Source organism: Nonomuraea longicatena (assembly GCF_039525605.1).
GTDB classification, from domain to species: Bacteria; Actinomycetota; Actinomycetes; order Streptosporangiales; family Streptosporangiaceae; genus Nonomuraea; species Nonomuraea longicatena.
In genome coordinates, this window is the sequence record NZ_BAAAHQ010000040.1 from 86,347 (window position 1) to 169,679 (window position 83,333).

Annotated in this window: 82 protein-coding genes; 41 read left to right on the top strand and 41 right to left on the bottom strand. The window is 70.9% G+C overall.

Features of this window, described 5'->3' with window-relative positions; translation table 11 throughout:
- The first annotated feature begins 318 nt into the window (after positions 1-318).
- The 3 genes from ABD120_RS31075 (at position 319) to ABD120_RS31085 (ending at position 3,044) form a co-directional block, all read left to right on the top strand.
- A complete protein-coding gene (locus tag ABD120_RS31075; protein WP_343953748.1) occupies positions 319-471 on the top strand; it encodes a hypothetical protein in 153 nt (50 codons plus the stop codon).
- A 477-nt stretch (positions 472-948) separates the two neighbouring features.
- Complete coding sequence (locus ABD120_RS31080) at positions 949-1,905, top strand: MvdC/MvdD family ATP grasp protein (protein WP_343953749.1); 957 nt, start codon at positions 949-951, stop codon at positions 1,903-1,905.
- The gene (locus tag ABD120_RS31085) at positions 1,902-3,044 is read left to right on the top strand and encodes a methyltransferase domain-containing protein (protein ID WP_343953750.1); all 1,143 of its coding nucleotides are present in this window, start codon (positions 1,902-1,904) and stop codon (positions 3,042-3,044) included. The genes ABD120_RS31080 and ABD120_RS31085 overlap by 4 nt, the downstream gene beginning before the upstream one ends.
- Here ABD120_RS31085 and ABD120_RS31090 read toward each other — a convergent pair.
- The 3 genes from ABD120_RS31090 to tdh all read right to left on the bottom strand — a co-directional run bounded on the left by ABD120_RS31090 (position 3,041) and on the right by tdh (position 6,294).
- Positions 3,041-3,925 (bottom strand): LysR family transcriptional regulator, encoded by an 885-nt coding sequence (locus ABD120_RS31090; RefSeq protein ID WP_343953751.1) that lies wholly within the window; start codon positions 3,923-3,925, stop codon positions 3,041-3,043. The two genes, ABD120_RS31085 and ABD120_RS31090, sit on opposite strands and share 4 nt — an antisense overlap.
- 22 nt (positions 3,926-3,947) lie before the next feature.
- On the bottom strand, positions 3,948-5,120 hold the full coding sequence (locus tag ABD120_RS31095) for a glycine C-acetyltransferase (protein ID WP_343953752.1): 1,173 nt from the start codon (positions 5,118-5,120) through the stop codon (positions 3,948-3,950).
- Between the two features lie 148 nt (positions 5,121-5,268).
- Positions 5,269-6,294, bottom strand: coding sequence for an L-threonine 3-dehydrogenase (tdh, locus tag ABD120_RS31100; RefSeq protein ID WP_343953753.1), 1,026 nt, complete (start codon positions 6,292-6,294; stop codon positions 5,269-5,271).
- A 318-nt stretch (positions 6,295-6,612) separates the two neighbouring features.
- On the opposite strand from tdh, the gene ABD120_RS31105 reads away from it, so the two are divergent.
- The 4 genes from ABD120_RS31105 (at position 6,613) to ABD120_RS31120 (ending at position 14,945) form a co-directional block, all read left to right on the top strand.
- On the top strand, positions 6,613-7,761 hold the full coding sequence (locus ABD120_RS31105; RefSeq protein WP_343953754.1) for an ROK family transcriptional regulator: 1,149 nt from the start codon (positions 6,613-6,615) through the stop codon (positions 7,759-7,761).
- Between the two features lie 138 nt (positions 7,762-7,899).
- Positions 7,900-9,069: a Gfo/Idh/MocA family protein gene (locus ABD120_RS31110; RefSeq protein ID WP_343953755.1), complete on the top strand. Its 1,170-nt coding sequence runs from the start codon at positions 7,900-7,902 to the stop codon at positions 9,067-9,069.
- Complete coding sequence (locus tag ABD120_RS31115; protein ID WP_343953756.1) at positions 9,066-10,970, top strand: hypothetical protein; 1,905 nt, start codon at positions 9,066-9,068, stop codon at positions 10,968-10,970. The genes ABD120_RS31110 and ABD120_RS31115 overlap by 4 nt, the downstream gene beginning before the upstream one ends.
- Before the next feature lie 138 nt (positions 10,971-11,108).
- Positions 11,109-14,945: a S8 family peptidase gene (locus ABD120_RS31120; RefSeq protein WP_343953757.1), complete on the top strand. Its 3,837-nt coding sequence runs from the start codon at positions 11,109-11,111 to the stop codon at positions 14,943-14,945.
- Between the two features lie 126 nt (positions 14,946-15,071).
- On the opposite strand, the gene ABD120_RS31125 is transcribed toward ABD120_RS31120, so the two are convergent.
- The 6 genes from ABD120_RS31125 to ABD120_RS31150 all read right to left on the bottom strand — a co-directional run bounded on the left by ABD120_RS31125 (position 15,072) and on the right by ABD120_RS31150 (position 20,414).
- A complete protein-coding gene (locus tag ABD120_RS31125; RefSeq protein WP_343953758.1) occupies positions 15,072-16,148 on the bottom strand; it encodes an SPFH domain-containing protein in 1,077 nt (358 codons plus the stop codon).
- A 4-nt stretch (positions 16,149-16,152) separates the two neighbouring features.
- Positions 16,153-16,584: an NfeD family protein gene (locus ABD120_RS31130; RefSeq protein ID WP_343953759.1), complete on the bottom strand. Its 432-nt coding sequence runs from the start codon at positions 16,582-16,584 to the stop codon at positions 16,153-16,155.
- 142 nt (positions 16,585-16,726) lie between these two features.
- Entirely contained in the window at positions 16,727-17,833 is a 1,107-nt protein-coding gene (gene fahA / locus ABD120_RS31135; protein WP_343953760.1) for a fumarylacetoacetase, read from the bottom strand.
- Positions 17,830-18,564 carry a hypothetical protein gene (locus ABD120_RS31140; RefSeq protein WP_343953761.1) on the bottom strand — a complete coding sequence of 245 codons (735 nt, stop codon included), beginning with the start codon at positions 18,562-18,564 and terminating at the stop codon, positions 17,830-17,832. Before ABD120_RS31140 ends, fahA begins: the two co-directional genes overlap by 4 nt.
- Complete coding sequence (locus ABD120_RS31145) at positions 18,561-19,727, bottom strand: homogentisate 1,2-dioxygenase (RefSeq protein ID WP_343953762.1); 1,167 nt, start codon at positions 19,725-19,727, stop codon at positions 18,561-18,563. The genes ABD120_RS31140 and ABD120_RS31145 overlap by 4 nt, the downstream gene beginning before the upstream one ends.
- 57 nt (positions 19,728-19,784) lie before the next feature.
- Positions 19,785-20,414, bottom strand: coding sequence for an IclR family transcriptional regulator (locus ABD120_RS31150; protein ID WP_343953763.1), 630 nt, complete (start codon positions 20,412-20,414; stop codon positions 19,785-19,787).
- 130 nt (positions 20,415-20,544) lie between these two features.
- On the opposite strand from ABD120_RS31150, the gene ABD120_RS31155 reads away from it, so the two are divergent.
- From ABD120_RS31155 to ABD120_RS31175, 5 genes are all read left to right on the top strand, one after another.
- Complete coding sequence (locus tag ABD120_RS31155) at positions 20,545-21,141, top strand: hypothetical protein (protein ID WP_343953764.1); 597 nt, start codon at positions 20,545-20,547, stop codon at positions 21,139-21,141.
- A gap of 40 nt (positions 21,142-21,181) precedes the next feature.
- Entirely contained in the window at positions 21,182-22,288 is a 1,107-nt protein-coding gene (locus ABD120_RS31160) for an NAD(P)/FAD-dependent oxidoreductase (protein WP_343953765.1), read from the top strand.
- Positions 22,289-22,382: 94 nt separating this feature from the next.
- Positions 22,383-22,826: a hypothetical protein gene (locus ABD120_RS31165; protein ID WP_343953766.1), complete on the top strand. Its 444-nt coding sequence runs from the start codon at positions 22,383-22,385 to the stop codon at positions 22,824-22,826.
- 59 nt (positions 22,827-22,885) lie between these two features.
- The gene (locus ABD120_RS31170; RefSeq protein WP_343953768.1) at positions 22,886-24,169 is read left to right on the top strand and encodes a hypothetical protein; all 1,284 of its coding nucleotides are present in this window, start codon (positions 22,886-22,888) and stop codon (positions 24,167-24,169) included.
- A 71-nt stretch (positions 24,170-24,240) separates the two neighbouring features.
- Positions 24,241-24,876: a hypothetical protein gene (locus ABD120_RS31175; protein WP_343953770.1), complete on the top strand. Its 636-nt coding sequence runs from the start codon at positions 24,241-24,243 to the stop codon at positions 24,874-24,876.
- Here the strand turns inward: ABD120_RS31175 and ABD120_RS31180 are convergent.
- Positions 24,853-25,398, bottom strand: a complete 546-nt coding sequence (locus tag ABD120_RS31180) for a TetR family transcriptional regulator (RefSeq protein WP_343953771.1) — start codon at positions 25,396-25,398, stop codon at positions 24,853-24,855. The two genes, ABD120_RS31175 and ABD120_RS31180, sit on opposite strands and share 24 nt — an antisense overlap.
- Before the next feature lie 295 nt (positions 25,399-25,693).
- Here ABD120_RS31180 and ABD120_RS31185 point away from each other — a divergent pair, with 295 nt between their 5' ends.
- Complete coding sequence (locus tag ABD120_RS31185; RefSeq protein ID WP_343953772.1) at positions 25,694-26,425, top strand: SDR family NAD(P)-dependent oxidoreductase; 732 nt, start codon at positions 25,694-25,696, stop codon at positions 26,423-26,425.
- Between the two features lie 148 nt (positions 26,426-26,573).
- On the opposite strand, the gene ABD120_RS31190 is transcribed toward ABD120_RS31185, so the two are convergent.
- On the bottom strand, positions 26,574-26,774 hold the full coding sequence (locus tag ABD120_RS31190; RefSeq protein ID WP_343953773.1) for an EF-hand domain-containing protein: 201 nt from the start codon (positions 26,772-26,774) through the stop codon (positions 26,574-26,576).
- 49 nt (positions 26,775-26,823) lie between these two features.
- The gene (locus ABD120_RS31195) at positions 26,824-27,039 is read right to left on the bottom strand and encodes a hypothetical protein (RefSeq protein WP_343953774.1); all 216 of its coding nucleotides are present in this window, start codon (positions 27,037-27,039) and stop codon (positions 26,824-26,826) included.
- Positions 27,040-27,085: 46 nt separating this feature from the next.
- On the opposite strand from ABD120_RS31195, the gene ABD120_RS31200 reads away from it, so the two are divergent.
- The 7 genes from ABD120_RS31200 (at position 27,086) to secD (ending at position 34,130) form a co-directional block, all read left to right on the top strand.
- On the top strand, positions 27,086-28,219 hold the full coding sequence (locus ABD120_RS31200; protein WP_343953775.1) for a sensor histidine kinase: 1,134 nt from the start codon (positions 27,086-27,088) through the stop codon (positions 28,217-28,219).
- On the top strand, positions 28,216-28,884 hold the full coding sequence (locus ABD120_RS31205; protein WP_343953776.1) for a response regulator transcription factor: 669 nt from the start codon (positions 28,216-28,218) through the stop codon (positions 28,882-28,884). The genes ABD120_RS31200 and ABD120_RS31205 overlap by 4 nt, the downstream gene beginning before the upstream one ends.
- Before the next feature lie 126 nt (positions 28,885-29,010).
- Positions 29,011-30,267: a cytochrome ubiquinol oxidase subunit I gene (locus ABD120_RS31210; RefSeq protein WP_343953778.1), complete on the top strand. Its 1,257-nt coding sequence runs from the start codon at positions 29,011-29,013 to the stop codon at positions 30,265-30,267.
- A gap of 14 nt (positions 30,268-30,281) precedes the next feature.
- The gene (locus tag ABD120_RS31215) at positions 30,282-31,016 is read left to right on the top strand and encodes a cytochrome d ubiquinol oxidase subunit II (RefSeq protein ID WP_343953779.1); all 735 of its coding nucleotides are present in this window, start codon (positions 30,282-30,284) and stop codon (positions 31,014-31,016) included.
- 3 nt (positions 31,017-31,019) lie between these two features.
- A complete protein-coding gene (locus ABD120_RS31220; protein ID WP_343953780.1) occupies positions 31,020-31,409 on the top strand; it encodes a VOC family protein in 390 nt (129 codons plus the stop codon).
- 77 nt (positions 31,410-31,486) lie between these two features.
- Positions 31,487-31,834, top strand: a complete 348-nt coding sequence (locus ABD120_RS31225) for a hypothetical protein (protein WP_343953781.1) — start codon at positions 31,487-31,489, stop codon at positions 31,832-31,834.
- Positions 31,835-31,886: 52 nt separating this feature from the next.
- On the top strand, positions 31,887-34,130 hold the full coding sequence (gene secD / locus ABD120_RS31230) for a protein translocase subunit SecD (RefSeq protein ID WP_343953782.1): 2,244 nt from the start codon (positions 31,887-31,889) through the stop codon (positions 34,128-34,130).
- Positions 34,131-34,303: 173 nt separating this feature from the next.
- Here the strand turns inward: secD and ABD120_RS31235 are convergent, their stop codons facing one another.
- On the bottom strand, positions 34,304-35,305 hold the full coding sequence (locus ABD120_RS31235; RefSeq protein ID WP_343953784.1) for a fatty acid desaturase family protein: 1,002 nt from the start codon (positions 35,303-35,305) through the stop codon (positions 34,304-34,306).
- 177 nt (positions 35,306-35,482) lie between these two features.
- On the opposite strand from ABD120_RS31235, the gene ABD120_RS31240 reads away from it, so the two are divergent.
- Positions 35,483-35,851 (top strand): ferredoxin--NADP reductase, encoded by a 369-nt coding sequence (locus ABD120_RS31240; RefSeq protein WP_343953785.1) that lies wholly within the window; start codon positions 35,483-35,485, stop codon positions 35,849-35,851.
- Here ABD120_RS31240 and ABD120_RS31245 read toward each other — a convergent pair.
- Together ABD120_RS31245 and ABD120_RS31250 are read right to left on the bottom strand one after the other, a co-directional pair.
- Positions 35,841-36,845 carry a CU044_5270 family protein gene (locus ABD120_RS31245; RefSeq protein WP_343953786.1) on the bottom strand — a complete coding sequence of 335 codons (1,005 nt, stop codon included), beginning with the start codon at positions 36,843-36,845 and terminating at the stop codon, positions 35,841-35,843. The two genes, ABD120_RS31240 and ABD120_RS31245, sit on opposite strands and share 11 nt — an antisense overlap.
- A complete protein-coding gene (locus ABD120_RS31250; RefSeq protein ID WP_343953787.1) occupies positions 36,832-37,398 on the bottom strand; it encodes an RNA polymerase sigma factor in 567 nt (188 codons plus the stop codon). Before ABD120_RS31250 ends, ABD120_RS31245 begins: the two co-directional genes overlap by 14 nt.
- 164 nt (positions 37,399-37,562) lie before the next feature.
- Between ABD120_RS31250 and ABD120_RS31255 the strand changes: the two genes are divergently transcribed.
- Both ABD120_RS31255 and ABD120_RS31260 read left to right on the top strand, forming a co-directional pair.
- A complete protein-coding gene (locus ABD120_RS31255; RefSeq protein WP_343953788.1) occupies positions 37,563-38,066 on the top strand; it encodes a SigE family RNA polymerase sigma factor in 504 nt (167 codons plus the stop codon).
- Positions 38,063-39,211, top strand: coding sequence for a hypothetical protein (locus ABD120_RS31260; protein ID WP_343953789.1), 1,149 nt, complete (start codon positions 38,063-38,065; stop codon positions 39,209-39,211). The genes ABD120_RS31255 and ABD120_RS31260 overlap by 4 nt, the downstream gene beginning before the upstream one ends.
- Positions 39,212-39,226: 15 nt before the next feature.
- On the opposite strand, the gene ABD120_RS31265 is transcribed toward ABD120_RS31260, so the two are convergent.
- Positions 39,227-39,439: a hypothetical protein gene (locus ABD120_RS31265; RefSeq protein ID WP_343953790.1), complete on the bottom strand. Its 213-nt coding sequence runs from the start codon at positions 39,437-39,439 to the stop codon at positions 39,227-39,229.
- A gap of 128 nt (positions 39,440-39,567) precedes the next feature.
- Between ABD120_RS31265 and ABD120_RS31270 the strand changes: the two genes are divergently transcribed.
- Complete coding sequence (locus ABD120_RS31270) at positions 39,568-40,167, top strand: bifunctional 4-hydroxy-2-oxoglutarate aldolase/2-dehydro-3-deoxy-phosphogluconate aldolase (protein WP_343953791.1); 600 nt, start codon at positions 39,568-39,570, stop codon at positions 40,165-40,167.
- Positions 40,164-40,889 (top strand): SDR family oxidoreductase, encoded by a 726-nt coding sequence (locus tag ABD120_RS31275; RefSeq protein WP_343953792.1) that lies wholly within the window; start codon positions 40,164-40,166, stop codon positions 40,887-40,889. Before ABD120_RS31270 ends, ABD120_RS31275 begins: the two co-directional genes overlap by 4 nt.
- On the opposite strand, the gene ABD120_RS31280 is transcribed toward ABD120_RS31275, so the two are convergent.
- Positions 40,886-41,386, bottom strand: a complete 501-nt coding sequence (locus tag ABD120_RS31280) for a DinB family protein (protein ID WP_343953793.1) — start codon at positions 41,384-41,386, stop codon at positions 40,886-40,888. The two genes, ABD120_RS31275 and ABD120_RS31280, sit on opposite strands and share 4 nt — an antisense overlap.
- Before the next feature lie 134 nt (positions 41,387-41,520).
- On the opposite strand from ABD120_RS31280, the gene ABD120_RS31285 reads away from it, so the two are divergent.
- The gene (locus ABD120_RS31285) at positions 41,521-43,035 is read left to right on the top strand and encodes a M28 family metallopeptidase (protein WP_343953795.1); all 1,515 of its coding nucleotides are present in this window, start codon (positions 41,521-41,523) and stop codon (positions 43,033-43,035) included.
- A gap of 58 nt (positions 43,036-43,093) precedes the next feature.
- Here the strand turns inward: ABD120_RS31285 and ABD120_RS31290 are convergent, their stop codons facing one another.
- Together ABD120_RS31290 and ABD120_RS31295 are read right to left on the bottom strand one after the other, a co-directional pair.
- Positions 43,094-43,903 carry an endonuclease/exonuclease/phosphatase family protein gene (locus ABD120_RS31290; protein ID WP_343953797.1) on the bottom strand — a complete coding sequence of 270 codons (810 nt, stop codon included), beginning with the start codon at positions 43,901-43,903 and terminating at the stop codon, positions 43,094-43,096.
- Between the two features lie 101 nt (positions 43,904-44,004).
- Complete coding sequence (locus ABD120_RS31295) at positions 44,005-44,427, bottom strand: hypothetical protein (protein ID WP_343953798.1); 423 nt, start codon at positions 44,425-44,427, stop codon at positions 44,005-44,007.
- A gap of 115 nt (positions 44,428-44,542) precedes the next feature.
- On the opposite strand from ABD120_RS31295, the gene ABD120_RS31300 reads away from it, so the two are divergent.
- Positions 44,543-45,121, top strand: coding sequence for a nucleotidyltransferase domain-containing protein (locus tag ABD120_RS31300; RefSeq protein ID WP_343953799.1), 579 nt, complete (start codon positions 44,543-44,545; stop codon positions 45,119-45,121).
- A gap of 84 nt (positions 45,122-45,205) precedes the next feature.
- Positions 45,206-46,291, top strand: coding sequence for a hypothetical protein (locus ABD120_RS31305; RefSeq protein WP_343953800.1), 1,086 nt, complete (start codon positions 45,206-45,208; stop codon positions 46,289-46,291).
- Positions 46,292-46,354: 63 nt separating this feature from the next.
- Here the strand turns inward: ABD120_RS31305 and ABD120_RS31310 are convergent, their stop codons facing one another.
- The 3 genes from ABD120_RS31310 to ABD120_RS31320 form a co-directional block, all read right to left on the bottom strand.
- Entirely contained in the window at positions 46,355-46,927 is a 573-nt protein-coding gene (locus ABD120_RS31310; RefSeq protein WP_343953801.1) for a guanylate kinase, read from the bottom strand.
- 253 nt (positions 46,928-47,180) lie between these two features.
- Complete coding sequence (locus tag ABD120_RS31315) at positions 47,181-47,468, bottom strand: nucleoside triphosphate pyrophosphohydrolase (RefSeq protein ID WP_343953802.1); 288 nt, start codon at positions 47,466-47,468, stop codon at positions 47,181-47,183.
- A 245-nt stretch (positions 47,469-47,713) separates the two neighbouring features.
- Positions 47,714-47,860 (bottom strand): hypothetical protein, encoded by a 147-nt coding sequence (locus ABD120_RS31320; RefSeq protein WP_343953803.1) that lies wholly within the window; start codon positions 47,858-47,860, stop codon positions 47,714-47,716.
- Positions 47,861-48,304: 444 nt separating this feature from the next.
- Here ABD120_RS31320 and ABD120_RS31325 point away from each other — a divergent pair, with 444 nt between their 5' ends.
- Positions 48,305-48,646, top strand: a complete 342-nt coding sequence (locus ABD120_RS31325; RefSeq protein WP_343953804.1) for a hypothetical protein — start codon at positions 48,305-48,307, stop codon at positions 48,644-48,646.
- A 761-nt stretch (positions 48,647-49,407) separates the two neighbouring features.
- Here the strand turns inward: ABD120_RS31325 and ABD120_RS31330 are convergent.
- Positions 49,408-50,124 carry a GntR family transcriptional regulator gene (locus tag ABD120_RS31330; RefSeq protein WP_343953805.1) on the bottom strand — a complete coding sequence of 239 codons (717 nt, stop codon included), beginning with the start codon at positions 50,122-50,124 and terminating at the stop codon, positions 49,408-49,410.
- 426 nt (positions 50,125-50,550) lie between these two features.
- Positions 50,551-50,970: a hypothetical protein gene (locus tag ABD120_RS31335; RefSeq protein ID WP_343953806.1), complete on the bottom strand. Its 420-nt coding sequence runs from the start codon at positions 50,968-50,970 to the stop codon at positions 50,551-50,553.
- A gap of 112 nt (positions 50,971-51,082) precedes the next feature.
- Here ABD120_RS31335 and ABD120_RS31340 point away from each other — a divergent pair, with 112 nt between their 5' ends.
- Positions 51,083-52,318 (top strand): NsdA family TPR-like regulatory protein, encoded by a 1,236-nt coding sequence (locus ABD120_RS31340; RefSeq protein ID WP_343953807.1) that lies wholly within the window; start codon positions 51,083-51,085, stop codon positions 52,316-52,318.
- On the opposite strand, the gene ABD120_RS31345 is transcribed toward ABD120_RS31340, so the two are convergent.
- Together ABD120_RS31345 and ABD120_RS31350 are read right to left on the bottom strand one after the other, a co-directional pair.
- Entirely contained in the window at positions 52,284-52,847 is a 564-nt protein-coding gene (locus ABD120_RS31345; RefSeq protein ID WP_343953808.1) for an NUDIX hydrolase, read from the bottom strand. The two genes, ABD120_RS31340 and ABD120_RS31345, sit on opposite strands and share 35 nt — an antisense overlap.
- A gap of 94 nt (positions 52,848-52,941) precedes the next feature.
- Positions 52,942-53,682 (bottom strand): nucleotidyltransferase family protein, encoded by a 741-nt coding sequence (locus ABD120_RS31350; RefSeq protein ID WP_343953809.1) that lies wholly within the window; start codon positions 53,680-53,682, stop codon positions 52,942-52,944.
- A gap of 205 nt (positions 53,683-53,887) precedes the next feature.
- Between ABD120_RS31350 and ABD120_RS31355 the strand changes: the two genes are divergently transcribed.
- Complete coding sequence (locus ABD120_RS31355) at positions 53,888-55,654, top strand: AfsR/SARP family transcriptional regulator (protein WP_343953810.1); 1,767 nt, start codon at positions 53,888-53,890, stop codon at positions 55,652-55,654.
- Here ABD120_RS31355 and ABD120_RS31360 read toward each other — a convergent pair.
- The 13 genes from ABD120_RS31360 to ABD120_RS31420 all read right to left on the bottom strand — a co-directional run bounded on the left by ABD120_RS31360 (position 55,631) and on the right by ABD120_RS31420 (position 69,422).
- A complete protein-coding gene (locus tag ABD120_RS31360) occupies positions 55,631-56,203 on the bottom strand; it encodes a GAF domain-containing protein (protein ID WP_343953811.1) in 573 nt (190 codons plus the stop codon). The two genes, ABD120_RS31355 and ABD120_RS31360, sit on opposite strands and share 24 nt — an antisense overlap.
- On the bottom strand, positions 56,200-57,012 hold the full coding sequence (locus tag ABD120_RS31365) for a S8 family peptidase (RefSeq protein WP_343953812.1): 813 nt from the start codon (positions 57,010-57,012) through the stop codon (positions 56,200-56,202). Before ABD120_RS31365 ends, ABD120_RS31360 begins: the two co-directional genes overlap by 4 nt.
- Positions 57,009-59,819 carry an adenylate/guanylate cyclase domain-containing protein gene (locus tag ABD120_RS31370; protein WP_343953813.1) on the bottom strand — a complete coding sequence of 937 codons (2,811 nt, stop codon included), beginning with the start codon at positions 59,817-59,819 and terminating at the stop codon, positions 57,009-57,011. The genes ABD120_RS31365 and ABD120_RS31370 overlap by 4 nt, the downstream gene beginning before the upstream one ends.
- An 83-nt stretch (positions 59,820-59,902) precedes the next feature.
- On the bottom strand, positions 59,903-60,091 hold the full coding sequence (locus ABD120_RS31375; protein WP_343953815.1) for an aroma-sacti cluster domain-containing protein: 189 nt from the start codon (positions 60,089-60,091) through the stop codon (positions 59,903-59,905).
- Complete coding sequence (locus ABD120_RS31380; RefSeq protein ID WP_343953816.1) at positions 60,081-61,082, bottom strand: radical SAM/SPASM domain-containing protein; 1,002 nt, start codon at positions 61,080-61,082, stop codon at positions 60,081-60,083. The genes ABD120_RS31375 and ABD120_RS31380 overlap by 11 nt, the downstream gene beginning before the upstream one ends.
- 8 nt (positions 61,083-61,090) lie before the next feature.
- Positions 61,091-62,254: a glycosyltransferase gene (locus tag ABD120_RS31385; protein WP_343953817.1), complete on the bottom strand. Its 1,164-nt coding sequence runs from the start codon at positions 62,252-62,254 to the stop codon at positions 61,091-61,093.
- Complete coding sequence (locus ABD120_RS31390) at positions 62,230-64,323, bottom strand: prolyl oligopeptidase family serine peptidase (RefSeq protein ID WP_343953818.1); 2,094 nt, start codon at positions 64,321-64,323, stop codon at positions 62,230-62,232. The genes ABD120_RS31385 and ABD120_RS31390 overlap by 25 nt, the downstream gene beginning before the upstream one ends.
- An 8-nt stretch (positions 64,324-64,331) precedes the next feature.
- Positions 64,332-65,522, bottom strand: a complete 1,191-nt coding sequence (locus ABD120_RS31395; protein ID WP_343953820.1) for a radical SAM protein — start codon at positions 65,520-65,522, stop codon at positions 64,332-64,334.
- A 94-nt stretch (positions 65,523-65,616) separates the two neighbouring features.
- Positions 65,617-65,868: an aroma-sacti cluster domain-containing protein gene (locus tag ABD120_RS31400; protein WP_343953821.1), complete on the bottom strand. Its 252-nt coding sequence runs from the start codon at positions 65,866-65,868 to the stop codon at positions 65,617-65,619.
- Between the two features lie 92 nt (positions 65,869-65,960).
- Positions 65,961-67,331, bottom strand: coding sequence for an MFS transporter (locus ABD120_RS31405; protein ID WP_343953822.1), 1,371 nt, complete (start codon positions 67,329-67,331; stop codon positions 65,961-65,963).
- Positions 67,324-67,578, bottom strand: coding sequence for a LuxR C-terminal-related transcriptional regulator (locus ABD120_RS31410; protein WP_343953823.1), 255 nt, complete (start codon positions 67,576-67,578; stop codon positions 67,324-67,326). Before ABD120_RS31410 ends, ABD120_RS31405 begins: the two co-directional genes overlap by 8 nt.
- A gap of 18 nt (positions 67,579-67,596) precedes the next feature.
- Positions 67,597-68,292, bottom strand: coding sequence for an iron-containing redox enzyme family protein (locus tag ABD120_RS31415; protein WP_343953824.1), 696 nt, complete (start codon positions 68,290-68,292; stop codon positions 67,597-67,599).
- Complete coding sequence (locus tag ABD120_RS31420) at positions 68,289-69,422, bottom strand: radical SAM protein (protein ID WP_343953826.1); 1,134 nt, start codon at positions 69,420-69,422, stop codon at positions 68,289-68,291. Before ABD120_RS31420 ends, ABD120_RS31415 begins: the two co-directional genes overlap by 4 nt.
- Positions 69,423-69,519: 97 nt before the next feature.
- Here ABD120_RS31420 and ABD120_RS31425 point away from each other — a divergent pair, with 97 nt between their 5' ends.
- From ABD120_RS31425 to ABD120_RS31455, 7 genes are all read left to right on the top strand, one after another.
- Positions 69,520-70,248 carry a hypothetical protein gene (locus tag ABD120_RS31425; protein ID WP_343953827.1) on the top strand — a complete coding sequence of 243 codons (729 nt, stop codon included), beginning with the start codon at positions 69,520-69,522 and terminating at the stop codon, positions 70,246-70,248.
- Between the two features lie 92 nt (positions 70,249-70,340).
- Positions 70,341-70,673: a hypothetical protein gene (locus tag ABD120_RS31430; protein ID WP_343953828.1), complete on the top strand. Its 333-nt coding sequence runs from the start codon at positions 70,341-70,343 to the stop codon at positions 70,671-70,673.
- Entirely contained in the window at positions 70,670-72,856 is a 2,187-nt protein-coding gene (locus ABD120_RS31435) for a TOMM precursor leader peptide-binding protein (RefSeq protein ID WP_343953843.1), read from the top strand. Before ABD120_RS31430 ends, ABD120_RS31435 begins: the two co-directional genes overlap by 4 nt.
- A 64-nt stretch (positions 72,857-72,920) precedes the next feature.
- Positions 72,921-74,198, top strand: coding sequence for a SagB/ThcOx family dehydrogenase (locus tag ABD120_RS31440; RefSeq protein ID WP_343953829.1), 1,278 nt, complete (start codon positions 72,921-72,923; stop codon positions 74,196-74,198).
- Positions 74,199-74,298: 100 nt separating this feature from the next.
- Complete coding sequence (locus tag ABD120_RS31445) at positions 74,299-74,535, top strand: hypothetical protein (RefSeq protein ID WP_343953830.1); 237 nt, start codon at positions 74,299-74,301, stop codon at positions 74,533-74,535.
- Between the two features lie 25 nt (positions 74,536-74,560).
- A complete protein-coding gene (locus ABD120_RS31450) occupies positions 74,561-75,694 on the top strand; it encodes a sensor histidine kinase (protein ID WP_343953831.1) in 1,134 nt (377 codons plus the stop codon).
- Positions 75,672-76,295 (top strand): response regulator, encoded by a 624-nt coding sequence (locus tag ABD120_RS31455; protein WP_343953833.1) that lies wholly within the window; start codon positions 75,672-75,674, stop codon positions 76,293-76,295. Before ABD120_RS31450 ends, ABD120_RS31455 begins: the two co-directional genes overlap by 23 nt.
- A gap of 46 nt (positions 76,296-76,341) precedes the next feature.
- Here the strand turns inward: ABD120_RS31455 and ABD120_RS31460 are convergent, their stop codons facing one another.
- Entirely contained in the window at positions 76,342-78,369 is a 2,028-nt protein-coding gene (locus ABD120_RS31460; protein WP_343953835.1) for a hypothetical protein, read from the bottom strand.
- A 648-nt stretch (positions 78,370-79,017) separates the two neighbouring features.
- Here ABD120_RS31460 and ABD120_RS31465 point away from each other — a divergent pair.
- Positions 79,018-81,012, top strand: a complete 1,995-nt coding sequence (locus ABD120_RS31465; RefSeq protein WP_343953836.1) for a hypothetical protein — start codon at positions 79,018-79,020, stop codon at positions 81,010-81,012.
- Positions 81,013-81,069: 57 nt separating this feature from the next.
- Here the strand turns inward: ABD120_RS31465 and ABD120_RS31470 are convergent, their stop codons facing one another.
- Positions 81,070-82,023, bottom strand: a complete 954-nt coding sequence (locus ABD120_RS31470; RefSeq protein WP_343953837.1) for an HNH endonuclease — start codon at positions 82,021-82,023, stop codon at positions 81,070-81,072.
- Positions 82,024-82,359: 336 nt separating this feature from the next.
- Here ABD120_RS31470 and ABD120_RS31475 point away from each other — a divergent pair, with 336 nt between their 5' ends.
- Positions 82,360-82,653: a transposase gene (locus tag ABD120_RS31475; RefSeq protein ID WP_343953838.1), complete on the top strand. Its 294-nt coding sequence runs from the start codon at positions 82,360-82,362 to the stop codon at positions 82,651-82,653.
- Positions 82,650-83,333 (top strand): IS3 family transposase (locus ABD120_RS31480; protein ID WP_343953839.1); only part of this gene is annotated, 684 nt, incomplete at its 3' end. The genes ABD120_RS31475 and ABD120_RS31480, both read left to right, overlap by 4 nt.

The window sequence follows — 83,333 nt, forward strand, 5'->3', positions numbered from 1 at the left end:
TCACGACCGCGCGGTCGTGACGACAAGCCGGTGGCGGTTCCGGACATCTCGGCCGACACTTCCGCTCGCCCGCTTGGGCGGATCACGTCCGGGGGAGCCATTCGTCCGGCGTCGGACCCGGATAGGGCTGACAGCGATGTGGTGGTGCCCGCTCAGCGGCCGGTGGGGTGGTGGAGGGGCGGGTGTGGTGAGGATGACTGCCCGGCTCCGGCCTCGCCGAGGGCGTATCAGGTGGGGTGGGCGTTCGAGGGGAACATGTGGGTGCGGCGTTTCGGGAGGTTGCCTCGGGTTGTGCGGGTGAGTTGCCGGTGTCGGCCGGTGGAGTACGAGCTGCTGGCCGTTGGCGGTCTGTATTGGATCCGGCGCATTGAGCGGGCGGACGACGGTCTTGTGGTTCGGGTCAGCCCTCAGGCCGCGAACCGCTGGGTGGGTGAGTTGTGGAGCCTGATCATGTCTGGAGAGGCATGGTGAGCGTCTCGCCTGCATGGACCCGGGTCACCAACCAGCCACTCGCCCTTTGGAGGGCTTGCGCGTGGTCGTGACTTCGGACGGCCGCAGCCAGCAACTCTGGATCCCGCCAGACCGGCAGGAAATTCTGACCCGTACGGACACGGCCCCACATCTAGTTCGTCCTGCTGTTGCGGCCTAGCGTCGGAGACGATGCGCATTTGAGGAGGCGACTGCCGCTGTGATCGACAACACTCCGTTGACACGTCCCGATGACCGATTCCCGATAGGGCTCCCAGGGCACACCGTCCCCCTCTCGATGGAGGCGCCGACGGCCGTGCGTCCCTGGGGGATGGACCATGCCGTTCCCGTCGCTCCGCTCCCCGCCACGGCCGGTAAGCACGAGAGGCCGACCAAGACCACGACGCAGAGCCGACCGACCAAGTACAACGTGGACGGGAGAGTGGAGCCGGACACCACAACCGTGACCGTGACCGACTGATGATCCTCATCCTCGCGGGCGAGGACTCCTCCGAAGCTCAGCACGTCGCAAGAGCACTGGTCGGACGTGGAGAGGATCCGTGGTGGTTCGACACTGCCTGGTTCCCCTCTCAGGCTCGGCTCACGGCCGAGCTGACCCCACGCGGTTGGACCGGAACCATTACGACTCCACACGCCGTGATCGACCTGGAGGGCATCACTGCAATCTACTATCGCCAGTCGCAGCCATTCAGCTTTCCCGCCGGTCTCAGCGAGCCGGAGAGACGGTTCGTCACCGTGGAGACGAGGTTCGGCCTCGGTGGCGTGTTGATGTCGCTACCAGCCCGTTGGGTATCGCACCCCTCTCACACGGCTGACGCCGAGTATCGCATCAACCAGATGGCCGCGGCGGTTGCGGTGGGTTTCGCCGTGCCGCCGTCCATCCTCACGACCGAGACGCACCAGGCGAAACGATTCGTTGAGGCACAGCGCAACGGCGCTGTCTACAAGACGATTATGCACAAGATCGTCAGCGAAGAGGGTCGCGTCAAGCTGATACACACCACCCCCGTCGACTCCCGCATGATCGACCAGCGGATCAGCGTCGCTCCTCACCTTCTGCAACACAACATCGACAAGGCATTCGACGCTCGGGTGGTGGCGACCGGCCAAGGGGCATGCATGGGCGTTGCCATCCACGCCGACGACGTCACCGCCCGACAGGATTGGACGACTGGGTGCGGCAACCTGACTTATGAGAGCGTGACGATTCCAGATCAGATCGCCCGACGCTGCCGGGTGCTCTTGGCGCGACTGCGTATTGAAGTCGGGGCTTTCGACTTCTCCGTAGACTCGGACGGCATCTGGTGGTTTCTGGAGGTCAACCCAGGTGGCGCCTGGGCATGGGTCGCGGAGGAAGCCCGCATCCCCATCGCCGATGCCATCGCCGACCTGCTGACGGAGGGTGATGCCCGATGACACACGAAGACCCGGGTATCACCGTCACCTGGCCCCGATGTGCGCAACGGCTCGCTGAGGAGTTGCGAGGCAGCGGAGTGCTGTCCGATCCCGCCTGGCGGGAAGCGGTGGGACGAGTACCGCGCCACCTTTTCGTTCCTGACTTCTACCTGCGCACCGGAGCTGCCGCGGAGGACGAGCGGAAGGGGACACACTTCACCCCTGACACCCCCGGCCACCTGGAGGCCGCCTACTCCGATCAAACCCTGGTGACCCAGTTCATCGAGTACGACGGCTGGCCGTGGCCGACCAGCTCCAGCACCGCCCCCTCCCTGATGCTCAGGATGCTGCAGGCCCTTGACGTCCATGACGGGATGACGGCATTGGAGGTGGGAACAGGAACCGGGTACAACGCGGGCCTCCTGTCCGAGAGGCTTGGGGACGACCGTGTCACGAGCATCGACATCGACTCGGATCTGATCGGACTTGCGCGTTCGCGGCTCGAAGCAGCCGGTTATCACCCGACGCTCGCGGTAAGGGACGGTCGCCACGGCTACCCGGAGGCGGCTCCGTACGACCGGCTGATCGCGACCGTCGCCTTCGACGAGATCCCCACGGAGTGGATCAAGCAGACCAAGCCAGGAGGGATCATCGTCTGCGATCTACGCCATAGTGGCGCCCCCTGGTCCGGCGCTCTGGCCCGACTGGAGGTCGGTGACGATCAGACAGCCGTGGGCAGGCTCCTGCCATGCCCGGTTGGCTTCATGTCCGCGCGCACGCACGCCGAAATTCCCGGCATTTCAGACTCGGCCGGCATGGACAGGACCGTCGTCAAAGATCGCGACACCGATGTCGGGGGGAGTACGGCGATGTCCCCGGGCCTGGCGCTGATCATCTGGCAGTACCTCCCGGACCTGGTCGCCTACCCCGGTGAGGACACACTCACAGTCGTCGCAGGAGACTCCTGGGCTGAGGTCGGGCTCCTTGAACCGACCCGCGTCAGCCACGGGGGACCGCGTGACATCTGGGGAGTCGTCGAGGATGCGCGCAACCGCTGGGAGGCGGCGGGTCGGCCCGGCGTCGAGAGGTTCGGGATCACGGTCGAACCTGGTCGGCAGTGGGTCTGGCTGGACTCGCCGGTAGGCGCCGTGACCTGTTAGATCTCCGGGGGGCGGCCGTTGAGGAGGGTGGTCAGGAGGGGGCGGAGGAGGGGGTGTTGTTCGGAGCCTCGGCGTACCGCCGCGAAGACGCGCCGCTCGGGCCCAGGGGCCTCGTGTACGGTCACCCCCGACAGGTCCAGGTCGCGTAGCGCGAGGCGGGGGACCAGGGCCACACCCGCGCCCGCCCCCACCAGGGCCACCACGGCGCGGAAGTCATCGGAGGAGTGGACGAAGCGGGGTGAGAAGCCCTCGCGCTCGCACGCGACGGCGATCACGTCGTGGACGGGGTTGCCGGGGTATGGTCCCACCCAGTCGGCGCCGCGCAGGTCGGCGAGCGTGCCGGGGGCGGGGTGGTCGGCGGGCAGCACCAGGTCGAACGGCTCGGCGTACAGGTGGGCGCGGCGGAGCCGCTGGTCGTCGGGGGCGCCTCGGTACTCGACGGCGATGGCCAGATCGGCCTCGCCGTCCAGGAGCAGGGTGAGGCTCTGGTCGCCTTCGGCGTCGCGGACGCGGACGCGCAGGCCGGGCGCGCTCTCGCGGAGGGTGCGCAGGGCGGGGGACAGGACGGCGGCGATGGCCGTGGCGAAGGAGGCGACGGTCACCTCGCCGGCGGCGCCGGTCGTGTACGCGGCGACCTCCGCCTCGGCGCTCTCCAGTTGGGCGAGGACCTGGTCGGCGTGGGCGAGCATGATGCGTCCGACGGCCGTCATGCGCACGCCTCGGCCGTCGCGGTGGAACAGTTTGTGGCCGACCTCGTGCTCCAGCGCGGCGAGTTGCTGGGACACGGCCGACGGGGTGAGGTGGAGCGCGGCCGCGGCGGCGGTGACCGTACCGTGGTCGGCCACCGCCCGCAGCGTGCGCAGGCGCCGCGAGTCAATCACGCGGCAGAGCATATTTCAGGGTTCAGGACTGCCGGGCCTGGACGAAGGCGGCGACGGCCCGGTCGACGTCGTCGGCCGAGTGGGCGGCGGAGAGCTGGACGCGGATGCGCGCCTTGCCCTGCGGGACCACCGGGTAGGAGAAGCCGATCACGTAGATGCCGAGTTCGAGCAGCCGGTCGGCCATCGCGCCCGCCTCGGCGGCGTCGCCGATCATGACGGGGGTGATGGGGTGGTCGCCGGGCAGGATGTCGAAGCCCGACTCGGCCATCCGCGAGCGGAAGCGGGCGGTGTTGGCGCGCAGTTGCTCGCGGGCCTCGCCGGAGGTCTCCAGCAGGTCGAGGATGCGCAGTGAGGCGGAGGCGATGACGGGGGCCAGCGAGTTGGAGAACAGGTAGGGGCGCGAGCGCTGGCGCAGCAGGTCGCAGATCTCCTTGCGGGCCGAGACGTAGCCGCCGCTGGCGCCGCCGAGGGCCTTGCCGAGGGTGCCGGTGATGATGTCGACCCGGTCGGTGACGCCGTGGAGTTCGGGGGTGCCGCGCCCGGTGGGGCCGACGAAGCCGACGGCGTGGGAGTCGTCCACCATGACCATCGCGTCGTAGCGGTCGGCGAGGTCGCAGATCTCGCGCAGCGGGGCGACGTAGCCGTCCATCGAGAACACGCCGTCGGTGACGATCAGGCGCCGCCGCGCGTCGGACGCCTCCTTGAGCCTGGCCTCCAGTTCGCCGAGGTCGCGGTTGGCGTAGCGGTAGCGCTTGGCCTTCGACAGGCGGATGCCGTCGATGATGCTGGCGTGGTTGAGGGCGTCGGAGATCACCGCGTCCTGGGCGTCGAGGAGGGTCTCGAAGACGCCGCCGTTGGCGTCGAAGCAGGAGCTGTAGAGGACGGTGTCCTCCATGCCGAGGAAGTCGGACAGGCGGGTTTCGAGCTCCTTGTGCACTTCCTGGGTGCCGCAGATGAAGCGGACGGAGGCCATGCCGAAGCCCCAGCGGTCGAGCGCGTCCTTGGCGGCGGCGATCACCTCGGGGTGGTCGGCGAGGCCGAGGTAGTTGTTGGCGCAGAAGTTGAGCACTTCGGCGTCGCCGACGCGCACGTGGGAGCTCTGGGGGGTGCGGATCACGCGCTCGGGCTTGTGCAGCCCGGCCTCGGTGATCTCGACCAGCGTCTCCTGCAGCTGTCCCCGAACGGAGTCGAACATCTCAACCCTCCAAAGTCACAATATTTCCCATTACGGCCCAGCCCCGCCCAAGCCCACCCGCCGTCATGCGCGGGCGGCCTCCAGGGCAACGCTCCTCACCGGCGCCGCCGACCCGCCGCCACGCCGTACTCTTGCCCGCCTGGGTGCGTCAGCCCCACTCCAGCAGCACTTTTCCGGTGCGCCCGCTGGCGGCGGTGTCGAAGGCGGCGTCGAAGTCGCGGTAGGAGAACCGGTCGGTGATCACCGGAGCCAGATCCAGGCCCTTCTCCATCAGGACCGACATGTTGTACCAGGTCTCGAACATCTCCCGCCCGTAGATCCCCTTGATGGTGATCATGGAGGTGACGACGGTGCCCCAGTCGACGGCGAACTCCTCGGCGGGCAGTCCCAGCATCGCGATCCGGCCGCCGTGGGTCATGTTGGCGATCATGTCGCGCAGCGCGCGGGGGTTGCCGGACATCTCCAGTCCGACGTCGAAGCCCTCCTTCATGCCGAGCCTGCGCACGCCTTCGGAGATGGGGGTGTGCGCGACGTCGAGCGCCAGGGAGACGCCGAGCTTGCCGGCCAGGTCGAGCCGTTCGGGGCTGATGTCGGTGATGACCACGTTGCGCGCGCCGACGTGGGTGGCGACGGCCGCCGCCATGAGGCCGATCGGGCCCGCCCCGGTGATCAGGACGTCCTCGCCGACCAGGGGAAACGACAGTGCCGTGTGCACGGCGTTGCCGAACGGGTCGAAGATGGCGGCGATGTCGGGGTCGATGGGCGTGCGGTGGACCCACACATTGGCGGCGGGCAGTGTGACGTACTCGGCGAACGCGCCGTCGCGGTTGACGCCGAGGCCGATCGTGTTGCGGCACAGGTGGCGGCGCCCGGCCATGCAGTTGCGGCACTTGCCGCACACGATGTGGCCCTCGCCGCTGACCAGGTCGCCGACGGAGATGTCCTCGACGCCGGGCGCGACCTCGACGACCTCGCCGCTGAACTCGTGCCCGACGATGAGGGGCAGTTTCAGCGTCTGCCGCGCCCAGTCGTCGTACTTGCGGATGTGCAGGTCCGTGCCGCAGATCCCGGTGCGCAGCACCTTGATCAGCACCTCGCCCGCGCCCAGCGTCGGCTCCGGGACGTCCGTGAGCCAGAGCCCCTCTTCGGGACGCTCCTTGACCAGCGCCTTCATCGCGATCCCCCCTCAAGTGAACCTTACGCACTGTGCCCGCCGACCTCGGACGATGTCCATCGAGCTTTCCTTAACCCCTCCGAAAGCACATCTTCACGCGGGACTCTCCGTCCCAGGACAAAGCACCTGTCACGGCGGAGCCCACCCACCCCACCCGCCGCACTCCGCCCGGGGGCCTCCAGGGTCACGCTCCTCCCCGCGCGCACCTCCCGCCGCGACGCCGCAGTCGGGAAGATGCCCGGCCACCGGCTCGGGATGGGATTCTGTAACCAGTTTGGCTAAGTAAAATGTCTGTTCACATCGTCGGGTGGAGGTTCGGTGCGACAGCAGAGCGGCGACGCCTCCCTACTGCGGAGGCTCAACTCGGCGGCCATCCTGCGCATCCTGCGTGCCAGCGACGAGGTGACGCTCACCGAGCTCGCGAAGGCGGCCAAGGTGTCCAGGCCGACCGCCGAGGCGATCGTCGAGGAACTCCTGGTCGAAGGCTGGGCGCAGGAGTGCGAGGAGGGGCTGGGGGACCGCCAGCGGGGCCGTCCCGCGCGCCGCTACCGCTTCCGCGCGGCCGCGCGGCACGTGGTCGGCATCGGCATCGGCGGCTCGACGATCCGGGCGATGACGGCCGACCTCGGCGGCGCGGTGGTCGGCTCGCGCACGGTGGGGGTGCCGAGCGACGCCGACGCCGCCGAGCGGATCGCCGCCGTGGTGGGCCTGGTCGAGGAGAGCGCGGCGGAGCTGGGGCTGTCCTCGGGTGAGCTGGCCGCCGTGGGCATCGGCACCACGGGCGTGGTGGACGGCGAGGGCCGCGTGGTCAAGAGCGTGCGCCTGCGCGACTGGACCGGCGTGGAGCTGCAGGCGGAGCTGCGCAAGGCGATCACGGCGCCGCTGCTGGTCGAGAACGACATGCGTCTCGCGGTCCTGGCCGAGCACTGGCGGGGCGTGGCGCAGGAGTGCCGTGACGTGGTCTACCTGTTCACGGGCAACAAGCTGGCGCTGGGGCTGCTGATCGACGGGGTGCCGTACCGGGGCGCCCACGCGGCCTCCGGCGAGCTGGGCGAGCAGCCCAACGGCAACTGGACGGCGTTCGGCAGTGTGATCGACTACGCGATGTCGGTCGAGCCCGGCGAGCTGCGGGCGCCCGCCGACATGGCGGAGTTCGCCTTCGAGCGGGCGCGCACGGGCGAGGCGGCCGCGGTCGAGGCGGTCGAGCGGTTCGCGCTGCGGCTGGGCGAGGGCCTGGTGACGGTGGTCAACCCGCTCGACCCGGAGATGGTCGTGATAGGGGGTGCGCTGGCCAGGGGCGGGGAGCTGCTGGTCGGGCCGATCCAGTCCTACCTCGACCGGGTGTGCCTCTACCCGCCCAAGGTGGTGGCCTCGGAGCTGGGCCGCGAGTCGATCGTCGTGGGCGCGGTGCGCCTGGCGCTCAACCTCGCCGACCGGGTCCTCTTCACCGCCGAGGTCGAGGTTTAACGCTGCCGCGTTGCTTATCTCTGCAGGTGAGGCGCGCCCTTGAGGGCATCTTGTCCTATTTGGAAGCTTATTTTCTATAGCTTCTTTCATAAATCGACGCTACCCTTCAGGACTGGTCAGAGCCTGAAAGGATGGCAAGTGGAAGATCTACGCATCGGGGCCGTCGGTCTCGGTCTCCGCAAGAACCTGCACCTGGCCGCGCACCGGCCGGGCAAGGGTTCGGTGGTCAGCGCGCTGTGCGACGTCGATCCGGCGACGCTGAAGCAGCAGTCCTCACGGTACGAGGGGGCCTATCTCACCGAGGACTACCGCGACCTGCTGGAGCGCGACGATCTCGACGCCATCATCCTGGCGACCCCCGACGACACCCACGAGCGCATGGCGATCGACTGCCTGCGCGCGGGCAAGGCCGTCTACCTCGAAAAGCCGATGCACATCACGGTCGAGGGCTGCGACAACATCCTGCGCGCCGCCCACGAGACCGGCACCCGCCTGTACGTCGGCCACAACATGCGCCACATGGGCGTCGTCCGGCTGATGCGCGACATCATCCAGAAGGGCGTCATCGGCGAGCCGAAGACCGTCTGGGTGCGCCACTTCGTCTCCTACGGCGGCGACTACTACTTCAAGGACTGGCACGCCGACCGCCGCAACACCACCGGCCTGCTGCTGCAGAAGGCCGCCCACGACCTCGACGTGATCCACTGGCTGGCGGGCGGCTACACCAGCCGGGTCAACGCCATGGGCGACCTCATGGTCTACGGCGACCTGCCGCGCCGCGAGCCCGGCACGCCCCGCCCCGACGGCTGGCTGCACGAGTTCGACTGGCCGCCGACCGCCCGCCGCGACCTCAACCACGTCGTGGACGTCGAGGACGTCTCGGTCATGAACATGCGCCTGGACAACGGCGTGATCGCCGCCTACCAGCAGTGCCACTTCGCGCCCGACTACTTCCGCAACTACACGGTGATCGGCACCGAGGGCCGCCTGGAGAACTTCGGCGACAGTCCCGGTGACCACGTCAAGGTGTGGAACTCCGGCCCCACGGCCTACCGGAGCGAGGCCGACATCACCTACCGGGTGCCGGAGGCCGACGGCGGGCACGGCGGCGCCGACCCCGGCATCATCGGAGAGTTCTGCAGGTTCGTCCGCGACGGCGGCGTGACCGATACCTCGCCGGTGGCCGCGCGGATGAGCGTGGCGGCGGGCTACATGGCCACGCTGTCGCTGCGCGACGGCGGCATGCCGTACGACGTGCCGGCCCTCGACCCCGAACTGGTCGCCTACTTCGACCGCGGGCAGCGATGAGCTACCACCTCCGGTTCCAGGTCCTGCCCGGCCAGGACCCCGCCCGGCTGGCGCGTTACTGCGTCGAGCACGGGATCGAGGAGGTCGTGCTCATCTACGGCTCGGAGGAGATGCACGCCGGCCACCCGGTCGGCGTCGGCGAGGACCTCTGGTACGAGCACGTGGCCGCCTCGCGCGACGTGCTCGCCGCCCACGGCGTCGCCGTCAGCCTCAACCCGTGGGTGACCGTCGGCCACGCCGACCGGGGCCGGACCCAGGACCTCGGGTTCGCGCCACTGGTCTCGCCGACCGGCGAGGTGGCCACGGCCGCCGCGTCGTTCGCCTGCCCGGTCTGGCGCGAGTGGCTGGCCGGGCACTACGGCCGCTTCTCCCGGCTCGGTTTCCGGGTGATCTGGCTGGAGGACGACTTCCGCTTCCACAACCACGCCCCGCTCACCTGGGGCGGCGGCTTCGAGCCCGAGATGCTGGCGCGCTTCGCGCGCCTCGCGGGCGAGCGGCCCTCGCGCGAGGAACTGGTCGCCGCCGTCACCGCGCCCGGCGCCCCCCACCCGTGGCGGGCACTGCTCCAGCAGACCTGGCGCGAGGCCCAGCTCGAAGTCCTCGACCTGGTGCGCGCGGCCGTCGGCGGACGGGCGAAGCTCGGCCTGATGAGCTCCGGCCTCGGCGTGGCCTCCGTCGAGGGCCGCGACTGGTCGGCGGTCTTCGACCGCGTGGAGGTCCACCGCCCCCACTTCGCCCCCTACGGCGACACGGCCGCCCGCAGGCTGTCGTACTCGGTCGCCATGATGGAACTCCAGCGCGGACTGCGTCCCGAGGGCATCGAGGTCGCCCCGGAGATCGAGAACTGGCCGCACACCGAGTGGACCAAGTCCGACACCCAGACCTGGTCCGAGATGGTGGCCGCCCGGCTCGGCGGCGCCGACGCGCTGCTGCTCGACGTGCACCCGTTCGTGACCGGCGACCCTCACCGCTACCCGCGCATCGGCACCATGCTGACCAGGTCGCGGGCGGCCGTCGAGCGCGCCGCCAGCCCTGAGCTGAGCGCGACCGGCGTCGGCCTGCCGTGGTGGCAGGACACGGCCGCGTACGTGCAGGGCGACGGCGGCCTCGACGGCCTGCATGCCGACCCGCTGCGCGCCGCCGAGTACCTGCTGCCGTACGGGGTGCCCGTCCAGTCCGGCCGGGCGCCGGTCAACGCGCTGTTCGGCAAGGCCGCCTGGGGTGTGCCCGCCGACTCGGTCGAGGAACGGCTGTCCGGCGGGCTGCTGCTCGACGGGCACGCGGCGCTGGTGCTGACCGAGCGCGGCTACGGTGACCTGCTGGGCGTCCGCGTCGAGGAGATCGCCGAACGGCACACGCCGACGCGGCAGCCGTACAGCATGGAGCGGGTGCACGACACCGGCGAGCTGCTGAGCGTCAACGTGCAGTCCATGGTGGCGCGGCTGGCCGCGCAGCCCGGCGCCGAGGTGTGGACGGAGATCGTCACGCCGCGCGGCGAGCACTGGGGCGACGGGCGGGTGGCCTTCGAGAACCGGCTCGGCGGGAAGGTCGTCACGATCGCCGCCTGCCGTCCCGAGGAACTCGGCCGCGAGGACGACGGGCAGCGCCTGGCGCACCGGGCGGTCCGCTTCCTGGGCGCGGACCTGCCGCTGGTGACCGGTGGGCCGCACCTGATCCCGCAGTTCGCCACGGTCGGCGGCAGGCGGCGGCTGGCGATCGCGAACGGCTCCGCCGACCCGGCCCGGCCGGTGGTGGCGCTCGACACGGAGGTCACAGACGTCACGGCCACGCTGCTGGCGCCGCTGGCGGAGCCGGTGACCGTACCGACGCGGCGGGCCGACGGCCTGCTCCACGTCGAGGCCGACGTCCCGCACCGGGGCTACGTGCTGCTGGAGTGGTGACCAGGGGGCCGCCCGCTCGTCAGAGCCGGGCGGCCCCTCACCCCTCGCCCCGGCCGGTGAAGGCGGTTGGCCGGGCCGCAGGTGGCCGGTATATGCCAGGCCATATCCGGATATATGGCCGTCTGTCATGGTGGGCGCATGATCCGCAGGTCGATGATCGCATTCGGCGTGCTGCTCTCCACCGGGATGGCCGCACCGACTCCACCCCCCGCCCCTCCCACCCCAGCCGCACCGGTCCCCGCCACCGCAGGACAGGACCCCAAGAAGATCACCCTGATCACCGGAGACGTCGTCACCTACCGCACGGCTCCGGACGGCACCCCCGACGCCCAGGTCGAACCCGCCCGCCGCCCCGGCGGCGCCCCCGTGTTCTTCTTCTCCTACCGGGAACGGAACGCCTACTACGTCTACCCGGCCGACGTCCTCGCCCGGATCTCCTCAGGCGGCCTCGACCGGGGCCTGTTCGACGTCGCCTACCTCGCCGCCAACGGCTACACCGACGCCGAGACCCCCACCCTGCCGGTGATCGTCCAGAACGGGGCGAGGCGCGCGGCGCTCCCCGCCACCTCGGGCACCCGCGCGTTACCCAGCATCGGCGCCACCGCCTTACGCGTCGACAAGCGCGACTCAGGACGCTTCTGGTCGGCGCTGAGCAGGAGCGACCCCGGCCGAATCTGGCTCGACCGCAAGGTCAAGCCGGTACTCGACGGCAGCGTCAAGCAGATCGGCGCCCCGCAGGCGTGGGCGGCGGGACTCAAGGGCAAGGGCGTCAGGGTCGCCGTCCTCGACACCGGCATCGACCCCGACCACCCCGACGTGGCCGGCCGGGTCGCCGCGATGGAGAACTTCACCGCCGACCCCGGCCCCCGCGACGGCCACGGGCACGGCACCCACGTCGCCGCCACGATCGCCGGGAACGGTGAGAAATACACCGGCGTCGCGCCTGAGGCCGAACTCGTCGTCGGCAAGGTGCTCAACGACTACGGCGGCGGCCAGGAGTCCGAGGTCATCGCGGGCATGGAGTGGGCCGTCGCCCAGCGGGCCCGGATCGTCAACATGAGCCTGGGCGGCTGCTGCCCCGGCCCCGGCAACCCGCTCGACCAGGCGATCGCCAAGCTGTCCGAGCAGGGCGCGCTGTTCGTCGTCGCGGCGGGCAACGACGGCGTCAGCCGGAGCATCGGCTCACCCGGGACCGCGCCCGAGGCGCTGACCGTCGGCGCCGTGGACGACGGGGACCGGGCCGCGAGCTTCTCCAGCAGAGGGCCGACCGCCTTCGACTACACGCTCAAGCCCGACCTGACCGCGCCCGGCGTCGACATCGTCTCCGCCCGCGCCCAGGGCACCTCGATGGGTGTCCCGGTCGGCGAGCGGCACACGACCGCCTCCGGCACCTCGATGGCCACCCCGCACGTCGCGGGCGCCGCCGCCCTGCTCGCCCAGCGCCATCCGGACTGGCCGAACACCCGGCTCAAGGCCGTGCTCACCGGCACCTCCCACGACGCCGGCCTGCCCGCCTACACGCAGGGCGCGGGCCGCGTGGACGTCGCCCGCGCGGTGAAACAGCAGGTGTACGCCACGGGCAACGTCGACTTCGGCTTCCTCGCCCACCCGCAGCCCGGCCCGGTCACCAGGACGCTGACCTACACCAACGACGGCGACCAGCCGGTCACCCTGTCGCTGCGCGCCGAGATCACGCCGCACCGGGGCAGCGCCCCCGACGGCACCCTCACCCTCGGCGGGGACACGCTCACGGTGCCCGCCAAGGGCTCGGCCGACGTCGCGGTCGCCTTCGACCCGAAGGGCCCCGACACCTGGTACGAGGGGCGGATCGAGGCCACCGCCGACGGGGGTGTCGTGGTCGGCACCGCCGTCGGGGCGTTCGTGGAACCGAGGAAGGTGACCGTACGGACGCGGATGGTGTTGCCGGACGGCGGCACCGAGCCGACCGAGATCCCGTGGATGCTCATGCGCACCGACGACCGCGACGACCTCGTCCACTCCTACTACCCGCCGCCGGGCGCGGACAGCGAGGTCGAGGTCTACCCCGGCTCGTACGCCGTGGTCAGCGCGCTGGCCTGGCGCGACGGCCGCGACGGCGAGTGGGTGCAGTCGCTGCCCACCGAGCCGCAGGTGGAGATCACCAAGGACACCACGGTCACGCTCGACCTGCGCAAGGCCGAGAAGGTCGAGGTGGACACGCCGCGCCCCGCCGAGGTGTACTCCTCGCACTACGCCTTCGAGCGCAGGGCGGCGAGCGGAGTGGCGTCGGTGAGCGTCGAGGCGCTGATGCCCGCCTACGGCCTGGCCGACTACCGGCTGCCGCCCACCAGAAAGGTCACCCAGGGCACGTTCGTCGCGGCGGGCCGCTTCCTCATGGGCGCGCCGCAGGTCGCGATGCGGGTGCGGGGCGGCCCGGAGCTCACCCCGCGCTACGCGGGCACCGGAATGGACGTGCGCAAGCTGCCCGACCGTGGCGGGTATCCGCTGCTCGACGCGGGCCGCCGTACCGACTTCAACGGGTTGGACGCGCGCGGCAAACTGGTCCTGCTCGATCTGTCCGACCTGTGCCCCGGCAGCGCCTGCGACGGCGACGCCCTGGACCGGGTCACGGCCGCCCAGGCGGCGGGCGCGGCGGGCGTCCTCGGGTACGGCGCCGCCCACCGCGCCTTCCTCGACCCGGCGGGCAGTTGGCCGACGTACCCGATCCCGACGCTGAGCCTGCCGGCGAAGGAGGGCCGGGCGCTTTCCGCGCTGGCGGCCCGCCGTCCGGTGACCGTGGCGGCGGAGGGCAGCGCGAGCACGCCGTACTTCTACTCGCTGACCCTGCCCGAGCGCGGCCGGATCCCCGCCGACCTCGACTACGACGTCAAGGCCCGCGACCTGCGGCGCGTCGAGAACCGCTTCCACGCCGACCGGCCGGGCACGGCCCAGGTGAGCGCGGACGTGTCGATGCGCTCGGGGCCGGGCTGGTTCACCGGCCTGTGGGGGCTCGGGCACGCCTGGCGCTCGCAGACGCGCGTGACGGAGTACGTCGGCCCGGTCGCCGACGACGTGGTGTGGACCCGCGCCACGACGATCGGCTATGACGAGGGCACCGACTACTACCAGCGGCGGGCACTCAACGCGACCGCCGTGGACGTCTTCGACACGGCGGGCGAGCACGTCGAGCCCTGGGGTGCCCAGCCGAGGGTGCCGGGCAACGTCGGATACAGCCCCGCCGCCGCCTCCTCCGGAGGCGCCCAGTGCTTCCCCTGCCGTACGGAGGACCTGTTCGTGGCCGCGTTGCCGGTCGTGGGCCCGTTCCCGAACCACCAGGAGGCTTTTGCCTACAATGCCAACTTCGCCGGTGACCGCCACGGCGGCGGCGACGAGTTGCGCCTCTACCGCGACGGGCGGGAGATCCCGCTCGTCGAGCGGAGCGCGGTGCTCGGCATCTTCGCGGTGACCGTGCCGACGTTCACCATGGACGGGGCGGAGGCGACCTATCGGATGACCGACCGCTTCCGTACCCCGAACCCGCTCCAGCGGTATGCCAGGGAGGTCGAGACCGCCTGGACGTTCCGCTCGAAACCGCCGACGGGCGGCATGACCGGGATCGGCGACGGCATCTGCCTGGCCTGGTTCGTCGTGTCGAAGATCGGGCCGTGCGAACCGGTCCGGCGCCTCAACCTCCGCTACGACCTGGGCCTCGACCTGGACAACCGGGCGAAGGCCGGGGCGGTGCACCGGATCCGCGTCACCGGCTACCACGGCTCGCTGGGGCTGCCGGACGCCAAGGTGAGCGAGTTGCGGCTGCAGGCCACCTTCGACGACGGCAGGACCTGGACGCCGCTGCGGGTCTCAGGTGGCCGGGCGAGCGTCGTGCACCCGCCGCTCGCGCAGACCACGGGGGCGGTCGGCCTCCGGGCCCAGGCGAAGGACGCCGAGGGCAACACCGTCGAGCAAACCGTACATAGGGCCTATGGCCTGAAATGACCTCGGAACTCCGCATTCCCTGCGGACAGTTCCCTTCGTGGATGTGACACTGCGCGCCCGGATCCGAGCAGGCCGACTCTTCGACGAGTTCGCCGTGACCGGGCGCGCCGCTCGACCTGGAGTAGGTCAGCGTTCGGTGCCGTGCGGGCTCTTGTCCGAAAGGCCCGGGAACGGCGACGGCTCGGGAGCGGGGGCGCTGAGCTGGCGCGGGACACCAGGCTGCTCGGCCTCCTGGGCGTCGGCGACCGCCTCCGCCGCCGCCGCCGACGCCTTCTGCACCTCCTCGTCCGCCGCCGACGACGAGGCGACCTCCTCCCGGGTGGCGGCCGAGCGGGGCAGCACCTCGTTGAAGGCCCGGGAGACCCCCTGCAGCGCCGAGGTCACTTCGCTCGGGATGACGAAGAAGGTGTTGTTCTGCCCCTGCGCGAGCTGCGGCAGCACCTGGAGGTACTGGTAGGCGAGCAACTGCGGGTCGGGGTCGTTGCGGTGCACGGCCTGGAAGACCTGGTCGATGGCGCGCGACTGGCCCTCGGCCTCCAGGATGGCCGCCGTGCGCTGGCCCTCGGCCCGCAGGATGCGGCCCTGCTTGTCGCCTTCGGCCGTGAGGATCTGCGACTGGCGCTGGCCCTCGGCGGTCAGGATCGCGGCGCGCTTGTCGCGTTCGGCCCGCATCTGCTTCTCCATCGCGTCCTTGATCGTCTTGGGCGGGTCGATCGCCTTGATCTCGACGCGGTTGACGCGCAGCCCCCACTTGCCCGTGGCCTCGTCCAGCACGCCGCGCAACTGGCTGTTGATGATGTCACGGGAGGTGAGGGTCTTCTCCAGGTCCATGGATCCGACCACGTTGCGCAGCGTGGTGACCGTGAGCTGCTCGACCGCCTGGATATAGCTGGCGATCTCGTAGGCGGCCGCGCGCGGGTCGGTGACCTGGAAGTAGAGGACGGTGTCGATCTCGACCACCAGGTTGTCCTCGGTGATCACGGGCTGCGGGCGGAAGGAGACGACCTGCTCGCGCAGGTCGATCATCGGGTAGACGCGGTCGACGTACGGGATCACGAAGTTGAGCCCCGGCTTGAGCGTGCGATGGTAGCGGCCGAGCCGCTCGACGTTGCGCGCCCGCGCCTGCGGGACGATGCGCACCGCCCGCAGCACGGTGAAGACCGCGAACAGGGCGATGACCAGGCCGACGATCAGCAGCTCCATTGGATCACTCCCGGGGGTACACGAGAGCGGTGGCGCCCTCGATCTCGATGACTTCCACGGTCGCACCGGTGGGAATGACCAGCGACTCGTCGTAGGCGCGCGCCGACCACTCCTCACCCCCGATACGTACCCTGCCCGCCTGCCCGGTGACCTCGGCGGTCACGTAGGCCGGCTTGCCGACCAGGGCCTCGATGCCGAACCGCCGGCGCGGCGGCTGCCGGAGGTGCCGCACGGCGAGGGGCCGGACGAGCACCAGCCCCGTGGCCGAGGCCAGGGTGAACACGAGCAGCTGGAAGGGGAGTGGCAGGCCGAGCGCCGCGGTGGCCGCGGTCAGGAGCGCGGCGCCGCCGAGCAGACCGAGCGCCGCTGTGAGGGTGAAGATCTCGGCGACCCCGAGCACGACCGCGAGGATTATCCAGATGACCCACTCATCCATACGCCGGCCTCCTGACGGCTCGACGGGCCTGCAAGGGCTCCCCCTCTACCGTAAACCTCAAGCCGGGCGCTTGGTGCAATCTTCACCGTCCTTGTGGCGGGCGCAGCCCATCAGCCACCTCCGCCACGGCAGCCCCAACTGCCTACCCGACGGATCCGGAAACCTCCCCGAGCGTGATGCCGCCCGCCGTGGCGCTGATCGTCACCGTGTCGCCGTCCTCCAGGAACGTGCGCACCGAGCCGTCGGCCAGTTTGAGCGGCTCGGTGCCGTTCCAGCTCAGCTCCATGAACGAGCCGCGCTCCTCGCGGGCCGGGCCTGAGATCGTCCCGCTGGCGAACAGGTCGCCGGTGCGCAGCGCGGCGCCGTTCACGGTCAGGTGCGCGAGCATCTGGTCGGGCGTCCAGTACATGCTCCGGTACGGCGGTCGCGACACGACCTCCCCGTTGAGCCGGACCTCGACGGAGATGTCCAGCCCCCAGTCGGCCGTCCTGCGCAGGTAGCCGAGCGGTTCGGGGTCCTGCGGCCGGCCCGGCACCCGGGGCAGCGCCTCCAGCGGCGTGACCCACGGTGAGACCGAGGTCGCGAACGACTTGCCGAGGAACGGCCCGAGCGGCTGCGCCTCCCAGCCCTGGATGTCGCGGGCGCTCCAGTCGTTGAGCAGCGTCACGCCGAACACGTGCTCCTCGAACGGCCCGGCGGGCGAACCGAGCGGGCTCGGCACGCCCACGACGTACCCCAGCTCGGCCTCGATGTCGAGTTTGGCCGACGGCCCGAACACCCCGGCCCCGAGCTGCCCGCTCGGCCGCCGCACCGGCGTGCCGGAGACCACCACCGTGCCCGCGCGGCCGTGGTAGCCGACCGGCAGGTGCCGCCAGTTCGGCAGCAGCGGCTCGGCGTTCGGCCGGAAGATGCGGCCCATGTTGGTGGCGTGGTCGAGCGAGGCGTAGAAGTCGACGTAGTCGGCCACCTCGACGGGCAGGTGCAGGACGACCTGGGCGAGCGGGATCAGGTGCGGCTCGACCACCCCGAAGTCGGTGGCCAGCTTGTTCCGGATGAGCCGCCTGGTGTCGTGCCAGGCGGTCCGGCCGCGCGCCAGGAAGGCGTTGAGGCTGCCGGTGGCGAACACCTCGTCGTGCAGCGCCGAGGCCAGGTCGAGCACGTTGTCCTCGTATCGCACGCCCACTCTCGGGGGCTCGCCCGCGCGGGAGAACACCCCGTAGGGCAGGTGGTCGATGCCCCAGCCGCTCATGTCACTCCAAGGGATCGCAGATCGTCGACGGGTGTGCTCGTGCTGCACGAGCCGTAGCTGACCAGGAGCTGCCGGGCGCGGACCGCCGTCTCCTCCGGGACCGCCCGGGTCAGGCGGACCAGCCGGTCGGCGTCCGTCGTACGGAGCACCGGCGCCGGGTCGCGCCCCTCGACCGCCTCGCAGACGGCCAGCACCAGGTTGAGGAAGCCGTGCCGGTCGACGCCGAGCGCGGGGTCGAAGTGGCGGACGGCGTGGTGCAGCCCGGCGGTGGCCTTGAACGGGACCCGGTTGTCCGCGCAGAAACGGATGAACCCCCCGAGCTGGTCGGGGTTGGGGAAGGCGTCGGCGGTGAGGCCGCCGCAGCGGACCTTCAGCCCGACGCCCTCGGCGGGCGCGGTCAGATGGAGCTGCGGCGGCACCTCCACGAACACCCGCACGCCCGCGACCGGTCCCGCCTCCTCCGGCGGGCACCTGACCTCAAGGAAGTCGACGGGCAGGTCGTCGTAGGCGGGCACCTCGGGGGTGTCCAGGATCAGGCCGATCCGCGCCGGGATCCACTCGGAGCGGCGCAGCGTGTCGAGGCGGCCGGCCGGGCACAGGAAGCGCTGGGTGAGCATCGGCTCGGCGCGCTCGGCGTCGCGCCGGTGCCTGGCGAGCGCCGCGTCCATGGGCAGCGAGGTCGGCGGGAACAGCCCGGCGTCGTCGACCAGCGCCGTGAACAGCGGGTTCATCGGGCCCAGGTCCAGGCGTAGCCGGGGTCCTCGCAGGACAGCGCGTCGCCGCCGAGGTCGAGCGGGCGGAAGGTGTCGATCATGACGGCCTTCTCGCTGGTGTGGGTGGCGCCCGCCTCGATCACCGCCTCGACCGCGCCCGGCTGCGGGCCGTGCGTGAAACCGGCCGGGTGCAGCGAGATCGAGCCGACGTCGATGCCGGACCCGGCGCGGGCCGAGTAGTCGCCGCCGACGTAGAACATGAACTCGTCGGAGTCCACGTTGTGGTGGTTGTAGGGGATCGGCACGGCCTCCGGGTGGAAGTCGAGCGGGCGCGGCATGAACGAGCACACCACGAAGCCGGGGCCCTCGAAGGTCTGGTGCACGGGCGGCGGCGCGTGCGTCCGCTTCACGATCGGCTCGAAGTCCTCGATGTTGAAGGCGTACGGGTACAGGCACCCGTCCCAGCCGACCACGTCGAAGGGGTGGTTGCGGTAGACCAGCCGGGTCAGCCCGCCCCTGGTGCGTACCAGGACGGGCACCTCCTCGCCCTCCTCGATCAGCGGCTCCTGCGGGCTGCGCAGGTCGCGCTCGCAGTAGGGGGCGTGCTCCAGGAACTGGCCGTACTGCGACAGGTAGCGGCGGGGCGGGCGGATGTGCCCGGAGGCCGCGATGACCAGGATGTTGACCGTGCTCTGTGGCACCCAGCGGTGGATGGTGCCGGTGGGGATCACGACGTAGTCGCCCTCGGCGACGTCGAGCGCGCCGTAGGTGGTCTCCAGGCGGGCGGCCCCCGACTGGAGGTAGACGCACTCGTCGCCCTTGGAGTTGCGGTAGAGCCCGCTGGGCCGGTCACTGGTCGCGTACGACAACCGGACGTCGTTGTTGCCCGCGAGCGTCATCCGGCCGGCCACGAGGTCGCCCGCGCTGGAGAGGTCCTGGGTGCGGAAGTGGCGTGGGGTCAGCGGGAGGTTGGGGGTCAGTGACCCGGGGACCTGGGGCTCGATCGCCACCGCCTCCGCCTTGACGATCGCGGTGGGCAGGTGGCGGTGGTAGAGGAGCGAGGAGTCGGAGGAGAAGCCCTCCTCGCCCATGAGTTCCTCGGCGTACAGGCCGCCGTCGGGCCGCCTGAACTGCACATGACGCTTGCGTGGCACCTCGCCGACGCGGCGGTAGTACGGCATCCTCGAACTCCGTCCGGATATCGGACAAAAATGTCCTCTATATGTAGCAACCGTCTTTCATCGCAGGGACGATGTCAACTCGGCCGAGGCGGCCACGACGCGGGGGCCGACGCTCTCGGCGAGCGGCCCGAAGGTCACCACGCCGACCGAGGCCTCCAGCCACGGCAGCCCGGTCACCGGCGCGGCGACGCCGCGCGCACCCTCCTGGAGCTGTCCCTCAGTGGTCTGGTACCCACCCCGGCCCGCCCGTAGCGCGAGGATCGCCTGTCCGGCCGCGCCCCTGCTCAACGGGTGCCGCGAGCCTTCGCGGTAGGCGACGTGCAGGTCCGTCCACGACGGCTCCACCACCGCGACGGCCAGTCCCTCGTCGCCTTCGGCGACGGTCAGGTGCGCCGTGGCGCCGACCTCCTCGGCCAGGCGCCGCAGCATCGGCACGGCGGCCGCCCTCAGCATCGGTTGTACGGCCCGCGCCAGCACCAGCACGCCGAACCCGAGGTGCGTGCGCCCTTCGCCGTCGCGCCGTGCGAACCCCTCGTTCATCAGGGTGGTGACCAGCCGGTAGACCACGGGTCTGCTCAGTCCGAGTTCGTCGGCGAGTTCCGTGGGGGTGCGTCCGCCGTGCCCGTCGGCGAGGAGTCTGAGCAGGCGAAGCCCGCGTTCCAGTGTCTGCGCTGATTCTGCGGCCATGCCGATGATTATCCGGTCGTCATGGATACGCTCGGTGACGATTCACCTAGAAAGGGGTAAGAACCCGGTTAGTCGGAACCAGGGGGTAATGGTGAGGCAAAGGTGGTTTGTCCTTGCCGGGTGTCTGGCTATGTGCGCGTCGATTCCCGCTCTGCCTTCGGTCGGGGAGCAGGCCGCCTTCTTCGTCCGTTCCGACGCCGCCCCCCTTCCTCACGACGAACCCGGCCACGTGGTCGAACACACCTTCTACGCCACCGAGGGCATCCCGCTGGACGAGCGGCTGCTGCCCACCGACGAGCGGCGCCGCATCCACCCGGCCCGCCTCGCGCCCGGCGTCACCGTGGCGGCCGACGGCCGCCTGGTCGGCATCCCCCGGACGGCCGGCACCTACCCGGCCCCGGTACGGCTCTGCCTCGGTGACGCCTGCGAGGAACAGACGATCACCCTGGTCGTCTACCGCAACGTCCCGTGGGAACCGCGCAACCTCACCTTCCCCGGCCGGGTCGGTGTCCTCCTCGACGGCGAGATCGCCGTCAACGGGGGACCGGCGGGCGTCCTGCCGACCTTCACCGTGACCGACCACGACGCGGTGCCCGAGGGAATCGCCGTCGGACCGGACGGCCGGGTGGGCGGCACACCCGTGCGCCCCGGCGTCTCCGAGATCCCGGTACGGATCTGCCTGGCGGGCAACTGCGCGGGCGCGGTGGTCAAGGTGATCGTGATCTGACGCCTTGCGGCGGGGGTGGGGAAACGGTCACCGTGTATCCATGAAATCGGTCATTGTGGTCGGTGCGGGCATTTGGGGTTCATCTACGGCGTTGCGGCTGGCCGAGTCGGGCTGGGCGGTGACGCTGGTCGAGCAGTACGCGCCGGGCCACGTGCGGCAGGCCAGCGCGGGCGAGACCCGGCTGCTGCGGATGGCGCACGGCGCGGACGACTTCTACGCGCGGCTGGCCTGGGAGGCCAGGGACGAGTGGCGCAGACTGGAGGAGCGCGTCGGCGAACCGCTCTTCCACGAGGCGGGCCTGCTGTGGTTCGCCCAGACGCCGGACGGCTGGGAACACGCCAGCGCCCAAGTCCTGAAAAATCTGGACATGGGGGTTGAGGTGCTGGAACCCGCCGACGGCGCCCGCTTCTTCCCCGACTTCCGGGGCGACGACCTCAGTTTCCTGCTCTGGGAACCCCACGCCGGTGTCATCAGGGCCCGCCGCGCCACCCAGGCGATCGCCCGGCTCGCCCAGGCCGCCGGAGCCCGGCTCGTCAAGGCCAGGGCACTGCCGGCGGAGGGCGGCGTCGAGATCGACGGCGAGGTCGTGCGCGCCGACCGCGTCGTATGGGCCTGCGGCGCCTGGCTGCCCACCCTGTTCGACGTGCCGGTGACCGTGACCAAGCAGGACACGCTGCACTTCGCGGTCTCCCCGCGCTGGAGCACGCCCGGCACCCCCGCCTGGGTGGACTACGACGCCTCCGCCTACGGGCACGGCGACGTGGACGGGGTCGGCCTCAAGGCCACGATCGACCTGGAGGGGGAACCGTACGAACCGGAGGGCGGGTCGCGCACGGTGGACGTCTCCAGCCTGGAGCACTCCAGGACCTACCTGGCCAGGCGCTTCCCGGCGCTGGCCGCCGCGCCCGTGCTGTTCACGCAGGTCTGCCAGTACGCGCTGACGCCCGACGCCGAGTGGATCCTCGCCGAGGTCTCGCCGGGCGTGTGGGTGCTGGGCGGCGACTCCGGGCACGGGTTCAAGCACGGGCCGCGCCTGGGAGCGTACGTGGCGGGGGTTCTCGACGGCGCGCACGAGCCGGAGGCGAGGTTCGGCCTGCACGAGCGCGCGGCCGTCAGGGGCCTGCGGACCGGCGGAGAGCCCTGGTAGGGCGTTCCCTACCGGGGTTTCGGGTGCGTGCGGGGCCGACCGGAGACGGGGGCGCGGCGCAGACTTGCCCCAGTCGACGGAAGGCGAGGTATCCGTGTCCGCTCCCTCCTCTGTACGCCGGGCCGCCGCCCTGTGGATCTTCGCGGTAGCCGCAGGCGTGTTCGAGACCGTCGTCGCGGTCACCGGCATCCTCGCGAGCGGCGCCTTTCCGGCCGGTGCGGTCGCGGTCGGCGTCGGCCTGCGCCTGGTGGTGTTCGGGGCGGCCGTGTTCATGACGCTGCGCCTGCGCGCAGGCGACAACCTGGCGCGGCTGGGCCTCGCCGTGCTCCTGGGCCTGTTCGGCACGCTCTCCCTGGTCGTCGGGCCGGTCCAGGACCTCCTCGCCGGTACGTTCACCCTTCCCGCCGGCCCGGCGGACTGGCTGCTGGCGGTCAGCAGGGCCGCGCACCTCGTGGCGGTACTGGCGGCCATGGTCCTGATGTTCCGCCCGGAGGCGAACGCCTACTTTGACCGACGACGGTCGGCGATCTCGTTGTGAGTTGTTGATCGTCCGGATATGGTGCATGGTGCCCCCTTGATCCATATGGAGTAGGTGCCATGCGACTACGTCCGCTCATCATCACCGGACTCGCGCTCTCGATGCTCGGCATCGGCGTCCCCGCCTGGTCGGCCACCGATCCCCGTAGTTGCAACGACCTGCTCTCCAGCGACACCCCCGCCTACGTCGTCTGCAACTGGATGGCGACGCCGGAGGAGGCGGCCGACATCGCCAGGTTCTGGCTTGAGAACGACGGCGAGAACATGAAGGAGGCCGACCCCTACTTCGTCGGCGTCGACTGCGACGAGGCCGAGAACGCCTGCGACCCGAACCTCGAAGGCGACGGTCAGCTACGCGGTGACGGTGACCCCGACGTCGAGGGCGCGGAGGACGGCGGCACCCCCGAGTGCGAGCAAGGGGGAGACAGCTGCTACGTGAACGGCAGCGGCGTCACCCAGGCCGAGAAGACGGCGGCCGAGCAGACCGAGACCGGCAAGGGCGCCAAGACCGCCCAGGACGCCGGGATGCGCGTGTGGATCGACGCCGAACTCGCCGACGACTGGAAGACCGGCAAGCTGGAGGAGGCCGCCAAGAAGGTGGCCGCCCTCGCCGCGCAGGACGACGTCGCCGGCATCCGCTTCAGCTCGCAGGTCGGCTACAACAAGGTGCTGGGCACCGCCGACGAGATGGACAAGTTCGTCGCCGAGGCGGCCAAGGCCCTGCGTACGGCGGTGCCGGGCAAGAAGCTCGGGGTCCACACGGTCGTCCCGATCTTCGGCTGCGGCGGCCACGAGCAGTGCAAGACCGAGATCGCCAAGAAGCACCCGCAGCTCGACCCCGACCGCATCGGCGCCTGGCTGAAGCGCGGCCTGGTCGACCAGCTCACGCTCGACAACGGCCACCTGTCCTCCGAGTACACCGCCTACGGCATCGACGCCGCGCAGGCGCAGCGCAACCAGTGGATCCAGGTCCGCGCCCGCGCCTGGGACATGTACGGCCAGATCGGCGCGGAGGACGCGGGCTTCACCGCCCCCGGCGCCTCCAAGCTGACCGAGGAGCAGGCCGGCAAGGCGATCGGTGAGCGGGTCGCCGCCGTGCTGCAGTCCGACGCGGCGGAGACCGTGACGCTGTGGACCCGCTGGCAGGACCAGCAGGGCACGGTCAACCGCGTTCTCGGCGAGAAGCTGGCCGACAACGCCACCTGGGAGCAGCTGAAGAAGCTGGGCGCGGTCAAGGCCCGCCTGGCCACCGTCTACGACCCGGCGACGCCCGAGGTGGACCCGGCCGCCGACCTGAAGAAGCTGTCGGAGGTCTTCGGTCAGGTGTACGTCCGGGCCTCCTGACCTGGCGAGGTTTTTGGCAAGCGCTGGTCAAACCCTCCCGTGTCGCCGTCCTAGGCTGAAAGGGACCAGACATGGGAGGGACGACGATGTTCATCCAGGTCATCCAAGGTCCGGTAGCGGAACCCGAACAGGCGCACGCCGCCCTCGACCGGTGGGCGAGGGACCTCGCCCCCGGCTCGACCGGCTGGCTCGGCACCACGGCCGGGGTAACCGACGACGGCACTCTCGTCGCGGTGGCCCGTTTCACCTCGAAGGACGAGGCCCGCCGCAACGCCGAGCGCCCCGAACAGGACGCCTGGTGGCGGGAGACGTCCCGGTTGTTCACCGGGAAGGTCTCCTTCCACGACTGCGGCGAGGTGGACGAGTTCCACGGCGGCGGTTCTGACCAGGCCGGGTTCGTCCAGGTCATCGAGGGCCACGTCGAGGACCCGGGGCGGCTGCGCGAACTCTTCCACAAAGGTGAGGAGGAGCTCGCCGCCTACCGTCCCGACCTCATCGGCAGCACCGCCGCGATGTCGGAGGACGGCACGTACGTCGAGACGGCGTACTTCACCAGCGAGGAGGAGGCGCGGCGCGGGGAGCGCAAGGCGCCGCCGCCCGAGCTGGAGGGGACGCTGAAAGAGTACATGGGGGTGTTCGAGGGCCGGCCCGCCTACTTCGACCTGCACCGGCCGTGGATGTACTCACCAGGCGGCCAGCGCGTCTAGCGCGGCTTTGAGCCGTTCCGGGGTGACGGCGCCGGTACGCAGCCGGTGGGCGACGAGGGGCGCCTGGAGGGGCGCGAGGAGCGCGTCGGCCAGCGTGGGGGCGTCGGACCCGGGTGAGTGCTGCGCGATGAGCATGCTCAGGTGGGCATGGTGGGCGGCGTAGGCGCCGCCGAAGCGCGCGAACGGGGCGGCGGTCTCGGCCATGACGAGCAGGTCGAGCTGCTCGACCGTGCGGTCGGCGAGGGCGTGGAGGAAGGCGCGGACGCGCTCGCGCGGGGGCGCGCCGGGGCCGAGGGGCGGCGGGCCGCCGAGGAAGTCCTGCTGGAAGGCGCGTTCGCGGGCGTCGATGAGCGCGTAGGCGAGCCCGGAACGGTCGCCGAATCGCCGGTAGAGGGTGCCGACGCCGACCCCGGCCGCGGCGGCGACGTCGGCCATGGCCAGGCCGTCCACGCCGCGCTCCGCGACGATGGCGGCCGCCGCCGACAGAATCCGCGCCCTGTTGCGCGCCGCGTCCGTTCTCACCGGTCCATTGTGTTCCATCCCGCCGCGCCGGGCGTTCCTGGTTCCATCCGTTACGGCAGGCCGCGCCCACCGCGCCCCGCCGCCGTGCGTCGGCGGCCTCGCCCGCGCCACTCCTCCCACCACCACCCCACCGCGACGACTCCGCCCTTGCCCCCCTCCCGCGAAAAGCCCGCCCGCCCCCAGGGAACGCCCACCCAGGAACCACCACGCCGGCAGTCGTTCGTATCTGGCGGGAACAAAACGGAACGCGTTCCGCTTCTCCTAAGCGGAACCCATTCCACTTGAGGAGATTCACATGACTCGCAGGGTCGCACTGGTCACCGGAGGCAGCCGGGGCATCGGAGCGGCGGTGGCCGAGAGGCTGGCCGCCGAAGGCAACGACGTGGTCATCACCTACGCCCGCGCGGCCGACCAGGCGGCGGCCGTCGTCGGGCGGATCGAGGCCGCCGGCGGCCGGGGGCTGGCCGTACCGGCGGAGGCGACGGACGCCGCCGCGCTCGTGGCCGCCGTCGAACGCGCCGTCCAGCACTTCGGACGGCTCGACATCGTCGTCAACAACGCCGGAATCGCCCCCTACGGGCCTTTGGCGGAGGTGACGCTGGAGGAGGTGGACAGAACCCTGGCCATCCACGCCCGCGCCTCCTATGTCGTGTCGCAGGCCGCCGCCCGGCACCTGGGCGAGGGCGGACGGATCATCTCCATCGGCAGCAGCCTCATCGAGCGGGTGCCGTACCCGGGCTGGACCCTCTACTCGATGAGCAAGGCCGCCCTGATCGGCCTCACCAAGGGCCTGGCCAGGGACCTCGGGCCGCGCGGCATCACCGCCAACCTGGTCAACCCGGGCTCGACCGACACCGAGATGAACCCGGCCGACAGCCCGGAGGCCGACGGCGAGCGCGCGTTCACCGCCCTGGGCCGCTACCTCACCCCAGACGACGTCGCCGCCACGGTCGCCCACCTGGCGGGGGAGGGCGGCCGGAACATCACCGGCGCCACGATCACGGTGGACGCGGGCACCACCGCCTGACCCGAGACGGATGCGGGCGCCACCGTCCGGCGCCCGGTGGACGCGGGTGCCGCAGACCGACGGGAGGTGGACGCGGGTGCCGCAGACCGACGGGAGGTGGACACGGGCGCCGCCGTCCGACACCCGGCGGACGCCCGGCCGGATCCCGTCAAGCCGTGAGAAAGGCCCCGAGCTCCTCCGCGTCGATCCGGCCGTCGCCGTCCCGATCGAGCCGGTCCACCCCCGCCTGTGCGGCGTCGAGCGTGATCGGGCGGCCGAGCACCTCCATCAGCCGGACCAGTTCCTCGGCCGAGATCCGGCCGTCCTTGTCGGTGTCGATCAGGTCAAACGTGATCTTGTAATCGTCCATGCGACCGGTTCTATCGCACCAGACCGCAATCTTTCGTACGAATCACCATCTACGCGGGCTCGCCGAGCCGGCGCCGCAGCTCGTCGCGGCGGCGTTCGAGGTCGGCGACCAGCTCGTCCTGCTCGTCGGCCATGCTCAGCATCTGGGAACGTTCCACCAGATCGGTCGCCCCCATCTCGTTGATCTGCGTGCGCAGGTCGCGGGTGGACTCCTTCAACCGCACCAGATCCTCTTCGACCTGGCGTAGCTCCTTTTTAGTGGTCATCCCACTGATTTACCCATCGAATCGGCTGGCCGTACACAATGGGCACATGCGCGGGCTGGGCAAGGACATGAGGTGGACGCTCGGCTTAGTGCTGGCCGTCGTCGCCGGCACCGTCATGATCGGCCTGCGCAAGCCGGACGCCGCGATCAACACCCTCGACGTGGTGCTGCCCGCCGTCGCGTGCGCGGCGGCGCTGCTGCGTACCCGCTTCCCCGTGCTCGTGCTGTTGATCACCCTGGTCTGCACGGGCTTCTACTACCCGCTCGGCACCCTCGACGGCCCAGTCCTGCTGATCTTCCTGCTCGCCCTCTTCACCGCGGCCGACCAGGGGCACCTGCTCGCTGCTGCGGTGACGGGAGCGGCGTCCGTGTTCGGCATGGGCCTCGGCGAGACCGGCGGCGTCAGGCACGTGGGCGACGGCCTGTTCCTGATGATCGGCGGCTGGGTCGCGGCCGCGGTGGCGCTCGGCGGGGTGACCCGCAACCGCCGGGCCTACCTGACGGAGATCGAGCGGCGGGCCCGCGAGGCCGAGCACACCAAGGAGGAGGAGGCCCGCCGCCGGGCCACCGAGGAACGCCTGCGCATCGCCAGGGAACTGCACGACGTACTCGGGCACAACATCTCCCTGATCAACGTCCAGGCCGCAGCGGCGCTGCACGGTCTGCGCAAACGCCCGGAGAGCGCCGAGACCGCGCTGCGGACGATCAAGGACACCAGCAAGGACACACTGCGCCAGCTCCGCACCACGCTCGGCGTGCTCAGACAGGTGGACGAGGACGCCCCCACGGCTCCCGCCGACAGCATCGAGCGCCTGGACGAGCTGGTCGGCCGCTCCGGGCTGGACGTGACGGCGAACGTGGCGGTCGGGCCGCTGCCCGCGCCGGTCGACCTGGCCGCGGCCAGGATCATCCAGGAGGCGCTGACGAACGTCGGCCGCCACGCGGGCACCGGCCGGGCCAGCCTGACCATCACCCAGGGACGGGGAGACCTCGTGATCAGCGTGGAGGACGAGGGGCCGGGGGCCGTGTACGCCGACGGCGCCGGCTACGGCATCCAGGGGATGCGCGAGCGGGCCGCCGCCCTCGGCGGCACCCTCGCGGCCGGTCCCCGGCCGGGCGGCGGCTTCGCCGTGGTCGCCACCCTCCCGGTGGCCGAGGACGAACAGGACGGACTCCGATGATCCGCGTACTGCTGGCCGACGACCAGACCCTGGTCAGAGCCGGGTTCCGGTCGATGCTCGACGACGAGGACGACATCGAGGTGGTGGCACAGGCCGGTGACGGCGCCGAGGCCGTGGCCAAGGCCCGGCAGACCCGCCCGGACGTGGTCCTCATGGACATCCGCATGCCCGAGCTCGACGGCCTGGAGGCGGCCAGGCAGATCGCCGCCGACCCCCGGCTCGACGGCGTCAAGGTGATCATCCTGACCACCTTCGACCTCGACGACTACGTCTACGGCGCACTCCGGGCCGGGGCCAGCGGCTTCCTGGTCAAGGACACCGAGCCCGCCGAACTGATCCACGCCGTCCGCGTGGTGGCGCGCGGCGACGCACTCATCGCCCCGTCGGTCACCCGCAGGCTGATCGCCGAGTTCGCCGGCCGGATCAAACGTCCGGAACCCGGCCCAGAGCTCAACGCGCTCACCGAACGCGAGCGCGAGGTACTGGTCCTGGTGGCGAGCGGACTGTCCAACGACGAGATCGCCGAACGCCTGGTGCTCAGCCCCGCCACCGCCAAGACCCACGTCAGCCGCATCCTGACGAAACTGCGGCTGCGCGACCGGGCCCAGCTCGTCGTCCTCGCCTACGAGGCCGGCATGATCACCCCGGGCTGGTTCACCTCCTGAGTCGTACGGCGGGCGGCTTTACCTCCTGAGTCGTACGGCGGGCCGCGCGACCGCTCCGGAAGTCGTACTCGCGATGACCGCCGCAGAAGGACGCCCCGGCGGCGGGCCCGGCGGGATCGTCTCCGTATGCACGCCCTTGAGCTCGCCCGCCTGCAGTTCGCGCTCACGGCGGGAGCCCACTTCCTGTTCGTGGCCCTGACCCTCGGCCTGGCCACCCTGGTCGCCGTCATCCAGACGCGGGCGACGCTCAGCGGCAACCCGGTGCACGCCCGCATGACGAGGTACTGGGGCCAGCTCTACATCGTCAACTACGCCATGGGCATCGCGACCGGCCTGGTGATGGAGTTCCAGTTCGGCCTGTCCTGGAGCGGGCTGACCACTTTCGCCGGCAACGTGTTCGGCGCCGCGCTCGCGATCGAGACGCTGGTCGCCTTCTTCGTCGAATCCACCTTCCTCGGCCTGTGGATCTTCGGGTGGAACCGGCTGAACCGCTGGGCGCACCTCGCGCTGATCTGGATCGTGACCCTCACCGCGTACGCGTCGGCGTTCTGGATCATGATCGCCAACGGGTTCCTGCAGAACCCGGTCGGCCACCGCGTCACCTCGGGCGTGCTGGAGCTGGTGGACTTCGGCGCGCTGGTGGCGAACCCGGCCGCGCTGACCGCCTTCGCCCACGTCATGTGCGGCTCGATGATCGTCGGCGCCTACTTCATGGCCGGGGTCAGCGCCTACCACCTGCGCAGGCGCACCGCCGAGCAGGACTTCTTCCGCAAGTCCCTGCGCATCGGCCTGGGCGTGGCGCTGCCCGCCACCGTCCTCACCGCCGTCTTCGGCGGCATGGGATTCGAAACGATGCAGCCGTCCAAGATCGCGGCCTGGGCGGGCGATCCGGGGCTGCTCGCCGAGGCACAGGCGGACATGGCGGCGATCCACGGCCCCGGCGACTACCTGCCCGTGCAGAGCTGGGTGCAGACCAGCGGCCGGACGATGATGGCGCTGTTCGTGCTGATGTTCCTGGTGTCCCTGGTGAGCTTCGTCCTCATGTGGTCCCGCAGGGCCGCGACGCGCCTGCGGGTCTGGCACTGGCTGCTGACCGCGATGATCCCGGTGCCGTTCGCGGCGATGATCGCCGGGTGGCTGTTCCGCGAGCTCGGCCGCCAGCCCTGGGCCGTGTACGGCCTGCTGAAGACCTCCGACGCGGTCTCCCACGCCACCACCGTCCAGATGCGGATCTCGCTCGGCGTGTTCACCGGACTGTTCGGCGTGCTCATCGCCGTCAACTACTGGCTGCTGGCCAGGCAGGCCAGGCGCGGCCCCGACGCCGTCGCGCTCGGCGCCGCCGAGACGCCGGAACGCCTGCCCGCCCCCGCCCCGACGTTCTGAGCAGGAGCCGACCCATGGAAGCCCTCATCCTCGCCTTCTTCGCCGTCGGCTACCTGGTGCTGGCCGGAGCCGACATCGGGGTCGGCATGCTGCTGCGCTACCTCGGCCGCACCCCGGACGAGCGCCGTGAGGTGCTCGCCGCCATCGCCCCGTTCTTCCTCGGCAACGAGGTGTGGCTGGTGGCGACGGCCGGAGTGCTCGTCGGGCTCTTCCCGCACGCCGAGGCCGAACTGTTCGGGGGCCCTGACTTCCTCGCGGTGGTCGGGCTGGTGGCCTCGTGGGTGGTGCGCGACATGGCGCTGTGGCTGCGCGGGCGGCTGCCGGGCGCGCGCTGGCAGGGGTTCTGGGACCACGCGATCGTCGCGGGGAGCTGGGGACTGGCGCTGGCGCTCGGCACCCTGTTCAGCGGGTTGCTGCTGGACGTCTCCTGGCCGCTGGCCATCGCCCCCGCGCTGCTCGGGGCCGTCCTGTTCGGCGCGCACGGCCTGGCCTTCGCCGCGCTGCGGCTGACCGGACGGCTGCGCGAGCGCGCCAGGACGCCGGCGCCGGGCTCCGAGGTGGGAACGTACGTGCTGACGGGGGTCACGCTGGCGGCCGTGGGGGTGCTGGCGGGCCTCGGGCTGCCGCTGGAGCCGGGCAACACCTGGCTGGGGCCGGTGATCCTGGCCGTCATCCCGTTCCTGGTGGCCGCTCAGGCCATCGTGTGGTGGGTCTGCCGAGGCCGGGTGACCGGCCCGTCGTACCTTTAGCCCATGAAAGTGAGAGAGCTACGACTTGTCGTGACGGCTTCGGACTATGAGGAGGCTGTCCGCTTCTACCGGGACGCGCTGGGCCTGCCCGAGCGCGCGGCCTTCTCCTCGCCCGACGGCCGGGTCACCATCCTGGAGGCCGGGCGGGCCACGCTGGAGATCGCCGACCCCGGCCAGGCCGACTTCATCGACGAGGTCGAGGTCGGACGGCGGGTGGCGGGCCACATCCGGGTCGCCTTCGAGGTGGACGACTCCACCTCGGCCACCCGGGAACTGACCGAGGCCGGGGCCACGCTGATCGCCGAACCCGTGCGCACCCCGTGGAACTCCCTCAACTCCCGCCTCGAAGGCCCGGCGGGCCTGCAGCTCACCCTGTTCGAAGAACTCTCCTGACACCGGGAGCCCGCTCGCGGGCTCCCGAACGATCCTGATCGCTCCCGGATCATCCCGGCAAAGGGTACGGTTACCCCATGAGGAGCCGGTTGTCCGCCGCGTTCCTCCTTCTGCTGTCCACGTTCTTCATGGCGGGCGGGCTGCCCGCCCAGCAGGCCATGGCGGCCGCCGCCCAGGTCAGGGCGCCCCAGGCGGACCAGTCGCCGCACCGGCAGGCCGCTCCGGGGCTGCCCGCCAAGTCCAAGCTCGCCCCCGACGCGGGCGCGCACCACGGGTTCGGCGGCGTCGCCGTACCGCCGCAGCGCTCGCAGCTCCCCGGCCTGGCGGGCACGGGCGCGTGCCCGGTCGCCCGCACCGAGCCGACCCAGGCCGAACGGCGCCGCGCCAATCCCGCCCGCGCCCCACCCGTCTCCGCAGTGCGCTGATCTCCGCCCACGTTCGTGGGCGTCGAACGACCACGCTCTTGTGGAGGCTTCCATGTCACGTGCGCCCCTGTGGCGCGCGGTGGCGGCGCTCGCCGTCATCGCCACTTCGTTGTTCCTCGCGTTCACCATGTCGCCCCGGCTCGGGCTCGACCTGCGCGGCGGCACCCAGCTCGTGTTCGAGGCGAGAGACTCGCCGACCGTCAAGGCGGACGCCGCCGCCACCGACCGCGCCCTTGAGGTGCTGAGCCGCCGTGCCGACGCGCTCGGTGTGGCCGAGCCGACGCTGGTCCGCTCGGGCGAGAAGCGCATCATCGTCGAGCTGCCCGGCGTGCTCGACCCGCGCAAGGCCGCCGACGTCATCGGCCGCACCGCCCAGCTGACCTTCCACGCCGTCGAGGGCCTCGACGAGGCCGGGGGCGTACCGGACGAGAGCGGGCAGAAGCTCAAGCTCGGCCCGGCCGTGATCACCGGTGAGGGGGTGACGGACGCGGCCGCCCGCACCGACCCCCAGCAGGGGCCCGGCTGGTTCGTCACCGTCGACTTCAAGGAGCCCGGCCCCTGGCAGCGGCTGACCGGCGCCGCCGCCTGCCAGCCCCCGGGCGATCCCCAGCGCCGGGTCGCCATCCAGCTCGACAACAAGATCATCTCTTCGCCGCAGGTGGTGGAGGAGACGCCGTGCCGGGCCGGCATGCCGGGCGGCAACACCTCGATCACCGGGAACTTCACCGCGCAGGAGGCCACAGACCTGGCCGTCCTGATCAAGGGCGGCTCGCTGCCGGTGCCGCTGGAGATCGTCGAGCAGCGCACGGTCGGCCCCACCCTCGGCGCCGACGCCATCGACGCCAGCGCCAAGGCCGCCGTCACCGGCGTGCTGCTGACGGCGGTGTTCATCATCGCGATCTACCGCCTGGTGGGCCTGCTCGCCGCCATCGCGCTCGGCACGTACGCCCTCATCTCCTACGCCGCGCTGCTCGCCCTCGGCGCCACCCTCACCCTGCCCGGTCTGGCGGGGTTCGTGCTCGCGATCGGCATGGCCGTGGACGCCAACGTGCTGGTCTTCGAACGCGCCAGGGAGGAGTACGGCAGCGCGCAGCACACCTCGCGGCGCGGACCCCGGGCCCACGGCCTCGGCCAGGCGCTCGACCGGGGCTTCAAGAACGCCTGGAGCGCCATCGCGGACTCGGGCGTCACCACGCTCCTCGCGGCCGGACTGCTGTTCTGGCTGGCCTCCGGCCCGGTGAAGGGCTTCGGCGTGACGCTGTCGATCGGCGTGCTGGCCTCGCTGGTATCGGCCCTGCTCGTCACCCGCACGCTCACCCAGTGGCTCATCGACCGGGTGCCGCCGAAGGTCTCCGGCCTCGGTACGGTCGGCCGCGTCAGGACCTGGCTCACCACGCGCGGCCCCGACCTCATGGGCAGGCGGCGGCTGTGGCTCGCCGTCGCGGGCGGGCTGCTGCTGACGGCCGTCGCCGGGCTCGTGGTACGCGGGCTCGACTTCGGCGTGGAGTTCACCGGCGGGCGGGTGATGGAGTTCACCTCGTCCCAGCCGGTCGGCGTGGACACCGCGCGGCGCCTGGTCGGCGAGGCCGGGTTCCCCAACGCGGTCGTCCAAGCCTCGGACAACGGCATCTCCGTCCGCACCGGGCAGATCTCGGGCGACGACGTGGCCAAGATCCAGGACGCGCTCGGCGAGGTGACCAAGCAGCGCGACGAGCTCATCGGGCCGTCGCTGGGAGAGGAACTGCGCCGCAACGCGCTCATCGCGCTCGCGGTGGCGCTCAGCGCGCAGCTGCTGTACCTGGCCTTCCGCTTCCGCTGGAGCTTCGGCGGCGCCGCCGTCATCGCACTGTTCGTGGACGCCGTCCTCGTGCTCGGCGCCTTCGCCTGGCTGGGCAAGCCGATCGACGGGGTGTTCCTGGCCGCCATGCTGACGATCGTCGGCTACTCGGTCAACGACAAGGTCGTCGTCTTCGACCGGGTCAGGGAGATGTGGGCGGCGCGGCGCACCGATCCGCTGCCGTCGATCGTCAACGCTGCCATCCTGCAGACCGTGCCGCGCACGATCAACACCGGGCTCGGGGCGCTGTTCATCCTGGCGGCGCTCGCGGTCTTCGGCGGCGACTCGCTGCGCGACTTCGCCATCGCGCTGCTCATCGGGATCGTGGTCGGCACGCTGTCGTCGTCGTTCGTGGCCGGGCCGGTGGCCATCCTGCTCGAACGGCACAGCAAGCAACCGCCGCCGGCGCCCAAGTCGCGGGAAAAGCGCACGCGAGAGGGCTCCGGTGCCGTAATCTGACGCTGTCACAACGGGTAACCGCTGTGTGACCTTGTGAGACTGAGGTCGCCTGGCGGGCATCCGCTCCAGCGGGCCTCTTCTCCAGGCCGGCTCGCGCGAACTGCGACCGGGCCTGGATCCCGTTCGATCAGGTTCCCCCCGTGGGCGTCCCGTCACAGACGCTCACGGGCGGATCATCGTAGTGGCGCGCCGACCGCATGAAGGTGGCGCAGGGCCTGGCCGTACGAGTCGATGAGGCCGGTCTCCAGGTAGTCCACGCCCACCTCCGCGCAGTAGGCCTGCACGATCGGCTGCGCGCGGCGCAGGTTCGGCGCCGGCATGTGCGGGAACAGGTGGTGCTCGATCTGGTAGTTGAGCTGGCCGAGCGCGATGTCGGTCAGCCGGCCGCCGCGCACGTTGCGCGAGGTGAGCACCTGCTTGCGCAGGAAGTCGAGCTGGGTCTCCCCGGTCAGCGTCGGCATGCCCTTGTGGTTGGGTGCGAACGTACTGCCCAGGTAGACGCCGAAGGCCGCCTGGTGCACCAGGATGAACACCACCGCCTTGCCGGGCGGCAGCACCGTGAACACCAGCCCGGCGTACCACGCGAGGTGCCCCAGCAGCAGCCCGAACTCCCAGCCCTTGTCACGCATGTTCGGCCGGGCCAGTGCCTTGAAGCTGGCCACGTGCAGGTGCAAGGCCTCCAGCGTGAGGAGCGGGAAGAACAGGTACGCCTGGTACTTCGCGATCATCCGGGGTAGCCCTCGGCTGCGTTCGACCTGGCCCGTCGACCAGACGATCACGGCGGGGGAGACGTCGGGGTCGTGCTCCTCGTGGTTGGGGTTGGCGTGGTGGCGGTTGTGCTTGTCGGTCCACCAGCCCCAGCCGAGTCCGATGCAGAGGTTGCCGATGACGCGCCCGGCGATCTCGCTGGGGCGCCTGGTCCTGAACACCTGCCGGTGGCCGAGGTCGTGGGCGAGGAAGCCGAACTGGGCGAAGACCACCGCCAGCAGGACGGCGACCGGGATCTGGAACCAGGAGTCGCCGACCCACGCGAACAGGGCCCAGCCGCCCGCGAACGCGATGCTCAGCACGGCCAGCCGGACGGCGTAGTAGGCCGGTCGGCGTTCGAGCAGGCCGGCCTCGGTGATCCGTCGCGCTAAGCGGGCGAAGTCGCTGCCTCTGATCTCAGTCGTCACGGGACCAACAGTGGCCTATTCTCGGCCGCTGCGGAAGCAGGTCCGCCTCTCCTTAGATCCCGCGCAACGGACCCTTAACAGCAGCATAAGACCGCCCAATACGGATAAAAGGGCGAATAGTGTGGTTTATGTGATTCGTGGCACGTTGTCCGGCTGCTTGGGCGGGTCGGCGGCTTCATGGTGACCGGAACCGCCCGGCATGCCCGGGGGAAAGTGCTCCTGGTCGCCGGGGGAGCGGGCATCAGGCCGATGCGCGGCCTGTTCAGAAGTCTGTCCGGCGCGGTGACACTGATCTATCTGGTGCGTACGGCGGACCAGATGCTGTTCGCCGACGAACTCACCGCCCTCGCCGACCGGCCCGGCCGCCGCCTGCACATCCTGCTCGGCTCCGAGCGCTTCAGCACGGCCGGGCTCCGGCTGCTCGTGCCCGACGCCGCCGAGCACGACGCCTACGTGTGCGGCCCCACCGCCCTGGTCGCCGACGCCACGGCCGCGCTGCACGGCGCCGGCGTGCGCGGCGACCGGATCCAGATCCTCAACCTGTGATCTCCCCGACGTCGGGCGGCGCGGGCTTCTCGTCGGTCCACCCGGACTCCAGCACCACCTCGGTCCGGTAGCCCGCCTCCCCCGAGAAGGAGGAGGACAGCACCATGGAGGTGACGGGGTCGATGATCAAGCGGCCCTGTGCCCCGGCGCCGCTCGCGGACCAGGTGACGGCGGTTCCCGTGCGGCCCTCCGGATCGCGCACCCCCATCTCGACCTGGACGCTCGGCAGCGCCGCCAGCGCGCGGAAGGCGGCCGCGCGGACCTCCGGCATCACCGGCACGCCGTAGAGGAGCCCGCCCAGCGCCGAGGCCGTCACGCCTTCGACCTCGTGCGGCTGGACCGGCCGGTCACCCGACATGACCGACTTCTTCACCCACGCGCGTAGCGCATCAGATTCGGCCGGGAGCCCCTGCAACTCCTCGAAGGTGAGCCGGGCGCCTCCCGCGCGGAACCGTTCCATCCCCCGCACCCTGTTCACCTCGGGTGTTCCCGCCTTCATCGCCCAGACTCCCCAGCGGCGCGGCGAGCCGTCCGCCTTCCACGCGTCCAGGTCGAGCGGCCTGGCGGGCAACTGCGCGAGGCCGATCCACCGCCGGGCCGACCGGTCGATCCAGGTCTCCATGACGGCGGAGGTCTCCACCTGGTAGCGGTCACGGCCCTTGCCGAACCAGTCCGGCTGAATCACGCGGGACTTCAGCGCGACCCGCCAGTACGTGCCCTGCGGCGCCCGCTCCGCCTCGGCGGCGGCTGCCAGCAGCACCGGCCTGCCCATCAGGGTCGGTGTCTCTGCCGGCGCCGACGGCCAAAGCATGGGTGCGACCACGGCTGGCGTCACGGCCGCCATCATGACGGCGATCGCCAGTCCGATCTTCGGTGCGGTCCTGCGCGTGGCCCCTGTCTTCACGCGCGCGAACACCCTGGCCTGGGCGAGCGGGTCCGGCTCCGGGGTGCCGTACAACTCGCGGATCCTGTTCAGCTCGTCAGGTTCGAACATGATCTGCCCCCATCGGGTCGGTGCCGCCGAGGGCGGCGCGAAGCTTGCGGCGGGCACGGCTGAGCCGGGAGCCGACCGTCCCGTAGGAGATGCCGAGCGCCTGCGCGATCTCGTCATGGGTGAGCCCGGCGAGCGCCACGAGCAGCACCACGTCGCGCTCACCCGCATTCAGCGCGGCCACCGCGTGGGCGAGCGCGGGCCGCAGGCTCTGCGCGCTCACCCGCTCGGCGACCCGTTCCTCGGGCCCGGGGTCCGCCGACGGCGGGTCGTGGCGGCGTAACGCGCGCAGCGCCCTGGTCTCGGTACGGCGGTGCTTGCCGACCAGGTTGGTGGCGATGCCGTACAACCAGGTTCTGACCCCCGCCCGGCCGGGGTCGTAGCGGTCGCGTTTGCGATAGGCGGTCAGGAAGGTCTCGGCGGCCACGTCCTCGGCGTGGTCGGGGCCGAGTCGCTGTGCGACGTACCGGTGGATCTCCTGGAAGTGCGCCGCGAAGACGCGGTCGAAGTCGTCCATGGACTCCTCCGGTGGCCGGCCCAGCCGGATGGCTGCCATGTGGTCCCTTTCTCGGGGTGACATGGGATATCACCCGAAGGGACCGCTCGCTTTCCCCAGGCGGTCACTGCCTGTGGAAACAGGGACCCTCCCCCGCAGCGGGTTTCGCTGCTGCGGCGATTCAACAGTCCGACCGGCAGAGTGCTCTACCCCAAGACGAGACCATGGAAAGGCAGAGCTCTTTGGACGAGCGCTTCGAGGAGTTTGTGGCGCAACGGGCGGACGCGCTGCTGCGTTACGGCTACCTCCTCAGCGGCAACCCGCATGACGCGGCCGACCTCACCCAGGAGGCGTTGGTCCGGCTCCACCGCGCCTGGCCGAAGGTGCGGCAGAAACAGGCGCCGGAGGCGTACACCCGGATGATCATGACCAGGCTGCACATCAGAACGTGGCGGCTGCGACGGCGTGAGCGGCTCGACTGGGCACTTCCCGACACGGGACGGCCCGACCGTCCGCCCTCGGACGACGGACTCTGGCCGGCGCTGGCCGGCCTGCCGAAGAAGCAGCGTGCCGTGCTGGTGCTGCGCTACTACGAGGACCTGCCGGACGAGGAGATCGCCGCCATGCTCGGCGTCTCCCGAGGAACCGTGCGCAGTCACGCATCGCTCGGCCTGGCCAAGCTTCGCGTCACCCTGCCCAACCCCACGACGAACGGGAACCTCGCATGAGCGACGAACTGGAATCCCACCTGCGCGCGGAATTCGGGCGTGCCGCCGAGCGCGCCCCCAGGGCGCCGTCGCGCTTCCCCGCCGAGGTGGTCTCGCGTTCGCACCGCCGCAGGACGGCGAGGCGGGCGCTGGTGGCGGGCGTCTGCGTCGCGGTGATCGTCGTCCCGACCGGCCTGATGGCCGCGAGCGGAACGGACGGCGACGTCACCACCGGCACCGTCGCCCCGAGCGGCCCTCTCCAGGACTACACCGGCGACGAGTACCGGATCGGCGAGGTTGTGACGGTCACCAACCCCTCCCAGAAGCGCGACCTCGACCTCTGGTACGCCAGGACCGACAAGGGCACGGTCCTGTGCGCACACAGGCGTGACAGGACGGGTGGCACGACATCGAGCTGCGGCGAGCCTCTCGGTACCGAGAAGGCGACCGAGCAGGGCTCCACGGGGGGCTTCCCCGCCCCGGCCACGGGGCTGGTGCTGTACTTCGGCACCGCACGGGACGGTGTCTCCGGCGTCACCGCTCTCACCGGCGCGGGCAAGGTGCCCGGGACCGTCCACCGGCCCAAGGACGCCCCCCAGGGCATCTGGACGGTCACCGTCCCCTCGGACAAGACGGTGACGGCGTTCGAGTTCGCGGGCCGCGAGGGCGAGCCGAACACGCGAATCGAGCGAGAGCGAACCGTCAGCCCGGAGGCCGTCGCCAAGCCGCAGGGCGCGACCGTGGAAATGCCCGGCAACCTGGTCGTGGGCCTGTACGAGACCCCCGACAGGACCCTGATCTGGAAGCTGAACGGTCAGGCCGTCGGCGGCCTTCACCCGCTCACACCCGGCCGCGCGGTGGTCGAGAACGGCGGACCGGACCAGCCCTTGATCGACATGGGCGGTAGGCCGATGAACGTGATACTGAGCGACCACAAGAAGCACTGGTTCGGCATCACGAGCACCGAGACCGCCCGCGTCGAACTGGTCTTCGGGGATGGCACCACCGTCAAGGCCGGGACCAGGCCGGATCCATGGAAGATCGGCGGCTTCCGCCTGTTCGCGGGGACGCAGCGGCACAGCGAGGACCTGTACGACGACGGTTTCCGGATCATCGGCTATGACGAGAACGGGGCCGAACTCTGGCGCGAGGACAGCGACGAGTAATGAGTCACCGGCGGCTCATTCGCTGGTGAGGCGGTCGAACAGGGCCAGGGCCTCCCGCCGCACTTCTTCGGGGGCGAGGCCGTCGAGAGTGGTCCGCGCGGTGTCGGTGTCGCGGGTGGTGGCCAGTGTGATCGCCACGGAGGAGGCCGCCGCGCGGCTGACCGATCCGGCGGGGGCGCTGTCGGCCAGGGCCTGGGCGCTGGTGGCGAGGTCGAGGTTGTCCTTCAACGTTCTCTCTCCCTGCGGAGACGGACACGGAGGGCCCATTTCATCATCCGATGAGGGGTGACTTCCAGGCCGGGGGTGATGATTGACCAGGTTCATGGTGAATTTTGCGGCCAGGTGGGGAGTCGAACATGTATCGCTGGCACGTCATGGAGCGGATCGCCGAGCGCAGGCTCATAGCCATCGTGCGTGCTCAGAGCGCGCAGGCGGCCGTGGCGGCCGCGCTGCGCGCCGTGGACGCCGGGCTCGACGTGGTCGAGGTCTCGCTGACCACGCCGGGCGCCCTCCAGGCCGTCGAACAGGTCGTCCGGGCCAGGCCCGAGGCCGTGGTGGGGGCGGGGACCGTGCTCGACGAGGCGAGCGCCCGGCTGGCCGCGCTCGCCGGGGCCCGCTTCCTCGTCTCGCCGTCCACGCACCGGGCCGTCCTGTCCACCGGCCACCGGTACGGCCTGGCCGTCCTGCCCGGCGTCGCCACCCCCACCGAGATCGTCGCCGCGCTGGAGGCCGGGGCCGACGCCGTGAAGCTCTTCCCGGCCCGTGCGTCGAGCCCCGCCGTACTGCGGGATGTGTTGCAGGCGCTGCCGCAGGCGCCGGTCGTGCCCACGGGCGGGGTGACGGCGGACAACGCGCCGGAGTGGATCGCCGCAGGGGCCGTGGCCTGCGGCGTCGGCGGCGCCCTCGGCGCGGGCGATCCGGCGGGGCTGCTCGCCGCCGTCCGGGCGGCCCGATGAGACTCGACGGGGAGGTGCTGCTGGTCACCGGTGGGGCGCGCGGGATCGGGGCGGCGGTGGCGCAGGTCGCCGCCCGCGAGGGCGCGGCGGTGGCCGTCCTCGACGTGCTGCCCGCCGCGTACGGGCTGGCCATCGAGGCCGACATCACCTCGGCCGACGCGGTCGGTGCGGCCGTCGCCCGGGTGGAGCGTGAACTCGGCCCGGTCACCGTGCTGGTCAACAACGCGGGCAGGAACGCCTACTTCGACCCGGCCGAGATGAGCGAGGCCGACTGGGACGCGCTGTTCGCCGTGGACCTCAAGGCCGCTTGGCTGATGACCAGGGCCGTCCTGCCCGGCATGAAGGCCGGCGGGCGCGGCTCGATCGTGAACGTCGCCTCGCTGCACGCCCGGCTCACCACGGCGGGCATGTTCCCCTATGCCGCCGCCAAGTCCGGCCTGGTCGGGCTGACCCGCAGCCTCGCCCTCGACCTGGGGCCGTACGGGATCAGGGTGAACGCCGTCAGCCCGGGATGGACCGCCACCCGGCTCGTCGAGGACTACCTGGACGGTCATCCGGATCCGGGGGCGCGGGAGCGTGTCGAGGGTCTGCACCCGATGGGGCGCATCGGGACGCCGCACCAGGTCGCCGAGGTGGTCTGCTTCCTCGCCTCCGACGCGGCCGCCTTCGTCACCGGCGCCGAGTGGGCCGTGGACGGTGGGCTCGGCGCCCGGTTCGCCTAGTAGCCGGTGGTGCCGTCCACCCGCTCGCGGATGAGGTCGGCGTGGCCGCCGTGGCGGGCGTACTCCTGCATCACGTGGAAGCAGACGAGGCGCAGCGAGTGCGTCTGGCCCTTGTAGACGAAGGTGTCGTCGAGCGACGCCTTGGCGACGATCTCCTCCGAGCGCCGCATCCCCTCGACGAGCTGTTCGTACTCCTGCTGGGCGCGGGCCGGGTCCAGGTCGGCGAAGTCGGCCTCGCGTCCCGGGCCCTCGGTGTCCTCACCGGCGAAGTGCAGCCGGAACCACACGCGCTCCACCCCGGCCAGGTGCCTGATCAGGCCGAGCAGCGACAGGGCGGACGGCGGCACGGACCGCTCGGCGAGTTGCTGCCCGGTCAGGCCGGTGCACTTGCGGAGGAAGGTGGTGCGGTGCCAGGTGAGGTAGGCGGTGACCATCTCCCGCTCTGCGGCGAGCAGGTCTGGTGCCGGGCGGTCCACCTCAGGGGCTGTCCATGTCATTCGGGCATCATGCCATCACTCAGTAAAGTGTCCGGATTTTGGTGCATAGTCGCTCTGGGCTTGCGAGTGATTCGCCTGTTACGTTCCAGGAAGCGATGAATCGGGGGATCCATCAGCCTGAGGAGCCCAGCACTATGCGTGTGACACCGCGCAAGGGCCTCGCCGCGCTCGTAGCGGCGATCGCCCTACCCCTCGCCCTGACCCCGCCCGCCCATGCAGCCACCGGACTGGACGACGTCCTGTCCAAGATCTTGGTGAAGCGGGTCAAGGGCACGAACGTCAAGAAGCATCTCGACGCCTTCCAGGCGATCGCGACCGCCAACGGCGGCAACCGGGCCGCCGGGACGGCCGGGTACGACGCCTCCCGCGACTACGTGGCCAAGCAACTGCGCAAGGCCGGATACCGGGTCACCTTCCAGCCCACCGACTTCGTCGAGAAATGGGTGGAGAACAACCCGCCCGCCCTCGACCTGACCGCGCCGGGCAGCAAGACCTGGGTGCCGAACCAGGACTTCTACACCTTCCAGCCGTCCCCGGCCGGCGAGGTCACCGCGCAGGTGCAGGCCGTGGACCTGCGCCTGCCGCCCACCCCGACACCGACTTCCACCAGCGGCTGCGAGGCCGCCGACTTCGCCGGCTTCGTCGCCGGGCGCATCGCGCTCGTCCAGCGCGGCACCTGTTCCTTCGCGACCAAGGTGCGCAACGCCGGACGCGCCGGAGCCGCCGGGCTGATCATCTTCAACGAGGGGCAGCCGGGCCGTACCGAGGCCAACCCGCTCGACATCGGCGAGTGGCGCGGCGGAGCCCCGATGGTCTACGCCGACTTCGCCGTCGGCAACGAACTGGCCGCCGCGGCCGGGGCCACCGTACGGCTGAAGGTGGACAGCACGCTCACCCTCGGCAAGAGCGACAACGTGCTCGCCGAGACCCGCCACGGCGACCCGGACAAGGTCGTCATGGTCGGCTCCCACCTCGACGGCGTGCACGAGGGCGCCGGCATCAACGACAACGGCTCGGGCAGCGCCGCCATCCTGGAGACCGCGCTGCAGATCGCGAAGCTGCCGGTCAAGCACAAGGTGCGCTTCGCCTGGTGGGCCAGCGAGGAGATCGGCCTGCTCGGCTCCGACCAGTACGTCGAACGGCTCAGCGCGGCCGAGCGCGACCGCATCCGTCTCTATCTCAACTTCGACATGATCGGTTCGCCGAACTACGCCATCAAGCTGTACGACGGCGACAACTCCGACCAGACCGGCTCACCGGCCGGCCCGCCCGGATCCGACCAGATCGAGAAGCAGTTCGAACGCTTCTACGACGGCCGCAAGCTCGGCCACGTCGGCACCGACTTCGACGGACGCTCCGACTACGGACCGTTCATCGCGGCCGGGATCCCCGCCGGAGGCATCTTCACCGGGGCCGAAGGCATCAAGACCCCGGCCGAGGCCGCGCTGTTCGGCGGTACGGCGGGTGTCGCCTACGACCCCTGCTACCACGCCGCCTGCGACGACATCTCCAACGTCAACCTGACCGCGCTCGACGTGAACGCCGACGCGATCGCCGACTCGACCGCCCGCTTCGCCGTCAACCTGCGCTCGATCCCGCAGCGCACGGCCACGGCCGACACCTTCGCCGCGAAGGGCGGAACCGAGTAGCGGTGGGTACGGGCGCCCGCGCCGGAACAACGGCCATGCGGCGCGGGCGCCCGTACACCTACGTGGCCAGTTCCGCGTAGACCGCCCGGTGCTCGAATCCGGGCACATCGACGACCTCGACCTGCCTGACCTCCACCCGCGCGTCGGCGACGACGTGGTCGACGGTGACGAACGGCGGCACCCTGCGCCCGCTCGGCCAGGTGGGCACCAGCCCCTTGCCGACCCGGGCGGCCGCGTCGGCGTAGCCGCTCTTGAGCAACTGGCGGAAGGCGCGGTGGTCGAGGCTGGCGCCGAAATCGCCCGCCAGCACCCTGATCGCCTCCGGCGAGGGCGGCGGCAGCACGCCGTGCCAGCCGGACTTCGGGCCGGGCCGTACGGAGAAGACCTCGATCGGGCCGGACGGCGCCTCCAGACGTGCGCCCTGCACGCCGTCGAGCGCACGCAACCGGTACGTCGAGTAGAGGCCCGGCACGGTGTACGGCAGCTGCTGCTCGATGCCCGCCTGCCGCAGCCCCTCCGTGCCGCCAGCCGGCAGTCCGACGGCGGAGAACACGTGCGGGCGGAACCTGCGTACCAGCTCGACGACCACGCGCGGATCCTGCCGACCGGCCACGTTGAGTGTCAGCACGCGCAGCGGCTCGCCCTCGCCCGCGGACTCCGCGAACGTGCGCGGCACCACCACGCCCGCCAGTGTCACGCACGCCACCAGGGCGACCAGGGCGGCGGGGCGGTTGCGGGCGAACAGCAGGGCGGCCACGAGGGCCGCGAGCACCGAGACGTACGGCGTGAGCGCCATCAGCCGGGTGAGTAACGGCCCGGCCTCCAACCCCGTGAGGCGGACGAACGCCACCACCGCCAACAGGAACACGATCGTCCACGACAGCCAGCGCTTGCGTCGGCGACTCTTTGTAGCCGAAGTGGCACTCTGGGGGTCACCTTGGGGGGAGGTCACAAGGTAACCCTACGTGGTCACGCGGTGCGGGCAGGCCGCTGCTTCACCGGTGGTATCTCGTACGAAGCCTGCGCGGGGATGCTCACCTGCGGGGCCGGCGGTTCCGCCCTCGCGGCCAGCCGGAGCCCTGCGGCCACGGCCACGCCGAGCATCGCCACGACCTCGAACAGGCCCAGCCTGACCAGGTCGGCGCCCTCGAAGGCCAGAGTGCCGAGATGATGGACGAGGAAGCCCGTCGTGAACAGCCACGCGATCAGCGCGGCGGCGGGGGCGGCGAGGGCGCGGCGGGCGAACCAGGCGAAGCAGAACACGACCGACGCCATCGCGCCGACCCTCGCCGGAGTGTCGTCGAACGCGACCGCTGTGATGGCACTGGCGAGCACCATCGTGCAGAATCCACCTGCGAGCAGGAAAGCGAGTGGTGTCTTGCTGGTCTCCATATCTCGATTGAAACCCGACAAAGGCTTATTTGCCCCCATTAGCTACACGACCTGTACGGCAAAGCCACAAAGCCTGACACGATCCTGACACCCGCAGAACGGACCCCTTGTACCGATGACCTGGGAACATGCCCCCCTGCCGGAGATCATCGCCCTTTTCCGGCCACTGAAGGCCCTGTGGTGGCTCAGCGGCGGGTACGCCCTCGAACGCGCGGTCGGCCACGCCTACCGCGACCACGGCGACCTCGACCTGTCCGTCCGGCGAGACGACCACCTCGCCGCCCGCGCCCATCTCGCCGGCTGGGACTGCCACGTCGCCGACCCTCCCGGCGAACTGCGGCCCTGGGCCGTGGGCGAGGTGCTGCCCGCGCACGCGCACGACATCTGGGTGCGCGAGCACCCCGGCGGGCCGTGGCGCTTCCAGCTCATGCTGGACGAGATCGAGGGCGATGAGTGGGTCTATCGCCGCGACCCGGCCGTGCGCCGTCCGCTGTCGTCGCTGCTCGTGGCCGACGACGGGTTCCTGCGGCTGTCGCCGGAGGTGCAGTTGCTGTTCAAGTCCGTCGGCATCCGGCCCAAGGACGAGGTGGACTTCGAGCGGGTGGTCCCGATCCTCACCGAGGCGCAGCTCGACTGGCTGGTGTCGGCCCTGCCGTCCGGCCACGTGTGGCGGCAGAGGCTCCTATCTGAATAACTTCCAGGTCCGAAATTCGATCTATGGACCATTTGGCGGCCATGACGCAGAATCGGTCGTGACCGTTAACAAGGAGGACGCCCTATGCGGAAAGCGATGACCGTCGCCCTCGCGGCACTCACCCTCTTGACGACCCAGTTCACGCCCTCGTACGCGCTCTCGCCGCCGGCCGAGCCGTCCCCGTCCCCGCCTTCGGCTGCTGCGGCCACGCTGCCCGGGGGCAAGGACAACTTCGTGGTCTCGCAGGGCAACCTGCGCGACGGCTCCCGCGCCAACTGGGTGCGGCTGGGAACGTACGTCTTCAACGGCAACGGCACCGTGAACGCGTCCATGTACCTGTGGAAGCAGACCGAGCACAAGGCCAGAACCCAGACCAACGTCGAACCGGACACCAGTTGCGCCACGGACTCGCTCACCTCCACGGCGAACGTGCGCAGGTGCAAGGTCCTGACCGCGAACGGGTTCTCCGGCACCGCGCCGGGCGACGCCGCCGGAGGAACGTTCATCCTGGCCGGAGACACCGTCACCATCACCTGGACCACCGGGCGGACCGGGAACGAGACGTGGCAGGTCGTTCCCTCCGCCGACGGCAAGCTCGTCCGGCTCAACTTCCAGACCAGCTCGTTCGCCACCCACGGGTACGCCTACGGCAGCACGGCGACGCTCGCCACCCGCCGCGCCATGTCCACCGTGCAGCAGCACCCCGCCACCCTCAAGCAGGACCTGGCCGGGTGGAACTCCGACAAGGTGACCCAGTCGGCCGGCCAGACCTTCACCCATCAGGTTTTCAAGACCTGCGCCCAGACCACCCACTGCCTGACGTACCTGCAGAAGAACTCGACGTCGGCGTGCAAGGGGAGCAGCGGCTGCCCCAACTACGGCGGCGGGACCCCCGCCAACGTGACCTCCATCCAGTACTACCTCGCCAAGCTGTCCAGCTTCGACCGGCGTGACACGCTGTGGCACTGGTGCACCTGCCTGGCCATGGAGCGGAGCAACGAGAAGTGCTACACGGGGAACTCGCACGTCAAGCCGATGTACCAGATCATCGACGACAGCGGGAACTTCCACGGCTGGGTCGGCGTCGAGGCGTCGTACTACGCGACCGGCGGCGAGGTGAACCGGCCGCGCGACATGATCTCGGTCTTCCGGATCGCCGACTTCCGATGAACCGCTGACCCGAGGTCCGGTGACGGCGGCCCCCCGGCGGCCGTCCCGGACCTCTCGGTCGGCTCAGCCCGGCTGAGGGCTCGCGTAGAGGTCGATGATCTTCTGGGCGGCCTTGTGGATGCTGATCCGGTCGGTGTGGACGCGCAGGTGGAACAGCCGCTCCTCGTCGTGGGAGTCGAGGTCGGCCCGTGTCTGGTCCCAGGCGGCCAGGCAGGAGGAGACGTCGGCGTCGGAACGTTCCAGAGCGCGTTCCTCGGCCACGTCCCGCGACACCCACAGCAGTACGCGCAGCCAGGTGTCGCCGACGTACTCCATGAGCTGGCGCAGTTCGGCGATGGAGTGCAGGTGGACGATCGGGATGCAGCGCATGGACTGCAGCGTCTCGATGGTCTGCTGGTCGATGGCGTAGGCGGCGTCGCCCCGCTGGGAGTCGACGGCCAGCCTGCCCGCGGCGCGGAGTTCGTCGCGCCGTTCTCGGGAGATGAGCTCGTATCCGTTGGTGCGCTCGGCGCTGACCTTCAGCTCGGGGAGCAGGACGAACCGGGGGTAGAGGTAGTGGAGGGTTTCGGTGACGGCGTCCTTGCCGCTGCTGGGGGGACCGTACAGGGCGATGCCTGGCCGGTTGGTGGTGCTCATTGGATCACTTCGCTCTCACGATGGGGGGCGTGTGCTGGGCGCACATGTGAAAACGTGGCAGGGGAAGAGCTCAGCCCCTCGGTGTCGCCGGTTGAGCCCGGTGACTTTGATACCACGACCTCGCGCACGTGGTGATGCTAATGGCGGGTAACGGCTTCTACCGGCGACGTAAAGTGCATTATTGCGGATATAGGTGAAGGATTAAGTCTCCTGTCGGGTTTGTCGGCGCCTTGGGAGGTTTCGCCAATTTCCGTCAGGCAAGATAGAGGCGGTCGAGAAAACCGCCGCGCTCGTCGCGCTTGGCCTGCGCCGTACGCTCGATGGCCGCCCAGTCGTAGCCGTGGTCGGCGGCCAGGGCCCGCAGCACCTCGTACACGTCGGCGATCTCTCCCGCCACCTCGCCGATCGGCGCCTCGCGGAGTTCGCCCGCCTCCTCGAAGAGCTTGGCCGTGAGTGCTTCGCGGTATTCAGTAGCCCCGAGTATGGTGATGACGGGGTTTCCGCCGTTCTGTCGAATGATGTCCGGAATCTTGTCCCGCACCAGCTTCCCCACTCCGCCCTCCGGTTTCCGCTCACGCCATGCTGAATCACCAATGTGGCGATCAGAATGGGTTTGGTCGTTGTGTCGAACTCTGGCCTCAGCATGCCAGCGTCAGGTTCATCGTCGCGTCAAATTGCGACAGTCCGGCACCGACGAGCCGTCCCGTGTGGAACTAGTAGCTCTACCAAGCTGTCAGTGACCTCGGAGGTGACCGTGAACGACCTTCCGCCGTCGGCCTTCATCCGTCAGGCGCCGTCGCCGCCCCGGTCCCGGTGGACGGGGGTGTGGCTGGCGCTCGCGTTCGCCGGGACGCTGGGGTTCGGCTGCGGGGCGGGCTTCTCCCTCGCCCAGCCGTCGCCCCCCGCCCCTCCCGGCCCCAAGTCGCCGCTCACGCCCCCTACGGCGCCTTCGGCCGTCCCCGGCCCCATCAGCGGTCCCGAGTCGCCCATCACCCCGCACGGCCCGGCGGCGCAGGGCGCAGCGCCACACGGTTCGACGTCCCAAGGCCCGGCACCACGTGGTTCGGCGGCCCAGGGACCGGCGCCGCAGGCTCCGGCCGCGCGCCGGGCCGTGCGCAAGCCTGCGAAGGCTCGTCCGGGGAAGGCGGACTCCCGCCTCAGGACGGTCCTCCGGCCCACGCCCGCCCGCACCCGCCGTACCCCGCTGAAGGAGCTCCGCGCCCACCCCCTCCGCAAGATGCGCTTCTTGCCCCGCGGCCTGTGCGATGCGGTCCAAGGACGCGATGCATGGTGGTGCGAGCGTGTCGTGGGCCGCCGATAGGCTCAATCTCGGTAACTGGCGGTAATGGGATGGTCATCTGGCGTACCTTGCTCCCTGTGAGGACATCCGCCCGTGAGAGCGCGAAGACGGCGCCCGCCAGCGAAGAGCCGCCTGTGTCCGGGCAGCCCTTCTCCGCGACCGGAAACCCGGAGCGCGCGTTCGTCCGTGATGCCCTCCTCCGGATCATGATGCTGGGCATCTCCCGGGGCAGAGCGCTCGCCACGTCCGAGGTCTCACCGGCGGCCGTACTCGTGGTGCTGCAGGAGCGCGGCTTCACCGTCACGGAGGCCACCAAGGACCGCATCGTTGAACAGACCGACCCCAAACGCCTGGAGCGGATCCTCCGCCAGGCCGTCACCATCACCTCCATCCAGGAGCTGTTCCACCAGGTGTACTGACCGTGGCCGGGTGCGCATCGACCGAGAGCGCCCCCACCCCGGTTGACTCGACGAGAGGTCGTCGGCTCCGAGGCACGGCACGGGCATGGTGGTCGCGATGCCCGAGGTCTCACCTGCGGCGGTGATCGTGATGCCCGATCGCGGGCCTCCGGCCGAACTCCAACGCCATGAAACGTTGGGGTTCGGACTTGGGGTTCGCTCCGGTCAGCGGAGGGCATGTAGCGATTTGTTGCTCTCTTGCCGAGTGTGGGCTGACCTGACCGACGGGCGGCCGTTGTGGACTTGTTGTGTCATCGAACGGCACCGGCTTTCCGGTGGACGGTACGCGCTCGCCATTCGCAGCATGGCTGTGGCGAAGTCTGGGCCCTCGCGCTTGGGTAGGCCGTCGCTGTTGCGCAGGAGGAACGTTACGCCGAGGGCTGGAGGCGGCACGCGGTGCGGCTGGGGATAGCAAGCGACTCGGGCCTCCTGTCTGGCGGTCAGGTGAATGGCGTGGCGGCGGGCGACCATACGGCCTCCTCATGGGAGGCTTCGGACAGCCGGAACCGCCGGGCGAGATGGTGGGACCTGTGATCCGGGCGATGTGTGCTTGGACGAACCAATGGAAGTTCCTGCCCGGCTGGGTCTCCGGGCAGGGGAGGGTATTCGGGGACGACAGTGCCGGAGTAACGAGGACAACCCCTTGTCGGGTCGTCCACTTGTCCGCATAAGTTGAGCATAGAGCCGAGCGCAAATCGTTCACGCTTACCCGGGAGCAAGACTTAGCTGACCGGGTAAACGTCCTCAAGCTCGTGGAGCCTGCCGGGGAGTGCGAGGTTCATGACCATCAGCGCCACGCCTGAAGGGTCGTGAACAGTGGCGAGAACTGCTAGGACAGGGTCCTGCGTCCTCAACGCCTCAACCTCTTCTTCCGTGGGCGCGCGCGACGTCACGCGCTCGATGACATGATCGAACCTCAGGTGCTTGACCGACTGAAGGTGATGGCGCAGCCCTCGGCGCAGGGGGCGTGGGTCTTCCAGGTCTGTTCCCAGCGCAAGTTCCAGAGAGAACCAGAACGTCTCCACCGCCGACACCAGATCGCCCTGCCGCGCTATCCGACGGCGGAAGACGACAAGAGTTCGTTCCTCGACCCCCAGCAACCGCGCCACATGGCGAGGCGCGAGGGTACGACCCGCATCCAGCACATCGCCGGCATCTTCGGGTTGCTCGGTCGACGCGACACCCGGCCTGACACGGTCAGGCGTGGTCTCCGGCCGCCCTTTCACGAAGGATCCACGCCCATGCTCGCGCTCGATCCACCCTTGCATGGCAAGTGTCTGAAGCGCCCTGACCACGGTGGTACGCCCCACACCGAGTTCGCGGACAAGCTGGGACTCGGACGGCAGCATCTCTCCAGGCGCGTACTCCCCCTGCTCGATGCGCTCTTGGATGGTCGTCATCACCTGGGCGTACTTGGGTGGAGCGAACTGCATGCTCATTTCAACCGCCCGTTCGATCTTCCACTTGTCTGCATAAGCACGCTAGCGATTGAGTGTGTCACTGTCAGCACCGCCGTCTCCTGGAGTCGGCCACGAAAGCGAGCCAGACCGACTCGGCTTGTTCTCGGATGATCCACGCGGTCTCCGCCATGATGGGCGTCGGGCCACGTCTGTCGTGCTTCCGAACGAAGTAGAGCCCTCCGGCCGAACAGAACTCGTACACCACCGGTTGGCACTCGCAGGTGTTCTGCTGAACGCGGATCCGACGTACCCGATAAACGATGGGATACCAGCGAACCTGCGGTGCTTGGATGATATGTACGCCGTAGAAGCCCTCATCCATCGGGTGTTCTCGTTCCGGCCAGCCAGGGCGCCAGGCAGGAATGATCTCTCCTGTCGCGCCAGAAGTGTTCGGGACGCGGCCGCTCATCCGATCACCCGCTCGAATCTCACCGAACCCGCCGAGTCCAGGAAGACGCGGAATACCTCCCGACTGGAATACGGGTCGGCACATCTTCCAAGATCATAGATTTTGTGGAGGATTCGCCCCTCGACCGTGCTGACGGAAGAAGCACATCGCATCACCGCCCGCACCTCGTCCATCGCCGTCGACTGGAACGCGGAGGACCCTCGGGCGACCGGCTTCTCTCCTGAGTCGGAGTGAAGCAGCACCTCCCATTCGAACTGCTCCGCAGGAGCATCGTCCGCTCCCGGGCCGTCGCAGTGCAGGCAGGCTTTGCGGGCGGATTCTCCCGCCCCGAGCGCCGCGGCGGAGACCCGCCCCAAGCGGGTAACGATCTTCCAGCCGCGCCCATCGCACTCTGTGCACCTGATCGGCGTCGTCATGCTGCAAGCATGGGTCGGCTGGAGATTCCCGCCTATCCCACGGATATATTCAACGGGCGGATATAGGATCGATGCTGCTAGTACCACCCGGATCTGGCTACCGGAGGTATGTATGCGCGATAGTACTGTCAATTCAATCAAGATTCCCGCAGCTGTCTGGAATCATGAAGAAAGCCGACAAATTCTTAAATCGCGCAATATTTCTGCCTTGTTCAAGCTCGCAGCCAAGCACGCCGGAGCGAGCCAGGTCCGTATCGGAGTGGCAACCGGCCTCAGCCAACCCCGTGTCAGCGCCATCATGCGCGGTGAGGCCGGGCCCATCACCGATCTGAACCTGTTCGAGCGCATCGCGTCGGGCCTCGGCCTACCGGATCACGCTCGGATGCTACTCGGCCTCGCCCCGCTCGACACCGCGTCACCCACCGGCGACCTCGACGATGCACACGTTGAGCAGCGCGCTGAGCTGGTGTCACACCTGGACGCGGCCGCTGCCATCGACTCAACGCTGATCATGATCCTCGGTACCGAAACGAACAGTCTCCGTCTTCTGGACCGGCGCTTGGGCGGCGCCGCCATCGCAGACAAGATGCGGGCCCAGATCTCCCAGATCGAGCGTGCCCATACCCACGTCGTACGGCCCAACCTACGAGCACCCCTTGCCCACCTGCTGGCCGAAGCCGCGTCACTGGCCGGTTGGCAGGCCATCAACACCCTTGCCCTCAATGACGCCTGGAACCACTACGAGAAGGCCAAGGCCGCCGCGGCCGAAGCCGATGACCCATCCGTCCTCGCCTACGTCTCCGGCGAACAGGCATACGTTCTCGTGGAACTCGGCCGCCCGGCGGAAGCCACCGAACTGCTCCGGCACCTCCGAGCCACCTTCGACAGCCGGGTACCCGCCCGGCTCCGAACCTGGCTCGCGGCCGCAGAAGCCGAGGCGGCCGCCGTTCTGGGCGACGAACTGACGTGCCGACGAGCCCTGGACGCCGCTGTCCGGTCTCTCCCGGACGGGGATGTCGACCAGGATATGGGCTACCTGTCGATCAACGCCCACCACCTCGCCCGGTGGCGGGGCAACTGCCTTGTGCGCTTCGGCGACCCCACGGTGGCCGAGGATCTACGCTCGGCCATCGCCGGTATGGACGGCACCTACAACCGCGCCGAATCCGTGGCTCGCTGCGACCTCGGACACGCCCTCCTCGCCGCCGGTGATCCCGCAGCCGCTCAGCCTCACATCTACCGGGCCCGGCAACTCGCCACCATGACCGGCACCCGCAGGCAACGTCGTCGTATCGACGAACTCGCGCTCGCGGTCAACCGCGCTCTCGGGTTGCCAAGCGCTCCTTAGCCTGCAGCAGCCCGATCAGAGTTCCCGACGTCCAGATGTCACCACGAGCGATCATGTCGGGGATCTCCGACATCGGCACCCACTCGATCTTGTCGGCCTCGACCTCGCCTTCGGGCTTCCCCGCAGCTTCGACGCCTCGTGCCAGGAATAGGACGTGCTCCGCGTCGACCATGCCGGCCATCGGCTGATAGGAGACGAGTCTCTCCAGGTTCAGCGGACGAAACCCCGTTTCCTCCTCCACCTCGCGGGCGGCCGTCACCATGGGGTCCTCACCGGCCTCGACCAAGCCGCCGGGCAGCTCCCAGCCCCACCGGTCGAACACGAACCGATGGCGCCACATCAGCAGGACCCGGTCGCGGTCATCGACCACGACGGCGATGGCGGCGCGGTCCAGGTGCACCACGTGATGCTCGAACCGCTCTCCGCCCGGGATCTCCACGTCGGCCAGGCCGACGCGGATCCACCGGTTGTCGTAGATCAGTCGCTCGCCATGGACGGTCCAGCGCGTCAGCTCAGCGTCGTCAGCCACACCTGCGAAGCTACCGGCGCGCAGCCGCTTCGTACATGAGCCGCTGCTGATCGTTGCCGGATCGGGCCCGCAGGGCGGTAAGTGGAGATGTCTGCTACGCGACGGCTTCGAACAGTCTCTCCGCCTCGCGGATCGACTGCACGAGGGCGCCGGGGTCCGGGCGCAGGCCGGCTGTGATCAGGTCGAGGCCGCGTAGTCCCGTTCGCTGCAGGAGGCGTTTCTCGTTGGTGACCCACTCGCCGCGCGCCGCCAGCCGCGCGTGCGCCGTGTTCATGGCGGCGGTCGCCAGCGCTCCCGCGACCTCGGTGACCGCGCCGTGCCGGGCGTAGGCGGCCTCGGCGTACCTGAGCGTCGCCGTCGCGCGGGCGCGCCACATCGGCGGGGCCGCCTCGCGTAGCGCCTGCGGGTAGCCGGGACGGGGCAGGGTGCCGTGGAGCACCCGGTTGACGGCGAGTTCGGCGACCACCAGGTAGCTGGGGATACCCGCGAGGTGGAACATCAGCGGCTCCCAGCGGAAGCGGCCGAGCTGGGCCTCGGCGAGTTCGTGCTCGACGGCGTCGAGGTCGCGGTAGTGGACGTCGACGCGGTGGCCGTCGATCGTGAACCACGCGCCGCCGTTGAACACGCCGCCGCCCCAGCCGCCGACCTCGGAGACCTCGCCCTGCCAGCCGACGGCACGCAGGTCGGCCGGGTCGAAGCCGCCTCGGTAGTAGACGGCCAGGTCCCAGTCGCTGTCGGGGGCGTGGGTGCCTTGGGCGCGGGAGCCGCCGAGAGCGACGGCGCGCACGCCAGGCAGCGCCGCGAGCCGGTCGACGACGCGGTGGAGGAAGGTCATGGGGGTCCGAATGGAAGTGATCTTACCGCCTGTTGGGGTCGCGGCGGATGTGACGCGGTGTCGCCGACCTGTACGGCCGCGTGGCGGTCGTGATGAATGTCATGACGAACAGGTGTCAGATGCTCCTACCGGCGCCGACAGCGGATATGGCAACTCTGGAAGTAAGGAACGGCATCGTGTGATTTCACCCCTCAGGGAGGCCGTTGTGAACGTGGAGTTCGCCATCCTCGGGCCCTTTGAGGCACGCCGGGACACGGCCCGGCTCGACCTCGGCCCGTTCAAGCGCCGCCTGCTCCTGGCCTCACTGCTCGTCCGGATCAACAACGTGGTCTCGGTCTCCTCGCTCATCGAGGCGGCGTGGGCGGACGCGCCGCCGCGCACCGCGCAGAAGAACCTCCAGGTGTACGTCGCCGCCCTGCGCAAGGAACTGGGCCTGCGGGAGGACCTGCACCACGTCCCTCCGGGCTACCGGCTGCGCCTGGCGGCCCCGCAGCTGGACATGGTCAGCTTCACCGACCTGGTCAAGTCCGGCAGGCGCGCCCTGCGGGCCGGAGACATGCGTACGGCCCGGCGCCTGCTGGGCGACGCGCTGAACCTGTGGCGCGGCGACCCGCTGCCCGACCTGACGCACGTCCCGCTCATCGCCGCCGAGGTGGCCAGGCTGAGGGACCTGCGGCTGACGGCCTTCGAGGACTGGGCGGAGGCGGAGCTGGACCTCGGCCAGCACGCCCGGGTCGTGGACGCCCTGACGGAGTGGGCGAGGGAGCACCCGTTCAGGGAGCGCCTGCGCCGCTGCCAGATGCTGGCGCTGTACCGCTGCGGCAGGCAGACGGAGGCGTTCGCCGAGTTCGAGGGCCTGCGCCAGGCGCTCACCAGGGAACTGGGCCTGCGCCCGAGCCCCGTACTCGAACGCCTCTACCAGGCGATCCTGCGCGGCGACGAGGAACTGGACGCGCCGCGCCCCGAGTACGACACGGTCGCCCACCTGAGCATGCTGCCGAGGGACCTCGCCGTGTTCACCGGACGCGAGCGGCAGGTCGGCGAGATCCTCGACGTCTTCGAGGACGGTAAACAGAACGCCGTCCTGTACGGCCCGGCGGGCGGCGGCAAGACGGCGCTGGCCGTCCATGTGGCGCACCGGCTGGGCGCGGGCTTCCGTGACGGCCGTCTCCTGGTGGACCTCAGGGACGCCTCCGGCGCCGAGCGGAGCACCTCGGACGTCGTCGCGGAGATCCTCCGCCTGACCGGCTACGGCGCCGACCTGCCGGACTCGCCGGAGGAGCGGGTGGCGACCTACCGGGCGTGGCTGGCCGAGCGCCGGGTCCTGCTCGTCCTGGACGACGCGGCCACTCCGGCGCAGGTCCGCAGCCTGATCCCGGGTACGGGCGCCAGCGGCGTCATCGTCACGAGCAGGAGACGCCTGGACGCGGTCGAGTCGGTCCACCATGTGCACGTGGGCGCGCTCGCCCGGCCGGAGGCGCTGGAACTGCTGCGCGGTCTGCTGGGCGAGCGGCGGGTGGGCGAGGACCGGGAAGCCGCCCGCCGATTACTCACGGTGACGGACTGCCTGCCGGTGACGGTCCGGCTGGCGGCCGCCCGGCTGGCCGCCCGCCCGGACCTGGGGCTGGCCGAGTTCGCCGCCCGGCTGGCCGACGACGGGCTGCTGCTGGACGAGCTGACGGTGGGCGACCGCTCGCTGCGCGCGTGCGCGGCCAGCCTCGACCGCGACCTGGACCCGCCCGCCCACCGGGCGCTGCGGCGGCTGGGCGGCCTGTCCGGCGAGCGGTTCACGCTCGGCGAGGCCGCGCCGCTGCTGGGCGCGTGCCCGGGTACGGCGCGGGCGCTGCTCGACGCGCTGGAGGAGGCGCACGTGGTCGAGGTCGAGTCGCGCGCCGACGAGGTGTACCGGATCCCGCGCTGGATCAGGCTCTCGGTCCAGGAGAGCGGGTCAGCGGCGGGGCAGCGGTCCTGAGTCCTCCTCCATCAGGTCGGTCAGCGCCGACAGCAGCCGCCGCGTCTCCTCCCGCCGCCGCGCGTTCGGGTCGTCGCGGACGGCGTGCGCGTAGTTGCGGATCACCCGCAGGGCGACGGACGCCTGGCGGGCGAACATGACGAGCAGTTCCAGCTCGGCGATGGCGGCCCGCGCCTGAGGGTGCGGGTCGAGTACTTCGAGTACGCCGAGGGCCTCGTCGTCGTGCAGCAGCGGCACCGCCATGAGCGACCTGGGCACGTACTCGGTCGCCTCGGCGATGTCCTTGGCGAAGATGTCGCTGCCGGTCAGGTCGTCGACGATCATGGCCTGCCGCGAGGAGAGCACCCAGCCCGCGATCCCCTGCGTCGAGGGGAACCCGCGTCCCACGAGCTGCCCCTGCCCCTGGCCGGAGACCGCGCGGAAGACCAGTTCGTCGCGCTCGGTGTCGTACAGGAAGATCGAGCTGGCCTCGGCACAGTAGATCGCGAGCGCTACGTCGACGATCGACTGCAGCAGAGCGTCGTGGTCGGCCTCGAACTCCGAGTTCATGGCTCTCGCCTCACATTTCTCGCGTACATGTACAGAGCGTTCTTCACCTGGAAGGTGGTGAGGCGCGGACACCCGCTCAGCACGAGTGCGCACAGCCCGGTGACATGCGGGGTTGCGAAACTGTTCCCGGTGCAGCGCCTGCGCCCGCCCCCCGGCCAGGCCACCTCCACGTCGGAGCCGTGGGCGAAGAACTCGACGGGCGGACGGGGGTTGTAGATGAGCAGCGCGGGGTCCTCCTCGGCGTGGCTGCCCACCGAGATCACCGACGAGAACCGCCACGGATAGCTCTCGACGGGCAGGTTGTGCGCCGACGCCACGATCACCGACCGCCGGAAGAAGGCGTCGTCGCTGACCGCCCGCAGTTCGTCGGCGAGCTGTTTGCGGGTGGTGGACAGGCTCAGGTTGATGACGTCGAAGCCCTGCTCGACGGCCCAGCGCAGACCCTCGACGAACACGTTGCCGCGCCCGGCGAAGCCGGGCCCGAGCACCCGGACGCTGTACAGCTCGCACTCGGGTGCGATCTTCCTGATGATCCCGGCGCAGGCGGTGCCGTGCCCGCAGACGTCCTTGGCCTGCGTCTCGCGCACGATCGGCTCGCCGTTCTCGATCTCCACGGCGTACGAGCCCTGGATCGGCCCGACGGAGGGGTGGCCGGGCTCGATGCCGCTGTCGAGCACGCACACGCGCACCCCTCGGCCGGTGGCCCCGGCCAGGTCCGGGGCGTGCGACCACCAGGTGGTGGTGACGCCGAGGTCGTCGGGCCGGTCCTTGAGCCGCCAGGTCAGCGCCAGGTCGAGTGCCGCCATCATCGCTCCTTGCCCGCGCGCAGGGCACCGGCGGCGGCCAGGTCCTCGCGCGCTCCGACGGCGTCGCCGTGCACGGCCCTGACGTGTGCCCGGTCGGCCAGGACGCGGGCCTGCATGAGCGGCGAGTCGGTGGTGGCCGCGAGCGTCCACGCCTCCTCCGCCAGCGGGAGTTCGCCGAGGACGCGGGCAGTCAGGCTCATGAACTCCGCCCGCATCATCGGCTGGGCGCCGTCGGGGTCGGCCATGCCCTCCCTCGCCAGCGCGTACGCCTGGGCGCCCTGTCCCTGCTCGTACAGCACCCGGGCCAGATCCCGCACGGCGGTGACCCGCAGCTGGGCGTCGGCGAGCGCGGTCGCGGCGTCGCGGGCGCGGCGCAGCAGCAGTTCGGCGTCGGCGGCCCGCCCGGCCAGGTGCGCGACCGTCGCGGAGAACATCGGGATGAACGCGGTCGCGTAGGCGTGGCCCAGCTCGGACAGGATCGCCTCGGCGCGGGTCAGCGCCGCCTCCGCCCGGCCGAAGTCGCCGTTCAGCGCGTGCAGCACCGCCAGCGGACACCCCACCACAGCCTGTACGGTCCGCCGCCCCCGCCCGTGGGCGCGCAGCAGTTCCTCGCACCGCGAGACCCCGACGGAGGCGGGTTCGGGCCCCAGCCACAGCGAGACGGCGAGCGCGCCCAGCGCCATGGCCCGCTCCATCTCCGCGTCGGCCAGGATCGCGTGGCCGAGCCCGCGCTCCAGAGCGGTCCTGGCCTGCGCGAACCGGCCGTCGGCCTGCGCCTGCTGGCCGATCCTGACCATGGCACGGGCCAGTCCGAGGTCGTCGCCCGCCGCCTCGAACACCTCGGCCGCCTCCAGCGCGCGGACGCCGGGCAGACCGCCGTCGAGGTAGCTCAGGTACAGGCGGGCGTGGCAGGCCATCCGCTCGTCGCCGAGTTCGAGCGCCCGGCGCAGCAGCGGCACCCCGCCGGCCGCGTCGCCGACGGCGACCCTGGCCTCGCCCAGCCGTTCGACGACCAGCGGGTTGCCGTCGCCGGTGAGGGCGTGGGCGTCCTCCAGCAGGTGCACCGCCCGCGACAGGTCGCCGTGGCGCAGCGCCTGCTCCCCGCCCTTGGCCAGCCGGTCGGCGGCCGTGTCGCGCAGCGGTACGGTCTCCGCGTCCGGCCGGGCGAGTTCGCACCGCAGCCGGTAGGCGAGCGCCAGGTGGGTACCGACGGTCCCCGGCTGGTCGCCGGCGGCGTCGAGGTGGGCGGCCAGCCGTTCGTGCAGGTCGGCGCGGGTGCTCTTGGCGGTCTCCGCGTAGACCACCTGCTGGATGAGGGTGCTGGCGAAGCGGTGGCGGGCGCCGGAGGGCTCGACGAGCTGCTTGCCGGTCAGCCTGGCGAGCGGTTCGCCGACGTCGCCGTCGCACAGCGCCTCCAGTTCGGCCCGGCCGAACTCGCGCCCGATGACGCTGGCGCAGGCGAGGACGTGCCGTTCGCCCGGCCGCAGCGCGTCGACGCGCGCCGACAGCAGGGCGCGCAGCGCGGGCGGCACCTGCTCCGGGTCCATGCCGTCGCCGATGAGCGCGACGAGTTGTTCGAGGTAGAACGGGTTGCCCTCGCAGCGCCGTACCACCTGTTCGAGCACGTCGGCCTGGTGGGCGGTGGTGTCGAGCAGCGTCGAGGACAGGCGGCGGCAGTCGTCGGCGAGCAGCGGGCGCAGCTCCAGGGACGGCGGGGCGGGGGCGCCGTCCGGGCGGGCGGTGCACACGAGCAGCACCGGTACCGCGCTCAGCCGGTCCTCCAGGGTGGCGAGCAGGTCGAGCAGTTCGGGGCTGGCCCAGTGCAGGTCGTCGATGGCGAGCACGACGGGCGCGCCCGCGGCCTCCAGGCAGGTGGCCACCGCCCACACGGTCTCGTCGGGGGCGGCGCCGAGCGTGCCGTTGGCGAACAGGCACCGCAGCACGTCGGTCGCGGGCCCCTGCTGCTCGCCGAGGGCGCCGCGCAGCGCGTCGGCCAGCGCCCGCAACCCGCCCCCCTCCCCGTACGGCGCGCACCGCCCGGTGCCGAACAGCGCGCCGCGCCGGGTGGCGGACTCGGCCCAGAAACGCACCAGCCGGGTCTTGCCGAGACCGGCCTCGCCGACCAGCGTGAGCCGTTTGCAGGTGTGCAGCTCGACCACGGCGGCGAAGACGGTGTCCAGTTCGGTCAGCGCCCGGTCCCGGTTGACGAAGGGCGCGTCGAACCTGCGGTTGATCGCCGGGTCGTCCTCGCGGACGCCGAGCAGCCGCCACGCGCGCACCTGCTCGGCCTTGCCGCGCACCGACACCGCGCCGAGCGGCGCCGTCGTCAGGAGCCGGCCGGTGAGCGCGTGGGCGCCCTCGCCGATGAGGATGCCCCCGGGGGGTGCCTGCGTCTGCAGCCGGGCGGCCACGTTCACGACCTCGCCGGTCACGAGCGCCTGCCCGGCCGAGGCGTCGTCGGCGGTGGCGACCTCGCCCGCCTCGATGCCCATGCGGACGTTCAGCCGGACGTCCACCCGCCCGGCCAGCTCGTCGTTGAGCCGGTCCAGGGCGCCGCGCATCGCGAGCGCCGCCCGCGCGGCGCGCAGCGCGTCGTCCTCGTGCGCGGTCGGCAGCCCGAAGACGCCCATCACGGCGTCGCCGATGAACTTCTCCACCACGCCGCCATGGCTTTCGAGACAGTCGCGCATGGCGGCGTAGTAGCCGAGCATGATGGTGCGCAGCGACTCCGGGTCGAGCCGCTCGCTGAGCGCGGTCGACTCGGTGAGGTCGCAGAACACCACCGCGACCTGCTTGCGGGCGCCGCTCACGCCTCGTTTCTCCAGGCGGCTCCCGCAGGACGGGCAGAAGCGGGCCCCGTCCGGCGCGGTGGCCGCGCATCCCGGGCAGCGCATCAGAACAGCAGCCCGCCGATGATGTGCGCCTCCACCTCGGGGTCCGATTCGAGAAGCTGCTTCTGGATCGAGATGAGCATCGCCACCTCCTCCTGGCTCAGCCCCGCGACGATCGCGCGCTGTTCGTCGCTGATGACCTCCAGGTCCAGCCCTGCTTCGGCCAGTTCGCGCAATGCGTCAAACGGCATGGGTCTCCCTTCCGAGCATGACGAGCTCTGCGAAGCGGGCTTCGCCGTACCGGCGGATGAAGCCCTCCGGTCCCGCGCCCACCTGGGCGCGGACGACCTGTTGTTCCAGAAAGGCGGCGGCGGGGCGGGGGCGCTCGGCGGTCGTGCCGAGCGTGCGGCAGGTGCCGCAGTAGCCGCCGTCCGAGCGGCCCGCCGCCCACTGGGGTCCGCCTGTGCGGATGGCCTGGAGCACGGGGGAGGTCAGGCACCGCGTGCGGACGCTCCGCCAGTCGTCGGTCGCGACGTGGCCGAGCCGCAGGTGGCCGGGGACCGGGCGATGGTCGATGACGTCCTGGTTGCAGCAGGCGGTGACGGTCCCGTCGGGTGACACGGCGGGCCAGGCGGCCATCGTGCACGGCCGGTGCCCGTCGGCGGGGGCCCGCTCTTCGGCGGGTGCCCACGCCTGCGCGCGCCCGGCCGCGCGCACGCGGCCGACCAGCATCGGGACCCGGTCGGCGAACTCCCGCCTGACCGTGTCGATCGTCCGCGCGAGGTACGGGTCGTCCGGCCCCGCGCCGGTCACGTGGAAGCTGACCGCCGTCCCGCGTCCGGCGAGCGCGTGCACGAGCCGGAACACCTTCGCCTGCGGGACCTCCCGCTGGTGGTGGACGTCCAGGCTGACCGACACGTGGGCGACCCCGGCCAGCGCGGCGGGGACCCTCGGCGCGAAGAATCCGCCGGTCAGGACCATCGTCGGGGCGGTGGCCGCGATGTCGGCGACCAGCCGGGGGCGCAGCATGGGCTCGCCGCCGGTCAACATGATCACTTCGGGGCGGTCCTCGCGCTCGATCGTGCGGGCGAAGCGGGCGAACCACTCCGCCGGGTGCTCCTCGCTGGTGAGCAGCGAGTTCGTCGAGCAGTGGGCGCAGGTCAGCGGGCAGCGGCGGGTGAGCGCCATCAGCAGTCCCGCCGCCGGGACCGGTCGCAGCGCGAGGATGTCGGCCAGGTGCACGTCCCCTCCTACCGCCGGTCCGCGGGCACGGGCGAGGAGCACTGGGCGAGCACGATCCGCGCGGCCTGCGCGGCGCCGCCCGACGCCCGCAGCCGGGCGCCGAGCCTGCGCGCCCGGTGGGCGAGCAACTGGTCGGCGTGCGCGAGGGCGAGCGACCGCCCGGCCTGCTCAGGGCGGTCCGGCAGCGGTACGGCGACCCCGGCCCGGCGGCACGCCGCCGCGAGCACCGGCTGTTCCGACCCGTTCGGCGCCACCACCAGCGGCACGCCGTGCCGCAGCGCGGCGAGCACCGGGGCGGAGGTGGCGTTGGTGAGCACCAGACTCGCCGTCGCGACCAGCGGATCCATCCACGGCTCCCGCACCACGAGCACGTCGGCGCCGGGCGCCGGGTCGGCGCCGCCGGAGCGCCCCACCTCCACCACGGCTTGGAGCGGGCCGTCCGTGAAGGCCGCGTTGAGCCTCGGCCACAGGCTGTTGCCGCCGAACCTCCGCCCGAGATGCACGTAGACGACAGGCTTGCCGACCTCCCGCGTCCGCCGCCCGACCTGCGCGACGGCGCCGGAAGCGGGCGGTGGCTCCCACGCGCACGGCCCCACGTGCACGACCTCGCCGGGCAGCTCCGCACCGCGCGGTTCCAGGTCCGGATGCCCCCTGAGCAGGAAGGCCGCACCCAGCAGCGGCCGCTCGGGATACCGGTCGCGGCGTGGCGCCAGCCCCGCCCTGGAGCGGATCTCGTCGTAGAAGCCGCGCACCTCGCGCAGCCGCCACTCCCGCTCCTCACGCTCGCCCCCACCGCCCCGGTACGGCCACAGCCAGGCCGCCAGCCCCAGCACCACGGCGGGCAGGTCCAGCCGCTCGGCCGCCAGCAGCGCCCCGTGGCACAGGACCGAGGTCACCAGCACGTCCGCGCCGATGTCGCGGGCCGCGCCCATGACGGCCGCGTGCTGGGCGGCGCCCTCGTTCACCCAGTGCCAGGAGCCGACGGACAGGACGCCCGCCGGGCCGTACCCCTCGACGTTGAGCGCGAGCAGGCCCGCACGCGCCACCGCGCCCACCGCCGAGGGGCCGCACAGCACGGCGACCAGGTGGCCGCGCGCCCGCAGCTCCCGCCCGATCGCCAGAGTCGAGTACAGGTAGCCCGGATTGCTCAGCGGGCACAGGAGCACGCGCATCGATCCCCCTCCGGGCACAGGCCGAGCCACCGGCCGCAGAACGCGAGGACGTCGGCCCGCAGGCCGGCCAGCCGGGAGGCGGCCCGGCCGCCGTGCCCGACATGGCGCTCGACCCGCAGCACCACGGGTCCGCCCGCCGAGGCGTGCTGCAGCGCCGCCGTGAACTTGCGGGCGTGCGCCGGGTCGACGCGGGTATCGCCGTCGAAGGCCCCCATCAGGACCGGCGGGAAGGCGAGCCCTTCACGGACGTGGTGGTACGGCGAGTAGGCCAGCAGCGCCGCGAAGTCGTCCGGGTCGGCCACCGTGCCGAACTCCGGGCGCCAGCTCGGCCCCATGCCGCCGAGCTCGTAGCGGACCATGTCGGTGAGCGGCGCCAGGCACACGGCCGCCGCGTACTTGCCCGGCTGCTGCGTCACCGCCGCCGCGACCAGGAGCCCGCCGTTGGAGTTGCCGACGACGCCGAGCCGGTCGTGCGCGGTCCAGCCCTGCCCGACCAGGAGGTCGGTGACCGCGTCGAAGTCGTCGAAGACCCGCTGCTTGCCGTGTCCGGTCCCGGCGCGGTGCCAGGCCGCGCCCTCCTCTCCGCCGCCGCGCAGGCAGGAGATCGCGTAGACGCCGCCCGCCCTGACCCAGGCGAGCACGTCCGGGTTGTAGGCCGGGCTCATGGGCGCGCCGAACCCGCCGTAACCGGTGAGGATCGTCGGCCGTGGCCGGTCCGGCCGCCCGGCCGGCGAGACGACGAAGACGCGGACCGGGGTGCCGTCCGCCGAGGTGGCCCGCTCCACGGTGACGCGGACCCCGTCCTCCGGGGCCGGGCTCGCCGACCAGGTACGCAGCCGCTCCTCCAAGGCGTCGTAGTGCAGGACCGCCTTCGGCGTGGCGTGGTCGGTGTAGGTGAACCAGACCTCGTGGCCGGGCGCGGGCGCCCTCTGTATCGCGCCGATGCTGCCGTTGCCCGGCAGCTTCAGCCGTCCCAGCTCGCGGCCGTCGCGCAGGTCGTGGACCGTGATCTCGGCGACCGCGTGCCGCGACCACGCCACCAGCGCGACCGGGTGCGGCAGCCGCTCGCCGGTCAGCGGCACGAAGTCGGTCAGCACCGCGTCCGCACGCTCCGGGATCAGCGTCCGCCGTTCCCGCAGGTCGCCGGGACTGGTCACGACGATCCGGCCACGCGGCGCGGACACGGTCGTCCGCAGCCACATCGGGCCGCCGCCAGGGGTGTCCGGCGCGATCCTGGTGTGGGTGCGCCCGGCCGCGCCCACCTGGACGGGCCGCAGCTCCGGGCGGGCCGGGTCGCCCCGCCCGAGGTCGGCCAGCCACAGGTCGTTGTGCGGCGAGGTGCCCGCCGCCGCCGAGACCGTGAGCCAGCGGCCGTCCGGGGTGACGGCCACCGTGTAGAACTGCGCGGCGGGCCTGCCCTCGCCGAACACCATCACGTCCTGCTCCGGATCGGTGCCGAGCCGGTGCAGGTAGACCCGCCGGTGGTACAGGTCCGCGCCGGGACGCCGCCGCACGTAGTAGAAGGCGCCGCCGCCGGGCAGCCAGGCGACGGGGGTACGGCGCACCCGGTCGATCGGGCCGTCCACGAGCGCGCCCGTGGCCACCTCCCGCACGGCCAGCACGCAGTCCTCCGTGCCCCGCGCCGAGAGCTGGTAGGAGATCAGCTCACCCTCCGCCGACGGGCTCCACGCCTCCAGTACGGTGTCGCCCGACGGGTCGACGGCGAGGGGATCGATCAGGACCCGGTCGGTGCCGTGATCCCTGACATGGTCTCTGACGTACAGGACGGCGTGCTCGGAGCCGCGCGTCACCCGGGTGAAGAAGGCGCGCTCGCCGCGCACCGACGGCACCGAGGTGGTCTCGGCGGGCGCGAGCCCGGCCAGCAGGTCCGCCCACCGCTCGCGGTGCGGCCACCGCTCCCGGTGCGCCAGGTACAGCTCGTCCTGCCCGGACTGCCAGTCGCGGGTGCGGGGGTCGTCGGCCGCTTCGAGCCATCGGTAGGGGTCCGGTACGGGGGTCCCGTGCAACACGTCGCGCCGGTCGGACCTGGGGGCGTCTGGATACCGCACGCCACCTCCTAGAGGCGTCCCATGGCCACGAGGTCGTCCAGCAGGGCCGCGTCCACGCTGTCGTGGAAACGCTGCCAGGCGTCCGCGTCGGCGAAGTTCAGGAAGTCCTCCTCGCAGGTCGTCCAGCGGGGCTCGGTGACCTCCTCCGGCTGGTAGCCGTCGAAGACGGAGCCGACCGTCCAGTCGGCCTTCCCCGCGGTCTCCCAGCAGCTCGACAGGCTGCCGTCGGCGCTGACGACCGCGCCGTACCTGCCGCCGGGGAACGAGCAGGCCGGGCAGGGGACGATCTCACGCGGACGGCCCACGCCGAACCCGCAGGCGAGCGCGCGCCGGTTCCAGTCGATGAAGCGCTGTTGCAGCCGTTCGGAGGCGGCGACGTCGTTGCGGTAGCCGATGCCGACGTCTCCCACGATCTTGAAGTAGATGCCGCAGCGGGTCGTCTTCAGCCGCTCGGCCAGGCGTTCGACGAGCCGGTCGATGCCGCCGAGGTTCTCCGCCGTCACGTTCACCCGCAGCGAGAAGGCGATCTTCGTCTCCTCCTGGACCTCGCGGATGTTGCGCACGATCGTGTCGAAGGTGCCGCCCCCGGTGCGTTTCACGCGCAGCGCGTCGTGCTCGGGCTCGTCGCCGTCGAAGGTGATCTGGATGCCGCGCAGGCCGAGGTCGTACATCCGCTTGAGCGGCACGGTCGTCAGCAGCGTGCCGTTCGAGACCATGTCGGCGTAGCGCAGCCCGAGGGGCGCGGCCGCCTCCAGGAGTTCCAGGCAGCCCCTGGGATTCAGCAGCGGCTCACCGCCGAACAATGTGACGCACAGTTCTTCAAGGCCGGCCGCCGCCATACGCTCACGAGTGAATTCGATAATTCGCTTGATGGTCGCCGAATTGAGCCGGGTGTATGCGATGCGCGGCGGCGCGGTGCCGCCCGGCTCGTCCTGGCCCAGATTCTGGAAACAATAGGAGCAGCCGAGATTGCAGTGCGTCGTGGTCAGCACCGTCAGGCTGTAGTTCTTGCGCCTCGGCTGCCGCAGCATCCCCTGCTCGCCCAGCCAGCCGATCGTGTCCTCCGTCGGCGCGCCGTCGCTGCCGAGGTGCCACGAATAGAGTTTGGCGACCCCGCCGGGGCCGAGAAACCACCAGTTGCGCTCGCCGCGAAGCACACGAGGGCGAAGTTCCTCGTCGCGGTGGCGTCCTTCGAACATCCGGGGCACCTCCTGGGCGTTGCGATGTGGTCAGCGGCGCCTTCCGCGGCCAGGCGAGGAACCGCGGAAGGCGCCGTGAACATGGGATGGCGCGTCAGCTCTCGACGGGGTTGTCCGAGCCGAAGTGGCCGCAGGAGAAACCGGCCAGGCACGGGGTGTCCTCGCTGCCCTCCTCCGAGTGGGCCACGACCTCGGGCCGCATGGCGGCCTTGATCCGGGTGTCGAGCGAGCTAAGGAACGCGACCTCGCTCTCGTTCAGTTCGCTGAGGACGCCGATGGCGGCCGGCGAGGTTTTCCCGGTGACGATGCCCGCTGCGCGGAGCGCGTCGAGTGCGTTGAAACTCATGCTGCCCTCTGCCTTTCGACCGTGACTGGAAAACGTAATTCAATGGTCTGCGCGCGGTCGCCGGGCGACAACCCTACGATCGTATGGTGAATTCATTTGGCTGCTCTGATCCTGGAGTTCAGTGAATCGAGGAATCTGATTTCTTCTTCTCTCAGCGGGCCGAGGCGCGCGAGTTTCTCCGGGTCCGGATCGCCGGAGAAGACGCCGAGTTCGCAAAGGCGCCGGATGGACTCAAACGGGTCCGGTTCCTCCTCCGGGCCGCGCAGGGCGCGCAGTGCCGTACTGGTGGAGGCGAGTGCGGTGATCACCAGCAGTGCGCCGCCGATGACCACCAGGGCGGGGCCGCCGCCGAGCGCGCCCGCCAGGGCGCCGCCGATCACCGGGCCGAGCGGTGACAGACCCTGGAAGGTGACGGTCACCACCGACATCATCCGCCCCATCATGTCGCTCGGGACCAGGTGGCCGATGAGCGCCATCAGCGCCACGTTCAGCGCGGGGGAGGCCAGGCACGACACGACGATGGGCACCATCGGCCACGGCATGGGCAGGGGCAGCGGGATCAGGCAGTAGGAGCCGCCCATCAGCACGCAGACCAGCAGCAGCAGCTTGCCGGGCGGCAGCAGCCCGCTCAGCCGGGTCGCGAGCAGCGATCCGGCCAGCCCGCCTATTCCGGCCCCCGCCATGACGACGCCGGTGTGCAGCGAGGCCCCGCCGCGCTCGCCGACGAGTACGATCACCGGGATCCAGATGGCGTTCACCAGCGGGTTCATGAACAGCGCGACCACGATGGCGGCCCGCAGCCCGCGCTGCCCGACCAGCCAGCGGAACGCCTCGGCGAACGCGCTCCGCATGTTCGCGGCCTGCGGCTTCCTGGCCGCGCCCGCCGGTCTGCGCGGCACCCGCGCCGCGAGGTAGCAGGCCGTGGACAGCACCAGCGCCAGCGCCTGGAAGGCGAACGGCACCGCCCGGCCGACCGCGTAGAGCAGCCCGCCCAGCGGCGGACCGGCGAGCTGCGTCGCGTACGAACGCGCCTGGTTCTGCGCGTACGCCGCCGAGAGCTGCGACTTGGGGACCAGCGACTGGAGCGCGGCCGCGTGCGCGGGCCCCTTGAACGCTCCCGCGCCGCCGCTGACCACCGACACCAGCACCACGTTCCACGCCGAGACCGCGTCGGACCACACCAGCAGCGCGAACGAGCCCCAGGCCGCCGCCAGCGCGAGTTCGGCCCCGATGAGGATCCGCCTGCGGTCCATCCGGTCCACCCACACCCCGGCGGGGGCGCTGACGACGAGCGCGGACACCATCGAGATCGTGGTCGCGATCCCGGCCAGCGCGGGCGAGCCGGTGGCGGCCAGCACCAGCAGCGGCAGCGCCAGCCCGATCGTCGAACTGCCCAGGTACGACAGCCCGGCTCCGGCCCACATGAGCTGGAAGCGCCAGTTCCGCCGCAGTTCGCTACTCATGGCGGACCAGCGCCGAGTGGGCGTGCGGAGGCCAGACCCCCGTCTCCAGCAGTCCGTGCGCGTAGGCGTAGGCGACCAGCTCGGTCCGGTTCTTGCACCCGAATCGGGCGAACAGTTTGCAGCAGTGCTCGGCCGCGGTCGGTTTGCTGACGTACAGGTGCCTGGCGATGCGCTCGGTGGAGAAACCCGCCGCGAGCAGGGTCAGGATGTCGAGGTCGCGGTCCGAAACGGTGATGCTGGGTGCCATCCGTCCCCGTCCAGTGGTTCAACGATGGGTGTGATGCCGCCGATTCTGCGGCGGTTCGCCCGGGATCCGGTATCGCACCGGTATGGTGTCGGCTGCCCCGGACAGGCAGTGGAACAACTCGGTGCTCTTGCGCACGCTGTGAAGTGCGCTGACGCGCAGGGCCTGCCCGGTTTCCGCGTCCAGGGGGAGCCGGTCGAGCAGGGTGTCGACGGCCGCGCGGTGGTCGATGTCGGCCTCGGCGTGCACCCGCAGGGTGCGGAAGGCGGGCGCAGGGTAGCCGGTGCGCCGTTCGAGGTGCTCGATGAGCGCGGCGGTCGGCGGGAAGCCCTCCATGACCGCGATGTAGCCGAGCAGGCTCACCGGGTGGTGGTGCAGCACCCAGTAGTACTGGGCGCCCACCAGTTCGGCGACCAGGGTCGGCGGCGTGGCGGCGACCGGTTCGCCGATCGCGGCGAGGTCCTCCGCCAGCCACTCGTCGTGGCCCGTCTCCTCGTGGGCGTGCGCGTCGAAGTAGTGCGCGAGCCGGCCGCCGCTGCGGTCGCGGGCGGCGAGCAGCAGCGGCACGGTGGCCTTGATGACGGCGTGCATCACCCGCAGGTACTCCGGATAGCGCTGCCTGAGGTCGTCGGCCTGCCACAGCCGGGCGCTGGCGGCGTGCAGCGCGGGCGCGGCCATGGAGAGCGTCGCCCGCAGCGTCTCACTCGCCGTCGTCATGAAACATCCCCCTCGTTCTGCGCGAACGGCACGTCCCGCGTGGGCGGCACGTGCCGTGTGGACTGCGCGTCTTGCCTGGACGGCGCGTCCGACGTGCGCTGCGCGTCCGGCGTGCGCTGCGCGTCCGGCGTGGGCTCAGCGTCTTGCCTGGACGGCGCGTCCGGCGTGGGCTGCGTGTCCGGCGCGTGCTCCGTGAACAGGGCCAGTGCGGCGACCGACGCGCCGGGGTCCGTGCCCAGGCGCCGGGTCACGCGCCAGCAGAGCTGGCAGATGTGCTCGAAGCGCCGGTCCTGCAGGCCCACCAGCGGGGCCAGCGGGCCCGGCCCGTGGCTGCTGATGAACCGCAGCATCGGATCGGCCTCGAAGGAGTCGAGGCTCTGCGCCAACTCGGCCGCGTCGCGGGCCTGCCGCCGCAGCGCGGGCGGGCCGCCGCCGGTGATGACGGTCTCGTTGCAGCAGGCGGACACCCGTCCGTCGTAACGGACCACGGGCGCGTCCGAGACGGTGCAGGGCCCGAAGCCGGGCGCGTCACGGACGGGCGCCGACGTGCGCAGCGACCGCGCCCGGCCCACGGTCAGCAGCCCGGTCACGTGGATCTCGGCATGGTCGCGCCACGCGGCGCCGAGGGCGCGGGTGAGCAGCGCCGCCGCGTCCCGGTCGGTGCCGATCGCCTGGAGCACCAGCCAGCAGCCCGCCTCCCTGACCGCCCTGATCGCCGGTACGACCCGGTCGTCGGTCAGCCGCGCCGCGTGGAAGGTGTCGGTCCCCAGGACGACGCAGCTCGATCGGTCGAGCACCCGGCGCGCCCACGGCGCGGGCTCGCCCCAGAAGCCGCTCGTGTACAGCACCACCGACTTGCCCGCCGCGACGAGCGCGTCGGTGGCGAACACGAGCCCGCGCCGCTCGGTGAACGGCTCGCCGCCGGAGATCCCGACGATCTCGAAGCTCTCCACACCGCACAGCACGGAGACGACCTGCTCGAACAGCGGCCAGTCGGTGATGCGGGCGCCGTCGGGGCGCGCGTTCACCGAACAGTGGGCGCAGCCGACCGGACACCGGTCCGTGAGGTAGAGCAGCGCCGAAGCCCACCTCCGCCGCCTGGCGGCCTCGATGCGCGCGTAAGTGAGCATGCCGCATGATGTGCCACGCCGCTTGGGTAGGGGTTCGTGGCCGGTATGGAATCGCTTGCCCGTTGCTTTGCCCCCGGCCGGTTGCGATGCTCGCAGTGTGCCCCAGAAGAGCGCGCCCCTGGAGGTACGGCTCAGCCGCGCGGCCGTCGCGGCCTTCGCCGTCTTCCTGATGGGCAGTACGTTCGCGCACTACCTCGCAGACGGCGCCGCCCACCGGCTCCTCGCCCTGGTCCTCGCGGCGGCGGTCGTCGTCCTCTACGTCGTGACCGCGTGCACCACGCCGGGCAGGCGGCGGCGGCGCTGGTCGCTCGGGGCGATGGCGTTCCTGGTCTACGCGCCCCTGCCGCTGCTGGGCGAGTGGTGGGCGGCGCCGGGGGTCTTCCTCGCCTCGGCGGTGCTGGCGCTGCTCGCCGCGCCGCACTCGCTGCTGGTGTTCGTGGCGGTGATCCTCGCGGAGGCGGTCAAGGCGGTCCTGCTCGGGGACGTGTTCAGGGAGGTCCTGTCGTGGACGCTGACCGCCACGGCGGCGGCCGTACTGCTGGCCGGTCTGACGCATTTCGCGGAGACGGCGCGGCTGCTGTACGAGACGCGCGCCGATCTGGCCGAGGCGATGGTCGCCGCGCAGCGGGCGAGGGCGACGCGCGAACTGGAGGTCATTCTGGGCCGCCGCCTGGACGTCATCGCCGCCCAGGGCCACAAGGTGCTCGCGGGCACGGACGTCGAGAACGATCTGGGGCGCATGCTCGACATGGCCCGTGAGGCGCAGCGCGAGGTACGCGGATTCGCCCACCGCGAGCAGTCAAAAGAGTCAATAGCCGAGAAATGATAAATATCACGAAATGTCGGTGATAGTTGTTTCTGGTGTGTGTGACCGATCGCGGGGAATCTGGTGTCAACTTTGGCCGCAGGAGGACTCTGATGACGGTGGACTGGGACCTCTCCCAGCGCAGACGGTTCGGCGAACTGACCGCCCGCTCCTGGTTCGACGCCGATCTCCGGCTCCGCTACGAGCGCGAACCCGCCTCGGTCCTGACCGAGTACGGCATCCCCTTCCACGAAGGGCTGGGCTTCCCTTCCCTGCCGCCCCAGCCGTCCACCGAACTCGTCATCGAGAGCTTCGACGGTAAGTCGATCCCCCCGCCCCCGCCGCCCTGCATGATCAACTTCTGCTTCTGTTTCGTGGAGACGGAGACCCACGCCTCTCACGCGGAGACCCGCCCCACTCACAAGGAGACGGAGACCCGCCCATAGACCTCCGGCCGAGCTTCCGCCGCCACTACCGGGTGGAGGTCGTCGCGGGCGAGGGGGTCTTCCTCGTCTCCGAGCACGGGCTGCACATCCTCACCGGACGCTCGGCCGAGGCGGTGGCGGGCCTGCTCGACGGCGAGCACACCGTCCCCGACATCCTCGCCTCGGTGGACCTGCCGCCCGAGGAGGTCTACTACCTGCTCCACCGGCTCAAGGAATCCTGCCTGCTGGTGGAGACCGGCGACGGCCTCGACCGGAGCACCGCCGCCTACTGGGACCTGGCCGGACCGCAGGCCGAGACCGCCGTCGCGGGCATCGCAAGCGGCCGTGTCCACGTTCGCGCACTCGGCCGGACGACGGCGGCCGACCTGTCAGACCTGCTCACCGCCGAAGGCATCGACGTCGTCACCGACCCACCCGCCTCGGGTGAGGGCGGCGGCCCGGCTGTCGGCCGCCTCGACGTCGTCCTCACCGACGACTATCTGCGGCCGGAGCTGGCCGAGATCAACCTCCGCCACCTGGCGGAGGGCCGTCCGTGGCTGCTCGCCCGCCCGGTCGGCCCCGTCCTCTGGCTCGGACCCTTCTTCGGTACGGGCCCCTGCTGGCGCTGCCTCGCCCACCGCCTCGAAGGGCACCGGCAGCCGCTCGCCTACCTCGAAGGCCGGGCGGGCGGGCCGCTGGCCGTACCGCTCGCGGAGCTGCCGCTGACCCGCGAGACCGGCGTGCGGCTGGTGGCGGCCGAGGTGCTCAAATGGCTCGCCGGGGTGCGCGACCGGCCCCACGTGACCACCTTCGACACCCAGCGGCTGGAGACCGTCCGCCACGAACTCCGCCGCAGACCCCAGTGCCCGGCCTGCGGCGATGTCCGGCTGATGGCCGAGGCCGCCCGCCGCCCCGTCGAGCCCGTGTCGCGCGCCAAGACCTCCACCGCGGACGGCGGCCACCGCGCGGGCCGTCCGGAAGACGTCGCCGAGCGCTACGGCCACCTGGTCAGCCCGATCACCGGCGTCGTCAGGGAACTCGTCAGGGCGGACGCGGGGACGTCCTTCGCCAGGACGTACGTGGCGGGCCACAACGTCGCGAGGCGGGCCCGCGACCTCGGCGTCGTCCGCAAGGGGCTGCGCAGCCAGAGCGCGGGCAAGGGCATGACCGACGCGCAGGCGCGGGTCAGCGCCATGTGCGAGGCGATCGAACGCTACTCCGGGGTCTTCCAGGGCGACGAGGCCAGGCATGCCGCCAGCCTCGCAGACCTGGGCGCCGACGCCGTCCACCCCAACGCGTGCGCGCTCTACAGCGACCGGCAGTACCGCACCAGGCACACCGCGCGCGACCACGTCCCCGAACCCCTCGACCCGGACGCCGTCATCGACTGGACGCCTGTGTGGTCGCTGACCGAGCGGCGGCACAAGTACCTGCCCACCGGCTACCTGTACTACGCCTACGACGCCGGGCCGATGCGCGCCTGGGCCGACTCCAACGGCAACGCGGCCGGAGCGTCCCTGGAGGACGCCATCGTGCAGGGCTTCCTGGAACTCGTCGAACGGGACGCGGTGGCCCTGTGGTGGTACAACCGGGTGCGCCGCCCCGCCTTCGACCTCGACGCCCTCGCCGACCGCTGGATCGACGAGTTCCAGGAGGTCTACGCGGGGATGGGGCGCGGCCTGCACGTGCTCGACCTCACCGCCGACCTCGGTGTCCCCGTCGCCGCCGCGATCAGCTACCGGGCCGAGGGGCTGCTCATGGCCTTCGGCGCCCACTTCGACGTACGGCTGGCCGTCCAGCGCGCCCTGGCCGAGCTGAACCAGTTCCTGCCCGCGCTCGCCGACCCCGCCCACCTGGTCCCCGACGGCTGGTGGAAGGACGCGCGCCTGGAGGAGCACCCCCACCTGGTCCCCGTGGGCGAGCCGGTGGCCCCGTCGGCCTACGACCGGCCCTTCACCGCCGACCTCCTCGACGACATCGTCCACGCCCGCGAACTGGTCGAGGCGCGCGGCATGGAACTCCTGGTGCTCGACCAGACCCGGCCCGACCTCGGGATGCCGGTCGTCAAGGTCATCGTGCCCGGGATGCGGCACTTCTGGCGCCGCCTCGCGCCAGGGCGCCTCTACGACGTACCGGTGGCGCTGGGATGGCTGGCCGAACCCACCCCGGAGGAGGAGATGAACCCCGTGACGATGTTCTTATGAGGGTCCGTGCTCCTGCCCGGTGTTCTTCCAGGAGGCCCGGTCGGCGCCCACTCGGCTGGCGCTTGTGAGGGTCGGGCTGCGCGCCGACGCCGTCGTGCGCACGGACGCGGGCGTCCTCACCGTCGCCAACCCCTTCGGGCTCGCCACGGCGCGCGGCCTGCCCCCGCGCGTCGCCGCCGTGCTCCGCCGCCTGCCCGGCACCCTCACCGGGATGGACGACCTGGTCGCCGGGCTCCTCGCCGACGGCGGCACCGACCAGGAGGTGGCGCTGCTGCTCCTCACCCTCGACCGGTTCAACCCGATCCTCGTGCACGAGATCGGCCCGCTCCGCTTCGTCCCGATCGCCCGCGACGCCGTACTCCACCCGCCCGTCCTTCCCGCAGACCGGCCGGTACGGTTGTCCAGGTTCGCCCTGGTTCGCAGGACGGGGGAGGAACTGGTCCTGGAGTCCCCGCTGTCGCGGCACCGGGTCACCCTCACCGGCGACGCGCTGCCGCTGCTCGGCCGCGACGCCACCGCCGAGGAGGCGGCCCACCTCGTCGCGGCCGGGTTCACCGAGGAGGCGGACTCCGCCGTACCGACGTGGGACTTCCACGACCTGTACTTCCACAGCAGGAGCCGCGCGGGCAGGCACGACGCGCCCTTCGGCGCGACCTTCTCCGGGGACCTGCCGCCGGAACCCGCGCTCAAACCCGTGCCCGCCGGTCCGGCCATCGACCTGCGCCGGCCCCCGTCCGAGCCCGGCCCGCCCTTCACCGCCGTGCTGGAGTCGCGCAGAACCGTGCGCCGGTACGGCGCGCCGCCGACGATCGACCGTCTGGGGGAACTGCTCCACCGCTCCGCCCGGGTCAAACACCTGTCGGGGCCGTCGCCCGGCGTGCCGTACGAGACCAGCGGCAGGCCCTACCCGGGGGGCGGCGCCGTCCACAGCCTGGAGCTGTACCTCGTCGTCGGCCGGTGCACCGGCCTCGACCAGGGCGCCTACTACTACGACCCGGCCGCCCACCGCCTCGTCACGCTGCCCGCCGCCGGCGCCGACCGGCGCGCGATGCTGGACCTCGCCTGCGCCGCGACCGGGGGACTCGTCCGGCCGGACGTGCTCATCACCATCACCTCGCGCTTCCGTAGGATGTCGTGGAAGTACTCCGGCATGGCCTACGCCACCGTGCTGAAGGACGTCGGCGGGCTCTACCAGACCCTCTACCTGGTGGCCACCGCGATGGGGATGGCGCCCTGCGCCCTCGGCGGCGGCGACGCCGACCTGGCCGCGCGTACCTTCGGGCTCGACTGGGCGAGCGAGTCGTCCGTCGGAGAGTTCCTCATCGGGGAAGCCGGGCCGTGACGTCCGTCATGGGCGGTGGATGTCATCTGCATCTGCCCGGGAGCGGACGGATCCGAAATCGTGAGATCCGACGGGTCCGCAGCCGGGAGGAGAAGCCCTGATGGCCGAGAGCATCTACATCCTCGGGGCGGAGGACCGCAGGAAGTTCGCCAGGCTGATCGCGGCGGCGTGGAGCGACGCTGAGCTACGCGCCCGTTACGAGCGGGAACCGCGCGTGGTGCTTTCCGAGTACGGCATCGGCTACCCCGCCGAGGTACCGACCCCGCCGCTGCCGCCGATGCCGGATCGGTGGTTGATCGAGGCCCAGGAAGGCGGCACGATCAGTGTGAAGCCATGATTTATCCGGACATTGAGAGGCCGCCGTGGACGGACAGATCAGGTGGCTGTCCAGAGGCGTCATCGCGGTCACGTCGGCACTCTGGGCGCTCACCCCGCTCGCGTTCCTCGTCACCGGCGACGTGCTCAGCGCCGCCGTCTCGGCGACCCTGCTCGGCGGCCTCCTGGTCGTGTACACCCGCGCGGTCGCGGACCGCGTCAAGGGCGCTCCCGCCGTCCGCCCGCTCCGGACCGTCGCCTGCTTCGCGCTGATCGTGTACGGCGCGCTGCCGTTCCTCGGCCCGGTCTGGATCTACACCCCGTTCACCGTCGCCGCGGCCGGACTGCTCCTGCTGCGCTTCCGGCTCGCCGTCACCGTGCTCGTCGCCGTCACCGTCCTCGAATTCCCTCTCACGCGCCTGCTGCAGGACCCCTCACCCGTGGCCGCGTTGCAGAACAGCGCAGGGGTGTCGGCCGCCGCCGTCGTGCTCTTCGGACTCGTCCGCTACGCCGCCTCCGTACGCGAACTGCGCGAACTACGGGCCGCGCTCGCCGACAACGCCGTCGACCAGGACCGCGCCCGCCTCGCCGGAGAGCTCCACGACCTGCTCGGACAGACCCTGACCTCGATCACCCTCAAGACCGAACTGGCCGCCGCCCTCATGCCCCTCGACCGGCAGCGGGCCGTCGGCGAGGTCTCCTCCGCCATCGCCATCGCCGCGGAGGCCCGCGAGCAGATCGGCGACGTCGTCGCCGCCCGGCGCCTGCTCGACGTCGGCGCCGAACTGTCGGCCGCCATCGCCCTCGTCGAACTCGCCGGCGCCGACTGCGACCTGCACCTGGGCATCAGCGAGATCGACGAGCGCACCGGCGACGCGCTCGGCTGGGTCGTCCGCGAGATGGCCACGAACATCGTCAGGCACAGCGACGCCCGCCACTGCCGCATCTCGCTCGACAGCGCGGACGGGCGCATCCGCCTGCTCATCCGCAACGACGGCGTCAGGCACGAACCCGGCCGCAGACGCGGCTCCGGCCTCGACGGGCTCCGGCGGCGGGTGGCCGCCCTCGGCGGCGCCCTGACCGCCGACGCGACCGGCGACGACTTCGAGGTGCGGGTATGGCTGCCCGTGGCCGACGACCAGGAGAAAGTGGTGAGCGTTGATTCGAGTACTGCTGGCTGAGGATCACGGGATCGTCAGAGGCGCGCTGGTGGCGCTGCTCAACCTGACCGGCGACATCGAGGTCGTGGCGGAGACCGGGAACGGCGACGAGGTCGTCCCCCTGGCGCTCGCCGCCACGCCGGACGTCGCCGTGATCGACATCGAGATGCCCGGCCAGGACGGCATCGAGTCCACCCGCCGCCTGCGCGAGGCCCTCCCCACCTGTCAGGTACTCATCCTGACCGCCCTCGCCCACACCCGCCTCCTCAAACGCGCGGTGGAGGCGGGCGCGGCCGGCTTCCTCCTGAAGGACGCCCCCACGGAACGCCTGGCCGAGAGCATCCGCCGCCTGGCCGCCGGCGAAAGCGTGATAGACGCCTCCCTGGCCCTGGCCGCGATGACCGGCACGGCCACCCCCCTGACCGACCGGGAATCGGCGGTATTACGCCTGATCGACACGGGCGCCAGCACCGGCGAAATCGCCGAAACCCTACATTTATCGGCCGCAACGGTCCGCAACTACATCTCCAGCGTCATCACCAAGGCCGGCGCCCGCAACCGCACGGACGCCGTCCGCATCGCCGTGGAGGCCGGCTGGATAGAGGGCACCCGAGGCAGATAGTGCGGGGACCATCGTCCCCGCACGGCGTCGCCGTGGTTCCCGGAGCCTATGGGAGCTCTTGAGAGTCGCATGTGGGAAGGTGCCCTGCGGCTGCTCCTGGTCGTCTGGTGATCAGGTTCAGTGCTCTTCGGGCCGTACGCCGGTACTCCTCGTCTCCCCAAACGGCGCGTTCGGTCACGCGGGCACGGCCGTACGCGATGACTTCCACCTCCGGGACAGCCGCCTCCGCAGCCGAACCCAGCCTGCCCAGCGCCTCCACCGCGAGCAGCGCCGGGGCGGCTCGGCGAAAACCCTCCTCAGGCAGCGGTCTGGCGGTAATGGCCGACAGAAGCGGTGCGACCAGTCCGTCGCCGTCGCCGGTGATCGCCCACAGCGCCCGTGCGATCGCCACCCGGTCGTACAGATGACCGTGCTCCGCGTCATCCAACTGCTTCCACAGCACCGGGACGGCGGCCGGCGCCGCAGGGCCGAGATCTTCGAGTAGCGGCCCGATGTCGCGCGCCAGGTGGCCGCTACCACGTGCGAGGCGATCGGTAAGTACGGCAGGGGCCTGCCCCATCTCGCCGGTGATCCGCCACATCGCCCAGGCGGCCACGTCCTCGTACCGCTCGTCGTCGAGTAGAACACGCACTCGCGGCACGATCTCCTCGGCGGCAGGTCCGATCGCGCCGAACAGCGGCAACGCCAAACCGACGAACATTTGCATGCGATCGGCGATCGCCGACACCAGGGGCGCCGCCGCCGACCCCCACGTGACCAACGCCTCCAGCAGCCGGAGGTCGTCCGGGTCGCCGTGCCTCGGTGAGCGCAAATACTTCAGCATGGCGGGCAACAACGCGTCCGCGTGCGCTGTCATAGAAGGAAGCACGTCCATCGCGTCCAGGTGCTTGACCTGGCCGGCCTTGTCGAGAAAAGCAGCGACGAGCCACGGGACGCAACGACTGTCACCGAGCCGGGCAAGCCCCACCACCGCTGGATAGGCCACCGTCGGCCACGGCTCGCCCGGTTCCCCGATCAGCATCTCGGCCAGAAGATCGGCGTACTCTGCGGCAGCCTGCCCCGACTCGGCGATCAGCTCGACCGCACTCTCCACCGGACCCCGCATGAACCCACGCCGACGCCGTGCAGACGGGGGACCCGCCGCCAGGTCCCGAACCAACTCGGCGACCGCTGGCAACAACTCGGACGGCGCAGCCCGCCAGTGCCGGATCGCCTCCCACGCGATGTCGAGCGCCCTGTCCACTTCCCGGAGTCCGCGACGGCTGAGCAGATCTCGCGCCACCGTCCGCTGCCGATGCTCGGCACGAATCAAGGCCGACCCCAAAGGAGTGAGGCCGTCGCCATCCCACTCGAAGCGCTCGAACACCGCACCCGGGTCGGCCAACGCATCCGCGATGAGCCGGACCGCCGTATCGCTCTCCGTATCGGTGGCCGGATCGGCGAGCGAGACACCCACTGCGGCGGCGGCGCGCAGATCCCGGTGCGCGGCCGAATCGAGCAGCCCGGCGAACCACTCCGCACTCTCGGCCGCCGCCAGCCACGCCACCGCCAGTACGCAGGCCGCCGCTCCCGCGTCAGGGGTCGGCTTCACACCCTTCTCCGCCCGAGCACGCAGCGCGGGGACCCATGTCGGCGCAGCCTCGGGCAGGCAAGCCAGCAGCCGCGCCATCCCCGCCACGACCCTCGAAGACCCATCACCCAGGAACCGCACCAACTCATCGGCCTTGCCCGCCATGGCCGCTCGCGCCAATGCCGCATGGTCGCGCCCGGGCCAAGGGTCACGCACGTCACGGTACGGCTGAGCCACCGCGATGTCGGTCACCAGATCCACGAGCAGCCCCCGACTGGGCTGCTGCACGACCCCGATCAGCTCCACCAGGTAGGGAACCAGGTATGGGGCCGCGCCGTACACCTCGTTGCGATCACTCCCCCTGAACAGCCCTCCGCCCAGCCGCCCTACGGACGACTCCGCCATCTCTCCTGGCGAAGCTGAAGCAATCTCCCGCAAGAGGCCAGCCACCGCTTCCCCACCACCGGACCAGTAGCCGAGCTGCTCCCATGGCACCTCGTCCACACCCTCCAACACCCTGTCCCCTTCCCCGGACCGGAGGGGCCCGAAGCCTGCAACGCGTTGCCTTGACTCTTTGAATCTAAGCTCAGCCGCCGCAACCGCACCGGCACCCGCTGCCTGGCCAACGGGAGGTCCGTCGGTTGCCGATCGGCATAGCCGTGCACCCGCCCGGTTGCCCCCGCGGACGGGACACGCCACCGGCGCGCCCGTGGAGGCGAATGGACCACGATCCCTCGGCCCCGGAACGCTACCTGTGACCTGGCTGGCCACCCGCAGGAGCACCAGCCCTGCAAGATCCTTTGCGTCACATCGGCGTCACGCTCGCACAAGACCTCGAGTTACCTATGGACCGACGCGAAATATTACGCTCTGTAACCAGCGGAAGCGGGCCAGAGCCGAACCCACGCTGTACAGTCCCCTCTCCGGGTTGGGGTTCATTCAGTCCGGGCACGAACTCGCGTTCGTTCTCGACATCGCGAGGTTGGCACAGGGAGTGTGAAGGCGTTCCTTAAGGCCTTCATCTCCAGGGAGCGCACCGCGATCCTCTCCTCGCCTAGCGAGAGCCTGGACAGCCGTCCCCTTGCCTGGGCTGCTGGGAACTCCTTCATGACAGGCGGGACACCAACCTCGGAAGGATGGGAGGCTTGGACGGTGCGTACCTGGTTCGAGCTCGAAGAGACCGACGAATTCGAGGCCGCCAAGGACCTGCTGATCCGGCGGTGTGTCACCTGGGCGGAGCATCACGGGTATCTGGTCGACGGCCTGCTGCTCTCTGCTGCCATCGATGCGCGGCAAGAGAGCCGTGACGGCCGGCTGGCGTACTGGGACAGTGCGTCCATCAGGTACTTCCTGCTGCGCTACGTGCCGTACAAGGTGACGGCCCTGCGGGAGGAGCTCGACCTCGCCCCGGAGGTGCTGGGCACGTACCTGCGCTATCTCGACGTCACGGGCCTTCGCGACCCGCGCGGCGCCACGCTCGCCGAGGCGGAGGAGATCATCTCCGGCGCGCGGGCGGAGTACGCGGCCGCGCTCGACGATCCCACGTTGCGCGGGGTGGCGACGTTCTGGGCGCACACGGCTCTCGGCCAAGGCGTTGATCTCACCGTTCCGGGAGCGTTCGAACGGTTCAGGCGCGACCTCGACGCCGGTCGCGTGCCGTACGACGAGCAGGTGCTCGACAAGATCATGCAGAACCGCTTCCTGTACGGAGGCATCGGCGAGGAACGTGCTTTCCCCCAGCCGCCTGTCTCCTTGCCTGCTGCAGCTGAGCTGACGGAGGCCGCCGCGCGCAGCCAGACCGTCCAGCGTCTCATCACCCTGGCCGAATGGGTGGGCAAGGACGGCCGCGCCCTCACAGCGGCGGGCAACCTCCGCGTCGCCGACGCCCTTGAGGTGTCGGCCCTGCTGGGCACCGGCGAGGATCGGTTGCGCGTCCGCAGCGCCGCCGAACTCCCGCAGCTCAACCTGCTGCTCGCCTGGGCCAGAAAGCTGCGCCTGACCCGCACCAGCAAGGGCCGCCTCCTCCGCGTGGCCAAGGCCGCACCCTTGTTGCGCGACCCGGAGTCGTTGTGGCGGCGCGCGTTCGAGGTGCTGCCGGAGCTGGGCCGGGTGGTCACCGTGCCCCTTGCGTGGCGGGCCGAGCCCATCCTGGCCGAGGTCTTCGACGAGATCCTGCCGGACGTGCTCAACTCCATGTACGGGCTGGGCGAGATGCCCGTGGTCCGGCTCGAAGAGACGGTGTGGCTCGCCTGCCAGGAGTACTTCGACCTCGACCAGGAGGAAGGGCGCCTGCATGATCTCTGGCGCCGCGAGGCCGCCCGGGACCTGGGGCGCATGTTCGAGGTCCTGTCCGACCTGGGCGCCGTGGAGCTCACCCGAGGTCCCGCCGACCCCCTCTTCACAAGCGACCTCGACCACGACGACCAGCCCTTGCCACCGGACGCGGTCGAACGCCTGCGCACCGCCCTTGCCGAGCCCGACGTCCTGCAGGTCCGCCTCACCGCCCTCGGACTGCGCGGCGTCCGCGAGCGCCTCCTGGCCGAGGGCCGCGACGCTCCCCTCATCGGTGAACTGGCCACCGCCCCGCCGTCCGAACTGCTCGGCGTGCTCGCCCAGCACTATCCGCCGCAGGACGCCGCTGTTGAGCTAAGGGGATGGCTGGCCCAGCCGGGGCAGGACATCGAGACGTTGCTACAGGCCGTGCGGGATTGCCCCTTCCGGACGCGAGTGGCGGCGATGCTACGCGTCCTGGCCGACACCCTTCCCGAACGACGGCTCCTGCATGACCTACGCCACGACCCGACCCTCGGCCCCGCCGTCTGGACGCAGCTCATCGATGCGGGAGAGATGCAGCCCGGCTCGTTGACCGAACACGAGAACCTGCTGATGGGAGCAGAGAACTTCCTGGCGGTACTGGAACTCGCAGGACCTGAAGCGCTTGTCGATCAGCTCAGGATGATGGGAGGCGGGGACGCCTACGAGTTCGTGGAGGCGATCCTGGCATCGGGGCACCCCGATATCGTGGGCTTGCGGGAGCTACGCGACCTGGTGGCCGAGCCACTCCGCAAGCCCGCCCACCACCCGCTCCGCCTCGTCCCCACCCGTCCGCCAGGAGCCCGAGGCCGCCGTAAGAAGCGCAAACACTGATCTCGATCGTTGACATGCCCGCCAGGGAGACGGCAGTGGAACCCCTGTCCCTGATCTCTACGTTGCGAGAAAAACCTCATTCATATGCCATTCCAGGAATGATTGACTGGGTCGATCGGTTGCGTTGGCAGGGAGAGTGATCGTACATCCTGCGTGCCGGTGGACTTCGTCGCAAGTACCGAACTCTTCGTATAAGCGCTGGCTGGCTAGCAGCCGGTGGTTCGTATCAATCGCGAGATATCCCTGATCGAACAGGGTGTGCACGTCTGAACGCAGCAGGATGCCGTTGTCCAGGCGATGCTCGCCTCCGCGTGTTACCGGGCGAATGTGGGCTGCTTGCAGGACCGGGCGGATCGTTGAGCCGGTGATTGCGCAGCGTCCCTCATAGGCATTGAGGACCACAGCCTTGAAGGCGCGCTGGCCAAGACGTCGGGGTGCCAGACGGGGATCCCCGAAGACGGGGCCTTCGCGCCGCCATGGTTGTGACACGTCGGCATCATCGTTTCCGAGCAGGTGGGCCACGAGGTTGGCGAAGTAGTCGGTGTAGGAACCGGCGGACATGTCGTAGCCCTTGCCTTGAACGATGTTGGGGGCGAAGTCAGGGGGTGGGGCTGCGGGCGGCTCGAAGAATCGAGTGTCCCGGAGCAGGACGCAGCCGATGGTCGGGTCCTCGCTTGCCGCTATGGGACGTCGACGATACTTGCTGATCCTTTCCCTCATCTGCTCCCGATTGTCGGCGCCGTTGGCCTCCCCGAAGATCTCCCACGCCTCGGACAGAGGAAGCGGCTCGAAGCACTCGAATATGCCGCCGCCGATCACCCGATTGTACGGAAAGCCTCTGACAGGGTGTCTGCCCCGGTGATGGGTCTTGAAGAAGAACGGCTCGCCGGGACGCAGCGCGCGGAAGGTCGTGCTACCCGAGGGGCGCCAGAAGTTGGCCTCGGTCAAACCTGGGCGTGCCGACAGGAAGCGATACCAGTTGCCGTCGGTGATTCCGACATATGCCTTCACATACGGAATTGTGCAGCGCGAAGATCGTTTCTGCTAGTGGATATGCCCAAAGAAGGTTGGCGGCCCGCTTGGCTGGAGCACCGCGAAATCCGCACGCGTCGAAGCTGGCCAGCCCGCCCGTCGCCAGGGACGTTGAGGGCTGCCCTTGATCTTTTCAGCTCCCCCACGGAGCTACGCCTGGAAAGCATGACCCTCGCGACTCGGGATGCGGCCTGGCCATGATGGGTGTCGTACAAGCGAGTGCTCGGCAAGTATGCGGCACTGGAGACTGAGGTGCCCAGCAGATTCCGGACAGTTGGCTACATAAGCTGACAGAAGTCTGGAAGAGGTAGGTACGTGACGAGGCGTCGCAGGCGGTTCTCGCCGGAGTTCAAGGAAGAAGCCGTCCGCATGGTGCTGGAGGGCGAGCGGACGGTCGCGTCGGTGGCGCGGGAGTTCGACATCAACGCCAGCACTCTGGGCAGTTGGGTGAACCGGCATCGGGTCGTGAGCGCGCAGGAGGAGCGGCAGCCGGTCTCCGGGCCGGAGCGGGCGCGGATCCGGGAGCTGGAGCGGGAGAACACCGAACTGCGCGAGAAGTTGATCTTCTTGAAAAAAGCAGCCGCCTTCTTCGCGTCCGAGACTCGATGACGCTCGCCAAGTACGAGCTCATCGACGCGGAGAAGGCCTGCCACTCCCTCGTGAGAATGTGCGCCTGGCTGGGGGTGTCCCGCTCGGGCTACTACGAGTGGCGCGAGCGGCCGGCCTCGGCCACCGCGCAACGCCGGGCGCTGCTGGCCGCTCTGGTCGCCGAGATCTTCGCCGGCTCCCACGAGACCTACGGCTACCGGCGCGTCCACGCCGCCCTGGCCCGCCGCGGCGAGCACTGTTCACCCGAACTGGTCCGCGCCCTGATGCGCGAGCGGGGCCTCATCCCGGCCCAGGTGAGGGCGTTCTGGCCGGTCACCACCGCCCAGGGCGACTACCGCGGCATCCCCGACCTGGTCGGCCGCGACTTCACCGCCGAGCGGCCCGGCATCAAGCTGGTCGGCGACGTCACCTATGTCCGCACCTGGGAGGGCTTCCTCTACCTGGCCACGGTGATCGACTGCCACAGCAAGGTGGTGCTGGGCTGGGCGATGGCCGACCATTACCGCACCGAGCTGGTCAAGGACGCGATCCGGATGGCCGCCGGCACCGGTCTGCTGCAGCCCGGCGCCGTGTTCCACACCGACCGCGGCTCGAACTACACCAGTGATGAGTTCGGCCGCTTCCTGACCTGCCTGGACATCCGCCGCTCGGTCGGACGCACCGGGGTGTGCTACGACAAC

Excerpts from the sequence above, each read along its gene's own strand:
- ABD120_RS31080 (WP_343953749.1), top strand. The coding sequence starts at position 949 with ATGATCCTCATCCTCGCGGGCGAGGACTCCTCCGAAGCTCAGCACGTC.
- ABD120_RS31085 (WP_343953750.1), top strand. The coding sequence starts at position 1,902 with ATGACACACGAAGACCCGGGTATCACCGTCACCTGGCCCCGATGTGCG.
- ABD120_RS31095 (WP_343953752.1), bottom strand. The coding sequence starts at position 5,120 with ATGTTCGACTCCGTTCGGGGACAGCTGCAGGAGACGCTGGTCGAGATC.
- tdh (WP_343953753.1), bottom strand. The coding sequence starts at position 6,294 with ATGAAGGCGCTGGTCAAGGAGCGTCCCGAAGAGGGGCTCTGGCTCACG.
- ABD120_RS31115 (WP_343953756.1), top strand. The coding sequence starts at position 9,066 with ATGAGCTACCACCTCCGGTTCCAGGTCCTGCCCGGCCAGGACCCCGCC.
- ABD120_RS31120 (WP_343953757.1), top strand. The coding sequence starts at position 11,109 with ATGATCCGCAGGTCGATGATCGCATTCGGCGTGCTGCTCTCCACCGGG.
- ABD120_RS31125 (WP_343953758.1), bottom strand. The coding sequence starts at position 16,148 with ATGGAGCTGCTGATCGTCGGCCTGGTCATCGCCCTGTTCGCGGTCTTC.
- ABD120_RS31130 (WP_343953759.1), bottom strand. The coding sequence starts at position 16,584 with ATGGATGAGTGGGTCATCTGGATAATCCTCGCGGTCGTGCTCGGGGTC.
- fahA (WP_343953760.1), bottom strand. The coding sequence starts at position 17,833 with ATGAGCGGCTGGGGCATCGACCACCTGCCCTACGGGGTGTTCTCCCGC.
- ABD120_RS31140 (WP_343953761.1), bottom strand. The coding sequence starts at position 18,564 with ATGAACCCGCTGTTCACGGCGCTGGTCGACGACGCCGGGCTGTTCCCG.
- ABD120_RS31145 (WP_343953762.1), bottom strand. The coding sequence starts at position 19,727 with ATGCCGTACTACCGCCGCGTCGGCGAGGTGCCACGCAAGCGTCATGTG.
- ABD120_RS31150 (WP_343953763.1), bottom strand. The coding sequence starts at position 20,414 with ATGGCCGCAGAATCAGCGCAGACACTGGAACGCGGGCTTCGCCTGCTC.
- ABD120_RS31155 (WP_343953764.1), top strand. The coding sequence starts at position 20,545 with ATGTGCGCGTCGATTCCCGCTCTGCCTTCGGTCGGGGAGCAGGCCGCC.
- ABD120_RS31160 (WP_343953765.1), top strand. The coding sequence starts at position 21,182 with ATGAAATCGGTCATTGTGGTCGGTGCGGGCATTTGGGGTTCATCTACG.
- ABD120_RS31170 (WP_343953768.1), top strand. The coding sequence starts at position 22,886 with ATGCGACTACGTCCGCTCATCATCACCGGACTCGCGCTCTCGATGCTC.
- ABD120_RS31175 (WP_343953770.1), top strand. The coding sequence starts at position 24,241 with ATGGGAGGGACGACGATGTTCATCCAGGTCATCCAAGGTCCGGTAGCG.
- ABD120_RS31185 (WP_343953772.1), top strand. The coding sequence starts at position 25,694 with ATGACTCGCAGGGTCGCACTGGTCACCGGAGGCAGCCGGGGCATCGGA.
- ABD120_RS31190 (WP_343953773.1), bottom strand. The coding sequence starts at position 26,774 with ATGGACGATTACAAGATCACGTTTGACCTGATCGACACCGACAAGGAC.
- ABD120_RS31195 (WP_343953774.1), bottom strand. The coding sequence starts at position 27,039 with ATGACCACTAAAAAGGAGCTACGCCAGGTCGAAGAGGATCTGGTGCGG.
- ABD120_RS31200 (WP_343953775.1), top strand. The coding sequence starts at position 27,086 with ATGCGCGGGCTGGGCAAGGACATGAGGTGGACGCTCGGCTTAGTGCTG.
- ABD120_RS31205 (WP_343953776.1), top strand. The coding sequence starts at position 28,216 with ATGATCCGCGTACTGCTGGCCGACGACCAGACCCTGGTCAGAGCCGGG.
- ABD120_RS31210 (WP_343953778.1), top strand. The coding sequence starts at position 29,011 with ATGCACGCCCTTGAGCTCGCCCGCCTGCAGTTCGCGCTCACGGCGGGA.
- ABD120_RS31215 (WP_343953779.1), top strand. The coding sequence starts at position 30,282 with ATGGAAGCCCTCATCCTCGCCTTCTTCGCCGTCGGCTACCTGGTGCTG.
- ABD120_RS31220 (WP_343953780.1), top strand. The coding sequence starts at position 31,020 with ATGAAAGTGAGAGAGCTACGACTTGTCGTGACGGCTTCGGACTATGAG.
- ABD120_RS31225 (WP_343953781.1), top strand. The coding sequence starts at position 31,487 with ATGAGGAGCCGGTTGTCCGCCGCGTTCCTCCTTCTGCTGTCCACGTTC.
- secD (WP_343953782.1), top strand. The coding sequence starts at position 31,887 with ATGTCACGTGCGCCCCTGTGGCGCGCGGTGGCGGCGCTCGCCGTCATC.
- ABD120_RS31240 (WP_343953785.1), top strand. The coding sequence starts at position 35,483 with ATGGTGACCGGAACCGCCCGGCATGCCCGGGGGAAAGTGCTCCTGGTC.
- ABD120_RS31245 (WP_343953786.1), bottom strand. The coding sequence starts at position 36,845 with ATGTTCGAACCTGACGAGCTGAACAGGATCCGCGAGTTGTACGGCACC.
- ABD120_RS31250 (WP_343953787.1), bottom strand. The coding sequence starts at position 37,398 with ATGGCAGCCATCCGGCTGGGCCGGCCACCGGAGGAGTCCATGGACGAC.
- ABD120_RS31255 (WP_343953788.1), top strand. The coding sequence starts at position 37,563 with ATGGAAAGGCAGAGCTCTTTGGACGAGCGCTTCGAGGAGTTTGTGGCG.
- ABD120_RS31260 (WP_343953789.1), top strand. The coding sequence starts at position 38,063 with ATGAGCGACGAACTGGAATCCCACCTGCGCGCGGAATTCGGGCGTGCC.
- ABD120_RS31270 (WP_343953791.1), top strand. The coding sequence starts at position 39,568 with ATGTATCGCTGGCACGTCATGGAGCGGATCGCCGAGCGCAGGCTCATA.
- ABD120_RS31275 (WP_343953792.1), top strand. The coding sequence starts at position 40,164 with ATGAGACTCGACGGGGAGGTGCTGCTGGTCACCGGTGGGGCGCGCGGG.
- ABD120_RS31280 (WP_343953793.1), bottom strand. The coding sequence starts at position 41,386 with ATGACATGGACAGCCCCTGAGGTGGACCGCCCGGCACCAGACCTGCTC.
- ABD120_RS31285 (WP_343953795.1), top strand. The coding sequence starts at position 41,521 with ATGCGTGTGACACCGCGCAAGGGCCTCGCCGCGCTCGTAGCGGCGATC.
- ABD120_RS31295 (WP_343953798.1), bottom strand. The coding sequence starts at position 44,427 with ATGGAGACCAGCAAGACACCACTCGCTTTCCTGCTCGCAGGTGGATTC.
- ABD120_RS31300 (WP_343953799.1), top strand. The coding sequence starts at position 44,543 with ATGACCTGGGAACATGCCCCCCTGCCGGAGATCATCGCCCTTTTCCGG.
- ABD120_RS31305 (WP_343953800.1), top strand. The coding sequence starts at position 45,206 with ATGCGGAAAGCGATGACCGTCGCCCTCGCGGCACTCACCCTCTTGACG.
- ABD120_RS31310 (WP_343953801.1), bottom strand. The coding sequence starts at position 46,927 with ATGAGCACCACCAACCGGCCAGGCATCGCCCTGTACGGTCCCCCCAGC.
- ABD120_RS31330 (WP_343953805.1), bottom strand. The coding sequence starts at position 50,124 with ATGAGCATGCAGTTCGCTCCACCCAAGTACGCCCAGGTGATGACGACC.
- ABD120_RS31335 (WP_343953806.1), bottom strand. The coding sequence starts at position 50,970 with ATGACGACGCCGATCAGGTGCACAGAGTGCGATGGGCGCGGCTGGAAG.
- ABD120_RS31340 (WP_343953807.1), top strand. The coding sequence starts at position 51,083 with ATGCGCGATAGTACTGTCAATTCAATCAAGATTCCCGCAGCTGTCTGG.
- ABD120_RS31350 (WP_343953809.1), bottom strand. The coding sequence starts at position 53,682 with ATGACCTTCCTCCACCGCGTCGTCGACCGGCTCGCGGCGCTGCCTGGC.
- ABD120_RS31360 (WP_343953811.1), bottom strand. The coding sequence starts at position 56,203 with ATGAACTCGGAGTTCGAGGCCGACCACGACGCTCTGCTGCAGTCGATC.
- ABD120_RS31365 (WP_343953812.1), bottom strand. The coding sequence starts at position 57,012 with ATGATGGCGGCACTCGACCTGGCGCTGACCTGGCGGCTCAAGGACCGG.
- ABD120_RS31375 (WP_343953815.1), bottom strand. The coding sequence starts at position 60,091 with ATGCCGTTTGACGCATTGCGCGAACTGGCCGAAGCAGGGCTGGACCTG.
- ABD120_RS31385 (WP_343953817.1), bottom strand. The coding sequence starts at position 62,254 with ATGCGCGTGCTCCTGTGCCCGCTGAGCAATCCGGGCTACCTGTACTCG.
- ABD120_RS31395 (WP_343953820.1), bottom strand. The coding sequence starts at position 65,522 with ATGTTCGAAGGACGCCACCGCGACGAGGAACTTCGCCCTCGTGTGCTT.
- ABD120_RS31400 (WP_343953821.1), bottom strand. The coding sequence starts at position 65,868 with ATGAGTTTCAACGCACTCGACGCGCTCCGCGCAGCGGGCATCGTCACC.
- ABD120_RS31405 (WP_343953822.1), bottom strand. The coding sequence starts at position 67,331 with ATGAGTAGCGAACTGCGGCGGAACTGGCGCTTCCAGCTCATGTGGGCC.
- ABD120_RS31410 (WP_343953823.1), bottom strand. The coding sequence starts at position 67,578 with ATGGCACCCAGCATCACCGTTTCGGACCGCGACCTCGACATCCTGACC.
- ABD120_RS31415 (WP_343953824.1), bottom strand. The coding sequence starts at position 68,292 with ATGACGACGGCGAGTGAGACGCTGCGGGCGACGCTCTCCATGGCCGCG.
- ABD120_RS31420 (WP_343953826.1), bottom strand. The coding sequence starts at position 69,422 with ATGCTCACTTACGCGCGCATCGAGGCCGCCAGGCGGCGGAGGTGGGCT.
- ABD120_RS31430 (WP_343953828.1), top strand. The coding sequence starts at position 70,341 with ATGACGGTGGACTGGGACCTCTCCCAGCGCAGACGGTTCGGCGAACTG.
- ABD120_RS31445 (WP_343953830.1), top strand. The coding sequence starts at position 74,299 with ATGGCCGAGAGCATCTACATCCTCGGGGCGGAGGACCGCAGGAAGTTC.